Genomic DNA, 112,683 nt, shown 5'->3' on the forward strand with positions numbered 1-112,683 from the left:
GCCGCAGGAGGCTCCCGTCGGGAGCGGGGCCGCGTCCCGCGTGCCCGGTCCCGCCGATTTTGTGGAATCGAGAATCTGCCCCTATAGTTTTATAGGTCCACGACAGGGAATGATCCGCCGGAAATGCTTGCTCTCCGGAAGGTCGCAGGAACCCGAACTGTGGTCCAGGCCCCCATCGTCTAGCGGCCTAGGACACCGCCCTTTCACGGCGGCGGCACGGGTTCGAATCCCGTTGGGGGTACGCAGGAGACGCCTTCACGGGCGGTCAACCGGAACGAAAAGTGCTGGTAGGCTGGAACTCTTGCAAAACAGCAAGGAAGTTAGCAAGGCCCTGTAGCGCAGTTGGTTAGCGCGCCGCCCTGTCACGGCGGAGGTCGCGGGTTCAAGTCCCGTCAGGGTCGCTCAGGCGGCTGGATCCCCTCGGGGAGTCCGGCCGGGCTGGATACGGTGATCATCGGAAGATGGTCGCAAGGCTCTGTAGCTCAGTTGGTAGAGCGTTCGACTGAAAATCGAAAGGTCACCGGATCGACGCCGGTCGGAGCCACTGCTGAAAACCCCGCAGTTCCCCAGGGAACGCGGGGTTTTTTCGTGTGCCCGCTCCCAGCAAAGGCCGGGGTTGAGGTCGTAGCATCGCGCGGACGGGCCGTGGTGTCGCGGCAAGCCCGCGCCGCCCGGTGCCACCCGGGATACTAGTCGGGGTTCCGAGCGTTGAACCTCCGGCCCCGCACCGAGACGAAAGGGCATTCGTGAGACTCCTGCACACCGCTGCCTGTCTGGGCGTGCTGGCCCTCGCCCTCGCAGGGTGCAGTCAGGGCGGGCCCGTGCCGGCCCAGACGATGCTCACCATGCCCGCCAGCCCCTCCCCGGAGCCGGATGCACCCTCCGAACCGCTGCAGGACCCCGCCCTGCCGGGGGAGGGCGCGGCGACGGGTCGGGAGACGGGGGCAGCTGCCGGCCAGGATCCCTCGGCCTCCTGCGTTCTCGTAGCGGGCGGAGTCACCACGGCCATGCTCGCCCCCCTGAGTCTCCGCTCCACATCGGATCCGGAGGAACTCCTCGCCCTCGAGCAGCAGATCCTCGACCTGCGGGACAAGGTGCCGGCCGAGCTGTACGACGATTTCACCACGCTCGCCCATTCGGTGGAGGCACCGCCCGAGGGGTCCGGCACCTTCGATGAGAAGGCTTTCCGCCATTCCATGGTGCCTGTGCAGGACTGGCTCGCCCGGCACTGTACCCGCTCCTGATCGTCCTGCGGCCGGCAGGGGCACCGCTCCCCGCTGCTCCATCCAGGTCCTGGTGGCGTGGCTTAGGCTGGGCACAAGCGAAAGGGGCCTTCTTCGATGATCGAGCAACCCACGGGACGTCCGTTGCCCGTCCTGCAGGACACGGCTGCCGGACGGACCGTCATCGGTGACCAGGCCGCGGTCAAGATCGCCGCCATCGCCGCACGGGCGGTGCCGGGTGTCCATTCGCTCGGACTCGGGGCCGGCCGCGCGCTCGGCGCGATCCGGGACGCCGTCGGAGCCAATGACCTCTCGCAGGGGGTGAAGGTCGAAGTCGGCCTGACGCAGCTCGCCGTCGACGTCAGCCTCGTCGCGGAGTACGGCTATGCACTCCATGCCCTCGCCGATGCCGTCCGCGCTGCCGTGTACGACGCCCTCACGCAACTGGTCGGGCTCGAGGTCATCGAGGTCAACGTGGAGGTCCTCGACGTGCATCTCCCGCCACCGGCAGAACCCAGGACGGTCGAACGCGTCCGTCCTACGGGCTCCTCCCAGGTCCAGCACCGAGCCGAGTGAGGTACTCATGACTCCCACCACCATCGGTATGGCCGCAGGAGCGGTGCTCGCCTTCGCGGCCCTGATCTTCGGATTCTGGGGCTTCGTGCTGACCCTCGTCCTGGTGCTCTGCGGAGCCCTCGTGGGGCGCACACTCGAGGGCAAGCTCGACCTGCGCGGCGTCGTCGACGCCCTCTCCGGCCGACGCTCGTCCTCGTGACAGCCGAGTCCCTCCCTCCTGTCCGCGCATGACGGCCGCCCCCCTGCCCCCGAGCGCCACGTCGGGGCACAACCGCATCACCACCCAGGCCCTCACCAGCACGGCGCAGGCCGCCGCCGCGGAAGTACTCGGGGTGCAGCCCGCCCAGATCCGGGCCTCGTTCTCCGACGACCGGGGGCTCCTTGCGCTCCTGCTCGCACTGCCGCTGCCGGTGCCTCCGCTCACCCGGGTCCTCGACGACCCCGGGATCGTCGAGTCGTTCGGAGGGCCGCTCTGGGCGCGTGCCGATGCCGTGCGCATGCCGATCCTCGAGCGCGTCCAGGAGCTCACGGGAGCGCGCCTGAGCCGAGTGGACATCCGCATCATCGGCAGCACCGTCACCAAGGGGGTGAGGGTGCAGTGAGTCCCGATCCGCTCGACCGGTCGACGCCGGCATCCACGGCCCGCCTCGTCCGCCGGGAACTGTATTCGTCGCGGGCCGTGGCGTCGGTGGTGACGGGTGCCCTCCTGATCGCGGCCTGCCTGGTCCTGCTGTTCGAGGCCATCCTCAAGGGCGTGGGGGACGAGCCGTTCCTGCTCGACGTCGAAGCTGCGGCCGCCTGGCTCGGCGCCCTGCCCGGCGCGGCACCCGCCTCCCTTCTCGGAGCGGGATCCGTCCTCCTGCTCGTCCTCGGCGCCCTGCTTCTCCTCCTCGCGGTCCTGCCCGGCAGGCAGGCCCGCTACACCATCCCGGACGGTCGGGCCGCCATCGTCGTCGACGCCGAGGTCGTGGCGTCCTCGCTGGCGCGCCGGGCGCGGGTTGCGGCAGGAGTGGCACCGGAACAGGTCCTGGTGACGATCAGCCGCGCCTCGGTGCGGGTACAGGTCCGGCCGACCTCGGGTGTCCCCGTCGACGTCGAGGCCGTCCGCACTGCCGTCGCGGACGACCTGCGGCTCTCGAGCGTCGAGCCGGCACCGAGGATCATCGTCGCCGTGGCGGAATCGGGGGTGATCGGGCAGTGAACACCACGCCGCGGTTGCTCAACCGACTCGTCCTCGCCGTCATCGGACTCCTTCTGCTTGCCGCAGGGGCCGCAGGCCTCTCCGTCCTCACGCTGCCCGCCGTCGCCGCCTGGTGGGGGTCCACCGCTCCCCGTGTGGGCGGAGGGATCGACCGGGTGCGGCGGGCAACCACGCTCGAAGGCCAGTCGGACACGTGGCTGTGGCTCGCGCTCGCGGCCGCACTCCTGGTCCTGATCGTGCTGCTCGCACTGTGGATCGCTGCGCAGGGCAGGGGCAGGACAGGACTCTTCGCGTCCGTCGACTGGCGCGCCGGTAGTTCTTCCGGCGGCCGGGACGCTCGCGGCCGGGGTACGGGCGGCCGGGACACGGGCGACGGCGGGACGGCGGGTTCGGTCGTCATCACGGCCGCAGCCGTGGAGCAGGCCCTGAAGGCCGCGTTGCTCGAGCGCACCGACCTCGCGGGCGCCTCCGTCAGCACCTGGGAGGTCCGTGGGGTCCCGGGACTGCGCGTCCGGGTGTTCCCGAGGAAGGGCGTGCCGCCCTACGCGACCGCTGCCGAGGTCTCCCGGCTCGTCGAGGCCTTGGACGTGGTCACGGGATACCGCACCCCGGTCCTCATCAGCATCCGATCCGGTGCCCGTGTGCGCTTCACGAGGGCCGAGCGCGTCACCTGACCAGCAGCCGTGTCACGTTTCGGTATCGAATGCCGGAAGCAGGGCGCGAAGCTTGTGACGGTGCATGTAAGCGCTTACTGTTGCGATACCCATACAGTGAGGCGGCACAATCCTGGTCCACGGCGACGTTCGCCGTGGATCCGAAGCATTGGGGGCCGCTGGACAAAGGAGTCTGTTTCAATGGCGAAAACTCGCTCACGGAAGTTGGTGCTGCCCGCTGCAGCACTCAGTGTTTCCCTCCTCGCGCTCGCCGGGTGCGGATCAGGCGGCTCGGAGAGCGCGGGCGGATCGGGGGATGCGGACTGCGCCGCCTACGAGTCGTACGGGACGTTCGAGGACGCCGAGGTCAGCGTGTACTCGACCATCGTCGACGTCGAGGCCGAGCGGCTCGAGAACTCATGGGCCGACTTCTCCGAGTGCACCGGCATCGAGGTCGCCTACGAGGGGTCCAAGGAGTTCGAGACCCAGATCGGCGTCCGCGCGCAGGGTGGCACCGCACCGGATCTCGCCATCTTCCCGCAGCCGGGTCTCCTGGCAGCCCAGGCGGGCAACCTGAAGCCGGCCCCCCAGGAGGTCTCCGATCTCGTGGACGAGGGCTGGTCCGCGGACTGGAAGAAGTACGGCACCGTCGACGGCACCTTCTTCGCCGCGCCGATGCTCGCGAACATCAAGGGCTACGTCTGGTACGTCCCCGCGACCTTCGAGGAGAAGGGCTGGGAAGTCCCCACCACCTGGGACGAGATGACCGAGCTGACTGAGAAGATCGCCAGCGAGGAAGAAGACATCAAGCCCTGGTGTGCAGGCTTCGAATCCGGTGAAGCGACCGGCTGGCCGGGAACCGACTGGGTCGAGGACGCAGTGCTCCGCGACAACGGCCCCGAGGTCTACGACCAGTGGGTTGCCCACGAGATCCCGTTCAACGATCCGCAGATCGTCAAGTCGTTCGACCGCGTCGGCGACATCCTCAAGAACGACGACTACGTCAACGGCGGTTTCGGGGACTCCCGTTCCATCCTCTCCACCGCCTTCGCCGAGGCCGGTCAGCCCGTCCTCGACGGCCAGTGCGCCATGCACCACCAGGCATCCTTCCAGGCGGCCAACTGGCCCGAAGGAACGAACGTCGCCGAAGACGGAGACGTCTGGGCTTTCATGACCCCTCCCGTCGACCCGGCCGATGGCACCGCCATCACCGGTGGCGGTGAAATGATCGGTGCGTACGCGGACCGCCCCGAGGTCGTCGCACTGCAGACGTACCTCGCCACTGCCGAGTTCGCCAACGCCCGCGTATCCCAGGGTGGTGCGATCAGCGCGAACAAGGGGCTGGACCCCGAGCTCGCCGGATCGGACCTCGACCGCCAGTCCATCGAGCTGCTGCAGGATCCCAACACGGTGTTCCGCTTCGATGCCTCCGACCTGATGCCGGGCGCCGTCGGTTCCAACTCCTTCTGGAGTGGCATCGTGAACTGGATCAACGGTTCCTCCACGGAGGAAGTCACGCAGACGGTCGAGGACAGCTGGCCCGCGTCCTGATGCACTGACGGCTGGTGCCACCGCCCTGACGACAGGTGGTGGCACCAGCCGCCGTCGGTACTGCAGGCCGCACCCCTTCGAGGCCTTGCGGTTCCGCGCTTCCCCGAGATCACTTTCATCACGCGCACCAAGGAGGCTGGGCTGTGGAAGATTTTGCTGACAAAGGTTTACAGGTGGTGGTGGGGCTCGCCATCTTCGCGGCCATCATCGGACTCATCATGCTGGTCGTGGACCGGGCGCCGAAATCCGGACGCGAGAAGGTCCAGGTCGCAGCCTTCCTCGCCCCGGCCCTGATCCTGCTGCTGGCCGGGCTCGTGTTCCCGGCGCTCCAGACGTCGTACCTCTCCCTGACCAACCCCAAGGGGGAGTTCGTCGGACTGGACAACTTCGTCTGGATGTTCACGCAGCCGGAGGCGCTGGTGACCCTGAGGAACACGCTGATCTGGGTGGTCCTCGTCCCGCTGCTCGCCTCCTCGATCGGACTCGCCTACGCGGTGTTCATCGACCGCGCGCGCGGCGAGAAGGCGCTGAAGGCGCTGGTCTTCATGCCCATGGCCATCTCGTTCGTCGGTGCCGGCGTGATCTGGCGCTTCGTCTACGCCTACAAGGGCGCCGAGCAGGACCAGATCGGGCTCCTCAACCAGATCCTGGTCTGGGCGGGCCAGGAGCCCAAGCAGTTCCTGCTCGATGCCCCGGAGAACACCTTCTTCCTCATCGCCGTCATGATCTGGATCCAGACGGGTTTCGCGATGGTGGTGCTGTCGGCGGCCATCAAGGGCATCCCCACGGAGATCGTGGAGGCCGCACGGCTCGACGGCGCCAGCGCCTGGCAGCAGTTCCGCAACGTCACCATCCCCACCATCCGCGGTTCACTGATCGTCGTCATCACGACCATCACCATCGGGACCCTCAAGGTCTTCGACATCGTCCGGACCATGACCGCAGGCCAGTACGAGACGTCAGTGGTCGCCAACGAGATGTACACCCAGGCGTTTCGGGCAGGTGAGCCAGGCAGGGGCGCCGCGCTGGCGCTGGTCCTGTTCCTGATGGTGCTGCCCGTGGTCGTCTACAACGCCCGGCTGCTCCGCAAGCAGAAGGAGATCCGATGAGCACTGTGCCGCTGGACAACACGAACGGGCTCCTGCCGGACGTCAAGGATGACGCGACCCAGGGGCGGCCCACCATGCAGAAACGGGTCAAGCAGCGGCTGACGTCGCGGCGCGCCACTGCCGCGGCGATCATCATCGCCGTGATCTGGACCGTCCCGACGTTCGGACTGCTGATCTCGTCCTTCCGCCCCGAGGACAACATCAAGGGCAACGGCTGGTGGAACGTCCTCATCGACCGCCAGTTCACGCTGGAGAACTACGCCGACGTCCTCAGCCCCGGAGGAAGTCAGTCGCCCAACCTGCTCTCCTATTTCGTGAACTCGCTGGCCATCGTCATTCCCGGGACCGTCTTCACGCTGGTCCTCGGCGCCATGGCGGCGTACATGTTCGCGTGGGGCCGGTTCAAGGGGAAGGACGGCCTGTTCATCTTCGTCTTCGCCCTGCAGATCGTCCCCCTGCAGATGGCCCTGATCCCGCTCCTCCAGCTGTTCACGAAGGTGCTCAAGTTCGGCGACTTCCAGGTACTGCCGAGTGGTACCTATGCGCAGCTCTGGGTCGCCCACACGATCTTCGGACTGCCGCTGGCCATCTTCCTCCTGCACAACTTCATCGCGGAGATCCCGGGCGAGGTCATCGAGGCAGCCCGCGTGGACGGGGCCGGACACAGCACCATCTTCTGGCGCATCATCATTCCGCTCGCCACGCCCGCGCTGGCCTCCTTCGGGATCTTCCAGTTCCTCTGGTTGTGGAACGACCTCCTCGTGGCGCTGGTGTTCTCCGGTGGTGGGGCCGACGTCGCGCCTATCACGCAGCGTCTGGCCGAGATCCAGGGCTCCCGCGGCGGGGAGTGGCAGCGTCTGACGGCGGGGGCCTTCGTGTCCATCATCGTTCCGCTGGCAGTGTTCTTCGGTCTGCAGCGCTACTTCGTGCGGGGTCTGCTGGCCGGCGGCCTGAAGGGCTGAGAGCATGACCAGCATCGACGACGTCGCTGCGTACCTCGGTGTCTCCACGGCCACCGTGTCCCGCGCCCTGCGCGGGCTGCCGGGGGTGGCCGAGGAGACGCGCGCGCGGGTCAACGCGACCGCGAAGGAGCTGGGGTACGTGCCGTCGTCGTCCGCCTCCGGACTCGCCTCCGGACGCACCATGGCGATGGGCGTCCTCGTCCCGGTGATCGACCGCTGGTACTTCTCCGCCGTTCTCGAGGGCGTCGACCGCCAGCTGCGCGCCGCCGGGTACGACCTGATCCTGTTCAGCCTCGGCGGCGACGGCGTGAACCGGGACCGGGTGTTCCACCGCTCCATCCTCCGCAAGCGCATCGACGCCCTGCTGGTGATGTCCATGCACCTGACGGACGAGGAGCGGAAGGCCGTCCAGCAGCTCGAGTACCCCAACATCGTGGTGGGCGGCGCTGTGGAGGGTGTCCGGCACGTCGGCATCGACGACGCGAAGGCGGCCCGCGACGCCGTGGAGCACCTGATCGGCCTCGGCCACACGCGGATCGCGCACATGCGGGGCGGCGGCTCCTTCGACATCGACTTCCAGGTGCCGAGGATCCGCCAGCAGGCCTTCCAGCAGGTGATGACCGACCACGGGCTCCCGGTGCGCGAGGACTGGTCGGCCTTCGGTGACTTCCGGTTCGCCACGTCGCGCGTGTCCGCGCTCGCGCTGCTCGCCGACCCGGCGGACCGGCCGACGGCGGTGTTCTGCTCGTCCGACGAGATGGCGTTCGGCGTGCTGAAGGCCGCGGCGGAGCTCGGCATCGATGTTCCCGGTGAACTGTCGGTCATCGGCATCGACGACCACGAATTCTCCGAGCCCATGGGCCTGACCACCATCCGGCAGGACCCCGAGGACCAGGGGGCGTACGCAGCCGAGCTACTGCTCGGTGAACTGCTGCGCAACGAGCCCGCCGACTACCCGCCCCCGCGGCCGCACCTGCTCGTCGAGCGGGACTCGACGGGACCGGCCAGGGGCTGAGCGGCCCGGGTCGATCAGCCGGTCACCCGTCTGCTCAGGAGGAGCAGGCCGCCCCGTGCGTCAGGAGGCGCGCGCGAGCTGGCGGATCGGGATCCACCGTGACGCGAGGCGGCGGTAGGACGCGGCCGCGCCCATCATGTCCGCTTCGGCGAGGCTCTCGATGCCCAGCCGGACGTCCATCGGCGAATCGTCCGGGAAGACCCTGTCCGCCACGGGGCCGTAGTCCACCTCCACGACGGCGTCGCGCCGGAAGACCTCCAGCCACTCGACGATCTCGGTGAGCTCGTCGAGCAGGTCCATCTCCGGTGCGCCGATGGCGAGCTGGGCGACCGAGCGCCGTCCACGGTCGATGCAGTCGCCGATCCTCGCCGTGATCCGCACGGTGGAGACCCGGCCGTCGTCCTCGACGACCTCCGTGAGGTCGTCCTCGTGGATCAGCGCGAACCAGGCGAACGGCACCCCCCACGTCGCTGATCGCGTGTGCAGCTTCGCGACGGAATCGGCGAACGTGTCGGGGTCCAGCCTCGCCTGGTGGGCCTCGCGGGCCACGTCGGGAACGAGGACATCGATCAGGGGTCCGCGCAGGCTGTGGTCGAGTGACTCGGCGGCGAGCGTGGTGCGGACGGCCAGCTGGTTGGGGCAGTAGTACGGCGCCGTCGTCCCGTTCAGGCTGGGGAAGTGCGTCACCCGGACGAGGTCCGGTTCATGGTGCGGGAACGGATCCGACACCGTGCGCAGAATGCGCCGCAGGGACTGCTCGTGCTCGATCGCCTCGGTCAGTTCGCGCTCCCGCCCGCGCTGTTCCAGGATGGCGAGCTGCTGCGAATCGGAGAAGGCGTCGAGGGGCTCGTAGACGCGGAGATAGGAGACGTAGGGAAACGGCCGGGCACCACCGCCCATCCGGCTCACGGCTCGCTGAGTTCCACGACGACGGGGGCGTGGTCCGAGGCACCCTTGCCCTTGCGCTCCTCGCGATCCACGAAGGCGTTGGCGGCACGGGCGGCCAGGGCGGGCGAGCCGAGGACGAAGTCGATGCGCATACCCTCCTTCTTGGGGAACCGCAGCTGCTTGTAGTCCCAGTAGGTGTAGGAGCCGGGCCCGGGCGTGAACGGACGCGCGAGGTCGGCGAACCCGGAATCGAGGAAGGCCTGGAACGCGGCGCGCTCGGGCGGGCTGACGTGGGTGTAGCCGCCGTTGACGAAGAGGTCGATGTCCCACACGTCCTCGTCCTGTGGGGCGATGTTCCAGTCGCCCATCAGGGCGATCTGCGCCTGCGGGTCCTCGGTGATCCACTGCCGGGCGTGGCCACGGAGCGTGTCGAGCCACTCGATCTTGTACGGCATGTGCGGGTCGTCGAGGGCCCGCCCGTTGGGCACGTACAGGCTCCAGACGCGGACACCTCCGCAGGTAGCGGCGATGGCCCGTGCTTCCTGCACGGCCTCGGTGCCGGGCTTGCCGAAGGTGGGCTGGTCGGGAAAGGTGCGCTCGACGTCGTCGAGCCCCACGCGGGAGGCGATCGCGACGCCGTTCCACTGGCTGAGGCCGAAGTGCGCCACTTCGAAGCCGCTGTTCTCGAACAACTCCCAGGGGAAGTTGTCGTCCTTGCACTTCGTCTCCTGGATGGCCAGGACATCGACGTCGGACCTGTTCAGCCAGGCTTCGACACGGTCGGCGCGGGCGCGGAGGGAATTGACGTTCCAGGTGGCGATCTTCACGGACCCTACGTTACCAACGGCGGTGTTTACTCCCGCCACCACGAATCGAACAGGGTCACGGGCACCGTCCGCTTGTGCCGTGTGATCCAGTAGCGGTGCTCGATCGACTTCGCGGCGTCCGGATCGATCTCGCGCCCCTCGAGGTAGTCGTCGATCTGCTCGTAGGTGAGCCCGAGCTCGTGTTCGTCGGCCCGGCCGGGAAGGTCGTCCAGGAGGTCCGCCGTCGGGATCTTGTTGTAGAGGGCCGGCGGTGCTCCCAGTTCCTGAAGCAGGGCGCGGTTCTGGCGCTTGTTGAGCCCGAAGAGGGGCAGGATGTCGGCTCCGCCGTCGCCGAACTTCGTGAAGAAGCCGGTGACGGACTCGGCGCCGTGGTCCGTCCCGATCACGAGGAGGTTGTGCTGCCCCGCGACGGCGTACTGTGCCACCATGCGGGCACGGGCCTTCGTGTTGCCCTTGGTGAAGTCCGAGATGGGCTCACCGGTGGTGTCCGCGTACTCCTGCTGGATGCCGTCGACGGCGGGGGCCACGTTGAACACCTTCGAGGTGCGGGGCTGGATGAAGGCGAGGGCGGCCTGCGCGTCCTCCTCGTCCTTCTGGACGTTGTAGGGGAGGCGCATCGCGATGAAGTCGGCGTCCATGCCCTCGGACCGCAGTTCGTCGACCGCGAGCTGGGCGAGCTTGCCGGCCAGGGTGGAGTCCAGTCCGCCGCTGATGCCGAGGACGAACCCGCGGGTGCCCGACGACCGGACGTAGTCCTTCAGGAACCCGACCCTGCGGCGGACCTCCGTAGCAGGGTCGATGGTGGGCTGGACGCCCATTTCCTCAATGATCTGTGCCTGGAGTTCACGCATCCACCTAGGCTACTCCGGTCGCGTTTCGACGGGGTTACGTCGGGGACCCTGGCCGCCGCGCCGGGTGTAGGACGGCGGCGCGGCGGCGCTGGGAGCACGACGACGGTGCCGACGCGCCGGATGCACGACGACGGTGCGGCGGCCTGAGGTGCCCCCGGTCCGGGAGCCTACTGGCTGAAGGCGGCGTCGAAGGAGGTCTCCGACGGGGCGAAGTCGAAGCGCTTGAGGAAGGCGAGGGCCTCGGGCGCTCCCTGCAGCCGGTCCATGCCGGCGTCCTCCCACTCGACCGAGATGGGCCCGGTGTAGCCGATGGCCGTCAGCGCCCGGAAGCTGTCCTCCCAGGGCACGTCGCCGCGGCCGGTCGAGACGAAGTCCCAGCCACGCCGCGGGTCGCCCCAGGGCAGGTGCGAGGAGAGGATACCGTTGCGACCCCCGCCCATGCGCATCTTCGTGTCCTTGCAGTCCACGTGGTAGATCCGGTCCTTGAAGTCCGAGATGAACGCGACGGGGTCGATCTGCTGCCACATGAAGTGGCTCGGGTCCCAGTTCAGGCCGAAGGCGGGGCGGTGACCGATGGCGTCGAGGGCGCGCTGGGTGGACCAGTAGTCGTAGGCGATCTCGGAGGGGTGGACCTCGTGCGCGAACCGGACGCCGCACTCGTCGAAGACGTCCAGGATCGGGTTCCAGCGGTCCGCGAAGTCCTGGTAGCCGGCCTCGATCACGTCCGCGGACACCGGCGGGAACATGGCCACGTACTGCCAGATGGAGGATCCGGTGAAGCCGATGACGGTGTCGACGCCGAGCTTCTGCGCGAGGCGCGCGGTCAGCTTCATCTCCTCCGCTGCCCGCTGGCGCACGCCTTCGGGGTCGCCGTCGCCCCACACGTGGGCGCCGACGATGCCCTTGTGACGGAAATCGATCGGGTCGTCGCAGACGGCCTGGCCCTTCAGGTGGTTGGAGATGGCCCAGACCTTCAGGCCGTTGCGCTCGAGGATGTCGAGGCGGTCCTGGATGTAGGCGTCGTCGTCCCAGCGCCAGGCGTCGAGGTGGTCACCGGAGACGGCGATCTCCAGGCCGTCGTAGCCCCACTGGCCGGCCAGCTCGGCGACCTTCTCGAAGGGCAGATCGGCCCACTGGCCGGTGAACAGGGTGAAGTTGCGTGCCATGGAATGTCTCCTTGTAGGGAAGGGGCGGGATGCTCCGCCGTCTGGTCGCCGTCGCCGGGGAGTGGCTTCGGCTCGGTTCGCAGACCCGTTCTAGACGGTTCTGGTCCAGACGCTCTCGGCGCCCGCGCTCTGCTCCACACCGTTGAGCACCTTCTGCACCTGCAGGCCATCGGCGAACGACGGTTCGGGCTGGCGGCCTTCGGCGATCGCTTCGACGAAGTCCTTCGCCTGGTGGGTGAAGCCGTGCTCGTAGCCCAGGAGATGTCCTGTAGGCCACCACGCGGAAATGTAGGGATGGGCTGGTTCGGTCACCATGATGTCGGTGAATCCCTGTCGTGTGTCGGGCGCCGTCGCATCGTAGAAGCCGAGGGAGTTCATGTTTTCCAGGTCGAAGGAGATGGCGCCGGTGGAGCCGGCAACCTCTATGCGGAGCGCGTTCTTGCGACCCGTGGACATCCGGGTGGCTTCGAACGAACCGATCGCGCCACCGTCGAAACGGCCGGTGAACAGAGCAAGATCGTCCACGGTGACGCGCCCGCGCTCGGCTGCGGCCGTACCGGCGAGCCCTGATGCCTGGCCGAGCAGGGGTCGTTCGTGGACAAAGGTATTGAGAATGCCGCTGACGCCGATGATCTTCTGGCCGGTGATGAACTGCGCCAAGTCGACGGCGTGCGCACCAAGATCCCCGAGGGCGCCGGAACCGGCATGGTCCTTCTGCAGGCGCCAGGTCAGGGGTGCCTCTGCGTCGACCAGCCAGTCCTGCAGGTAAGCGGCGCGTATCTGTCGGATCTCACCGATCGCGCCTGACCGGACCAGGTCCCTTGCGAAGGTTGCGGCGGGAACACGGCGGTAGGTGAAGCCGACCATCGCGAAGACATCCTTGCCGGCGCTGTCTGCCGCGGCAGCCATTGCTTCGGCTTCTTCGAGGGTATTTGCGAGCGGCTTTTCGCACAGGACGTGTTTGCCTGCCTCGAGCGCAGCGATGGCGATTTCGGCATGCGAGCCACCGGGAGTGACGATGTCGACGACGTCGATGTCGTCACGGGCGATGGCGGCCCGCCAATCGGTGGTGGTCTCACTCCAACCCCACTTGGAAGCGGCTGCTTCCACCCCGCGCGCATTCCGTCCGACGAGTAGTGTCATTTCCGGCTGGGCTGGCAGGTCGTAGAAGCGTGGGGCAACCCGCCATCCCTGCGAATGGGCGGCTCCCATGAAGCCGTGTCCGATCAGTGCGACCCTCAGGGGTGCTACGTCGTTGTGCATGTTTCCTCTTATCCGGCGGCAGTTGTCCAAGCTGATGACCCGAGGTGGAGGTCCCTGTCAACAACAGGGACCCCCACCCGTCACTGTCCTACGACTCGAAGGCCGTCGGCAGGTACTGCTCGACGTTCTCCTTGGTGACGACCGGTGCGTTCAGGACGACGCGCTTCGGGACTTCAACTTCCACGAGATCGCTCATGGCCTTGCCCTGGGCGATCAGGCGAGCCATGCGGACGCCGTCCGCTGCCTGGGTGGATGGGTAGATGACGGTGGCCTGCAGGACGCTCTCGCCGGACTGGATCTCGCGCATGGCGTTGGCTGAGCCGGCGCCGCCGACCATGAAGAACTCGTCACGGCCTGCGTTGTCGATGGCGGCCAGGACGCCTACGCCCTGGTCGTCGTCGTGGTTCCAGATGGCGTCGATCTTCGGGGCTGCTGACAGGAGTTGCGACGTCGTTGCTTCGCCACCCTGGACGGTGAAGTCGGCGGCGACGCGGTTGTCGACGTCGAGCCCGCAGGCGTCCAAGGCGTCCTTGAAGCCCCGGCTGCGGTCCTGAGTGAGGGGCAGGGAGTCGATGCCTGCGATCTCGGCGACGATCGCATCGTCGTTGCCCTCGAGCTGCTCGCAGATGTAGGTGCCGGCGCTGACGCCCATTCCGTAGTTGTCGCCCAGGACGGTGGCGCGAGCCGCGAACGGGCTCGAGAATTCCCGGTCGACGTTGATGACGGGAATCCCGGCCTCCATGGCCTGGATGGCCACCGGGGTCAGTGCAGCACCGTCGGTGGGCAGCAGGACGATCGCATCGACACGGTCGTTGATGAACTGCTCCACCTGGCTGATCTGCAGGTTCGCGTCGTTCGTTCCTTCAGCTACGCGCAGATCGATGTCCGGGAATTCCTCGGCAGCTGCGGTAGCGGCGCTGTTGATGGCACCCAGCCAGCCATGGTCCGCGGCGGGTCCGGAGAAGCCGATGACCACGGTGTCCCCCTCGGCCTGGTTACCTTCGACCGATGCGTTGGTGGGCTGCGTGTTGGTGTCTTCCGACCCCTCGGTGCACCCGGTGACCAGGGTGCCTACTGCAAGAAAGGCACCGGTGGTGATGAGCATCTTCCGGCCCGTACGAAGTGCAAGCATGTGTCTCTCCTCTTTGAGTAAGTGGTCTTCGTCGAAGCTGCAATCCCGGAACGAACGGTGCAACCCGCGTGACTACGATCACAATAACAGAAGGTGCGCAGAAATCGACGCCTTTCTACCGAGAATCGACGTATTGTGTTAGGTTCGTCGCATGTTCGATGAAGATCAGCCACGGCCGTTGCTCGAAGTCCGCGGGATCACCAAGCAGTTCGCTGGTGTCCAGGCGCTCAAAGGAGTGGACCTGCAGGTGCTTCCAGGGGAAGTGCACTGCGTCATGGGGCAGAACGGGGCGGGGAAATCCACCCTCATCAAGACCCTGTCCGGGGTCCACCAGCCCGACAGTGGCGAGATCTTCTGGGAGGGGGAGGAAGTCTCGCTCCCTCGCCCGACCGCCGCACTCGATCTCGGCATCGCCACCATGTATCAGGAACTCGACGTCGTCGACGGCCTGTCCGTCGCCGAGAACATCTTCCTCGGACACGAGCTGGCACGTGGCGGCGTGCTCCATGTGAGGAAGGCCAACGCCCTCACACGCACGCTGCTCAGTCGCCTCGGCCACGGCAGTCTGTCGCCCTCCACGGAAGTGGGGACCCTGTCGGCGGCGAACAAGCAGATCGTCAGCATGGCTCGAGCGCTGTCCCGCGACACGAAGCTCATCATCATGGATGAGCCGAGCGCCATCCTGGACTCGGGTGAAGTCGCCAATCTCTTCCGCGTGGTCCGTGAGCTCACCGCTCAGGGGATCGCGGTCGTCTACATCTCCCACAGGCTCGAGGAGATCCGGCAGATCGGGGACCGGATCTCGGTCATCAAGGATGGCCGGAGCACGGCGAACGGTTTGAGTGTCGCGGACACCCCGAGAGCTGAACTGATCCGGCTCATGACCGGCAGGGACGTCGAGAACGTCTTCCCGGCCCGGAAGCCCCTTCCCGCCGATGCACCGGTGGTCCTCGAGGTGAAGGACCTCGAACTCGACGGCCACTTCGAGAAGGTGAGCCTCTCCGTCCGTGCGGGGGAGGTCCTCGGCTTCGCCGGACTCGTGGGCTCCAAGAGGTCCGAGATCCTCGAGACCATCTATGGGGCGCGGAAGGCATCCTCGGGGACGGTCTCGGTCAAGGGCAGGACCCTCAGGGCCGGTTCCGTCAGGTCTGCCGTGGACGCCGGGATCGGTCTCTCGCCGGAGGAACGCAAGAGCCAGGGACTCATCCTGGACGAACCGTTGTTCAAGAACGTGACGCTCTCGACCTTCGAACGGTTCGCCCGCGCCGGCTACCTGAACGAGGCCGCCGAGCGGCAGGCGGCCCGTGAGCAGATCGCAGCCCTCGAGCTGCGTCCGGCCGATCCCGACCGGCCGGCCCGGACGCTGTCCGGCGGGAATCAGCAGAAGATCCTCCTCGGCCGCTGGCTCGTCCACGGAACGTCAGTCCTCCTGCTCGATGAGCCCACCCGCGGCGTGGACGTCGGGGCCCGGGCCGAGATCTATGCCCTCATCCGCGCACTGGCCGACGCCGGAACAGCCATCATCGTCATCTCGAGCGAGATCGAGGAAGTCCTGGGGCTCGCGGACAAGGTCCTCGTCATCGACGACGGCAGAGTCCTCACCCAAACGAATGCCAGCGACCTGGACGAGCACGGCGTGCTCGACCTCATCATGAAGGGAAGTGCCGCGTGAGCGAGCAGAACACCAAGGTGCCCGAATCACGCCTCGGCGCACGGGACGATCACGGCACACCGCGGGGCAACCCGTTGCAGAACTTGCTGAAGGGCTCAGCAGGACGCAGCCTCGGGCTGGTCATCGCCCTCGCACTGCTCTTCGTGGTGGGAGCAGCCACCAGTGGGGACAGATTCCTCAACCTCGAGAACATGCTCACGATCCTGCGCTATGCCTCGATCATCGGTGTGGTGAGCATTGGGGTCACCTTCGTCATCACCGCAGGCGGTATCGACCTGTCGGTAGGGTCGGTCATCGGCCTGGCGACAGTGGTCGCCAGCCTCAGTGCCGTACAACTTGCGGCCACCCGGTCATCCTGGATCCTCATGGTGCTCGTAGCACTGGGGGTCGGGGCCGGTGCAGGTCTCATCAATGGGCTGTTGATCGCCTACGGGAAGGTGGTCGCCTTCATCGCGACGCTGGCGATGCTCGTCGGTGCGCGTGGTCTCGCGGAACTCATCTCCGGCCGCAGGACCCAGGTCGTCAGCAACCGGGACTTCCTGCAGGTCATGCGCGCTGACCTGCTCGGCATTCCCATCCTCGTCTGGATCTTCGTCGTCGTCGCTGCTGCCGGGTGGTTCCTGCTCAACCGCACCACGTTCGGACGGCGGACCATCGCCATCGGCGGCAACCTCGAAGCATCGAGGCTGGCCGGTATCAAGGTCAAGCGCCACTTGGTCTACCTCTACGTCCTCGCCGGCCTCACAGCGGGCATCGGCGGTGTCATGTTCCTGGGCCGCACCACGGCCGGCACGTCCACCCATGGTCTGCTCCTTGAGCTCGACGTCATCGCCGCCGTCGTCGTCGGCGGAACACTACTGGTCGGCGGGCGCGGCACCATTATGGGCACGGTTCTCGGTGTGCTCATCTTCAGCACTCTCACCAATGTCTTCACGCAGAACAACCTCGACACCTCCATCCAGGCTCTGGCCCGAGCCCTCATCCTCGTGGGCGCGGTCCTCCTGCAGCAGCGGTTCGCGTCACAGGGACCACGCAAGCGAATGGTCAATGCGGTGAGGACCGACGCAGCTCAGACCAGCTGATTCAACCGCACTCCGGGTGGGTAGCAGGTATGCACCCGCCCGGAGGCCCAGCGCGCCACGCGAAAGGGTCCCCCGCATGTTGCGGGGGACCCTTGTCGGAGTCCGTCAACGATCGGCCGACGGGGAGAAGTGAACCTTTGTCGGGTGGGGTGCGTGGACCGACGGAACCGTGCGGGATCTGATCAGGGGGTGGTTCCTGTAGATGGATCCCAGCACTGGGGGATGCAGTTGAAAAGGCTCGGCCCGACCGGCGGTTCAGCAGGGAGCCGCCGGTCGGGTCGTCGTTCTAGGTGGTGCCGGTCTCAGTAGGCGTAGCAGGTGAGGAAGTCGAAGCTGTCGCGGGCGAATTCGGCAGTGGCCGGGGCATTGTCCCGCTCGATGACGTAGTACTTCACCTTGCCCTGGGCGGCGTCGAGGATCGGACCCCAGTCGATGTCACCCTCGCCGACATCGGTCAGCAGGGGGAAGCTCGCGAATCCGATCGTGTCGGCGGGAAGTGCGCCGTCCTTGATGTGGAGCAGCTCGATGCGGTCGCCGTGCCGGTTGAGCAGATCGACGATGTCGACTCCCGCGTCCGAGGCCCAGTAGACGTCGAGCTGGAAGGCGACGTAGCGGGGGTCGGTGTTCGCCAGGAGCACCTCGTAGGCCGTGGTCTGCTGGCCGGTCTCGGGGTCGGTGACGAGCGTAGTGAATTCCCACCAGTGGTTGTGGCCGAAGTGCTTCCCCGTCCCGGCCTTCACGGAACGCTCGCCCAGTTCGTTCATCGCCTCGGCGGTGGCCACCAGGTCCGCATAGGTGCTGGTGGCGTCCCTGTTCACCCCGGGCGCCGCCCAACCACCTGATCCGGTGTACTTCTGCCCGATCGTCTTGGCGTAGGCGAGGGTCTGGTCGAATGTCGCCTCGGCAGTGCTGCCGTGCGAGGTCGGGGCTTTGAGCTTGTACTCCTTGAGAAGCGCATTGAATTCCTCTGCGCTGCGTCCTTCGTAGGAGCCGCCGAAGGGCTCCACGTTCTTGTACCCGATCTCCGCCAACTCGGCGAGGATTCCCTCCGTTCCGATGTCCCTCTGCCAGCCGGCGTAGCTGTACAGCTGGAAGGAGATCTTGCTGGCGGGGACACTCCTGCCGGCACATTCGGACCCCGAGCCTGCCTTCGGGGCGGCTATGGCAGGACTGGCCAGAACAGTCGTCGCTGCGATGGCGAGAGCGGCTGCTGCCGCCACTCTGCGCGCGGCTCCCCGGCGCGGGTGGTGAACGGTGGTGTAGGCGTTCTTCATCAAAGCTTCCTCCTTGAAGTGGTGATGCAGGGGAATCCCGTCGATCGGGTGAGTCGGCCGAAGCCTGTCTTTGTGACGGAAGTCCCAGCGAACCTAACACGGGTAATGGCGAGAAACAACGAATGTTGCATGTCCGCCGATGTAATCAGAAAAGTCTGCCCCGATGTAAAGTCGAGCTCAGGCAGTACTAAGGGCGACAGACAGTCCCGTAGCACCGGAGTGGTGGCTACTTTCCCTCAAGTCATCACCACCAGACCTTTCTGCACTCATGTTTCGTCGGTTTATATGCTGTAATGAGTCGATGCGTGACATAAGTAGCTTCAACGGACTCGGCTCCTCCGGAGCCAGCGAGCTCTTCCAGATCCTTCGGGACGGGCGTCCCCGCACGCGGTCGGAGCTGGCCGAGCAGATGGGTCTGGCCCGGTCCACCGTCACCCTGCGGATCGAATCGCTCATGGAACTGGGGCTGGTCGGTTTCGTCGACGACGCTGTCTCGACCGGGGGTCGCCCGTCCTCGCGCGTCGCGCTGAAGGCGGGGAGCAAGGTCGTCCTGGGTGTGGACATCGGGGCGTCGCACCTCCGCGTGGCACTGACGGACCTCACGGGCCATCAGCTCCATGAAGCGGCACGCACCATCGAGGTGTCGTCGGGTCCCACCTCCGTGCTCCAGGCGGTCGTCGAGATGTCCGGCGGACTCCTCGAGAAAGCGGGCCGTGAGCTCTCGGACCTGCTGGCCATCGGGGTCGGTGTCCCCGGGCCGGTCGAACACAGCACTGGCATGCCCATCAACCCGCCGATCATGCCTGGCTGGAACCGCTTCGACGTCCCTGGCTACCTGCAGAACCACTTCCACGTCCCGGTCCTCGTGGACAACGACGTGAACATCATGGCGGTGGGTGAGCGAAACGCCGCCTGGTCCGATGTGGACGACCTGATCTACGTGAAGGTGGCCACCGGCATCGGTTCCGGCATCGTCTCGAGCGGCATGCTCCAACGCGGCGCGAATGGCGTCGCAGGGGACATCGGCCATATCCGCGTGCAGAACGGCGGTGGCGTTCCCTGCCACTGCGGCAACCAGGACTGCCTCGAAGCCGTTGCGTCAGGGCCGGCCGTCGCAGCGAAGCTGAGAGCCCTCGGGTTGGAAGCCCACAACAGCGAGGACGTCATCCGACTCGTGGGGAGCGGGAACAAGGAGGCCGTGCACGCGGTGCGCCAGGCCGGTCGAGACGTAGGAGAAGTGCTCTCGGCCTGCGTAAGTCTGATGAATCCGTCGGTGATCGTCATCGGGGGGTCGATGGCGCTCACCGGCGAGCACTTCATCGCGGGCATCCGCGAAGTCGTCTACTCACGCACCATCCCGCTCGCTACCCACCACCTGCAGATCGTCCAGTCCTCCTCCGGCCTGGACGCGGGTGTCCTCGGCGCGAGCATGCTCGCCATCCACGACGCGATGTCACCCCAGCGGATCGACGACATGGTCCTCGGCCTCAACGACACGATCGCCGACTGAACAGTCGCAGACGACGCCGACCGGCTGATGGCCCGTGACGGTGCGTCCCGTGCCTCTCGATAGACTGGCCGCATGACCGCCGAGACCTCCGCGCAGACCACCGACCGTACCCGGCTCCTCGAGCTCATCAAGGAACTCGCCGTGGTGCATGAGCGCGTCACGCTCTCCAGCGGAGTCGAGGCCGACTACTACATCGACCTCCGCCGCATCACCCTGCACCACGAGGCGTCCGTCCTCGTGGGCCGCGTGATGCTCCAGTTGCTCGACGACGCCGGCATCACCTTCGAGGCGGCGGGCGGCCTCACCATGGGCGCCGACCCCGTCGGAACCGCCGTGATGCACGCTGCGGCCCAGGCCGGACGGCCGATCGACGCGTTCGTGGTGCGCAAGACCCAGAAGACGCACGGCATGGGCCGGCAGGTCGAGGGACCGGACGTGTCCGGGCGCCCCGTCGTCGTGCTCGAGGACACCTCGACCACGGGCGGCTCCGCGCTCACCGCCGTCGAGGGCGTACGCCGCGCAGGCGGCGACGTGCAGGCCGTCGCCGTCATCGTGGACCGGAGCACGGGCTCCAAGGAACGCATCGAGTCCGAGGCCAGGGTGGCCTACCTCTTCGCCTTCGGCAAGGACGAGCTGGGCCTCGCCTGACGATCACTCCCGGCGGGTTGCGGGAGGGAAGCGCGTGAAGCACGACGACGCCCGCGCCCTGCAGGGCGCCCGCGAGTTCCGTGAGTCCTCCCGCCGGTCCTTCCTGATCGGCTCGGCGGCAGCCGCAGTGGTGACGGCGGACCTCGCCTTCACCCGCGTCATCCAGTCCCAGCGCGACCAGAACCGCATCCTGCCGCTCGACGACGACCGCGCGGCCGCCCGGTTCCCGAACGACCGGTGGGTCCTCTTCCCGGGGTACAAGACCAGCTGGGAGGAGGGGCTCTGGATCCTCAACTCACTGCGGCCGGTCCTGTCCCGGCGTGCGCAGATGGCGGTCCTCGGATACTCCAACCGGGGGCTCGACATCAACAACATCGTGGCCACGATGAACCGCTACGTGGACAACTTCCGCCTCGAGAGGCTCTACTTCTACGGCCACAGTTTCGGCGGGATGGTGGCGGTCGAAGTGGCTGCGCGACTGCGGGACCGCGGGATCCCGGTGGAGCTGGTCCTGCTGGACTCCTCGCCGTCCAGCCGCTTCGACGTCCAGGACCAGCGCATGTTCGACGGCGTGGTGCTGCTCTACGAAGCCGGGGTGCGCGTACCGATCAGCGTGCGGGGGACGTACGAGCTCGGTGAGCGGATCGTCCACAAGAACGAGCGCACCTGGAGCCAGATCATGGACCAGACGCTCGAGCAGCTCTCGCCCCTGGCGCCCAGCAGCGAGCTGATCCAGTCCGAGTCCTCGTACATCTACCACTTCGACGCCACACGGTTCAGGCTCTCCCTCGGGGACACGAAGGTGGTGTTCGCCGGGAACCCGGGCGACGGTGTCGTCGACTACGCGAGGGCCCGTGCGGGCTGGGCACGCGATCTGCCCGACAACGTGATGTCCGTGGACTACGTGACGGACGGTGCGCTGCCTGCACACGCCAGCCCGCAGTGGAACCCAGGGGTGTACCAGGGCATCGTGTCCGCGGTGCAGCGGGAGTACGCGCCGATGCCGCGCGGCGGGGGCTGGAGGAGCTTCTTCTAGAGCCCCGCCAGGCGTGCTGCCGATCAGACCTGGTCGATCAGGTCCGCCACCGAGTCGCAGATCTGCGCCGGGCGGAACGGGTAGGCGTTGATGTCCTCCGGCTGCGTGATGCCGCTGAGCACCAGGACGGTGTGCAGGCCGGCTTCCATGCCGGCGATGATGTCCGTGTCCATGCGGTCTCCGATCATCGCCGTGGTCTCGGAGTGGGCGTCGATCTGGTTCATGGCCGAGCGGAACATCATGGGGTTCGGCTTGCCCACGATGTACGGGTCGCGGCTCGTCGCCGCCGTGATCATCGCCGCTATGGCGCCGGTCGCGGGGAGGGGTCCCTCCTTCGAGGGGCCGGTGACGTCAGGATTCGTCGCGATGAAACGTGCCCCGTCGAGGATCAGGCGTACGGCGGTGGTGATCGCCTCGAACGAGTACGTGCGCGTCTCGCCCAGCACCACGTAGTCGGGGTTGGTGTCGGTGAGGACGAAACCGGCCTCGTGCAGCGCCGTCGTCAGCCCGGCCTCGCCGATCACGTAGGCGCGGCCGCCGGGCAGCTGGTCGCGCAGGAACTGCGCGGTGGCCAGCGCGGATGTCCAGAGGTTCTCCTCGGGGATCTCGAGTCCGGAGGCCTTCAGGCGCGCGGCGAGGTCGCGGGGCGTGTAGATCGAGTTGTTGGTCAGGACGAGGAACCGCTTCGAGGTGGCCACCCACCGTTCGATCAGTTCGGCCGCGCCGGGGATGGCGGAGTTCTCGTGCACCAGCACGCCGTCCATGTCGGTGAGCCAGCACTCGATGTGTTCGTTCTCGCGCATGGGGCTTCCTTCCAAGGGGGCGGACGCACGGGGAACTGCCTGTGCCAGTCTTCCACCTTTGCCGCCGATTACGCTTGGACGGTGAAAGAACCCCTGCTGGAGCCGACCGACACCACCGAGGCCACGCACGGAGCCCCGGGAGGTCCCGCCGTCGGCGTCGGACCCTGGGAAGGTGAGTGGCCCGACGGCGATCACTGGGACCGCGGCCTCCTGGCGGACGGGGACACCCGGAACGTCGTCGACGGCTACCGGTACTGGACGCACGAGGCGATCGTGGCGGACCTGGACGAGCGGCGCCACGGCTTCCACGTCGCGATCGAGAACTGGCAGCACGACCTCAACATCGGTTCGGTGGTGCGTACCGCCAACGCGTTCCTCGCGAAGGAGGTCCACATCATCGGGCGACGGCGGTGGAACCGGCGCGGCGCGATGGTCACCGACCGCTACCAGCACGTCCGCCACCACCCCACGGTGGCCGACTTCACCGCCTGGGCGGCAGCCGAGGGGCTGGCCGTGATCGGGATCGACAACTTCCCGGACTCGGTGCCGCTCGAGACCTACGACCTCCCCGAGAGGTGCGTGCTCGTCTTCGGCCAGGAGGGCCCCGGCCTCACTCCGGAGGTGCACGAGGCCGCGGAGGCGACGCTCTCCATCGCCCAGTTCGGATCCACGCGCTCCATCAACGCCTCGGCGGCTGCCGCGATCGCGATGCACGGCTGGGTGCGGCGGCACGTCTTCGGCCAGCACGTCTGATCGGCATCCGGCCGGACGGGCACATCCGCCCCGGTCCGTCCCCGGTCGCGTCGTCATGAGGCGTCGACTTCCACTGCGCCCGGCAGGTCCGCTCGCTAGGATGAAGCAAGCACTTCCCACCACTAAGGAGTCCTCAGCATGCCTATTGCCACCCCTGATGTTTACGCCGAGATGATCGACCGCGCGAAGGCGGGCGGGTTCGCTTTCCCGGCTGTGAACGTGACCTCCTCCCAGACCCTGAACGCCGCGATGCGTGGTTTCGCCGAAGCGGGCTCGGACGGCATCGTGCAGGTCTCCACGGGCGGCGCTGCCTACTGGTCCGGCGCGAGCGTGAAGGACATGGTCGCCGGTTCGCTCGGCTTCGCGGCGTTCGCGAAGGAAGTGGCGAAGAAGTACGACGTGAACATCGCCCTGCACACGGACCACTGCCCCAAGGACAAGCTCGACGACTTCGTGCTGCCGCTGCTGGCCGCGTCCGAGGACGCCGTGAAGAACGGCCGCGACCCGCTCTTCAACTCCCACATGTGGGACGGGTCCGCCGAGACCCTCGAGGAAAACCTGCGGATCGCCCGCGAGATCCTGCCCCGCGCCGCTGCCGCGAAGATCATCCTCGAAGTGGAGATCGGCACCGTCGGCGGCGAGGAGGACGGCGTGGAGAACGCCATCAACGACAAGCTGTACACCACGGTCGAGGACGCCCTCGCGACCGTGGAGGCCCTCGGTGCCGGCGAGAACGGCCGCTACATCACCGCGCTGACCTTCGGCAACGTCCACGGTGTCTACAAGCCCGGCGGTGTGAAGCTGCGCCCGGAGATCCTCAAGGACATCCAGGACCAGGTGGGCCAGAAGATCGGCAAGGACAAGCCCTTCGACCTCGTGTTCCACGGCGGGTCGGGCTCCTCCGACCAGGAGATCGCCGACGCCGTCTCCTACGGCGTCATCAAGATGAACATCGACACCGACACCCAGTACGCGTTCACGCGTCCCATCGCCGATCACATGTTCCGCAACTACGACGGCGTGCTGAAGGTCGACGGCGAGGTCGGCAACAAGAAGACCTACGACCCCCGCGTCTGGGGCGCCTCCGCCGAGGCCGGCCTCTCGGCCCGTATCGTCGAGGCCGCCGCGTCCCTCGGGTCCGCCGGAAAGAAGCTCTAGCCCGTGTCCGACGAGTTCCGGAAGAACCTCCTGGGGCCCGAGCCCACCCTCCTACCCGAAGAACCCGACGTCGTCGAGCGCCTCGCGGCCGGTGACGAGGCCGTCGACCTGGCAGCCCAGCACCCGACGTCGTCGCTGGTGTGGGCGATCCTCGCCGACGAGGCCTACGCCGAGGGCCGGACGATCGAGTCCTACGCGTACGCCCGTACCGGCTACCACCGCGGCCTCGACGCCCTCCGGCGCAGCGGCTGGCGCGGCGCCGGTCCGATCCCCTACTCCCACGAGCCGAACCGCGGGTTCCTGCGAGCGCTCTTCGCGTTGGGCCGGGCTGCGGCGTCCATCGGCGAGATCGAGGAGGCCGAGCGCATCGCGGTCTTCCTCCGGGAGTCCGACCCGGAGGCGAGCGCCCAGCTGGCGGGCTGACGCCACGGGAAGCAGCCGCATCGGCTGGAGGAATGGCGGGGCGATCGTTCGCCCCGCCATTTTTCCGTTCGGGCGGTGCACGCGGGCGGGCGGTCGGGGCGCCCGGAGTGTCGCTGGTGAGGCGCCTGGTACTTGCTGTTGCAGGTGATAAACGAGTAGTCGGGTTTCTTGTGCTGCCGTTACTCCCGGGATCAGAGTTAATAGCTCCACAGCACGTGGTGAGGCGGATGGAAGTGGTGCTGCAATGTCCACAAAGGTAAGCACGGGACAGCTGTACACGGTGGCCGAGGTGGCCGCGATGATGCGGGTCTCGAAGATGACGGTCTACCGGCTGGTGCAATCGGGAACCATCCGCAGCATCCGGTTCGGGCGGTCCTACCGGGTGCCGCAGAGCGCGGTCCGGGAGTATCTCGACGCAGCGAACCCGGGGTCGGACTTCTCCATCTGACTCCTGCGCAGCAGGTTCCGGACGCGGGCCGGCGAAGGGTGCGGGGTGGCGCTGGATCCTGCCCCGGTACGGCAATCCGTAGTGCCGCGCGCCCTGCTGCAGGAGCCCTTGCCCTGACTATCGATTAACGATAGCTTTGTGTCGTAACTCGGCATAGAAGGAGCTGTCATGGGACGAATCACCGTCGTCGCGCTACGGGTAGTGCTGTGCCTCATGTTCACGGGTGCCGTGTTTATCCAGGTGGTGATGCTCTCGCTCCTCGGCATCGATCTCGACTCCGCCGACCCCGACGTCGCCCTGATCCGGACACCGCTCGTCGTCCTGACGGTGCTCGGAATCCTCGCCCTCCAGGCAGCCGTGGTCTGCGTCTGGGGCCTGCTGACCATGGTGCGCCGCGGGACCGTCTTCTCGACGGACGCCTTCCGGCTGGTCAACACGGTCATCGGCGCGTTCGCCGCTGCGAGCCTGTTCGCATTCGGCCTCGGAGTCGCCCTCGCGCCGGGGGAGGCCGTGGCTCCCGGCGTCGTGCTGCTGATCGGGGGCGTGTCCGTCATGATCGCGGCCGTGGCGCTGATCGTGCTCGTGCTGAGGGCGCTGCTCGTCCAGGCGGTCGACCGGGACGCCGAGGCGCGCCAGCTGCGCACGGAGCTGGACGAGGTCATCTGATGCCCATCGTGGTGCGTATCGACGTCGAGCTCGCCCGGCGGAAGATGAGCGTGGGGGAGTTCGCGGACCGCGTCGGCCTCACGCCGGCCAACGTTGCGGTCCTGAAGAACGGGCGCGCCAAGGCCGTCCGGTTCAGCACGCTCGAGGCGATGTGCAGGGTGCTGGGCTGCCAGCCGGGGGACCTGCTGGAGTGGGTCGACGACGGGACCGACGGGACCGAGGAGAACGGCAGCCGGGACGACGACGTGGGTGCCCGCGACGAGGGAACCAGCGCGGCGGCGGGCGGCGGCTCCGCTGCGGTGCACGGGGAGGGTGGCGCGTGAAGGGGCTCGGCCGGTTCTTCCCTCGGGCTCCGGCGCCCGGCAGAGCGGGTGACCCGGGGATCTTCGGGCCGGGCTCGGCTGCGTGGCGGATCGCGCGCGAGCGCGCCATCTTCGCCGGGGGTCCCGCCGCGCTTCTGCTGCAGCTGGCGCATCCGCTCGTGGCCGAGGGCGTGCGGGCCCACAGCGGGTTCGCCACGGATCCCCTGCAGCGCCTGCGCGGCACGCTCGACGCCGTCCTCACCGTCTCCTTCGGCGACCGGGACCAGGTCCGTTCCGCCGCAGCCCATGTGGCGCGGAAGCACCGACCCGTGCGGGGTACCCTGACCGAGCCCAGCGCATCGCTGCCGGCGGGCACGCCCTACAGCGCGGACCATCCCGAGCTCGCCCTGTGGGTGTTCTCGACCCTCGTCTGGACCGCCCTCGAGGTCACAGACGCCTTCCTCCGTGCGGTCCCGGTGGGGGAGCGGGATGCGTACTACCAGGACATGAAGCGGATGGCGCACCTCTTCGGTGTCCCGGACGCACTCCTGCCGGAGGATTACAGCGCCCTCGAGCGGTACGTGGAGCACCAGGTGCGAGCCTCACTCGACGTCGGCGGCACCGCACGGACGATCGCGGGGCAGATCCTCGCGCCCGACCCGCCGCTCCTGCCGCGGCCGCTCCGTCCGGTGCCCTCCGTGCTCGCCGCAGGAGTCCTCCCTCCCTCCCTGCGCGAGGCCTACGGACTTCCGTGGGGCCGCCGCGAGCAGGCGTCCTTCGCCGCCATCCGCCGGGCCGCACGGCTGGCCGCGCCGCTGCTGCCTGCACGCGTGCGGTACTGGCCGCACTACACCGTCGCCCTCGACCGCGTGCGGGGCGCATCCGGCCGGTAGCGCTGCCGGCTCTCCGTCTCCGGTCGTGTCGGTCCCGAGAGGTGCGTGCCGGGAGCGGTCCCGCCAGTATGCTCGGCTCAACACCCATGTCCGCTCGAAAGGTCCCCACCCATGAGGCTCCTCAGCCGCGCCCTCGCCGCAGCAGCCGTGCTCGTCCTGCTGGCGGCAGGTGCATCACCCGCCACAGCAGTCACCGGTGGGGAGCCCGACGCGGACGATCACCCCGGCGTCGCGCTGGTCTTCACCTACAGCGGCACCGGAGCCCTGCAGCGTTGTTCCGCGACGCTCATCAGCCCCACGGTCCTCCTGACGGCGGCCCACTGCGTCTCGGGGACGGTGGGGGAGTCCTTCGTGACGTTCGATCCCGTGATCGGGAATGCCCCGCCCGTCGCGATCCCGCGAGCCACCGACCCTGCCGTCGGCTACACGCGCGCCGATCTCGCCGCTGCCGGTGCACTGTCCGGCAGTTCCACGGCGCACCCCGACTACTCGGGTGCAGCTCCCGTCACCGACCGGGCCGATGTCGGCGTGATCGTGCTCGACGCCCCTGCGGCCGGCATCGGGCCCGCCGAGCTCGCGCCGGTGGGGTACCTCGACCAGTACCGGGCACCGCTGCTCAATCGGACGATCTTCGAGGTCGTGGGGTACGGCACCGAGGTCCGGAAGCCGGACGCCGGACCGCAGAAGCCCGAGCCCATGAACTTCCCCCTGCTGCGCCGGAGCACGACGTCCCCCGGGCAGAAGCTCGGGGAGCAGGTCCTGCAGCTGCAGGGCAATCCGAACGACCCGCGCGGCGGCGGGGGCACCTGTTCCGGGGACTCCGGCGGGCCCGTGTTCCTGGACGGCTACCTCGTCGCCGTCAGCTCCTACGGGTTCAACACCATCTGCCGGTACATCGACGGCTACCAGCGGACGGACACCGCCGTCGTCCAGGACTGGCTCGCCCTGACGGCCGGCTGACCCGACTCAGGGCTCCGGGCGGCGGATCGTCGTGGTCACGGACACCAGTTGCGGCCGTGCAGGGGCGGAGCTGAAGCCGAACCGCACGGGCGGACGGACGGGGGCGAGCGCACCCAGGTCGGAACCGCGCCAGGTTGCCGCCACCCGGGTGATCGCCCGCGCCGACGTGACTCCGTAGTACTCCGTGCGGCCCTGTCCGGCGGAGCCGGCGGTCGCCACGCCCTTCACCAGGACCGACGCCACCGGGTTGACCAGCGCCAGCCAGCGCGGGTGCGTGGCCAGGCGGGGCGGAACGAGGCGGAGGAGCCGCCCGAGCAGCGTGACGGCCCCGATCCCGGCGAAGACCCGGAGATCCCCGGCCTCCACCTCGAGGCGGTCGCGCGTCAGCGTCGAGGTGATCGGCGAGAGCACGACGTCGTCGAACGCGTACGTCGCACCGACGTAGTCCGCCACGTCCCGGCTCGGAGCGAGCAGGGTGCGGTGGCCCGCTGCATCCTCCATCATGACGTCGGTGAACGCGCCGAACGGGGACGTGTCCCAGCGGCCGATCACCAGCCTGGTGCCCGAGGCGGTGCCGATGCCGGCGATGTGTCCTTCGAAGCGGTCCATGCCCCATTGTGCACGGAATCGTCGCTTGGGAGCGTGCCGCCGGGCGGCACGCGTGCCGTCATGCGCCGCGTTTTTCGGCGCCCCCGGAGCGGCTCGGCTAAACTCGGACGGTAAGAGCCCCAGTGCCCGCGCACACCGTGCGGACGGTTGGGGCGTTCTGATGCACGGCGTACTTCTCCGCGGCGCGGGAAGGGCCGTACCGAATGGGGGAGGATCCCATGCCAGCAATCGTCATTGTCGGAGCCCAGTGGGGCGACGAGGGTAAGGGCAAGGCCACTGACCTGCTGGGCGGCCGGGTCGACTACGTCGTGAAGCCGAACGGCGGCAACAACGCCGGGCACACCGTCGTCGTCGGCGGTGAGAAGTACGAGCTGAAGCTCCTTCCCGCCGGCATCCTCAGCCCCAACGCGATCCCGATCATCGGCAACGGCTGCGTCATCAACCTCGAGGCCCTCTTCGACGAGATCGAAGGGCTCAAGGCCCGCGGCGCGGACACCTCGAGGCTGCGCGTGTCCGCCAACGCCCACCTCGTGGCCCCGTACCACCAGGTGTTGGACAAGGTCACCGAACGCTTCCTCGGCAAGCGTGCCATCGGCACCACGGGCCGCGGCATCGGCCCCGCGTACATGGACAAGGTGGCACGGCTCGGCCTGCGCGTGCAGGACGTCTTCGACGAGTCGATCCTGCGCCAGAAGGTGGAGGGCTCCCTCAAGCAGAAGAACGAACTGCTGGTCAAGGTCTACAACCGGCGCAACGTCGAGGTCGAGGAGGTCGTGGAGTACTTCCTGTCCTTCGCCGAGCGGCTCAAGCCCCTCGTCATCGACTCCACGTTCGTGCTCAACGAGGCGCTCGACGCCGGCAAGGTGGTCCTCATGGAGGGCGGCCAGGCGACGTTCCTCGACGTCGACCACGGTACGTATCCGTTCGTGACGTCCTCGAACCCCACGGCCGGCGGCGCGTCCGTCGGCTCGGGTATCGGGCCCACGCGCATCTCCCGCTCGATCGGCATCATCAAGGCCTACACGACCCGCGTCGGCGCCGGCCCGTTCCCCACGGAGCTCTTCGACGAGATGGGCCTGTACCTGCAGAAGACCGGCGGCGAGTTCGGCGTGAACACCGGCCGTCCCCGCCGATGTGGCTGGTACGACGCCGTGCTGGCGCGCCATGCCTCGCGCGTCAACGGCTTCACCGACTACTTCGTCACGAAGCTCGATGTCCTCACCGGTATCGAGACCATCCCGGTGTGCGTGGCGTACGACGTCGACGGCGTGCGCCACGACGAGATGCCCATGACCCAGACCGAGTTCCACCACGCGAAGCCGATCTTCGAGTACTTCGACGGCTGGACCGAGGACATCACGGGAGCCCGGACCATCGAGGACCTGCCGGACAACGCACAGACCTACGTCCGGGCGCTCGAGAAGCTGTCCGGCACCCGGTTCTCCGCCATCGGCGTCGGGCCCGACCGCGACCAGACCATCGTGGTCAACGACCTGATCGGCGGCTGACCTCCGGTTCCCCGCCGGTCCCGGCGGGCTACCAGCCCCAGGTCCCTGCGCCGCCCTTGAACGGTCCCACGACGGCGGCGGTGATCCAGCCGCCGTAGAAGTCGCCCTCCTGGGACCGGACCCGCTCGCCGTCGACGGTGCACTCGTCCATCCGGGACGGGTAGACGGCGGCGCGGGTGGCCAGGTCCTCGTACCCCGGAACCGGCGTGGGGTAGGTCCAGGCGGCGCGCGGACTGCGCTCAGGTCCTGCGACGACGTCGAAGTAGCCGGCCGTGCCCTTGAACTCGCAGTGCGACGTGCCCTCGACGGGCACGAGCACGCCGGGTGCGAAGTCGCTGATCGGCAGGTAGTAGACGGGCGGGTGGCTCGTCTCGAGCACCCGCACGGCGTCGTCCGTCCTGATGATCAGCCGTCCGCCGAAGCGCACCTCGATGACCGCGGGCGTCCGCTCCACGCGGGGCGGCCTCGGGTAGTCCCAGACGGACTCCTGGCCGGGGCCGGGCTCCACGCGCCTGCTCGTGATCGGGTTCCTCATGGGGAGAAGGCTACTCCGCCGTGCAGGGCGGGAGTCTGTACGCTGGAGAAAAGGCATACGGATGAGGGCGGCATCATGAAGGTCAGCGTTGGTCAGTTCAGGCCGGGTGGGGACGTCCAGGCGAATCTCGCCGTGATGCGGGAACTCGCCGCGGAGGCGAGTGCCGGGGGGTCGGGGCTGATCGTCTTCCCCGAGGAATCGATGTTCTCGATGGGCGAGGTGAAGGGTTCGCTGCGGGAGGCGGTCGACGCCGACTGGAGCTCCTTCGTGCAGCAACTGTCCTTCCTCGCCGCCGAGCAGGGCATCGCCGTCGTCGCCGGAGGCTACGAGCCGAGCGGCGAGGAGCGGCCCTTCAACACGCTCGTCCTGCTCGACGCGACGGGCCGCATCGTGGACACCTACCGCAAGCTCCACCTCTTCGACGCCTTCAGCTACTCCGAATCCACGCGCATCAAACCGGGCGACGGCGGCATCAAGATCGCCGATCTCGGCGACGTCCGGGTGGGCCTCATGACCTGCTACGACCTCCGCTTCCCCGAGCTCGCGCGCGCCCTCGCCGACGCCGGGGCCGACCTCATCTGCGTTCCGGCTGCGTGGTTCAAGGGCGAGCACAAGATCGAGCACTGGGAGACGCTGCTGAAGGCGCGCGCCATCGAGAACACCCTCTGGGTGGCCGCGGCCGGGACGTCCAGCGGCCACACGATCGGCCACTCGGCCATCATCGATCCGATGGGTGTCCCGCAGGTGCACCTCGAGGACGAGGAGCGGGGCCTCGCCACGGCGGAGGTCACCCGCCGCAGGGTCGACGACGTCCGCGAGTTCCTGCCGGTGCTCCGGAACCGGCGCTTCGCCCGGAACGACAGCATTGTCGACTCCCACTGACGCAGCCGGCCCTCCGGAGGCAGTGCCCGCCGGGGAGCGGGCCCGGCAGGCGGACACCGGCCGCGCCGCGAACATCAGGGACGTAGCCCGCCGCGCCGGTGTCTCCCACCAGACCGTGTCGCGGGTCCTCAACGGACACCCGAGCCTGCGGGCCGAGACGCGGGACCGCGTCCTGGTCGCCATGGACGAGCTCAGCTTCCGCCCGAACAGGGCCGCCCGCGCCCTCGTGACCAGCCGCTCCACCACCATCGGCGTCCTGGTGGGCAAGGGCTTCGAGTACGGGCCCGCCGCCAGCCTGCAGGCGATCGACAGTGCGGCGCGCGAGGCGGGGTACGCCGTCGACGTCGCGCACCTCGACGCCATGGACGCCGGCTCGATCCGCTCCGCGCTGGACCGCCTGCTCGCCCACGGGGTCGACGGGCTCGTCATCCTGGCACCGCAGATGCAGGCCCTCGGTGAGATCGGGCGCCTGTCCATCAGCCTTCCGTTCGTGACCGTGCACTCCCCGCGGGCCCAGGGGGACCACCGGCTGTCGATGGACCAGTCGGGAGGCGCCGCCCTCGCGACGCGCCACCTCCTCGAACTGGGGCACCGACGGATCGTGCACGTCGCCGGTCCGGACGGCTGGTTCGAGACGGAGGCGCGCGTGCGCGGGTACTGCGGAGAGATGGAGGCCTGGGGCTGCGATCCGCAGCTCCAGCTGTCGGGGGACTGGACCGCGGAGTCGGGGTACCGGGCAGGGCTCGCCCTCGCGGAGGACAGGGGGGTCACCGCCGTCTTCTCGTCCAACGACCAGATGGCGCTCGGACTGCTCCACGCCTTCCGGGAGGCCGGGCGCCGCGTCCCGGAGGACGTGAGCGTCGTGGGCTTCGACGACGTCCCCGAGGCCGCGCACTACTGGCCCCCGCTCACCACCGTCCGCCAGGACTTCCCCGAGCTTGGCCGGCGCTGCGTCGCCAGGCTGCTCGCGCTCATCGGCGAGGCGGGAACGAGCCCCGACGCCGCCGGGACACCGCAGGACGTGGTCCCGGAACTCGTCATCCGGGCGTCGACGGCGATGCCGCCGGCCTGACGGACCCGGGGACCGCCCGCCGACATGCCGTCGGAATCGGGTCGCAGCGTGCTCCCGTGAACGACTCCCCTGTGCGGGGCGGTAGCGGGCGACACGGCAGAACCATTGACATACCCCACGGGCGCTCCCCTACACTGATGAGCGCAGATGTGAACGGTCACATGACCGCGTTGCAGCACCGATGATCCACCAGAGAACCGCAGCGCGGTCTCGAGAAGAACAAAGAGGTCCTTCCCTTGAGTGACTCCACCACGGGCACACCCGCCACGACCGCGGCCGACAGGCCCACCTACGTCATCGGCGTCGACTACGGCACCCTGTCCGGGCGCGCCGTCGTCGTCCGCGTCTCCGACGGCGCCGAACTCGGCGCCTCGACGCTCGAATACCCGCACGCGGTCATGGACTCGACCCTCGCAGCGACCGGCGAGCAGCTTCCGCCCGAATGGGCCCTCCAGGTGCCGTCCGACTACGTCGATGTGCTCCGCTCCGCCGTGCCGGCCGCGGTCGAGGAGGCAGGCATCGACCCGCAGGACGTCATCGGCATCGCCACGGACTTCACGGCCTGCACCATGGTGCCCACCCTCGCCGACGGCACCCCCCTGAACGAGGTCCCCGGCTACGAGGGCCGGCCGCACGCCTACGTGAAGCTGTGGAAGCACCACGCGGCGCAGGGCCAGGCCAACCGCATCAATGACCTCGCCGCCGAGCGCGGCGAGGCATGGCTGCCCCGCTACGGCGGCCTGATCTCCAGCGAATGGGAGTTCGCGAAGGGGCTGCAGCTGCTCGAGGAGGACCGTGAGCTGTACGACCTCATGGACCACTGGGTGGAAGCGGCCGACTGGATCGTCTGGCAGCTCACGGGGGAGTACGTGCGCAACGCGTGCACCGCCGGGTACAAGGGCATCTACCAGGACGGCGCCTACCCGTCCGAGGAGTTCCTCGCCGCGCTGAACCCCGAGTTCGCAGGCTTCGCCCGCGAGAAGGTGGACCACACGATCGGCGCACTCGCCTCGAAGGCGGGCTCGCTCTCCGAGGAGGCCGCCGCCTGGACCGGCCTGCCGGCAGGGATCGCTGTGGCCGTCGGGAACGTCGACGCCCACGTCACGGCCCCCGCAGCGCAGGCCACGGACCCCGGCCAGATGGTGGCCATCATGGGCACCTCGACCTGCCACGTCATGAACTCCGACCGGCTGAGCGAGGTGCCGGGCATGTGCGGTGTCGTCGACGGCGGCATCGTCGAGGGCTTCTACGGCTACGAGGCCGGCCAGTCCGGCGTCGGCGACATCTTCGCCTGGTTCGTCGCGAACCAGGTGCCCGGCGAGATCCGGGACGCGGCCGCCGCGCAGGGCCAGAGCGTGCACGAGTACCTGACGGAGCAGGCGCAGGACGAACCCGTGGGCGCGCACGGACTCGTCGCCCTCGACTGGCACTCCGGCAACCGCTCCGTCCTCGTGGACCACGAGCTGTCGGGCACCATCGTGGGCCTGACGCTCGCCACCAAGCCCCACGAGGTCTACCGCGCACTCCTGGAATCGACGGCCTTCGGGACACGCAAGATCGTCGAGACGTTCAACGCGGCCGGCGTGCCCGTCACCGAGTTCGTCGCCGCGGGCGGCCTCATCCGCAACCCGTTCCTCATGCAGGTCTACGCCGACGTGCTCAACCTGCCCATCTCCGTCATCGGCAGTTCCCAGGGGCCGGCCCTCGGCTCCGCGATCCATGCCGCCGTGGCCGCCGGCGCCTACGAGGACATCCACGCGGCAGCCGCCGCGATGGGCCGCCTGAACCGCGCCGCCTACACCCCCGACGCGGACCGCGCCGCCGCCTACGACGCCCTGTACCGCGAGTACACCGAACTGCACGACTACTTCGGCCGCGGCACCAACGACGTCATGCACCGGCTCAAGGCCCTGCGCCGTTCCGCCCGCTCCCCTCAGGCGGTGTCGGCATGAGCCCTGTATCGCCTGCCGGCACCTTCAGCCCCGAGGTCGAGGCCGCCATCCTCGACGTCCGGAAGGACGTCGCCGCCCTGCACGCCGAACTCGTGCGCTACGGACTGGTGGTCTGGACGGGCGGCAACGTCTCCGGCCGCGTCCCGGGAGCGGACCTGTTCGTCATCAAGCCCTCCGGCGTCAGTTACGACGAGCTGACGCCGGAGAACCAGATCCTGTGCGACCTCGACGGCAACGTCATCGAGGGAACGCCCGGGTCCGAGCGCTCGCCGTCGAGCGACACCGCGGCACACGCCTACGTCTACCGCAACATGCCCGACGTCGGCGGTGTGGTGCACACGCACTCCACCTACGCCGTGGCGTGGGCTGCGCGCGGCGAGCCGATCCCGTGCGTCATCACCGCCATGGCCGACGAGTTCGGCGGCGAGATCCCGGTGGGTCCGTTCGCGATCATCGGCGACGACTCGATCGGCCGGGGCATCGTCGAGACACTGACGAACCACCGGTCCCGCGGCGTGCTGATGAAGAGCCACGGTCCTTTCACGATCGGCAAGGACGCGAAGGATGCCGTCAAGGCCGCCGTCATGCTCGAGGACGTCGCCCGCACCGTCCACATCTCCCGTCAGCTCGGCGCCCCGGCAGGCATCCAGTCCGAGCACATCGACTCACTCTTCGACCGCTACCAGAACGTGTACGGTCAGTCCCCGACTCCAGGAGCCCCCGCATGAGCCCCCTCAGCACGACCCTCGACGCCTACGAAGTCTGGTTCCTCACCGGCAGCCAGGACCTCTACGGCGAAGAGACGCTCCAGCAGGTCGCCGAGCAGTCCCAGGAGATCGTCCGCATCCTCGGGGAGGCCGGCCTGCCCGTGAAGGTGGTCTGGAAGCCGACGCTCAAGGACTCCACCTCCATCCGGCGCATGGCGCTCGAGGTCAACGCCGATGACAACGCCATCGGCGTCATCGCCTGGATGCACACCTTCAGCCCCGCGAAGATGTGGATCGCGGGCCTCGATGCGCTCCGCAAGCCCCTGCTGCACCTGCACACCCAGATCAACGTCGCGCTGCCCTGGGGCGAGATCGACTTCGACTTCATGAACCTCAACCAGGCCGCCCACGGCGACCGTGAGTTCGGGTACATCCAGTCGCGTCTCGGCGTCCCGCGGAAGACCGTCGTCGGGCACGTGTCGGACGCGTCCGTGTGCGCCAAGGTCTCCTCCTGGCAGCGGGCGGCCGCGGGCTGGGCGGCGGTCCACGAGCTCAAGGTCGCCCGTTTCGGCGACAACATGCGCAACGTCGCCGTCACGGAGGGCGACAAGACGGAGGCGGAGCTGCGCTTCGGCGTCTCTATCAACACGTGGGGCGTCAACGAACTCGTCGCGGCCGTCGAGGCCCAGTCCGATGCCGACGTCGACGCGCTCGTGGCCGAGTACGAGGAGACGTACGACGTCGTCCCCGAACTGCGGCGCGGCGGCGAACGGCACGAGTCGCTGCGCTACGGCGCACGCCAGGAACTCGGCCTGCTGTCCTTCCTCGAGGAGGGCGGCTTCGGTGCCTTCACCACCAACTTCGAGGACCTCGGTGCACTCCGTCAGCTGCCCGGACTCGCCGTCCAGCGGCTCATGGCACGCGGCTACGGCTTCGGCGCAGAGGGCGACTGGAAGACCGCCGTCCTCGTCCGGGCCGCCAAGGTCATGGGTGCGGGACTGCCCGGCGGTGCGTCCCTCATGGAGGACTACACCTACCACCTGGTGCCGGGTGAGGAGAAGATCCTCGGAGCGCACATGCTCGAGATCTGCCCCACCCTGACCACGTCGAAGCCCACCCTCGAAGTGCACCCGCTCGGCATCGGCGGCAAGGAGGACCCCGTACGCCTCGTGTTCGACACGGACGCCGGCCCCGGCGTCGTCGTCGCCATGTCCGACATGCGGGACCGCTTCCGGCTGACGGCCAACGCCGTCGACGTCGTCCCGCCCGATGCCCCGCTCCCCAACCTGCCGGTCGCGCGCGCAGTGTGGAAGCCGGAGCCGAGCCTCGAAACCTCCGCAGCGGCATGGCTCAGTGCCGGCGCCGCACACCACACCGTCCTCACCACCGCCGTGGGCCTCGACGTCTTCGAGGACTTCGCGGACATCGCCGAGGTCGAACTGCTGCGGATCGACGCCGATACGAAGCTGCGCGAGTTCCAGCGCGAACTGCGCTGGAACGCGGCCTACTACCGGCTGGCGCAGAAGCTGTAAGAACTCCTCCCCGAAAGCCGGCACTGTCGCCGGAAACTCCACTCAAGAAAGTTGCACCATGAATCGGAAATACCTGGCCGGCATCGCGGCCGCCAGCATCCTGACCCTCAGCCTCACCGCCTGCGGTGGAAGCCGGGGCGGCGGTGACGACGCCGCTGCCGAGGGCGGGTCCAACGAGGGCGCCAAGATCGGCGTGGCCATGCCCACGCAGCAGTCCGAGCGCTGGATCGCCGACGGAGAGAACGTCAAGAGCCAGCTCGAGGAGCTCGGCTACGAGGTGGACCTCCAGTACGCGAACGACGACATCCCCACCCAGGTCTCCCAGATCGAGAACATGATCAACGGCGGCGTGAAGGCCCTCGTGATCGCCTCAATCGACGGCACCACCCTCACGAGCGTCCTCGACCAGGCCGAATCACAGGACATCCCGGTCATCGCCTACGACCGCCTGATCAACGGCTCCGACACCGTGGACTACTACACGACCTTCGACAACAAGGAGGTCGGTGTGCAGCAGGCCACCTCGCTGCTGACCGGTCTCGGCATCCTCGACGCCGACGGCAAGGAGACCGGCGAGAAGGGTCCCTTCGACGTCGAGCTCTTCGCCGGCAGCCCCGATGACAACAACGCGACGTTCTTCTGGGACGGCGCCATGGAGACCCTGCAGCCGTACCTCGACAGCGGCGTGCTGCGCGTCCCCAGCGGCCAGACCGACTTCGAGCAGGCGGCGATCCTCCGCTGGCTGCCCGACACGGCGCAGGACCGCATGGAGGACCTCCTCACCGTCGGCGGCGGCGAGCAGCTGGAAGGCGTCCTCTCCCCGTACGACGGCCTCTCCATCGGCATCATCTCGGCGCTGACCTCGGGCGGCTACTCGGCGGACGACCTCCCCGTGGTCACCGGCCAGGACGCCGAAGTGGGGTCCGTGAAGTCCATCATCGCGGGCGAGCAGTACTCCACGATCTTCAAGGATGTCCGCAACCTCGGCAAGCAGGCCGTCACCATGGTCGACGCCCTCATGAAGGGCGAGGAGCCCGAGGTCAACGACACCGAGACGTACGACAACGGCGAGAAGATCGTCCCGTCCTACCTGCTCGAGTCGGAGATCGTCACGGTCGACAACTACGAGACCGCGCTCGTGGAGACCGGCTACTACACCGAGGACGACCTCAAGTAGCCGTCCCGCACCACCTGTAGCACCTCTCCTGCCTGTGGCTCCGTACCGTTCCGGTCCGGAGCCACAGGTGCTGTACCTCGCCCGGCCGCTGCCGGGACTTCCACTCAAGTAAGCGAGGCCTGACCATGGCGGAAAACATCCTGCGGATGCGCCGCATCACCAAGACCTTCCCAGGCGTGAAGGCACTGCAGGACGTCCACCTGGACGTCGCGCGCGGCGAAGTCCACGCGATCTGCGGGGAGAACGGGGCCGGGAAATCGACCCTCATGAAGGTGCTGTCGGGTGTGTACCCGCACGGCACGTACGACGGCGACATCGAGTTCGAGGGCACGGTCGCGGAGTTCAAGGACATCCGCGACAGCGAGCGTGACGGCATCGTCATCATCCACCAGGAGCTCGCCCTCTCACCCTTCCTGTCCGTCGCTGAGAACATCTTCCTCGGGAACGAGCGCGAGAAGCGCGGGTTCATCAACTGGAACGACACCAACATGGAGGCGGCGAAGCTCCTCCGGCGCGTGGGCCTCGACCTCAACCCGGTGGTGCGGGCAGGCGACATCGGCGTGGGCAAGCAGCAGCTCGTCGAGATCGCCAAGGCGCTGTCGAAGAACGTGAAGCTCCTGATCCTCGACGAGCCCACCGCGGCCCTCAACGACGAGGACTCCGCACACCTCCTGGGGCTCGTGAAGGGGCTCCGCGCAGAGGGCATCACGTGCATCATCATCAGTCACAAGCTCAACGAGATCCGGGAGATCGCGGATTCCGTGACCATCCTGCGGGACGGGCGGACCATCGAGACGCTCAGCCTCCACGACGGCTCCGTCACCGAGGAACGCATCATCAAGGGCATGGTCGGCCGGGACATGGAGAGCCGCTATCCCGAGCGCACCCCGGTGATCGGCGAGGAAGTGCTCCGCGTCGAGGACTGGACCGTGCACCACCCGCAGGAGAACACCCGTGTGATCGTCGACTCGGCGAACCTGGCGGTCCGCGCCGGCGAGGTGGTCGGCATCGCCGGACTCATGGGCGCCGGGCGGACCGAACTCGCCATGAGCATCTTCGGCCGGAGCTACGGCTCCCGCATCACCGGAACCCTCTACAAGAACGGGACGCCTATCACGGCACGGACCGTCGGGGAGGCCATCCGGCACGGCATCGCCTACGCCACGGAGGACCGCAAGCGGTACGGCCTCAACCTGATCGACGACATCAAGCGCAACGTCTCCGGCGCCGCCCTCGGCAAGCTGGCGAAGCGCGGCTGGGTGGACAGCGGACGCGAGGCCGTCGTCGCCGGCGAGTACCGCCGGTCGATGAACATCAAGGCGCCCACCGTCACCGCCATCACCGGCAAGCTCTCCGGCGGCAACCAGCAGAAGGTGGTGCTCTCCAAGTGGATGTTCTCGGACCCCGACGTCCTGATCCTCGACGAACCCACCCGCGGCATCGACGTCGGTGCGAAGTACGAGATCTACACGATCATCAACCGGCTGGCTGCCGAGGGGAAGGCTGTCATCGTCATCTCCTCGGAGCTTCCCGAGCTCCTCGGCATCTGTGACCGCATCTACACCCTCGCCGAAGGCCGCATCACCGCGGAAGTGCCCATCGGGCAGGCGACCCCTGAACTCCTCATGCAGTACATGACCAAGGAAAAGGACTGATTCCATGGCAACCACCGTCAAGGACCCCGTCGTCGCGACGACACCTCCCACCGTCAAGGAGGGGTTCTCCTTCCTGACCAGCAGGCTGCGGCAGATCGGTATCTTCGTCGCACTCCTGGTGATCGTCACCCTGTTCCAGGTGCTGACCGGCGGCGCACTGCTGCAGCCGGACAACGTCTCGAACATCATCGTGCAGAACAGCTACATCCTGCTCCTGGCCATCGGGATGGTCATGATCATCGTGGCCGGGCACATCGACCTGTCGGTCGGATCGGTGGCGGCCTTCGTCGGCGCCATGTCCGGCATCATGGTGCAGGACTGGGGCTTCCCGTGGTGGGTGGCGTTCGTCGCCTCGCTGATCATCGGCGGCCTCGTGGGCGCCTGGCAGGGCTTCTGGGTCGCCTACGTGGGCATCCCGGCCTTCATCGTCACCCTCGCGGGCATGCTGGTGTTCCGCGGCCTCACGCAGATCGTGCTGGGGAACCAGCGCATCACCGGGTTCCCCGAGGAGTACCGCCAGCTGGGCGGCGGCTTCCTGTTCCCGGGACTGTTCCCGCCCGAGACCAACCTCCTCGACTGGACCACCGTGGGACTCGGCGTCATCGCCGTCGCGCTCCTGGTCTTCACGCAGCTCCGTGGCCGCGCCACCCGCGCCCGCCTCAAGCTCGAGGACGAACCCGGTGCATGGTTCTTCACCAAGCTCGCGTTCATCGTGGCGATCATCCTCGGCCTGACCTACCTGCTCGGCAGCTCGCGCAGCGGGACGCCGATCGTGCTCGTGGTCCTCGGCGTGCTGATCGTCGCCTACAGCGCGGTCATGGGCAACAGCGTCTTCGGCCGCCACATCTACGCGGTCGGCGGCAACCTCCAGGCAGCACAGCTGTCCGGTATCAACACCAAGCGCATCGACTTCATGCTCTTCGTCAACATGGGCGTGCTGGCTGCCCTCGCCGGTCTCATCTTCACGGGGCGCCTCAACTCGGCAGGCCCGGGCGCGGGCAACCTGTTCGAGCTCGACGCCATCGCGGCGGCGTTCATCGGCGGAGCGGCCGTGACCGGCGGTGTCGGAACCGTGATCGGAGCCATCACCGGCGGGCTCATCATGGGTGTGCTCAACAACGGCATGTCCCTACTGGGCGTGGGCATCGACGTCCAGCAGTTCATCAAGGGCATGGTGCTCCTGCTGGCCGTCGGGTTCGACGTCTTCAACAAGCGCCGCGCCTCCAACGCCCTGAAGTAGGACCGGAGAACGGGAGAAGCCGGAACGGGAGTGATGTCCTGTTCCGGCTTCTTCCGTCTGCGGGCGGCCTTCCCTACGAGGTGATCTGCCGCTTCGACGAGATGATGCCGGTGTTGAAGCCCGCGAGGTTGAGTCCGCCGTGGAAGCGCGCGTGCTCGATCTTGATGCAGCGGTCCATCACGACGTTCAGGCCGGCCGCCTCGGCGTCGCGTGCGACGTCCTCGTGCCACGAGCCCAGCTGCAGCCACAGGGTCCTGGCCCCGACGTCGAGCGTCTCCTGCAGGACGGACGGCAGGTCGTCGTGCTTGCGGAACACGTCGACGACGTCGGGTACTTCGGGGAGGTCCTTGAGGGACGCGTAGGCCGGCTGTCCGAGGATCTCCTTCGCCACCGGGTTCACGAAGTACAGGCGGTAGGGCGAGGACGACTGCAGGTAGGTCGCGACGAAGTAGGAGGCGCGCGAGGGCTTGTCCGATGCTCCGACGATCGCCACGGAGCGCGCGTTCCTCAGGAGGTTGAGCCGTTCGGGGGCCGACGGCCCTTCCCAGGTCCGTTCCGGTGCGGTGTTGCTCATGCTCCCACTCCTACTGCCCGTGTCGTCGAGGGGTCGTCGTCGTTCCTTCCGGCCGCCTCCTGCGGGAGTTCGTCGAATTCGTCGTCGGGAGCGTCCACCGTGATCTCGAGCGCCTGGTCGAGGTCCCACAGGATGTCGTCGAGGTCCTCCAGTCCCACCGAGATGCGGACGAGGTCCTCGGGGACACCCGCGGCGACGAGCTGCTCGGCGGAGAGCTGCTGGTGCGTCGTCGAGCCCGGGTGGATCACGAGGGTGCGGGAATCGCCCACGTTCGCCAGGTGCGAGGCGAGCTGCAGCGATTCGATGAACTTCTGGCCCGCTTTGCGGCCGCCCTTGATGCCGAAGCTGAACACGGAGCCGGGGCCCTGCGGCAGGTAGGTCCTGGCACGCTCGTGGTGCGGGTGCGTGGGAAGCCCCGCGTAGTTGACGTACTCGACACGGGGGTCGGCCTGCAGCCACTCGGCCACGGCCTGCGCGTTCTCGAGGTGCTCGTCGAGGCGCTGGGCGAGGGTCTCGACGCCCTGCAGGAGCTGGAAGGCCGACATCGGCGACAGCGAGGGCCCGATGTCGCGGAGCTGTTCGGTGCGCAGCTTGGTGAGGAACCCGTACTCGCCGAAGTTCCCCCACCACTGGATGTTCCCGTAGGAGGGGACGGGCTCGGTCATCATGGGGAACTTGCCGTTGCCCCAGTCGAAGCGGCCGCTCTCCACGATCACACCGCCGAGGGTGGTGCCGTGCCCGCCGATGAACTTGGTGGCGGAGTGGATCACGATGTCCGCGCCGTGCTCGATGGGTCGCACCAGGTAGGGCGTGCTGAGGGTGGAGTCGACGATGAACGGCACGCCGGCGTCGTGGGCCACCCTGGCCAGGCCCGCGAGGTCCGCGATCTCGCCCGAGGGGTTCGCGATGACCTCGGCGTAGACGGCCTTGGTGTTCTCGCGGATCGCCGCCGCGTAGTCCGCCGGATCCGTTCCCGGGACGAAGGTGGTCTCGATGCCGAAACGGCGCAGCGTGACGTCCAGCTGGGTGACCGTCCCGCCGTACAGCTGCGAGGCTGCGACGATGTGGTCACCCGCCTGGCAGAGCGCCGCGAAGGTGATGAACTCGGCGCTCATGCCCGACGCCGTCGCCACCGCGCCGATGCCGCCCTCGAGGGACGCGATGCGCTCCTCGAACGCCGCGACCGTCGGGTTGCCGATGCGCGAGTAGATGTTGCCGTACTTCTGGAGTGCGAAGAGGTTGGCGGCGTCGTTCGTGTCCTTGAAGACGAACGACGTCGTCTGGTAGATCGGCACGGCCCGGGCGCCGTGGGTGGCGTCGGGTGTGCCGCCGGCGTGGAGTGCGCGCGTACGGAAACCGAAGGAACGTTCTGCCATCAGACACCTGCCTTGCTGGGGACGGCGAGCGTGCCGTCGGGGTCGAAGTCCACTCCCGCGCTGCGGGCCGCGTCCGCCTCGAGCTCCCGCACGATCGGCAGGATGTCGGTGCCGAAGGCGGCCACTTCCTCCTGGAAGTGCAGGTAGCAGGTGAGGAAGAGGTTCACGCCGATCTTCTTGTACTCCACGATGCGCTCGGCGATCTGCTCCGGCGTCCCGATGAGCTGCGTCTTGAAGCCGTCGTTGTACTGCACGAGGTCCTCGAAGGTGGAGTCGGCCCACATGCCCTTGCCGTCCTTCGTCGAGGGGCCGGCTTCCTGCACGGCGTCGCGGAAACCCTCGACGGCGGGGCGGTGCGCCTTCTCGACGATCTCGCGCAGGGTGTCGCGCGCCTCCTTCTCGGAGTCGCGGGCGATGACGAACCCGTTGAGGCCGTACCGCGGACGCCGCCCGGCCTGCTCGGCGGACGCCTGCACGCCGGCGATGTTCTCCTTGAAGCCCTCGAGGTCCTTGCCGTTGGAGAAGTACCAGTCGGCGACGCGGCCCGCGGTGGCCTGGGCCGCCGTCGAGTTCCCGCCGAAGAAGATCTCGGGGTGGGGGCGCCCGGGGACGTCGACGGGGGCCGGGCTCAGGGTGAAGTCCTTGATGTTGTAGTACTTGCCCGCCTGGCTGTAGCCCTGCTCCGTCCAGAGGCCGCGCAGCACGCGGATGAACTCCTCGGTGCGGACGTAGCGCTCGTCGTGCTCGAGCCACTCCAGGCCGAAGTTGGTGAACTCGTCCTTGAGCCAGCCGGAGACGATGTTGACGGCGGCGCGGCCGTTGGAGATGTGGTCGGCGGTGATGATGTACTTCGCGAGCACGCCGGGGTGCCACATGCCCGGGTGGACCGCGGCGATCACCTTCAGCTTCTCGGTGGCCGCCAGCAGGGCGAGGGAGAACGACGTCGCCTCGTGCTGCTTGTCCGCACCGTAGGACGCGGCGTAACGCGTCTGCGACAGCGCGTACTCGAATCCGGCGTCCTCGGCGATGCGGGCGAGCTTCTTGTTGTAGTCGAAGTCCCAGCTGGTGCGCTGCTCGATGGTCGAGACCACCAGTCCACCACTGACGTTGGGGACCCAGTAGGCGAACTTGAGGGGCGTGGAAAGGTCTGCGACGCTCATGGTTTCCTCCATCGGTCTGGCAGTAGCACCCTAATGTCGCCGCGGGAAGCGGTGGCCAGGGTTGCTGCGGCGTCAGTGAGCCAGATCTCTCAGCCGCTCGGGATGGTCACGTCGAGTGTGACACCGGAGGGCTGCAGAACCAAACAATGTGTCGTCCGATGGCAGCGGTGGGTCATCGGGCGGGAGCCCGGGTGCCTAGGGTGGAGGAATGGATAGCTGGAGGTCGGCGGGCCGCACGCAGGAACGCACGCTCTGGAACACGCTCTTCTGGGTCGGCGTGGTCCTGACCGTCACCGTGGCGAGCAGCATCCTGCTGGTCGCGGGGAGCGCGGGAACAGCGGCTTCTGCCTGGTTCTACCTGCAGCAGTGCGTCCTGCTCGTCCTCAGCGCGGGTGGCACGGTCCTCGCGTTCCGCCGCTGGCGGTCCTTCCGTGCGGGCGCGTAGGGTACGCTCCGTTATACAAATGTGACAAACCCGGTGAGCGCTGGGTATCGTCGTCGCGTGCCTCCGTCCATAGGAGGCCCTCCCGGATGGATTGCCGAGCCCTGCCGCCGAACGGGATACGTACATCACCGAGGCGGGGACGGGGGAACCACAGTTCCACGGGACGCGCAGCACACCTGCTGCCTCCCTGGGGTTAAGTCGCTGCAGCTCCCACCCCGAGTACGCACGGCCGGGTGACTCCCATCCGAACCCGACAGCTCACCCCGCAGGCATGGGAGAGGTATACATCCATGTCACGAAAGACTTCCCCGGCGCGCCACCGCGCCGGCAACCCCGCACTGCAGGGCCTGTCCCGCGCCGTGAAGGCCTCCGCCACCGCGGTCGGCCGTCCGATCGCGGTCGCCGCGGTCACCTCGGGCCTCGCACTCGGTGCGGTCGGCACCGCCCACGCCGGTGAGTACACCGACGCGGGCGCGACGACGGTTCCCGCTGCCGCCGCTGCCACCGCAGCACCCGCGGCGCAGGCTGCTGCACCCGCGGCGCCGGCCGCTGCACCCGCCGCGACGACCCACACGGTCGTCGCCGGCGACACCCTCAGCGCCATCTCCGCCGCCTACGGCGTGGACCTGAACGCTGTCCTCGCAGCCAACGGGCTGTCCCTGGCATCGGTGATCTTCCCCGGCGACGCCATCACCATCCCCACCGGCGATGTCGCCCCTGCACCGGCTGCGGTGGCCGCAGCACCGGCAGCCCCGGTCCAGCAGGCCGCAGCCGTCGCTCCGGTTCAGCAGGCCGCAGCCGTCGCTCCGGTCCAGCAGGCCGCAGCACCGGCAGCCCCAGTCCAGCAGGCCACAGCGGTCGCTCCGGTTGAGCAGGCCGCCGCTGCCCCCGCCTCGAGCGTGTACCTCGCCTCGGCGGACATCACCCCGATCGCGTCCTCCAGCAGCGTCGCCGGTACCCTCGTGGCGTCGGCGCAGGCGCAGCTCGCAGCCGGCGCGATCCAGGACTGCACCGTCCTGGTGGAGACCGCGCTGCGTGCCGCCGGCATCCCCGTCGGCGACCTCGGCCCCTCGCAGTTCTTCCAGTTCGGCGCCACCGTGGCGACCCCGGCCCCCGGCGACATCGTCATCACGGCCGGGCACGTGGCGATCTACGTCGGTGGTGGCCAGGTCATCAGCAGCGGCATGAACGGCTCGAACCTCACCATGCAGCACCCTCTCTCGGACCTCCCGGGAGCATCCTTCGTTCGGGTAGCGGGCTAGTACCGGAACGGACCCCACACGGGAAGCGGCAGGTGCTTGGACGGGGCGCCTGCCGCTTCCTCCTTTTAACGCGGGTCGGTTCCGACGGCGGGTCAGTGCCTGCCGACCAGGACGTCCTGGATGCCGGGGATGCAGCCCTCGTTCTGCAGCGAGGTGGTGTCCCCGAGCGGGGTGCCCTCGTAGAGCTGCGTGAGCAGGCGCCGCATGATCTTCCCCGACCTCGTCTTCGGCACATCGGGAACGACGACGACGGCCGAGGGCCGCGCGATCGGCCCGATGGCCTCCGCGACATGGGCCCGGAGCGTGGCGGACACATCCGAGTCCGGATCCGCGCCCGGCGCCAGCACCACGAACGCAGCGATGGCGTGGCCCGTCAGGGGGTCGGGAACCGGGCAGGCGCCGGCTTCGGTCACGAGCGGGTGCGCCACGAGGGCCGACTCGATCTCGATCGTGGAGAGGCGGTGGCCGGAGACGTTGATGACGTCGTCGACGCGCCCCAGGATCCAGGTGTCGCCGTCGTCGTCGTACCGTGCTCCGTCGCCGGCCAGGAACCAGCCCTGCGCGGCGAACTTCCGCCAGTAGGAGTCGAGGTAGCGCTGCGGGTTGCCCCAGACGGTGCGTGCCATGGCCGGGCCGTGGCGGTCCACGACGATGAGGCCCTGCACGCCGGGCGGTACCTGCCGGCCCTCCTCGTCCACGATGCGGGTGCTGACCCCCGGAAGGGCGCGGGCGGCGCAGCCGGGCTTGAAGTCGGTGTCCGTGGGGCTCGGCGAGAGGACCGTGGCGCCCGTCTCGGACTGCCACCAGGTGTCGACGACGGGGACCTCGTCGCGGCCGAGGTTCTTCCGGAACCAGCGCCATGCCTCGGGGTTCACCGCCTCGCCGACCGTCCCCAGCACGCGGATGCTGGAGAGGTCGTAGGAGGACGGGACGCCGTCGGGGAACCAGCCCATCAGTGACCGGACCAGCGTGGGCGCCGTGTAGTAGCTGGTGACGCCGTAGCGTTCGATGATCTCGAAGTGGCGGCCGGGATGAGGCGTGTTCGGGGTGCCCTCGAAGATCACCTGCGTGGCGCCGTTGGACAGCGGACCGTACAGCTCGTACGTGTGCGCCGTGACCCATGCCAGGTCGGCGGTGCACCAGTGGACGTCGCGGTCCCGCAGGGACGGATCGGAATTGCTGAAGAGGTGCTCGAAGCTCCACGACGCCTGGGTGAGGTAGCCCCCCGAGGTGTGCACGAGCCCCTTCGGCTTCCCCGTCGTACCGGAGGTGTACATGATGAACAACGGTGTCTCGGCGTCGAACGCCTCCGGCTCGTGGTGCGCGGGAGCGGCACCGACGACGTCGTGCCACCACACGTCGCGTCCCTCGGTCCAGGCGACGTCCGAGCCGGTACGGCGCACCACGAGGACGTGCTCGATGCTGTTGGTACCCGCGACCGCGGCGTCGGCATTGGCCTTCACCGGGACGGCGGCGCCCCGTCGGAACTGGCCGTCCGTGGTGACGAGCAGCTTGGCCCCGGTGTCCTCCACCCGGAAGCGGAGGGCCTCGGCAGAGAAACCCCCGAACACGAGGGAGTGCACTGCTCCGATGCGCGCGCAGGCGAGGGTGATCACGACCGTCTCGACGAGGACGGGGAGGTAGATGACCACGCGGTCGCCCTTGCCGATGCCGAGGGCGAGCAGGGCGTTGGCCGCGCGCGACACCTCCTCCTGGAGCTGCGCATAGGTGACCGTGCGGCGGTCCCCGGGTTCGCCCTCGAAGTGGAGCGCGACCCGGTCGCCGCGGCCGGCCCGCACATGCCGGTCGACGCAGTTCGCGGCGACGTTGAGGGTGCCCCCGGCGAACCACTCGATGACGGGGACGCTGAGCGATCCGTCCTCCTGCGGGAGGGCCCGGTCGAAGGTGTGGAGGGTGTGCCACGGGGTGTCCCACTCGAGCCGGCCCGCCTGCTCGGCCCAGAAGGCGAGCCGGTCGGCTTCCACTGCAGCGGCCCCTTCCGGCGTCGTCGTACCTACGCCCATCGCCGCACCGCCCAGCGTTCGGCAAGACCCAGCAGGGCGTCCGTGGTCTTGCCGATGACGGCCAGCAGGATGATCGCGAGGATGATCCGGTCCACGCGGCCGTTCTGCTGGGAGTCCGTCAGCAGGAAGCCGAGGCCCATCGAGGAGGCGATGAGCTCCGCCGCCACGAGGAACAGCCAGGACTGCGCGAGGGCGAGCCTCAGGCCCGAGAACAGTGCGGGGACGACGGCGGGAAGCTGCACGGTGGTCAGGAGGCGGACGCCGTTGAGCCCGAAGGCGCGCGCCGCCTCGACGAGGTTGCGGTCCACGTGGCGCAGCCCGAGGTAGAGCGTGGTGAACACGGGGAAGAACGCACCGATGGTGATCAGCGTGACCTTGGAGTCCTCGTTGATGCCGATCCAGAGGACCAGCAGCGGGACCCAGGCCAGGGACGGAACCGCGCGGAGGGCTCCGACCGTGGGTGTCAGGAGGATGTCGGCGATGCGGGAGAGGCCCAGCAGGGCGCCGGCCAGCACCCCGAGCAGGGAGCCGATGAGGAAGCCGAGCAGCACGCGCTGGGTGGAGATCAGGATGTGGTTGGCGAGCTGGCCGCGCTGCACCAGGTCGACGGCGGCCGCGAGGACCGATGCCGGGGAGGGCAGCTGCGACGGCCGGAAGTAGCCCGAGGCGGTGCTGAGGTGCCAGGCGAGCAGGATGAGCGCCGGGACGATGAGCCCGAGCAGGACGACGCCGGCGCGGCGTCCGCCCGCTAGGCGTGTGCGTCCCCCGTTGCCCTTGTTCGAAGGCCCGGTCACTGGGGAGCCGGTGGCCTCCAGGCCCGCCGTGCTGAGGGGTGTTGCGCTGCTGCCCGTCAGGTATTCCGCACTCATGAGTCGGAACCGATGGCGGCCGGGTCCGCCTTCTCGACGAGCGAGGCATCCAGGAGAGAGCCGAGGGCGTCGTCGATCTGGTCCTGGCTCTGCACGTCACCGGTCTCCACGAAGACGGGGCCGATCTTCTCGAGGACGCTGCGCTGGGCATCGCCGGGGGCGGGATCGACGTCGAGGTTGGTGCGGTCGAGGATCACCGAGTTCGCCACGGCCTGATCGATGCCGGCGACCTCCGCGAGGATCGACGCCGTCTCCTCGGGGTTCTCCTTTGCCCACTCCCGGGCCTTCTCGTAGGCGTTCACCACGGTCTGCGCGACGTCGGGCTTCTCCGAGAGGAAGTCCTCCGTCGCATTGAGGAAGCCGTAGGTGTTGTAGTCGATGTCCCGGAAGAACAGCTGCGCGCCGTCCTGCTCCGCGGCGGCCATGATCGGATCCAGCCCGGACCATGCATCCACGGCGCCGCTCGCCAGCGCGGCGCGCCCGTCGGCGTGCTGCAGGTTCTCGATGGTGACGTCGGACTGCTCCACGCCCGCGGCCTCGAGTGCCTGCAGCAGGAAGAAGTACGGGTCGGTGCCGCGGGTGGCGGCGACGGACTTGCCGCGCAGGTCCTCGACGCTGGTGATGCCGGAGTCCGGCAGCGTCACGAGGGCTGCCCACTCGGGCTGCGAGAAGATGTCGATGGCCTTGATGGGGGAGCCGTTCGAGCGCGCGAGCAGCGCGGCGGAACCGGCCGTGGAACCGACGTCGATCGCTCCGGCACGCAGGGCCTCATTGGCCTTGTTGGAGCCGGCGGACTGTACCCAGTTGACGGTGATGTCCTGGTCCGCGAGCTCGTCCTCGAGCCAGCCCTGCTTCTTGATGATGAGGCTGAGGGGGTTGTAGGTGGCGAAGTCGATGTTGAGGGTTCCGCCCTGCGTGGTATCCCCGGCCGCGGCCTGGGTGTCGGAGGCGTTCTCGCCGGCCAGGCAGCCAGTGAGGCTGAGCGAGAGGGCCGTGGCGAGTGCGAGGGTGGGCAGGAAGGCGCGGCGGTTCATGGTGGTCCTTTGAGTGGGTGGTGCGAAAGGGCAGGAAGGCGCCGCGGTCCGGCAGCGCCGGGGGCGGAAGCCGGGCTAGTGTCCGGTGACGCCGAGCAGGGAGAGCAGGGAGCTGCGGAGCACCCCGAGGTCGGCGGAGTTGCGGTCCCGCGGGCGTGCGCCGGGCACGGCCACGAGTTCCGCGATGGTGGAACCGGGCTGGTCGGTGTCGCCGGGCCCGAGGACGAGGATCCGGTCGGCGAGCTGGAGGGCCTCGTCGACGTCGTGCGTGACGAGCAGCACCGTGGTGGGCTGCGCGCGGTGGATGTCCAGCAGGAGGTCCTGCATCTTGATGCGCGTCAGGGCGTCGAGGGCTCCGAAGGGCTCGTCGAGCAGCAGCACTCCGGGGTTGCGGGCGAGGGCGCGGGCCAGCGATGTGCGCTGGGCCATGCCCCCGGAGACCTCGCGCGGCCTGTGCTTCGCGAAGGTGTCGAGGCCTACGAGCTTCAGCAGCTCGTGGACCTTGGCCTTGCCGGCGCTGGCGCTGGAAGACTTGGGCAAGCCGATCGCGACGTTCGCCTGCAGGGTGTGCCAGGGCAGCAGCCGGGGTTCCTGGAACGCGACGGCGCACCGCTCGTCGATGCCGGTCACGGGCGTTCCATCGATCAGGACCTCCCCGCTGTCGGGGATGTCGAGGCCGGCGGCGGCCCGCAGGAGGGTGGACTTGCCGCATCCACTGGTGCCGAGGATGGCGAGGATCTCGCCCGGCTTCACCTCCACGGTGACGTCCCTGAGGACGACCCTCCGGTCGCCGGACGAGCCGAAACTGCGCCCCAGGCCGGAGAATCGAACCCCGAGGGCCTGCTTGTGATAGGGCTTGGTGCTGCCCGGTGCCAGAACTGCGGTCATGGTGTCTCCATCGGTCCTGGCGGTAGCACCCTACGGGACGAGCCTTCGCCACCGTTCGCGGTGGTGCCCGTGGCTCGGGCCTCGATATTGCCCGGCATCAGGGGGATGCGGACAACCAGGGTTGCTGCGGCTTCATCGATCCAGGTCTCTCGGCCGCTCGGGATGGTCCCTCCTATGAAACGCCCGCAGGAGGGGAGGAGCAAAATAGGGCGTGTAACAAAGGCTGTAACAAATCCGAAGTCGAAGGAGGCCCCGTGGTCCACCAGAACGATCCGCAGGTGATCCGGAGGCTCCTGACGGAGCACGGCCGCTGGGCGGTGGTGGGTCTGTCCAACAACCCGCGCCGCGTCGCCGTCGGTGTCTCACGCTTCCTGATGGACGGGCTCGGGATGGAGATCATCCCGGTAAGCCTCAAGGGTGACGACGTCCACGGGCAGAAGGGCTACACGCGGCTCGCGGACGTCCCGGGAACCATCGACGTCGTCGACTGCTTCGTCAACTCGTCCCGCGTGGGCGCCGTGGTGGACCAGGCGATCGCCGTCGGCGCGAGGGCGGTGTGGCTGCAGCTCGGCGTCATCGACGAGGACGCTGCCCGGCGTGCGGCCGAGGCCGGGCTCGACGTCGTCATGGACACGTGCCCCGCGATGGAGGCACCGGCACTCGGCCTCTAGCTACATGCGCTGGTACTTCGACCTCACCATCATGAAGACGCCGTAGGCCATGAGGCCCACGGCCACGGCACCGAGGAGCCAGGGACCGAACGGCTGGTCGCGCACCGTCTTGAGGGCGCCGTCGAGCCCTGTCGACTTCCCGGGGTCGTTCGTCACCGTGGCGACGATGACGAGGATCCCGAGGACTCCGAGGGCGAACCCCTTCGCGATGTATCCTGCGGTGCCGAGTCCGACGACGGCCCTGCCGGCACTGCCGGCGGGGAGGCCCGAGAGCTTCCTGAGGAACCGCTGGGTGAATCCGCTGTAGACGTAGTAGCCGGCGACTGCGAGGATGCCGACGCCGACCGCGAGGACGAGGGCCGTGCCCGCGGGGTTCGACATCAGTGACGCGGTCAGCGACTCCGTGCTGCTGCTGCTGTTGCTCGACCCGCCGAGCGCATACCTGCCGAAGGTCACGCCGATCGCCGCATAGACGACGGCCTGACCCCCGCTCTTGAGCCGGAACTTGAGCTTGTCCCTGTCGCTTCCACCCCTGGCGCCGAGAAACACCTCGCTGAGCTGGAACAGGGCGAGGGCGATGCACCCGATGAAGCAGAACCACAGGAGGAACGTCCCGCCCGGACTGGCCGCCACCTGCCCGATGGCACCGCTCTGGTCCGCGCTCCCCGAGCGGCCGGATGCCAGCCCGAAGGCGATCAGGCCGATCAGGAAGTGGAGGATGCCTGCCGCCACGTAGCCGGCGCGGGCCGCGAGTTCGAAGCCCTTCGAGTTGACGACCTCCTCGGCGGTGTCGGATGCCCTGCCCGCGGCATCCTTTCCGGCATTTCTTCCGGCCGACATGTGGCCCAGCTTCTTCGATGACCTGTTGGACGCCGTCTTCGGTGCCATGGTGATCCCGCCTCCTTGCCGGATCGGCGGACGCGTGCGCCGCAGGTGCGGGCCCGGTCCGATGTGGTCACCATCCTGCCACTGCTCCGGCCGCCCCGGTATGTTTCCCGTCCACTAGGTTGGGACGGAGGTTCTGGGGCAGCACGCCGCTGTCGGAAGGCTGGCGCACATCGGAAGGGGAACAGCATGGAGCAGTTCACGTACGAGGAGCAGGGTGCTACGGACAGGCCCTTCCCCGAGCCGTTCGAGGGCGGCTGGCCCGCCGGCTACACCGTGATGGTCGAGTCCCAGGAGATCCCGACCGATGATCCGTCCGGCGCGTTCGCCGCACTCACCGAGGGGATCCTCGGGTGGGAACTGCATCGTCGTGCCGGCCTCAGCATGGAGCCGGATGCAGAACGGGCGGCGCCCGGCGTCCGTGTCGTCTCCGGGTTCGGCGTGGGTCCGGCCCGGGTCAAGGCGCCCTGCAGGGTCATCTGGGCGAGGGAGGCCCGGCTCGACGGCGCGGGCAGGGCCGTCCCGGGACAGCGCGGCGGATTCGGTTACGGAACGCTGCCCGGGCATCCCGTGCGGGGCGAGGAGGGCTTCTATGCGGAACTGACCGCGGACAACCGCCTGCTGTTCATCTGCTCGGCCTACAGCATGCCCGCAACCCTCCTGTTCCGGCTCGCGGCGCCCGTGACCCGGCTGACCCAGCGGTACGTCCTGTCGCGCTACGGCAAGGCAGCACGGGAGCTGGCGGCGGGCGACTGACCGTTCTCTCCCGGGCACTGGCATGCGCTGATACCGAACCGTTATCCATCGGGACCACCGACTCATTGCTTCAGACACCGAACCGTCCTAGGTTGAGAAATACAGTGATCGCCCAGGGAAGACCCAGCAACGTCGGGACCAACGCCCTGGACCAGCGATCGGCGGATTCCGGATTCTTGTCGAGCGGCGCCCCTACGGGCGCCGCTCGCATGTGGCGCCGCAGGCTGCGCCGTCGGGAACGGCCCGGGGGAAACTACGTGTCAGGAGACGCGCACACATGTTCGTTACCAAGAAGTGGATCGCTGCAGGATCGACCGCCACCCTTCTCGCCGGAGGACTGTTCCTCGGGGCTCCGATGGCTTCAGCCGCACCGGGTGACGCAGCCTGCCTGCAGGCGTCCGTGACGTTCAACGCAGCGCTCGGCGCCGCCGGGATCGACGTCGCCTTCGTCAGCCAGCTCGAGCTCGCGACGGCGGCCGTCGTCGCCGCTGCCGAGAATTACGAGGCCGTCAGCGAGGCCGCAGTGGCCTCCCCGGCTGCGGTGGAGGCGGAGGCGGTCCTGGCGCAGGCGGACGAGGACTACCAGGTTGCCCTCGAGCTGGCAGCAACCGAGCAGGGCGAGTACGACGCCGCCCTTCTGGCAGCCGGAGGGGACGTGACCGCCGAGGCCGTCGTCGCGGCGCAGGGCGAGCTCACCGTCGCACTCGCCGCACAGGCAGCGGCGCTCAACACCGCCGATGCCGCCGCCGCCGCCTATCAGGTGGCTGTCTACACCCCGGAGGTACAGGCTGCGGAGGACGCCCTCGCTGACGCATCGGCCACCGCCGACGCGCTCGTCGCCCAGCTGAGCGGGGATGAAGCAGCCGCAGCAGAGCTCATCGCCCTGTTCAAGGCATTCCTTGCCGCCTGCGACGCCAGTGCCATCGGCGTCGAGCCCGTCACGCCCGTCGTGGTTCCTGTTCCGGTAGCGCCGGTCGCCCCGGTTGCGCCCGTAGCCCCCGTTGTGCCCGTGACGGTAGCCCCTGTGCCGGTGGCACCCGTGACGGTCGCACCCGTCACGGGAACCGGCAGCGGTGTCGCCGCTCCCACCGGCACCAACCAGGGCCTGAACGTGCAGACCGCCGTCGCCACCGAGGACGACAGCCCGGCCGTCGCACTCCTCGCCGCACTGCTGGCAGTCGGTGTCGCTGTGCCCGTGGCCACCGCTGCCCGCATGCGCCGCCTCGCGCGCGCACAGCGCTAGCACAGGCCGTCCCGGCCCGGCGATCTGGTCCAGAACCACTCGCCGGGCCGGGACGGTGCACCATCCCTCACCACCCAGGACAGCGCACCGCATGGAACAGCACGGAGTCGACGAACCGGCCGGTCAGCAGCTCGGCGCCCCAGCGCACACCGGGGCCCCCAAGCGGTCCCGGAAGCCCTGGATAGCCCTCCCGCTCGTCGCGGCAGTCGGCCTCGCGATCGGCGTATCGGTCCTGCCGCCGGACTCCGCCGGAGCACCATCGACCGCGCCGTCGAGCACTCTCTCCGCCGTCGCGACGCCTTCGGCGGCCCCTCCAGCAGCCTCCGCGGCGCCCGCAGCACCCGCAGTGGACCCTGGGCCCGCCGCATCCCAGCCCATCGCGCTGTCCTTCGCCGCCGCGGGTATCGACGTGGCCGTACTCCCGCTGACCCCCAGCGACGCGGACCTGGCAGCCCAGTCGCTGGTGCCGCCGCTCACCCTCGACGCCTACTGGCTCACCTCGTACGGGGTTCCCGGCGCAGGCTCGAACAACACCACCTACATCGCCGGGCACAGCTGGGACGGCCAGGACGCGCCCTTCAACCGGCTGAGCAACGAAGCGCTCGTGGGAAGCGAGTTCACGCTCACCACACAGACGGGCGACATCACCTACGTCGTCGATTCGGTCCTCACACACGACAAGGACACCCTGAAGGACAGCGATATCTGGAACATCGTCCCGAACCGCGTGGTCCTCATCAGCTGCTACACCGAGGACCCCTGGGGCAAGAATGTCGTCGTCACGGCGATGCCCAAGACTGCGTGAACCGGTGATCCGGCCCGCACCGTGACTTCCGGCTCCTGACGCATGGCAGCCGGGCAACAGCGTCGTGGTCGGGCCGTAAACCCGGGGCTGCGGCTCCGGTGCGGTGGGGCGCCGCCACGGGTTTCGGCGCCCGGCGCGGCGGCCCAGCCCCGACAAGCAGTCCGCGACGGACTCCGAGGGGTCCGGACGACGCAGGAGGCCGCCACCCGGTCGGGTGGCGGCCTCCTGCGAGCCGGGGCGTGCTGCCCCGTCGAGCGACTAGCCGAAGTGCTTCGGCAGTGTCTCCTCGTGTGCCTTCCGCAGCTGGTCCAGCGGCAGGTTGAAGTAGCCCTGTACGTCGAGCGCCTGGTTCTCCGTGTCCACTACCCCGATGCGGATGGTCGGGAAGTTCCGGGCCGTGCACATGTCGTTGAAGCGCACTTCCTCCGAGCGGGGGACGCTGACGACGGCGCGTGCCTGGCTCTCGCTGAACAGCGCGGTGAACGCGTCGATGCCGTCGCGCTCGCAGAGCTCGTCGAGCCCGATCCGCGCGCCGACACCGAACCGCAGCGCCATCTCGCTCAGGCCTGCCGCGAGGCCGCCCTCGGAGAGGTCGTGCGCGGCGTCGATCATGCCGTCGCGTGAGCAGTTGACGAGGATCGCCGCGAGGGTCTTCTCCGCCGCCAGATCCAGCGCGGGAGGCTGTCCGCCGAGGTGGCCGCGCAGGTTGGCCCACTCGGACCCGTCCAGCTCGTCGGCCGTCGTGCCCAGCAGGTAGACGGCCTGGCCGTCCTCGCGCCAGCCGGACGGCGTGCGCCGCGCGACGTCGTCGAACACGCCCAGGACGCCGACCACCGGGGTGGGGTGGATGGCGACGCCGCCGGTCTGGTTGTAGAGCGAGACGTTGCCGCCGGTCACGGGCACACCGAGTTCCTGGCACGCGTCCGCGAGCCCGCGCACGGTCTCGGCGAACTGCCACATGACCTCGGGGTCCTCGGGGGACCCGAAGTTCAGGCAGTCGGTGACGGCGAGGGGCGCGGCACCCGACGTGGCCACGTTGCGGTAGGCCTCCGCGAGGGCCAGGCGTGCGCCCTCGTAGGGGTTGAGGTAGGAGTAGCGGCCGTTGGCGTCGGTGGAGATGGCGACGCCGAGGCCGGTCTCCTCGTCCACGCGGATCACGCCGGCGTCGTCGGGCATGGCGAGCGCCGTGTTGCCCTGCACGTAGCGGTCGTACTGGTCCGTCACCCAGTTCTTCGCGCACATGTTGGGAGAGGCCATGAGTTCGAGCACGGCCTCCCGCAGGTCCGCGGGTTCTGGGACGAAGGAGTTTCCCTGGACGCCGTCCAGCCACTCCGGCCGGTGGAACGGGCGGTCGTAGACCGGTCCCTCGTGGGCGACGGTGCGCGGATCGACGTCGACGATCTTCTCGCCGTCCCACTCGATGATGAGGCGCCCGGTGTCGGTGACCTCGCCGAGCCAGGAGTACTCCACGGCCCACTTGTCCATGATCGCCTCGAACGCCGCGACGTTCTCGGGCGTCACGACCGCCATCATGCGCTCCTGCGACTCCGACATGAGGATCTCGCCCGGTGTCAGGGAGGGGTCGCGCAGCAGCACGTTGGTGAGTTCGACGTGCATGCCGCCGTCGCCGTTCGAGGCCAGTTCCGACGTCGCACAGGAGATGCCTGCGGCACCCAGGTCCTGGATGCCCTCGACCACGGAGGCCTTGAACAGTTCGAGGCAGCACTCGATGAGCACCTTCTCGGCGAACGGATCGCCCACCTGGACCGCGGGCCGCTTGGAGGGCTTGGCGTCGTCGAAGGACTCGGAGGCGAGGACGGATGCGCCACCGATGCCGTCGCCGCCGGTGCGGGCGCCGAAGAGGACCACCTTGTTGCCGGCGCCGGACGCGTTGGCGAGGCGGATGTCCTCGTGGCGCAGCACGCCGACCGCGAGGGCGTTGACGAGCGGGTTGCCCTGGTAGATGGCGTCGAAGACCACTTCGCCGCCGATGTTCGGCAGGCCGAGGGAGTTGCCGTAGCCGCCGATGCCCGAGACGATGCCGTGGACGAGTCGCGCGGTGTCGGGGTGGTCGATCGCACCGAAGCGCAGCGGGTCCATGACGGCGACGGGGCGTGCGCCCATCGAGATGATGTCGCGCACGATGCCGCCGACGCCGGTCGCGGCACCCTGGTAGGGCTCCACGAAGGACGGGTGGTTGTGGCTCTCCACCTTGAACGTCACGGCCCAGCCGTCCCCGATGTCGACGACGCCGGCGTTCTCGCCGATGCCCACGAGGAGGTGCTCCTTCATGGCCTCGGTGACCTTGTCGCCGAACTGGCGCAGGTGCACCTTGGAGGACTTGTAGGAGCAGTGCTCGCTCCACATCACCGAGTACATGGCGAGCTCCGCGCCGGTGGGCCGGCGGCCGAGGATCTCCTCGACGCGCTGGTACTCGTTCTCCTTCAGGCCGAGCTCGGCCCAGGGAAGCGCCTGGCCAGGGGTGGCCTCGGCGTTCGCGACGGTGTCGATGTTGAACTTCTTGGACATTGTCTCTGCGGTCACTTGCCCACCAGTTTCTTGAGTACCGAGGTGAAGATGCCGAGCCCGTCGGTGCCGCCGCGGACCTCGACCTCGCCGCGCGCCGAGGAGTCGGGGCCGAAGCCGGCCTCCACCGCGTGCTCGGGGTGCGGCATGAGCCCGACCACGTTGCCCGCAGCGTTCGAGATGCCGGCGATGTCGCGGCGCGAGCCGTTGGGGTTGCCGCCGACGTAGCGGAAGACCACGCGGCCCTCGCCCTCGAGCTCGTCGAGCGTGCGGTTGTCCGCGACGAACTGGCCGTCCTGGTTCTTGAGCGGGATGACGAGCTCCTCGCCCTGCGCGTATTCCGACGTCCAGAACGTGTCCGCGTTCTCGACCCGCAGGCGCTGGTCGCGGCAGATGAAGTGGAGGTCGTTGTTCTTGATCATCGAGCCGGGCAGCAGGTGCGCCTCGGTGAGGACCTGGAAACCGTTGCAGATGCCGAGCACGGGAAGGGCGTCGGCCCCGCCTGATGCTGCTGCGGTGATCTGCTCCATGAGTGGTGCGAAGCGGGAGATGGCGCCTGCCCGGAGGTAGTCGCCGTAGGAGAATCCGCCGGGGATGATGACGGCGTCGACGTCCTGCAGGCTGTGGTCGCCATGCCACAGGTGGACCGCGCTGCCGCCCGCGAGGCGGACGGCGCGGACGGCGTCGCGATCGTCGAGCGAGCCGGGGAACGTGACGACGCCGACCTTCACGCCGCTGAGCGGGCTGTCCTCGTTGTTCGAGGCGACCGGCTGCGGGCCGCCGATGAGGGGCGTCTCGATGTTGGAGGTGGTCACTGCGCGTCCTCCTCGAGAACCTCCACGCGCGTGACATCCTCGATGACGGGGTTGGACAGCAACGTGGCGGCGGCGTGGCGGGCCTGCTCGAGGATCTCCTCGGTGACGTCACCGTCCACGGTCAGCTCGAAGCGCTTGCCCTGGCGGACACCGGCGAACCCGGTGAGGCCGATCCGGGGGAGGGCTCCGGCGATCGCCTTACCCTGCGGGTCGAGGATCTCGGGCTTGGGCATGACGTCGACAACAATCCGGGACATCCGGCAACTCCTGTGCGTGAGCGGCAAGTGCTGGGGATTCCAGCATTAAATGCAGTAGCCCGGAAGTGCCGTCTCACGCCGCATCTGGGTTGACACCGGCGCTCCGCGAGCTTGCCCTACAAGTCTACCGGGGATTCGCCCGGCGCCGGTCCGGGGCCGTCGCACTCCTCCACGGACCCCTCGACGGACTCCCTTTCGGACGTCTTCAGGGGCGTCGTGGGCCCGATCTCCCACTCCGACGGGCGGAAGGCGGGCAGGCGCTACTGCGCCCCCGGAGCCCCGAGGATGTCCCGGACCCTGTTCCATCGCGAGATCTCGCAGCCGTCCGTCAGGGCGAAGGAGGCGAGGATCGACGTTCCGTCCAATGTGCCGGTGATGCTTGCGGTCTGCGGGCCCCCGTACTGCTGGGTGCAGATGATGTCCTTGTCGGGGCGGGCCGTGAAGAACCTCGTGCCGAGCCGGGCGAGGGCGGCGCAGGCGGCCTCGGCGCCGGGGAGGGTCGAGGCGGGACCAGGCGCGCCGTCCACGCATTCCAGGACATACTGCACTGGCTCCGCGGACGCATCCTGCTGGATGGAGATGGTCAGCAGAGCCCTGGTTCCCGGGGCGGTGGGAGGTGCCGTCGGCACCGCGCTGCTGTCAGGTGTCGAGGCTCCGGCGGTTTCGAAGGGCCCGGGCGTTCCGGAAGCCTCAGGCGGTCCGGAGGAATCGGGGGAGGACTGCACGGCGGTCTCCTGCTCTGTCGGTTCGGCTGCCGGCCCGCCGCACGCGGAGAGGGCGAGGGGCAGTGCGGTGAGGACGAGCGCGAGCCGCACGGTTCCTCGGCGTGGCCGGGCTGCTCGCGTCAGGACAGGCGTTGTCATGGTGGTCCCCCTCGGCTGCCAGCGTAATGGCTGATGCAGGCTCAACGAGGGACGACGGCGGAGCGTCCCGGTCCGGACCCGCACCGTCACGACCCGCCGAGCGCCCTCTCGAGGTGGTCGAGCAGCCGCGCCCGGAGCGCCTGAGATTCCTCGGCGAAGCCGCGCTGCAGGCGGACGTACTCGGCCTTGCCCTCGGCCGTCTCGATCGCGATGGGCGTGTATCCCCAGTCCGAGAGGTCGTACGGCGACGCCCTCATGTCCATGGTGCGGATCCGCCACGAGAGCTCGAAGCAGTCCATCACCAGTTCGCTCGGCAGGAGGGGGGTGAGTTTGTACGCCCACTTGTAGAGATCCATGTTGGCGTGCAGGCAGCCCGGCTGCTCGAGGTCGCGCTGCGTCTCCCGCGTGGGCGCATGCTCGTTGAGGGGCACGGCTTCCGGCGCGTAGAAACGGAAGGCGTCGAAGTGGGTGCAGCGGATGCGGGACTGCTCGACGACGTCGTCCGTGCCCGCGGTACCCAGCCGGAGCCGGAGGTAGTCGTGCCGCACGCCGTGTACCGCCGACCGGTAGGCCATGGCCCACTCGTGGAGCCCGAAGCAGCCGAACTGCGCCGGCCGTGCTGCCGTCCGGGCGAGGATCAGCCGGGCGAAGTCGACCGCCTCGCGCCGCTCCGCCGTGAACCGGCGTACATCCACCTGCACGCCGTCGTCGTCCGCCGTGTAGTACTTCCAGGTGGCACGCGCCGCCGCCGCCGCTCCCGTCAGCACCACACCGGCTCCCGGGTGCCAGCGCAGGAGCTGGCCCGGCTTCTGGTTGTAGTAGGTGAAGAGGAAGTCCTCGACGGGGTGCCGGGAGCCGCGGGACCGGCGGTCGAGGTAGGGCTCCGCGAAGCGGGCGGCGCGGTCCTGGTGCCGCCGTTCACGATCCTGCCATTCGACCGCCTGCAGGCGGGGCAGGAGGACGTCGGTCATCCTGCCATTATCACCGGGGGGTGGATTGGTAAATACCGCGTGGAAATTGTGCGCGGGACACGCTGGATCCTGTGGGCGTCGTGAGTTGCCTGGGGTAAGTTTGTGCTCGCCGTGGCGTCTGTGGCCATCATCACAGGCTGGGGTCCTAGCCAGGAGAGCACGGCACCGGGGGAACGGCCTTGGCCGGCCCGCACTTTCACGAGAGGCACTACCTTCCTATGAAACAACGGAGTAAAGCCGGACGGGGGAGCGGCGCCGCGCGCGCTGCCGCGGCCATCGTCCTGGGTCTGCCGCTACTGGTGACATCGACGGCCGTGGCGCCTGCTGCCTTCGCAGCGCCCGCCCAGTCCGGTTCGGTGACGCCGCAGAAAGCCCCTGCCAAGGAGTTGGACCCGGCGCAGTACCCGGCCGGCAAGTACATCGTGGTGCTCGCCGACAAGCCGCTGGCCACCTACGAGGGCGGCGTGCAGGGCATCGCGCCGACCAAACCCGAGCAGGGCCGCAAGCTCGACGCCGCAGCCGACAACGTCAAGAAGTACTCGGAGTTCCTCGAGACCAAGCAGCAGGAGGTCGCCGCCGAGGAGAACGTCGAGATCAAGCGCACCTACACGGCGGCGCTCAACGGTTTCGCCGCGGACCTCAGTGCCGACCAGGCCGTCCAGCTCGCGAAGAGCGACGACGTCCTCCTCGTCGCTCCGGACGTCGAGAACGCCCCCGACTACTCGAGCATCGACTTCCTCGGCCTGGGCGGCAACAAGGGCGCCTGGAAGACCCAGTTCGGCGGAGAGAAGAACGCGGGCGCGGGAACGGTCGTCGGCGTGATCGACACCGGGTACGCGCCGGACAACCCGTTCCTCGCGGGCGACCCCGTCAAACCGCTCAAGGGCAATGCGAAGCCCAAGGTCGGAGTGCCCTACCTCGACGCCGCGGGCGACATCGCGATGCTCAAATCCGATGGCTCCACCTTCACCGGCGAATGCCAGGTCGGCGAGGACTTCGACGGAAGCCTCTGCAACTCCAAGGTCCTCTCGGCCCGGTACTTCGCCGACGCGTTCCTCGCGAGCGTTCCGGCAGAGGATCGCGCTCCCGAGGAAGTCCTCTCCCCGGTGGACATCGACAACCACGGCACGCACACGGCGAGCACCGCCGCGGGCAACTCCGGCGTGACCCAGACCGTCGACGGCCGCAGCTTCGGCGTCTCCTCCGGCGTCGCTCCTGCCGCCAAGGTCTCCGTCTACAAGATCTGCTGGGAAGACACCAATCCCAATACGGGCGGCTGCTACAACTCCGCCGCCATCGCGGCCATCAACCAGGCCATCCTCGACGGCGTCGACGTCCTCAACTTCTCGATCTCGGGCAGCACGACGACGACGACGGACCCCGTGTCCCTCGCCTTCCTCTCGGCCACGTCCGCAGGAATCTTCGTCGCAGCCTCGGCCGGCAACTCCGGCCCCACGGCCAGCACCGTCAACCACGGCGCTCCGTGGATGACGACGGTCGCCGCCAGCACGTTCAGCTACGAACTGCAGGGGACCGCCGAATTCTCCGACGGCACCAAGTACCGTGGCGCCTCGATCATGCGAGATGGCGTCCCGGCCAGCCCTGTAGTCCTCGCCGTCGATGCTGCAGCAGCAGGCGCGGCGAACCCGAACCTCTGTGGTCCCAACACGCTCGATCCCGCAAAGGTCGCCGGCAAGATCGTGGTCTGCGACCGCGGCGTCGTCGACCGCACCGCCAAGAGCGCCGAGGTCGCACGCGGCGGGGGTGTCGGCATGATCCTGGTGAACCTCGTCGACTCCTCGACGGACACGGACCAGCACGCGGTTCCCACGGTGCACGTCAACGCCCCCGAGGCTCTCGAGCTCAAGGCGAAGGTCGCGGCCAACCCGGCACTCACCGTCGCCCTGCAGCCCAAGGACACCACGGGCAAGCCCCTGCCTCCCGCGCCCCAGGTCGCAGGCTTCTCCTCGCGCGGCCCGCTGCTCGCGACCGACTCCGACCTCCTGAAGCCGGACGTCACGGCTCCGGGTGTCGCCGTCCTCGCCGGCGTCTCCACCGTCGGCTCGCACGGTGAGCAGTTCGGCTTCCTGTCCGGAACGTCGATGGCGTCGCCGCACGTCGCCGGCCTCGCCGCCCTGGTACTCGGCAAGAACCCCGCCTGGTCCCCGGCGACCGTGAAATCCGCGATGATGACCACGGCCTACCCGCTGAAGACCGCCACCGGCGCCGTCGAGACCGACGTCCTCGCCGTGGGCGCGGGACACATCAATCCGGCCGGCGTCCTCAGCCCCGGACTGGTCTACGACCAGGACATCGACGACTACCTGCGCTTCATCGAGGGCACCGGCGTCGAGTTGGGTATCGACGGCATCGAGCCCGTCGCCGCGAAGGACACCAACGTCCCGTCGTTCGGGCTCGGCAACCTGACCGGCCGTATCGAGGTGACCCGCACGGTCACCGCCGTGACGCCCGGGCTCTACCGCGCGACTGCCAGCGTGCCCGGAGTGAAGGTGACCGTCACGCCGTCGGTCCTGAACTTCAGCGCACCGGGAGAGACCCGCACGTTCAAGGTCTCCTTCGAGAACCAGGGCGCACCGTTCGGTCAGTTCGCCGCCGGTTCACTGACCTGGTCCGGCCAGGGCAAGAAGGTCACCTCCCCGGTGGCTGTCCGCCCCCAGGCCGTCAACGCGCCGAACGAGGTGGCCTTCTCCTCCGCCGGACCCGACGGAAGCGGCAGCTTCGACGTCACCTCGGGCACGAACAGCCCGATCCAGATGACGCTCGAGGGCCTCTCGAAGGCGGACTCGACGGCGATCAGCCTAGTGCCGGGCGACTACGAGGACACCGACAACGCATCCAATGCCTCCAAGTCCGTCACGGTGCCCGCGGGTACTTCCGTGGCCAAGTTCTCGGTGCTGTCGGACGATCCGTCCGCGGACTTCGACATGGCCGTGGTCAGGCCGAACGGCACCGTGACCCAGGTGGCAACGGCCGATGCCAGTGAAACCATCACGATCCCGAACCCGGCAGCTGGCACCTACCGCATCATCGCGAACCTGTACGCCAGCACCGACAACGCGCCCACCACCGGCACCATCGATGCTGTGATCCTGAAGAGCGGCGAGAACAACGCGACGCTGACACCCAATCCGCTCGTCCTCGCGAACGGCAGCACGGGTGCCGTGACCCTCGCCTGGACCGGCCTCACCCCCGGCTCCTACGTGGGACGGGTGACCTACGCGGGGTCCTCCGCCGTGACCTACGTGACGGTCGTCGTCGACGGGGAGGGCGAGGCCGTGGCCCAGCTCCCGGCCGTCGACCCGGCGGCCAAGCTCCTGAGGGGGCCGCGCGAAGCCATCACCCCCACCGGGGACAAGTAGCAGTACTTGACGGACACGAGAAAGGCCGGTGGATCATCCACCGGCCTTTCTCGTTCTCTGGAGGGGAGGCTAGCGCCCCGTGCCGGCGTACACGGTCGCCGTGGTGTCGCCGTCGAGCTCGAAGGCCGCATGCACGGCGCGGACCGCGGTGTCGAGGAGGTCGGCCCCCGTCACCACGGAGATGCGGATCTCCGATGTCGAGATCATGTCGATGTTCACCCCGGCGTCGGACAGGGCCCGGAAGAAGCGGTAGGAGACACCCGGGTTCGACCGCATGCCGGCGCCGATCAGGGAGAGCTTGCCGATCGTCTCGTTGTATTCGACGCTCTCGAAGCCGACACGGTCCTGCGCCTCTCCGAGCGCGGCGAGGGCCTCGGCTCCGTCGACGATCGGCAGGGTGAAGGAGATGTCCGTGCGTCCGGAACCATGCGTCGAGACGTTCTGGACGATCATGTCGATGTTCGTGTTGGTGCCCGCGACGATGCCGAAGATCTCCGCGGCCTTCCCGGGGATGTCGGGCACGCCGACGACGGTGACCTTCGCTTCGGAGCGGTCGTGCGCGACACCGGAGATGATGGGCTGTTCCAAGGGTTCTCCCTCTTGAATCTTGATCTGGTCGTCGGGGCTGGGCAGGACCCAGGTGCCCTCGTTATGGCTGAAGGAGGAGCGGACGTGGAGGGGGACCCCGAAGCGCCGCGCGTACTCGACGCAGCGAAGGTGCAGGATCTTGGCACCCGATGCGGCCATCTCGAGCATCTCCTCGCTCGAGATGGTGTCGATCTTCTGCGCCGACGGGACGACCCGGGGGTCGGCCGTGTAGACCCCGTCGACGTCGGTGTAGATCTCGCAGACGTCGGCGTCGAGTGCCGCCGCGAGCGCGACGGCGGTGGTGTCCGAGCCGCCCCGGCCGAGGGTCGTGATGTCGTTGCTGTCGCGGCTCATGCCCTGGAATCCGGCCACGATGGCGATGTCGCCCTTTTCGATGGCGGTCCGGATGCGGTGCGGTGAGACGTCGATGATGCGGGCCTTGCCGTGGATGGCGTCGGTGATCATGCCGGCCTGGCTGCCGGTGAAGGACTGCGCCGACGCTCCGATGCCGTGGATGGCCATGGCGAGCAGGGCCATCGAGATGCGCTCGCCCGCGCTGAGGAGCATGTCCATCTCGCGGGCATCGGAGGACGCCGGACTCACCTGGGCGGCGAGGTCCAGCAGCTCGTCGGTACTGTCACCCATCGCGGAGACGACGACCACCACGTGGTGGCCGGCCGCCTGCGTGTCGACGACGCGCTGCGCCACGCGCTTGATGCCCTCGGCGTCGGCGACCGATGATCCGCCGAATTTCTGGACTATGAGGCTCATGCACTCGCTCACTGATGAAGGAGGACGGCGGTGGAACCCACCGCGCTGGTTGTTGGCGGGCGACGACACCGGCGCCTCGGGAACATGGAACCGGGATCCGCGCCCGTGCCAGTGTAGCGGCGCGGCAATTGCCCGCCCAAAGTCTGGGTCCGAATAAGAACAGCGTCCCCTGCGCGAATACCTCGTGCTCCGCGGGGTCCGAGCGGGCATTCGTCGCATACCCTCATAGCATGACCGACGAATTCGGGGGGATCGTTGTCGAGGGAGTCGCCCGGAGCTTCGGCTCGGTGCAGGCCGTCCGGGATATCGATTTCGAGGCTCCGCCCGGGGAGGTGACCGCCCTGATCGGTCCCAACGGCTCCGGCAAGACCACTCTGCTGCTGATCCTGGCGAGCCTCCTGGCCCCCGATTCCGGCACCGTGCGCGTGGCAGGGTTCGATCCCGTCACGCAGCCGGGGGAGGTGAGGAGCCGGGTCGGCTGGATGCCGGACACGCTCGGCATGTGGGAGTCGCTGACGGCCTTCGAGGTGCTGACGACGCTCGGTGCCCTGTACGGGATGAGCGCGGCGGACCGTACGCGCCGCGCCGACGAGCTGCTGGTCGCCGTGAACCTCGCCGAGTTCGGCCGCCAGCCGGCCCGCGTGCTCTCGCGCGGACAGCAGCAACGGCTCAGCCTGGCGCGATCCCTGATCCACGACCCGCAGGTCCTGCTGCTGGATGAACCCGCCTCCGGACTCGACCCGGGGTCCCGCGTGGAACTGCGCTCACTCCTGCGGTCCCTCGCGGCCGACGGCAAGACCGTCGTCGTGTCCAGCCATGTCCTGTCCGAGCTGGACGAGATCGCGGACCGTGCCGTCTTCGTCAGCCGGGGGCAGTCGGTCAAGACCCAGACGCTCGACGAGGCAGGCAGCCAGGTGCGCCGCTACTACGTCCAGGCGCAGCCGATGTCGGCGCTCGCCGCGGCGCTCGAGAGCTACGGGGTCCGCTTCGAGAGACGCGGGGACTCCCGGCGCGAGGAGTTCCTCGTCCAGCTGGGCAGCACTGCCGAGGCGGCCTGGCTGCTGCGCACCCTGGTGACGGGCGACGTCGTCGTCACCGCCTTCGCACCCGCCGGCGGTGCCCTCGAGGAGACCTACATGAGCCTGGATACGGACCGGCGATGAGTACCGCAACCGAACCATCGACCCCGCACCCCGTCCGTGCCGCCACCACGCTGCCCTTCTGGTCAGCCGTCCGCACGGTGTTCTCCCTCGAGATGAGGCAGCGCCTGCGTGGCAGGGGCTGGTACTGGATGCTCGGCATCTGGTTCGTGGTGATCGGCTTCATCTTCGTGCTCGGTACGTCCCTGCTGGGAACCACCGCCAATGAGGGCGGCATCCTCTTCGACCTCGTCGTCGGCTTCGTCCTGCTCTTCGGCCTCCTCGTGGCCCCGGGACTGTCGGCCAACGCCATCAACGGTGACCGCGCCGGCGGCACCCTGGCCATCCTGCAGGTGACCCTCGTGAGTCCCTCCCAGCTCCTGGCCGGCAAGTGGCTGGCATCCTGGGTGGGATCGCTGGCCTTCCTCGTGCTCAGCAGCCCCTTCATCTTCTGGGCCCTGGCGCTCGGTGGCGTCAACGCGCAGGAAGCATTCGTCTCCCTCCTGATGCTCGCGGTCGAACTGGGCGTCGTCTGCGCGCTCGGCGTCGGCGTCTCGGGGATCGCCAACCGGCCGCTGTTCTCGATCGTGAGCACCTACATGCTGGTGGCGCTGCTGGCCATCGGCACCGTCATCGTCTTCGGGCTGAGCACCACGCTGGTGATGGAGGAACGAACCATGACGACGTCGTACTACACCTACACCGAAAGTAGTCTCGACAACACCGGCGGTCCCCGGGAGGATGCCGAGATGGAATGCGTCACGCAGACGAGCCAGGGCATGATCCCGCACACGGAGTACATCGCCTGGCTGCTCGCCGCAAACCCGTTCGTGGTGGTCGCCGACGCCGTGCCCTACCGCACTGAGGGTCTACCGGAGGGCACCGGGCCGGATCCGCTCGCCGGAGATGGCCCCTACTACGTCCCGGGCGTCATGGAGTCGATCAGTCAGGGTGTGCGGTCGGCGCAGGCCGGACCCGATCTCGACCAGACCTGCGAGGAGCTCGCCGAGTCCCTTCGGCCGCTGCCCCAGGAGACGCCGATCTGGCCCCTCGGGCTGGGGATCCAGCTGGTGCTCGCGGCCGGGCTGCTGGTGGTCGCCCGGCGCAGGCTCACGATGCCGGCGAGGCGCCTCGCGCAGGGGACGCGCATCGCCTAGCTCCTCGAGATCGTCCTCGTCTACCCCGTGCAATCTGCGATCGGGACAGGGCGTGATCAGGACATGGCGCGGCGGCCCTCGAAGGCGCGGCCGAGGGTCACCTCGTCGGCGTATTCGAGGTCCCCGCCCACAGGGAGGCCGGAGGCGAGGCGGGTGACCGGGATGCCGATGGTCTTGAGCATCCGCACCAGGTAGGTCGCCGTCGCCTCACCCTCGAGGTTGGGGTCCGTGGCGATGATGATCTCCTGGATCTGCTCGTCCGAGAGCCGGGCGAGCAGCTCCCGGATACGCAGCTGGTCCGGTCCCACCCCGGCGATCGGATTGATCGCACCTCCGAGGACGTGGTACCTGCCGCGGAAGGACCGCGTCCGTTCGACGGCGATCACGTCCTTGGACTCCTCGACGACGCAGATCATGGTCGGATCGCGGCGAGGGTCGCGGCAGATCGCGCACTTCTCCTGCTCCGCCACGTTCCCGCAGATGGTGCAGAACTTGACGCGTTCCTTGACCGTGGTGATGGCCGTGACGAGGCGCTTCATGTCGTCCCCGTCCGCCTCCAGGATGTGGAACGCGAGGCGCTGGGCCGATTTCGGACCCACGCCGGGCAGGCGCCCGAGCTCATCGATCAGCTCCTGCACTGCGCCTTCGTACACGGTGGTCCCTCTTCTACTCTCAGGTGATGGTGCCGGCGATACAGCCGGCCGCCCTACTTCTCCGGCGCGGTGGCAGGGAGTGTCCCCTCCATTGTCCGCCCTACCGAGCCGCGGATCGGTCGCCGCGCAGCGCGGCGGTTAAGCCCTCAGCGTTGCCCGCCTGACTGCCCGTCCGGGCAGGGAGGTCACTGGCCGTCGAGGCTTCGTTCCTCGATCAGGCGCCCATTGAGGATGCGCTCGATCGCCCTGCGGCCGACCAGCCCGGACTCCTCGATGGTTTCGTCGTCGGCGCTGGGCTCGTCCTCGACGAAACGGAGATCGGCGGTTCCCCGGGCAGCAGCAGCCTCCTCGGCCCGCTTCCGTTCGGCCTCGTCGAGAAGCTGCTGGTAACGGCTGACGGGCTTCTGCCGGACATTCTCGGCTGATGCGGGGCGATCCGGCGCAAGCACGCCGGGCCCGGCAGGTGCCGGGCTGCCGGAGCGAGGACCCGTAGTGCTCCCCGGACCGGCAGGAGCCACCGGCGATCCGCTCCCGCCGACGCCGAGTGTTGGACCTGTTGGACCTGCTGGACGTGTCGGGGACGGAACCGTGCCGGCTTCCGGGGCGGAGGGCACCGACCCGATGGCGGGGCTCCACACCACCGACCGGGACGCGTCGGGCTCTGGAACCTGCGGCAGGACCGCGGGTCCGGGACCCTGGGACACGGCCGTCTGCGTGGGAGTGCGGACGGGCGCGGGTGCTGAACGGGGGACGGACGTCCGGTCAGGCGTTCGGCCAGGCGTTCGTTCAGGCGTTCGTTCAGGCCGAACGGAGGGGCCGGCCGTTGCTCCAGTGGAGGGTGCCGGCACCTGCTGGCCGGAGCGCCGGGGCGCCCAAGCTGTCGGAACGGCTCCACCGGCCCGATCAGATGCTGGACCGCCGGCCGGAGGGACTGGTGTTCCCTGTGCGCCCGAGTTCCGGCGCTCATAGGGATCCTCCGGTACTGCGTTCCAGCCGGGACCCGGGTCGAAGGCCTCTTCCGGCGGCTCGACGAGCGCCCATGAGTCATCCGACATCGACGGATCCCAGGCGCTGACCGCTTCGGTCGTCGGGTCGCCGGCTGCAGGGGCTCCGCCGGCACTACGGGGCTTCCCGATGGCCGGCGCTGCAGAGCGGGATCCCTGCAGTCGGCGCCCGCCGGAAGGGCCGTCCGAGGGGTCCGAAGTCGGCGCAGGTGTTCCTGCCGGATGGCTGCCGCCGCGCGACCGCTGGGGGCCCGGCGTGCGGGCAGGGACCGGGCCGTCGGACCCGGAGGAACCGGGCGTGCCGGCAGGTGCCTGGACATCAGGCCCGGTGGCACGGGGTCCAGCGATGACGGGCATTCGACCCGGCCCAGGTGTAGCTGCTCCCGGCAGGGCGGAGGCACCGGTGTCCCCGGCGGGGCTGACTACCGGCTGCCGGACGCCGGCGGTTGCGGACACAGCGGGGCCGGCCGGCCCACCGGCATCGGCGCCGAGGGCTGCAGCGGAACCGCCGGGCTGACTACCGGGCTGGCCGTCGGAATGCGTGCTGGGCCGAGGGCCCGGCTGGGCGTCGGGGTTCCTGCCAGGGGCAGCCGTAGGGCCTGGCTGGCCTGCAGGACCTCTGCCTTCCGGAGGCTGCGGAGAACCGGGGGAACCCATCGGCGAGCCGCCGCGGAGTGCCGAGGGCGCCGAGGAATCAGGGCCCGGGGTGCTACCCGGGGCCGTCTGGCTGGCCGGTACTTTTGGGCCCGACTCACCCGCCCCGCCGGCGTCGTGGACCGCCTCGATGGAACACGTGAGGCCCAGGACCTTGTGGATGGCCTGCTTCAGGTTGTCCACGTGGGGCCCGCGCTGGAACCCGATGGCGTTGCCCTGGTTGGCGAAGGCCAGGACCAGTTGATTGCCCTCGAACGATCGCGGCTTGGCAGACACGTTGACGATGAGCCAGGTGGCCCGCTTGATCCGGGCGACCTCGTCCATGATCTCCGGCCATGCCCGGCGAACCATCTCGACGTTGCCCCCAGAGGCAGCGGGCCGGCCCTGCTGGGCTGTGTCGGGCCGACGGACCTCCTGCTGCCCCTGGCCGCCCTGCAGTGGTCCCTGCTGTGGGGCGTCGTCCTGGTCCGGTCGCCGTCCTGCTGCGGGCGCTGCGGGCTGCTGCCCCTGCGCCATCGGCTGTTGCACCACCGGCTGCCGTTGCTGAGGTGTAGCCGTCGTGGACTGCACCGGCGGACCCTGCTGGCCGAACGGAGCCGTGGATCCGGGACGGGGGGATTCTTGCGGGCTCGCCTGCGGGCGCTCCGTCGCGGGAACGTCCGCTGCCGGCGGGGCCTGCCCCGCGGGGCTCGCCGGGCCGGCTGCTGCCGGCTGCCCGGACGGCTGCTGTGAGGGCTGCTCGGACGGCTGCGACGGCACCGGGTCGGAGAACGCCGAGTCCGTGGACACACCCCAGCTGCCGCCCCAGTCGGGGGACGAGTCCCGGACGGGCGTGCCGGAGGAGGGCTGGACGCGGGAGGCGGCCGGTGCCGCGGGGGAGGGGACGCCAGGCACAGCAGCCGGAACCGCAGGGGCTTCCGCTGCCGGCTCCGCAGGGGGAAGCGACCAGCGGGCGGCGGCTTCCTCAGCGGTCCGGGGTACGCCGTCGAGTCGTGTGCGTGCTGGTGCTTTCGGTGCGTCGTCCACCTCCGCCGCCGGAGCGCCGGCGGCGTACTCGAGGCGTCGCTCGATGCGGTCCACGCGGGCCAGGGTGCCACGCGCGGTGGCGTCCGCCGCAGGCAGCAGGAGCCGTGCGCACAGCAGTTCGAGGTGCAGGCGCGGGGAGGTGGCTCCCGTCATCTCGGTCAGCGCGGTGTTGGTGACGTCGGCCGCCCGGGAGAGTTCACCGGCGCCGAGCTGGTTCGCCTGGGTGCGCATGCGGTTGAGCTGGTCGTCGGGCACGCCGCGGAGGATGGACGCGGCGCCTTCCGGCACGGCGTTGATGACGATCAGGTCCCGGAACCGTTCGAGGAGGTCCTCGACGAAGCGGCGGGGATCGTGGCCCGTCTGGATGACGCGGTCGACGGCATTGAAGACGGTCGCGGCGTCGCCGGCGGCCACCGACTCGACGACGTCGTCGAGGAGCGTCGCGTGGGTGTAGCCGAGGAGCGAGACGGCGAGTTCGTAGTCGAGCCCGTTCTCACCGGCCCCGGCCATCAGCTGGTCGAGGACCGAGAGGGAGTCACGGACCGAGCCGCCCCCGGCCCGGATCACGAGCGAGAGCACGCCGGGCGCCACCGGCACGTTCTCCTGGTGGCAGAGCAGCTCGAGGTACGCCAGAAGCGGCTCCGGCGGGACCAGCCGGAAGGGGTAGTGGTGCGTGCGCGAGCGGATGGTGCCGATGACCTTGTCCGGCTCCGTGGTCGCGAAGATGAAGAGGATGTGCTCGGGCGGTTCCTCGACGATCTTCAGCAGCGCGTTGAAACCCGCCGACGTGACCATGTGCGCCTCGTCGATGATGAAGATCTTGAAGCGGTCACGCACCGGGGCGAAGGTCGCGCGTTCGCGGAGGTCGCGGGCGTCGTCGACACCGCCGTGGCTGGCGGCGTCGATCTCGATGACGTCGAGGCTGCCCGACCCGTTGCGCGCCAGTTCGACGCAGCTGTCGCAGGTGCCGCACGGCGTGGAGGTGGGGCCCTGGGCACAGTTGAGGCATCGGGCGAGGATGCGGGCGGAGGTCGTCTTGCCGCAGCCACGCGGGCCGGAGAACAGGTAGGCGTGGTTGATGCGGTCCTTGTCGATGGCCGCCATCAGGGGTTCGGTGACATGCTCCTGACCGATGACGTCCGCGAAGGTCTCGGGACGGTAGCGGCGGTAAAGGGCTGTACTCACGAAGAAACCTTATCGGTTGGTACTGACGGTTTGCATGCCGGTGCAGGCGACGGAGGGAACAGTGCTGACGGGTCCACCACCCACGGCTCACGGGGCATCCGGCCGGGATCGAACACGGCCAGGGCTGCCTCGAGCGACCCGCCAGGAAGGCCGAGGGAGGCCAGGATGACGTCCAGCACCGCAGGCGGCGCCCAGCCCAGCCGGGCAAGGTCCTCCAGTGTCACAGCGCCGTCCCGTTTTGCCAAGCGGCGCCCCTCCTGCGAGACCGCGAGGGGAACGTGGGCGTAGACGGGGACCGGCAGGCCGAGCAGCGAGGCGAGGTAGGACTGCCGTGGGGCGGAATCGAGCAGGTCGTTCCCCCGCACCACCTGGTCGATGCCCTGCGCGGCGTCGTCGACGACGACCGCGAGGTTGTAGGCGATGACGCCGTCGTTCCTCCGGAGTACGAAGTCGTCGACCGGCGCGGAGACGCGGCCCGCCAGCAGGTCCTCGACGCTCCAGGACTCCACGCCGGACTTCAGGCGCAGCGCCGGACGTCGCTGCACGCGCAGCAGGACGCGTTCGGTCTCACTCAGGCGGCGGCAGGTGCCCGGGTAGAAACCGGGCCGGACGTGGGGCGCGCTTGCCGCTTCGGCCACGTCCCGACGTGTGCAGAAGCACTCGTAGACCAGGCCGCGGTGAAGGAGGTCGTCGAGGGCATGCGCGTAGCGGTGGCCCTGCTCGCTCTGGCGGATGACGGGTGCATCGGAGCGGATCCCCAGAGCGGCGAGTTCGGCCAGCTGGTCGGCCTCGGCACCGGCACGGACGCGGTCCAGGTCCTCGATGCGGATCAGGAAGTCCCGGCCCGTGGAGCGGGCGAACAGCCAGGCGAGGACGGCGGTGCGGAGGTTCCCGATATGCAGTTGCCCCGACGGGCTGGGAGCGAACCGGCCGGCGCCCTGGTGTGCCACCTTCCGACCTCCCACTGAGTGCGCCCTTAAAGTGAAGACCCCCCATGCACCTGCCAGAGCCCGCTTACCCTTGCTACCTTCCGGTCCTGGGGGAGTTCACAGGATGACACCACATGAGGGGCCGGGAAATAGTCTACACAGTCGGATGGGCCGCTTTCGAATCGGCGGGAACCGCCCCGAAAGGACACGATTCGGCAGTATCCGCTTGTATGGGTATTCTGGTATCTGCTCCAAATGAGGAGGATTCGCCTAGCGGCCTATGGCGCACGCCTGGAACGCGTGTTGGGTTAACGCCCTCGGGGGTTCAAATCCCCCATCCTCCGCCTTGTTGCTACAGACAGCAGGACCCCGGCTCCGGCCGGGGTCCTGCTGTTTAAGCGGACGCCTAAGCGGAGGCCACCCCGGACGTGCCGTCGGCCGCAGCTCCCGTCACGCGGCGGATGCGCCGCTTCGCGGCCGCCTCGGCCGGCCCCTCGGGTCCGAGGCCCAGCCGGATCATCCCGAGCACCAGCCGCACCGCGCTCCGGAGGGGCAGGGCAATCGGTCCGAGGGACGGCACCCTCAGGCCGAGCATCTCGCGGTGACTGGGTTCGAGCGTCGCCACGGCCCCGGCGAACAGCACCTGGTACCCGAGGCGCTGGGACCACGGGAGCGGCGGACGGCGGATGTAGGTCAGGGCCTCCCGTACCTGGTCGCTGGTCGTGAGCTCGCCGTCGAACGCCGCGAGCTGGGACCGCAGTTCGGCCTCGGAGCGCGGCGGGTCCTCCAGCCCCATCAGCTCCCCGGCCTGCGCCCACTCGGCCACGTACTGGTCCACTCCACCCGGAATCGGTCCGCCGTAGGAGGCATGGGCAGCCACGAACGCATCGGTGAACGCGAGGTGCACCCAGCGGATGAGGTCGGGGTCGGCCGCGGAATAGGGTTTCTCCTCACCCCGGCTGTCGACGTAGGTGCCGTGCACCCTCGTGTGCAGCCGCTGCACGAAAGCCGAGCCCTCCTGCGCCGCGACCCTGGAGCCGTACGTGACCGTGAAGATCCAGCGGATGGTGTTGGCGAGCCGGCCGAGCGGCTCCTCCCGGAAGCTCGAGTGGGCATGCACCCCGGCCATGGCTCCGGGATGCAGGGCCTGGAGCAGCAGGGCACGGATGCCGGCCACCGTCGGCGTCATGGAGCTGTGCACGGTCCAGACGGCCGAGCCGACCGGGAAATAGCCAGCGTCATCGCCCTTCTCGAACTCGAACTGCCACTGGGGGATGGCGGGATCACCGTCCGTGAAGGTGGTCCGGAGCTGTGTCTTCCACGTGCCGATGATTCCCATACGGTGACCCATTCTGTTCATGAACTGCGGCCGGCCAGGCGCTATGCGCTCGCGGCCGTGCGGCCGCCGTTCCTTCCAACGCATGCCCGTGCCGATTTGCTCCGTAAGCATTCGCTCCGCGCCATAGCAATACGCGTCACAGCCATCCGCGATACGGTGCGGTACGAAGCAGGAGCACACCGACCCACCAGGAGCAGCCATGTCCTCGTCCGACCTGTACGGCATCGACCTCACCATGAATGACGGCAGCCGGAAGTCCTTCGGCGATTTCCGCGGCCGCCCGGTCCTGGTGGTGAACGTGGCATCGAAGTGCGGGTTCACCCCGCAGTACGCCGGCCTCGAGGAGCTGTACGGCAGGTATGCCGAGGACGGGCTCGTGGTCCTCGGGATGCCCTGCAACCAGTTCCTGGGACAGGAACCGGGGAACGACGACGAGATCGCCGCCTTCTGCTCGACGACGTTCGGCGTGACGTTCCCGCTGCTGGCCAAGGGCGATGTGCGGGGCAAGGACCAGCACCCGCTGTACCGGCAGCTCACCACGTTCAAGAACGGGGCCCTGCCCGGGCTGGTGAAGTGGAACTTCGAGAAGTTCCTCGTCGGCCGCGACGGCGAGATCGTGGCGCGCTTCGCCCCGAACGTGGAGCCGGACGCTCCCGAGGTCATCGCTGCGATCGAGGACGCCCTGGCACGCGCAGCTGCCTGAGCCATTCAGGCGCTCCGCGTGGAGGAGCCGCCTCAGCCCAGCAGGGCGACGCAGCGCGCGAGGAATGCGGCCCCTGCCTCCTCGTGGATGAGCGAGCCCTCCGTGAGGATCTCGTAGGGCTTCGCGGGCACTCCGTCCGCGGGCCGCACGTCGACGTGCGCGACGTCGAAGCCCTGCCCGTGCAGGTAGTCGGCCATCGCGTAGTCCGTGCGGGAATCGCCGACGGTATGCCAGGTCCGGGGGATGTCCAGGAGCGGCGCGACGAGCGTCAGCGCGCGCTCGGCCCCCAGGTCCTTGCCCACGCGCACGGACTCGATGTCCGTGGAGATGATGGTCGGGTCGACCCGGTAGTCGATCTCCCCGTTGCTGTCCGGCTCCTCGCGGTCCAGTCGGCGGGCCCCCATGTCGTGGCTGTGCAGAATGTCGAGGGCGTCGTCGTCGAACGAGCGCTGGGCCGCGAGGTAGTCGGCGTTGGTCGCATCGAGCGACTGCTCCACCGACACCATGGAGAGCTTCGTCTCGTCGAAGAACATGAGATCCGAGTACTTCTCCTCCACAAGGTCCCGTACGTCGTCGGCGAAGCTCCTCGGAAGTGCGAGCTCGCGGTCGACGAAGACCTGGCCGGCGCCGTCTTGCGTGAAGGAGAACCAGGTGGCGCCCTTCTCGCAGACCGCATGGAAGGTGATCCCGGCCGGAATGCCCGTGGCCAGCATCGGCCGCATCACCTGCTCGCGGATGAAGGCGTCGGAGCGGCCCGTGTTGAACACGACGGGCCAGCCGGCGGCGGCGAGCGTGAGCAGGTCGGCAATGATCCCGGCCGGGACCGTCCGGGTGAGCGGGCTCGCCACGGGCCCGTCGACGTCGAGCAGGAGTCCCTGGACGGACTTCCCCCGCTCGGCGGGAGGGGCGGTGGGGGCGTCGGGCAACAGGTCGATGGGGGCATCCGTAGGCATGGTCCCATTATGTTCCGGAGGTGCGCACTCCACCCATTCGAGCCGGTCGTCCCGGCTGGTCGCCACGTCGTATCGGATCAGCGCATCGACGAGGTGGCGGCATGGCCTGCCGCCGGTCAGGCGGTCCTTACTGCGCGCGTCATGTACGAGCTGTGCGGATCATCCGTGTAGGAGCCGAAGGGTGGGCACGGCTCGAAGCCGTGCCTCGCATAGAGTGCCCGGGCGGATGCGAAGAACTCCATGCTTCCGGTCTCCAGGGAGATACGACCGACGTGGCGTGCTCGGGCATCCTCGAGCACGTGATGCAGCAACTCGGACGCTATTCCCCGCCCCCGCAACGCGGGCTCGGTCCGCATGCTCTTGAGCTCCTCATGCCCTGGCTCCAGCGCCGCCAATGCGCACGTGCCCGCTATCCGCCGTTCGAGCCGAGCGACCCACAGCCTCACACCCGGCTGCCGCAGGGCAGCCAGGTCCAGCGCGTGCTGACTCTCTGGTGGCGACTCCGGTGCCATATCCGCCAGGTGGTCGTTCAGGAAGACCTCGAGGGCGGGATCTTCGAAGTCGGCGGGCTGGATGGTGCACGTCATGGGAATCAAGGATAGTGGCCCCCATTTCAGGAGCATTTCAGTGTCCCCCGCGGACGTCCTTCCAGGGAGCCCCGAGCCCCCCGAATTCACGCCTGCGCGTCCCCGTCGCTGCGTAGGGACTGGATCATCCCGGTGAGCACCCTGCGGGCGGCGGACTGCTCCTCCGGCGTCATGCCGCTCAGCATCCGGACCTCGACGGAGCGGACAGCGGCGGTCGCTCTCTCAAGGCTCCGGCGACCACGGGCGGTGAGCTGGGTAGGGGACACCCTTCCGAGGCGGGCCTCGACCGGCCGTTCCACGTATCCGTCCCGCTCCAGAGCCTGTAGCAGCACGTTCATTGATTGCCGGGTCACGAAGGCACCCCGTGCGAGCTCGGAATTCGACAGACCTGGGCGCTGTGCCAGCAGCTCGAGGCATGAATAGTGCGTCACGGTCATGCCGAGCGGTCGCAGGACTGCTTCCATGGCGGCTCGGAGCTCACTCGACGCCTCCTTCAGCAGGTATCCGAGGGATGTCTCGAGGTTGATGCCTTCTTGACTCATGTCAGAAGTCTGACATACCGTACTTTTGTCAGATAACTGACACTCACGGAAGAAGCTCCTGATGCCCGTTACCGGCCCCGATTTCATCTCGCTCCAGGTTCGCGACCTGCACGCATCACAAGCGTTCTACGAGCAGTACCTCGGCCTCGTCCGGACCCATGCCGGCCCGCCCCACGCCGTTGTCTTCGAAACGACCCCGATCGCCTTCGCGCTTCGGGAGCTCCTGCCGGGTACCGACCTCACCTCCGCTGTCCAGCCTGGTATCGGGATAGCGGTCTGGTTCCATGCCACCGACGTCCAGACCATCCACGATGCTCTCGCCTCTGACAATCACCCGATCGTCTCACCGCCGATCGACGGACCCTTCGGCCGCACCTTCACCTTCTCCGACCCCGACGGCTACTACATCACCCTCCACGACCGGGGCTGAACCCGACAACGCAGGCTAGGACGGTGAGCGGATGCGTTGCGGGTGGCCGGACCGGCAGGTCACCTCTTGTTCATCAGGGCACCAGCGAGTATTCATTAGGGCACCAGCGCGCGGCGTGGCTAGCTTGAAACCTACGCCTACCGTGGAGGCCCGCCGTGAATGAACTCCCAGAACTGCCCGATCACCCATACCGGACTGATGTGCACCTTGCTGTGGCAGGTAGAGCCGCCAGTCGACGCCAGGAGTGGTCTCCCACTCCACCGCGGCCGCGGTCCCATCAGGGGAGCGGGGGACACGGCGAGGTGCCGGAACCGGCGGGATGGCGCGCTGCACCCGGGCCCGCCATCGGCCCGAGCCAGATGAGTCCCGGAGATTTCTTCCCCTCGAGCCTGCGGATGCTCGGTGCGATCGAGCTGGCGGTCTTGCACAGCAGGGCACAGCGAGCCGTGGATGCGGCGACGGATCACGGAACACTGGACCAGGAAATCGCCTTCCGTCTCGAGGAACTCCGCGAGGAACTGGACCTGCGGGATGCTGAGCATGCGCACCAGCTTTCGTGGGTGGATGTGGGCAGCGGCAGGAGTCGTGTGGCGCAATCCGGGCGCCGTCAGCTGGTCGCGTCAATAAACCGTGTCGCAGCAAGGGCAGTCCTTCTGGCGATCGTCTCGGTCGCCCGTCCGGGAGTTCGGAAGCGCCCTCAGCGAAGGCCCGACGGTTTCGGCACGCCCTGATGTCCGGGGATCAATTCCTGGTCGTATCGTCGGCCGAGCCGGATTTCACCAGCCGGCGAAGGCCGCCCTGGGGAGGTACTGGAACCGGCACGGGCCAGCGGGGCCGCAGGTCATCACCGAGTGTCACGCCCTGGAGCTTCCTGTGGACGAGGGGCACTATCCAGTCATTGATCCAGCGCCGCTGTGCCTGCTCCCACTGCACCAGGGTTCTCGACTGAGGGGGCTGCCAGTCCAGCAGGGTCATGGAGTGCCCTACACCCAGGATGTCGAGGACCTTGGACGCCAGGTATTTGTGGCCGGCCTTGGACATGTGGAGGCGGTCCGGGGCCCACATGCGCGGGTCGCGGTATGCCTCGAAACCCCAATAGTCCACCAGGACGGCGTCGTACTTGTCGGCGATGCGGCGGACACCGTCGTTGTACAGATGGTTCCGTCTCCGGAAGATCCGTAGCGCCGGGGTGACGTCGACGTCGTATCCCGTGAAGAGGAGCAGCGTGGCTCCGGTCGTTGCGAGGCCGGCGACCAGTTCCTCGTAGTGCTGGAGCACACCGGTGATGTTCGTCCGAGCATCGAGGATGTCGTTTCCACCGGCATAGAGCGTGATCAGGGTGGGCTTCATGGCGAGGGCCGGATCGAGTTGTTCGGCCGCGATCTGCCGCAGGCGCTTGCTGCGGACCGCGAGGTTCGCGTATTCCCATCCGGGCTGGTTCTTGGCCAGCTTCTCCGCCACACGGTCGGCCCAGCCTCGCACGCCGTTGGGGAGATGCTTGTTCGGATCTCCTACGCCTTCCGTGAAGGAATCTCCCAGCGCCACGTACCGGCCGGCCGGCAGGCTCCGTCCCGGGGTCACAGGCGAAGCAGGGCATGGTCGGAGATGGTCTCCTCGTAGTGCTGGACGAGCGATTCGCAGAGCACGGGCCAGGTCCGTCCCTGCACGCTGGCGAAGGCCGCCTGGGAGAATGCGGCACGTTTTGCGTCGTCACCCACGAGGTCGACCACCTGGCTTCGCAGCTGCGCCAGGTTTCCGGGGTGGTACAACCATCCGGTCCTTGACGAGTCGACCAGGTCGAGAGGGCCACCCCGTCCCGTGGCCACCACGGGAACTCCTGAAGCCATCGCCTCCTGAATGGTCTGGCAGAAGGTCTCCAGCTCACCGGGATGGATGAAGAGGTCCAGGCTGGCCACCGCAGCGGCCAGTTGCTCGCCGCCGAGGAAGCCGGTGAAATGGGCACCGGGAAGGGCGGATTCGAGAGCCGGCCGGAGGGGGCCGTCACCGATGATCACCAGACGGGTGTTCTCGATATCCGCAAGGACCCGGAGGTCATCGACCTGCTTCTCAGCAGCGAGCCGCCCCACGTACCCCAGAAGCTTCACTCCCTGCGGTGCGATGCTCTCCCGGAAGGAATGGCTCCGTTTGCCCGGATGGAACCGGGAAGTGTCCACTCCGCGCCGCCACAACCGGACATTGGGAATGCCGCGCACCTCCAGCTGGCGTATGGCCGATGTCGAGGGTGCCAGGGTGCGGGTTGCTCCGCCGTGAATGTGCTCGACCCTCTGCCAGGCCCAGCTTTCGAGGAGAGGTAGGCCGTATCGTGCTGCATACCCGGGGATGTCCGTCTGGTAGACGGCGACCACAGGGATACCGAGTCCTGCGGCCGCGCGGAGCGCACGCCATCCCAACTCGAACGGGGAGGCGAGATGGACGATGTCCGGCGCGAAATCCGCGAGGATCCGCCGAACCCTGCTGACTCCGCCGACAGCCACCCGCACACTGCTGTAGCCGGCCAATGGAATCGACGTCAGCCGTACGACGCGGATGTTGTGCTCCAGTCCGGATTCGACCGGGTCTGCGCTGGACGGTGCGATCACCAGCACGTCATCCCCGCGGTCCGTGAAATGGTCGAGCATTCTCTGGATCGAGTGGGTGACCCCGTTGACACTGGGCAGGAAGGTCTCGGCGACAATTGCAATCCTCACCCGTCCACTGTTCCAACCGGTGTTGATCGTCCGGCAGCAGACAGGTATCCGCTCGCCGACAGGTCGGTGAACAGGAAACGCCGGGGAACCTCACCGCCCCCATCGACCCTGCGGTCTAGAACCAGGACTGCGGGAGTGAGGCCCGGAACGGCTGGGACATCGTTTTCAGGTACGTGGCGGTGACGTGGTTGTCGTCCTTGTAGACGATGACATTACCGATCACAGCGGGGCAGCGGTCCGACGGACAGAAGAAGTCAGAGAAATCGAGAAGGTGCAGGCCCGGGACATCGTTGCCGAAGTCCGGCGGCATCGAGTTGTCGGCCAGGGTCGCCGACCTGCTGTTGCCGCACTTCGGATCATCTGGGCCACGCTCTTCGATACAGGAACGGACGTTTCCAGGCATTCTCGGTGTGTCCCGAATGGCGAGAACCTCTATTCCCGCATCCGAGAACTGCCGGATGATCCCGATCCACGTGGGATCGAGGACTTCTCCTCCACCCGGCAGTGTCTGCGTGCTCGTGGTGACGACCACGTCCGGCTTGCGCTCCAACACGGTCGCGATGAGGTCGCGATTGTGCGCCAGGCAATCCGATCCGACTTCGGGATCGAGGCTCAACGGGCAGAAACCGCGAGTCACCGCTTCTACCGCCCACCCTTCCTCGGCTGCCACCTCGAGGACCGGGGTCGCCCAGACGTGTGCATGTGAGCTCCCGACGACCATCAGGCTGCGCGGTGCCTCCGGCCCGACGGAGTTGTCGCAGATATTGACTGCGGTCGCCACGTCGCTCTGGCAACCGCCGGCGAACACCGGCCAGTCATCCCGGATATCCGAGAGCTCCGGGAGGAGCGCGGCATCCGCGGCAACTTCATCGACGTATCCGGGGAGAAGCGACAATGCGCCGGGATTGTCGGTGTCCGCCCGAGCCGACGCCTGTTCGGTCTGAACGCGCAGGCTCTGCTGCCAGAACGCCACGGGCGCCGCGACGAGAGCCACGCACACAGCGAGGACGACGACGGCGCGGCGGCGCTTACGATCCGCCCAGCTCAGGGCCCGCATGGGCTGTTCCACGAAACGCGTGGTCAGGTGTGCCAGGACCAGCGACACCCCGATCACGAGGAATCCCCCGACCAGTCCCGGGGATCCACGGTCCTGCCAGACCAACGCCAGCACCAGCACCGGCCAGTGCCACAGGTACAAGGCGTAGGACAGATTCCCGACCCTCACCAAGGGTCTCGACGCAAGGAACCGGTCCGCGCCGAAGCGGCTGCCCGTCTGACCCGCGATGATCACGAGGGCAGCGGCCGTGAGCGGCCACAGTGCCACGTAACCCGGGAACTGCCCCTGAACGTCGAGAACGACACCCGCGCCGAGCATCAGGACAAGACCGACCCAGCCCGCTACGACCCGCAGGAACCGCGGCAACCGGGCGGACGGCAGGGCAAGAGCGAGCAGCGTCCCGAACGCGAACTCCCAGAGGCGGGCCCGGGTATCGAAGTACGCGTATGCCTGACTCGTGGAGGTCTCCCACACCGAGAAGGCGAGCGAGACCACGAACAACCCGCCGAACACGAGCAGGACGACACCACGGAACTTCAACCGGTACCGTCGGGCGACCACGGCACTGAACAGGAACAGGAGGGGCCACAGGATGAACACCTGACCCTGGACGGAGAGCGACCAGAAATGCTGCAGCGGACTCGCGAGGCTGTCGTCCTCCGCGTAGTAATCGACCGCGTTCGACGCAAGCACCCAGTTCTGCACGTAGAACAACGACGCCCACGACTGCTCCAGGATGTCCGGCCACCGGGACCTCGGAACGAGCAGGGGCCCGGCAGCCTTCCGCTGGCACTAGGCTCGGCGCTATGACGACCAACCAGCGCCTCGAGCCGCTGCTCGAGCAGTACGACTGGGCGACGGAGCGACTTCTCAGTCGCCTCGCCGGGCCCACCAGCAACTCAGGTGATGGCAGCGACGTCGACGTACCGGTGCTGACGGACGCCGAGTACCTGTGGGAGCCGGTCGACGCATGCTGGTCGGTGCGGAGGCGCGCCGACGGGCCCGGACCGGGCGCCGTCAAGCTCATCGGCGCGGGGGAGTGGGGGCGGGACGGCGCCCCCGAAAGCCCGTGGCCCCCGCCTCTCACGACGATCGCCTGGCGGCTCGACCACCTTTCCGAGACACTGCTGGGCCGCTCCAGCCACCTCGGGGGCGACCGGACGTTCGATCGGGCGACGTACGAATCACTGCCGGACGCAGCCGGCGCCATCGAGAGGTTCCGCGGGGCCGCGGCCGACTGGCGTCGGGTACTGATCGGTGTGGACGAGTCCGATTACGACCGGACCGGGTTGAGCAGTTACCCGTACGGCAGCGACGCCGAGGAGACATTTCCGACGATCGTGTGGTGGGAGAACCAGGAGATCCTGCACCACGGAGCTGAGATCGCGCTCCTCCGCGACCTCTACGTTCACCGAGCTCGGTAGCGACAACCTGAGGCCCGATGCTGAGCCGCCTTCCTCGGCTGTCGAGCATCGCACCCCGGCTCGTCCGGGCTGGGTCAGTGCAGCTGGGGAGTTTTCAGGAGCTGCGTGTAGAGGGCCAGATGATCGCTGATCATGCGCGGGGTGCTGAACCGTTGTTCGGCGGTCGCCCTGACGCTGTGCCTGTCCAGCTGGGCGGCCCGGCCCAGGAGGAGGGGGAGTTCTTCAGCAGTGGGTGCCAGGTAACCGGTAATGGCGTGTTGGACGATTTCCGGGGCGGCTCCTCGGCACGTCGCCACCACGGGCGTGCCGGTGGCCATGGCTTCGATCATCACCAGGCCGAAGGGCTCGGACCACTGGATGGGGTTGATCAGAGCCATTGCGTTGCCCAGCAGGTCGTACTTCTCCTGCCCGCCGACCTCTCCCAGGAAGTCCACGTCCGGGCCCAGCATCGGTTCGATGGTGTCGCGGAAATACTGTAGTTCTGCGAATTCGTGCATCTTGGCGGCGATCTTCAGGGGGACCCCTGAGGCGCGGGCAACGGTGATCGCCTCGGCGACGCCCTTGTCCGGGCACATCCGGCCGAGGAAGCATGCGTAGCCCCCGCTGCCGGGACCGAGCGGGACGGCGGAGAAATCTATCCCGTGCGGGATCACGGCAGCTACACGTAACCCGGGAGTGCGGCTGACCTGGTCATGGGAGATCGCCACCAGGGCTGTGTCGGAAGCTGCTCGATAGATCTCCTGAAGGTGTGGGGTCATCGGGCCGTGAATGGTCGCAACCACCGGCACGTCGGCTGGGCGGTTCCGGTAGAGCGGACCGGACAGGGTGTGGTCGTGGATCAGGTCGACCCCTGCCAACCCCGCATAGGCCCGCACGATGTGGCCGAGCTCGGACCAGGTGGTCTCCAGGCGGGCCAGGTCCGAGGCGTCCGTGCCCGGCAGCTGCGGAACGGGGCAGGTGCTGTCGGCGGCTGCAACCAGAACCACCTCGTGCCCGGCGTCCGCGAAGCCGCGAGCCAGGGTATCGACCACCAGTTCGACACCCCCGTACCCCGGGGGTGGCACCGGGATCCAGGGAGCGACGATCAGCCCGATACGCATGATCACGGCCCTATCGGGAGGTTCGTCGTCGAGGCGACCCCGGGATCCGGCACGGTGGGTTACGGCACAGGTGGAGGTCGTGATCACGATCGCGGGACACGCGGTCAGGCCTCGGCTGCCGCCTGGGCTGCCGGTTGCGGCGTGAGCGGCGCAATGCGGGATGCATGGCGCGAACTCAGCGTTCGGGGTGGTGTCGGTAGGCCGGGGTGAGCGTTTCTTCCAGTCGCGGGCGAGCATCCGAGCGCAGCACCATGCCGGGGGGAAGCCCGTCGATGGTGGCAGTCGTTCCTTCGGCCCGGATGGTGATGCGGGAGGTGGAGAGGCGGACCCGATCCGCGCGGAAAGCGCCGAACTGGAATGGCAGGATCGGAGCCAGGTGCACCTGACCCTGCGGCAGGATCGGATCGAAGCGCAACAGGGTGCGCATCAGTTGCACCGGTGCTGCGGCTGCCCAGGCCTGGGGGGAGCAGGAGGTGGGGTAGGGCACGGGTGCGTCGTACTCCTGGCGGGAGAACCCGCAGAAGAGCTCTGGCAGCCGCCCATCGAAGTGCTCAGCCGCGGCGAAGAGGCCCTGAGCCACCCGGGCTGCTTCCTCCGCGAAACCGTAGCGCATCAGGCCGGTGGCGATCAGGGCGGTGTCGTGAGGCCACACGGAGCCGTTGTGGTAGCTGACGGGGTTATAGGCCCCCATGTCCGAGGCCAGCGTCCTGATGCCCCAGCCGCTGAACATCTCGGGTGACATGAGCCTCTCGACCACCTGGGGAGCCTTCTCGACGTCCACGATGCCGAGCCACAGGCAGTGGCCCATGTTGGACGCGCACGCATCGACCGGGCGCTTGTCCTTGTCCAGGGCCACCGCGAAGTAGCCCCTGTCCGGCAGCCAGAACCGCTCATTGAACTCGGTCTTCAGGTCCGCCGCGCGCCCGGTCCAGGTCGCAACGCCCTGCTGGTCGCCGAGCTGGGCGGCCAGCAGGGCCCGCCCCAGGTAGGCGCTGTAGACGTAGGCCTGCACCTCGCACAGGGCGATGGGCGGTTCCGCCAGGTGCCCGTCGGCGAAGTTGATCCCGTCCCAGGAGTCCTTCCACCCCTGGTTCACCAGCCCGTGATCGTTGTGGCGGTGGTACTCCACGAAACCGTCGCCGTCGCGGTCCCCGTAGTTCTCGACCCACTCCAGAGCCCGGTCAGCGTTCCCCAGCAAGGTCTCGAGCTGGTCGTCGGCCAGGCCCCACCGGCCCACTTCGGCCAGAAGGGTCACGAACAGGGGGGTGGCGTCGGCGGTCCCGTAATATGCTTGCCCGCCTCCCATGGCCAGGCCTGCACTGGCACCCAGACGCACCTCGTGCAGGATCCGGCCCGGTTCCTCCTCAGTGTCCGGATCGACTTTCGTCCCCTGAAGGGAAGCCAGTGTCTGCAGGGTGCCCGTGGCCAGGGCGGGGTCCACGGACAGGCCCATGTAGGAGGACAGCAGCGAGTCGCGGCCGAACAGCGCCATGAACCACGGCGCGCCCGCGGCCACGGCCACCCTCTCGGGGTGGTCGGTGTCGAAGATCCGCAGTGAGCCGAGATCGGCCTGGCTGCGGGACAACACGTCCTCGACGTTCCGGTCGGTGACCGTCAGGTGTGGGAGGCCCTCCTCCCACTCCGTGTAGCGGCGGGCCGCTTCGTGGCGCACCGGCCCGGCCGCCTCGGTGAACGGGTTCTCGGGCCCCACGCCCTCCACCAGCGGAGTGCAGATGACGCTGGTGGACCAGGCACCCCGCGCTGGGACCTCGGTCTCGAAAACCACCGAGTTCTCCGTCATGGATGCGCCAGGTGCGCTGATCACCACCCCTCGGCGATATCCGGCCCGCGCCGCCTCGATCTGTAGCAGGTTCGGGCGAATGTGCCGGTTGCGGTCCGTGAAGATGGCGGTCCTGCCGCCCTTCACATCGAAGAGGTCGGCCAGATCCGCGTCCACACCGATCTCGACCCGACACGCTACGGGTTCCCGGGAGAAGTTGCGGACCCGGATGTCGTTGCGCAGTCCCGGGCCGACGTGACGCTCCTGCTCCACGACCAGAGCGCTGTCCGCGACTCCGTTCGGATGCCTCGGCCGGCCCACGAACACGGCCCGGTACGGTTCCAGCGTCCGCCCTGTCAGCGGCTCCAGCGGCATGCCGTTCACGGTGAGAAGCCAACGGGAAAGAATCCGCGTGTCCTGGTAGAAGGCTCCCTGAGGCTGGCCCGGGAGGATGTCCGCGCTCTGGGCCGAGATGCAGAACGAGGAGCCTTCCACGACCGTGACTGCGTCCACGCCCGATGAGCCCGTCGCATTGTCCGCGTTCCAAGCGCTCATCGCCGGTCCCTCATCCTCAGTCGGTACCGCAGGGAGACCTGGTCGATGCACCGCATCCGGAGCCCGGGCCTCTTCGCCCCTCCGATGCCGTCCAACCACTCTCCGTTCATCATCCCAACCTCTCTCGGGGCGGGCAATACCTTGGCGAGGTTCATCGACGTCGGCATCCCCGGTGCTCGCAGCGTGGCCCCGAAGCACGGAGCATCCCGGCCGGTAGGCCTCAGGAGCAGAGGGCAGGGGCCGGTCGGAGGAGGTTCCGCGGTCGGAAAGACCGCGTTTGACGGTGGGAGTGATCTGTCACATACTTGTGGAATCGATTCCATGGAATCGATTCCACAAAGACGTAGGGAGCAGCGTGCGGTCAGTGACGATCAAGGACGTCGCCGAGAAGGCGGGAGTGTCCATCGCAACCGCGTCCCGCGTGCTCTCCGGCCACCCGAGCACCTCGCCCTCCGCCCGTACCGCCGTGGAGCGGGCTGTGGCCGAACTGGGTTTCCGCCCCAATGCGCAGGCACGGTCGCTGCGCAAGACCACGACGCAGACCATCGGACTGCTCCTGCCGGACATCCGCAATCCGTTCTTCGCCGACCTCGCCCACGCCGTCGAGCAGCGTGCTCGGGACTTCGGGTACCTGACCCTGTTCGGGAACGCCAACGAGAGCGTCGAGCAGCAGGACCGCTACTTCGACGTCATGCTCTCGCAGCGCGTGGACGGCCTGATCGCGGCTCCCCAGGGAGACCGGGCGAGCCTGGCCGGCATCCTCGAGAGCGGGCTCCCCACGGTCTTCGTGGACCGCGTCATCGAGGGCGCGGGCGTGCCGAGTCTCAGCCCCGACAACCGCACCGGCATCCGGGAGGCGGTTGCGCACCTGACGGGGCTGGGGCACCGGCGCATCGGGTACATCGCCGGCCCGCAGTCCACGTCCACGGGCCGCGAGCGGCTGCAGGCGTACCAGGAGGCCATCCGGGAGTCGCCCGCCGACGACGCCGGCGAGCTCGTGTACATCGGCGACTTCCAGGCTGCCAGCGGTGCGGCCGGTGCGCACGCCCTCCTGGACCTCCCGAACGCTCCGACGGCACTCCTCGCCGCGGACAGCCTCATGTCGATCGGCGCCATCGGGGTCTGCAACGAGCGCGGTCTCTCCATCGGCGCGGGCCTGGCCTTCGTCGGCTACGACGACATCGAGGCCTTCGCGCTCCTGAATCCGGCCCTGACCGTGATCGCCCACGACGTCGACGCCATGGGCCGTGGCGCGGTCGACATGCTCGTGCAGGTCATCGCCGGAGAGCCTCCGCAGTCGCGGGTCCTGCCGAGCCGGCTGATCGTGCGCGGGTCCACCCCCGAACTCTCGAAAGGAACCGGCGCATGAGCACACCCATCCTGTCGCTGGACGGCGTGACCAAGTCCTTCGGCCCGGTCACCGTCATCGACGGCGTCTCCGTGGACGTCCACCCCGGCAAGGTCCAGGTCCTCCTCGGCGAGAACGGGGCGGGGAAGTCCACCCTCATCAAGATGATGGCCGGGGTCTACCAGCCCGACGGCGGACGGATCCTCGTCGACGGCAGGCCGGTCACGCTTCCCGACACCAAGGCGTCCGAGGCGCTCGGCATCGCCACGATCCACCAGGAACTCAACCTGGTCGGGTCCATGAGCATCGCGGAGAACATCTCGCTCGGCCGCATGCCCAAGCGCTTCGGGCTGGTCGACCGCCGGACGATGAAGGAGGACGCCCGAGCGGCCCTCGCCCTGATCGGCCTCGAGCTCGACGTCGACCAACACGTCGGCGAACTGGGCATCGCCCGGCAACAGCTCGTGGAGATCGCCAAGGCGCTGAGCCTGAACGCCCGCATGCTGATCCTCGACGAGCCCACCGCCGCCCTGACCAAGCGTGAGATCGCAGCGCTGTTCGCCGTCGTCGAGGACCTCCGGGCGCGCGGCGTCGGCATGGTCTTCATCTCCCACCACCTCGACGAGATCGCCGCCATCGGCGACTCCGTGTCCGTGCTGCGCGACGGCAGGTTCATCGCGGAGGTCCCGGCGACGACCCACGAGGACGAACTGGTCCGGCTCATGGTGGGGCGCGACATCGCCCAGCAGTTCCCGCGCCGCCGGGAGTACGGGGGACCACCCGAGACGCTCCTGTCCGTCCGCGACCTGTCCACCAAGGGCATGGTCAACGGCGTGTCCTTCGACGTCCGGGCGGGTGAGGTCGTGGCACTGGCCGGGCTCGTGGGAGCCGGCCGTACCGAGGTGGTCCGCGCCATCGCCGGGGTGGATCCCTACCTGAGCGGCTCGGTGACTGTCCGGGGCAGGGAACTGCCCAAACTGGACGTCGGCGCCGCTATCCGGGCGGGTGTCGGCCATGTACCCGAGGACCGCAAGGTCCAGGGGCTCGTCCTCGGTGCCAGCGTGAACGACAACATCGGCTACGCGACCCTGGCGTCGACGTCGAAGGCCGGCGTGGTCGACTTCGCGGGCCAGCGCTCCCGCGCCGAGGGCGTCGCCGAGACGCTCCGCATCCGCATGCGGGACCTCGACCAGCCCGTCGGCGCACTGTCGGGCGGCAACCAGCAGAAGGCCGTCTTCGCGCGATGGATCCTCGCGGAATCGTCCGTGCTGCTGCTCGACGAACCCACGCGCGGCGTCGACGTCGGCGCGAAGGTCGAGATCTACGAACTGATCAATGCGATCACGGCGGCCGGCGGAGCCGTCCTCATGGTCTCGAGCGAACTCCCCGAGGTACTCGGGATGGCCGACCGCGTCCTCGTGATGAGCGGCGGCCATATCTCCGGCGAGCTCGACGCCACCACCGCAACCCAGGACGCCGTCATGTCCCTCGCCGTCCGCGACGTGCAGAGGGATCTTGAGGACCAGCAGATGAAGGACGAGGCATGAACGCGACAGCTGTACTGAAGCCCGCCGCCGGCGGCACGAGGAGCACGAAGTTCCTCGCGGACAATGGGGCGCTCGTGGGGCTCTTCGTCCTCGGGCTGGCGCTCTTCATCGCCACGCCGGACTTCCTCACCGGGCCCAACCTGCTCAACATCGGCATCCAGGCATCGGTCATCGCCGTCCTCGCCTTCGGCCTGACGTTCGTGATCGTCGCCGGCGGGATCGACCTCTCCGTCGGCTCCGTCGCAGCGCTCAGCGCGATGGGATCGGCCTACATGTTCAGCACTGCCGCCCTGCCGGGATGGCTCGCCCTGGTGGGAGGGCTGGTGTTCGGAACCCTCGCCGGGGCGGTGAGCGGCCTCGCGGTCGCGTACGGCCGCCTGCCCTCCTTCATCGCGACACTCGCGATGCTCAGCGTGGCCCGGGGCCTGACGCTGGTCCTGTCCGACGGACGCCCCATCGCCACCGCTCCCGCCGTGTCCTTCCTCGGAGGCAACGTGGGACCCGTACCGATGCCGATCGTCGTCCTCGTGCTCGCCGGCATCGTCGCGGCACTGATCCTCAACTACACCGTGATGGGCCGCTACATGTACGCGGTAGGCGGCAACACCGAGGCCGCCCGGCTCTCGGGCATCCCGGTGCGCCGTGTGCTCGTCACGGTCTTCGCCCTGTCCGGGCTCTTCGCCGCGCTCGCAGGCCTCCTGCTCTCCGGCAGGCTCGATTCCGCCCAGCCGCAGGCCGCTGCAGGCTACGAGCTGGACGCCATCGCCGCCGTCGTCATCGGCGGCGCCTCCCTCGCGGGAGGAGTGGGCCGCATCAGCGGCACCCTGATCGGCGCCCTCGTCCTCGTGGTGATCCGCAACGGGCTCAACCTGCTCAACGTGTCCTCCTTCTGGCAGCAGGTAGTGATCGGCGTGGTCATCGCGCTCGCCGTCGGCATCGACTCCCTGCGCCGCAAGTCCGGCAACCACTAGTCCTTCCCGCACCATCCGAAACCAGCAAAAGGAACCAACGATGAAGTTCTCCTCCACCACCAGGGCCGCGGCCGCCGCCATGTCACTCGCGCTCCTGCTCGGCACCACGGCGTGCAACCGCGGCGACGCAGCGAGCGAGGCGAAGAGCGTCACGCTCGCCGTGTCCACCCTGAACAACCCCTTCTTCGTCGAACTGCGTGACGGCGCCCAGGAGGCCGCGAAGGCCGCCGGTGTCGAACTCGACGTCGTCGACTCGCAGAACGACTCGGCGACCCAGACGAACCAGCTGGCGACGGCGGCGACCAGCGGCACCGACGGCGTCATCATCAACCCCGTCGACTCCGATGCGGCGGCAGCCTCCGTCGCACCGCTGGTCTCCGACAGCACACCGATCGTGGCCGTGGACCGCGCGGTCAACGGCGCCCAGGTGCAGTCCCTCGTCTCCAGCGACAATGTGGCGGGTGGCAAGCAGGCCGCCGACGAGCTCGCGAAGGCCATGGGCGGCAAGGGCACCGTGATCGTCCTCCAGGGCGTCGCCGGGACGTCGGCGAGCCGTGATCGCGGAGCAGGCTTCACGGAGGGGATGAAGGCCTACCCGGACATCAGGATCGTCGCCCAGCAGACGGCGAACTTCGACCGCGCGGAAGCCCTCAACGTCGCCACCAACCTCCTGCAGGCGAACCCGGGCGTCACCGGGGTGTTCGCCGAGAACGACGAGATGGCGCTCGGAGCGATCCAGGCACTCGGCGCACGCGCGGGGTCCGAGGTGAAGGTCGTCGGCTTCGACGGCACCACCGACGGCCTCACCGCCATCGAGGCGGGCACCCTGACGGCGACCATCGCCCAGCAGCCCGCCGAACTGGGCAAGCGCTCGGTCGAGGTGCTCGTGCAGCTGCTCAATGACGAGACGGTCGAGGAGGCCATCCCGGTCCCCGTCACCACCGTCACCACCGAGAACGTCGCGGACTTCGCGGGATGAGTACCGCGCCGGGCATCGTCGTCGTCGGGTCCATCAACGCGGACCTCGTGATCACCCTCGAACGTCACCCCCAGCCGGGCGAGACGGTGCTGGGCCGCACGATGACGGTGCTGCCCGGCGGCAAGGGCGCCAACCAGGCGGTGGCCGCAGCCCTGCTCGGCGCCGACGTCACCATGATCGGTGCCGTCGGAACCGACGCCTACGCCGACGTCGCCCTCTCGGCCCTGACGGCAGCCGGCGCGGACCTGGCCGCCGTCCGGCGGACCGGCGGCGGCACGGGGGTCGCCGTCGTCGAGGTGTCCGACGACGGCGAGAACAGCATCGTGGTGCTGCCCGGTGCCAATGCCGAGGTGACGGCCGTACTCGTCGAAGCCTCCGCCGGAACCATCCGGGACGCAGCCGTCGTCGTCGTCCAGGGCGAGCTGCCGGCGGACGCGACGGCGGCCGCCATCCGGGCGGCTGCGGGGCGCGTGATCGTCAACCTGGCTCCGGTCATCGATGTCGACCGCACGATGCTCCTGCGGGCGGATCCGCTCGTCGTCAATGAACACGAGGGGGCCCTGGTCCTCGGGCAGCTCGGCGGCACCGCGCAGGCGGACCACGAGGCGGTCGTCGCGGCCCTTCTCGCCTGCGGCTTCGCGTCCGTCGTGATGACCCTCGGGGGAGCCGGAGCGCTGGTGTCCGACGGCGGTCCCGTCCTCCGGGTGCCGGCCCCGCGCGTCTCCGCCGTGGACACGACCGGTGCCGGCGATGCCTTCGTCGGAGCGCTCGCCGCACGCCTCGCGGCCGGCGAACCGCTCGACGACGCCGTCCGGTTCGCCGTCCGGGTGGGGTCCTACGCCGTGCAGCATCCGGGAGCACAGCCCTCCTACCCTTCGCTCGGGGACCAGCTCCCCGCCCTACCCCCGCAGGAAACGAGTACGTGAAGAAGACAGGCATCATCAACGCCCCGCTCAGTGGAGCACTCGCCACCCTTGGCCACGGTCACCTGGTGGTGATCGCCGACTGCGGTCTGCCGGTCCCGGCGTCGGCAGCCGTCGTCGACCTGTCCCTCGTGCGTGGCACGCCCTCCTTCGTGCAGGTCCTCGACGCCGTGCTCGCCGAGATCGTGGTCGAGGCGAGCATGTGCGCGAGGGAGGCCGCGGAGTCCGAGGTCGAGGACTGGCTCGCCGGCAGGGGGCTCACGCCCCGGCGGATCTCCCACGAAGACCTGAAGGGGCTGCTGCCCGCCGCGCGCCTGATCATCCGGACGGGCGAGGCGACGCCGTACGCCAACGTCGTCCTGCAGTGCGGCGTCGACTTCTAGGCTCCGCCCGCTCCGGGTCGTCTTCGTGCGTAACCATTGGGCCACGAGATGCCGGCCGGAGGGCGTCCGCGTTTCATTGGCAGACGGAATTACCTAGGCTGTAGCAGTGATCTTCAAAGCAGTAGGCGACGGCCGCCCATACCCCGACCACGGACACGTGACCCCCAAGGACTGGGCGGAAGTGCCTCCCCGGCAGGTGCGGCTCGACGAACTCGTGACCACCAAGACCACGCTCGACCTCGAGGCGCTGCTCGCCGAGGACTCGACGTTCTTCGGTGACCTCTTCCCGCACGTGGTGCAGTGGAACGACGTGATGTACCTCGAGGACGGCCTCCACCGCGCCGTCCGGACGGCGCTGCACCAGCGGACCATCCTGCACGCGAGAGTCCTCGTGCTCGATGACTGAGAAGGATTCGCCGCGCCTGCAGCGGGCGGAGGCGAAACGGGATCCCACCGAGTGGCACGGCCACCGGATCGTCACCGAGACGGACCTCGGCGCCGTCTTCGAGGCCGACGACGACGCCCGCTCCCGCCGCGTGTCGACGCGCAGGATCCGCCACGGCATCGTTCTCGTGCTCCTCGTGGGGCTCTTGGCAGCAGCGGTCTATACAGCCCTCGCGCTGGCGCGCGGTGACATCAGCATCGGTCCCCTCGGTGCCTCCGGCGCCTCGCCGGCCCCGACGTCGACCTGCCCGGCCGGGCTGTTCGACTACCAGGACCCGAGCTCGATCACTGTGAACGTCTACAACAGCACGACCATCGACGGACTCGCCGGGACTGTGGCCGAGCAGCTGCGGGGGCGCGCCTTCGCGGTGAAGGGCATCGGCAACCGGGAGGTCGGAGCCACGGGGATGACCGCGATCATCGTGTCGGGGGAGGGCGGACGCGCCAACGCCTTCACGGTCCAGCGGACCATACCGGAGTCGATCTACGTGGCCGACGAGCGCGAGGACAGGTCGGTCGACGTCATCCTCGGGTCCTCCTACAAGGACCTCGTCCCGCCGGAGGCCGTCGACACCACGCCGGCAGGGCTGACCTGCGCCCCGGAGGAGGGGGCGGCGCCCACGCCCACGGCGCCGTAGCGCGGCCGAGGGCAGGATGGGGTGACGCCGGCGGCTCAGGTGCGGCGGCGCACCGCACGACGACGAACCGCGAGCGGATAGGCGACCCACAGCAGCACCACCGCCACCAGCAGGACGCCGGTGACGACGAGTCCGGCCGGGCGGTTCACCACGATGTCGAAGATCAGGCCTGCGGTCCCGGCGAGGACGAGCCCCACCAACCCGGTGGTCACCTGGATGATCCTGCCGGTGTGGTGCACGAGGGCATCCTTCACCCTCAGCCCGAACAGGACGCGGTGGAGGTTCACGGCGGAGAGCACCATCGCCGTGATCAGCGCCGAGAGGCAGACGAGGCACAGGTAGGTGATGACCTGCACGTCGTCGAGCTCGGCGAAGCGGCTCTGGAAGGGCAGCGTCAGCAGGAACCCCGTCAGGATCTGGATGCCCGTCTGCATGACGCGCAGCTCCTGCAGCATCTCCTGCCAGTTGCGGTCCAGGCGCTGGTTGCGGCTCTCGCCGCGCCCGTCGTCGTCCGCCGCAGTGCCCCGGGGATCGGCGCCCCGGGGTGTCGCGGCCGGGGGATCGCAGTCCTCCAGCCCGGAAGCTGCCGTACCTGCCGTGCCGTCGCGGGCCGCGCCCGCCGGTGTGCTCACCGTCCTGTTCCAACCGTTACCGGGATGATCGCGCGCCGCCCTGCCATACGGCATCGAACGGGGCGTTGGATGCGACCCGGTTCCGGATGCCCTCGGTGACGAACTCCTTGGCGGTCCGGGCGGCGTCGAGCGGTGCCGCACCCTTCGCGAGCTCGGCTGCGATCGCCGCGGCGAGGGTGCAGCCGGCGCCGCTGACGGCTACCTCGCCCACCTTGGGAGCGGACAGGACCTCCAGCGTCTCGCCGTCGAAGTAGACGTCCACGGCGTCGGGGCCCTCGATGCGCACGCCGCCCTTGGCGAGGACCACGGCGCCGCTCTGGCCGTTGATGATGCGTGCCGCTTCCTTCAGGTCCTCGAGGGATTCGATCGTGATGCCCGAGAGCGACTCCGCCTCGAAGTGGTTGGGTGTGACGAAGGTAGCCAGAGGAAGGATGTTCGCCTTGAGGGCCTGGTCCGTATCCAGTGCGGCGCCGGGCTCCTGCCCCTTGCAGATCAGCACCGGGTCGAGCACCACGTTGTCCCATTCCTGGCTCTGGAGCGCTGAGGCCACCGTGTCGATGGTGGCGGGCGTGCCGAGCATGCCGAGCTTGACCGTCCGGAGGGGGTAGCAGGACTGGATGGCCTCGAGCTGGTCGGCGATGACCTGCTGGTCCACGGGTACGAAGCGGTGCTGCCACTCGTTCTTCGGGTCGAAGGAGACGATGCAGGTCAGCGCCACGATGCCGTACACGCCCAGCTCCTGGAACGTCTTCAGGTCGGCCTGGGCACCGGCGCCGCCCGTCGCCTCCGATCCGGCAATGGTCAGGGTGGCGGGGGGCGCGGAAGTCTGAGTCTCGGACATTTTCCTAGTCTGCCCGAACCTGCTCCGCGGCTGCCACCCGGTCCCGCCCACGGATCCCATGGAGCTCCAGCCCCGGTGTGCGGTAGGCGCTGTCGCACCGGGTCGCCGGACCGGACCGTCCGACCCTCCGCGCGTCACCTCCGGCGACCGGTGGATCAGGCGGCTGGGAGTGTGCTCCCGTGATCGCTCCGGTGGCGCTACTCAGCGCACACGGACCATCTTCCAGACGCTGGCGCGGGCCACTGCGCCCGCACCGCCGATGATGAGGGCGATGGGGAGGTTCTCCAGCACCACCCGGGAGGGCGACAGCAGGGTGATGATGAGAAAGGCGACGAGCGTGAAGACGCCGAAGAAGACCCCGATGTGCACCCACTGGTTGCGGACGGGCCGGAGCAGGAACCCGAGCATCACGCCGAGCGGCAGGGCCGTGACCGCGCCGAGCAGGCCCCCGTACGCAAGGGCGAGGACGAAGACGCCCGGCGCCATGTCCCCCGCCCACGGGAGCGAGAAGACCAGCGCGAGGACCGACAGTCCGACGAGGAATCCGACGGCGACGGCTGCGGGTCCGAAGGTGACGTGGTGGCGCGGCGGTGGTCCGCCGTCCTGTACGTCGTCGTTCAGCTCGTCGCTCAGCTCGTCGTCGTTGTTCACGTCGTCGTCGTCGGCGGTCACTGCCGCGTGCCCCGGATGAGCTGGACGATGTCCTCGACGATCTTCCGGACCACGGGAAGCCGGGAGAGGATCACGAGTTTGGAGATGAGCGGAGCTGCCTGGTCGATCAGGCGTCGGGTACGGAGCTGACCGGGCGAGGAGTCGTAGACCCAGAACAGGGTGATGGCCATGGACGCGTACCAGAGGAGCTCGGGCAGGTCGTCGCGGATGGCGAGGGGTGGCTGCGGCCGCGACATGGCGACCGCCTGCCGGAACAGTGCGATGGCGCGGGCTCGGGCGACGGCTGATTCGCTGCCGAAGGGGCTCGTGGTCCTGGACGGCCGGATGGAGATGCTGATGAAGTTGGAGCCGAAGTCGTGGTACGGCCCCATGACGTCGATGTGGGTGTTCAGGACTATCCGCAGGAGTTCCCCGAGGTTCTGTCCCTCGCGCAGGAGCGGCAGGGCGCGGGCGCGGTGCTCCTCCTGCAGGCTGCGGTAGAGCTCGTGGACGAGGTCGTCCTTCGAGGCGAAGTAGTAGTACGCGCTCCCCGTCGAGACGCGTGCCTCGGCGGCGATGGTCCGCATGGTCGTCTTCTCGTAGCCGATCTCCCGGAACAGCCGGAGCGCGGTGGAGACCAGCAGCTCCCTGGTCGCTTCGCTCTTGGCAGTGGGCGTCGGCACGGATCTTCCTTTCGAACGTGTTCGATTCGAAGTGTAGTGCTGATTTGAACGCGTTCAGACCGATCGGTGCGGGCCGCCCGTCCTCCTCCACCTTTGTGCCGCCGCGCCGGGTGCCCAGACCCGTTGGTTCTCCTCCCCGGGATGGCGCTCCGCCACGGATTTGCGCGCTCGGCTGCCCGCGGAAGTGCTCAGCGGGACGTCGAGGAGGTGGTCGGCTGCCTGATCGCCTGCCGCCCTTCGACAGGGAACCTGCGGCTATGGCAGCGCCGTCAAGACTGTGGGGCCCGCGCAGCCCGGGCGGCGGCGCAGTGGAGGGCAGAACGGAGCCGGGCTTCCAGTTCCGCTTCGCGGAAGAGGTCGGCCCACTCGAGTCGAAGCACGGTCCACCCGATCTCCGTCAGCGCCTTTTCGCGCCGTCGTTCCTGGTACAGGACCTCGCTCGTCGGCGCGGCGCCGAAGTACTTCACCTTCCCGTCGAACTCCAGTCCCACCAGCAGGTCCGGCCAGGCGAAGTCGAGCCGATACCGGCCGAGATGGGTCAGTACATCGACCTGCGATTGGGGAGCGGGCAGCCCGAAGTGCAGCAGCCGGCTCCGGGTCAGAGTCTCGCCGGGCGACTCGGACAATGGATCCGACGCGGCAAGCACGGCACGCGCCCGGGCCACTCCCTTGGCGGGTCCGAGCAGTTCGATCCGGGTGATGGCCGCTGCCCGCGAAACGCCGCGAGCGAGGCACTGATCGGCGATGATCAGGGCCTTGTCGAACGGGAGGGTCCGCGCACAGTCCGTTGTGGTCTGGAGGAGTGACGTCACGGGCAGTCCGCGGAGGAGGACGACGTCGTCCGCGGCGAGGCGGGCGCTGTGGTTCAGCACGTCCGCGCCGTGGCTCGCGTTCGAGGTGCGCGTCGGCTGGGTGACATGGACCGCAGTGCCGGGCCTCCACAGGCTGAGGCCGTGGAGTACGGCGGCCGTCTCATGGCTGTAGACGTGCTGTGCCGTCGGAAGGCCCACGAGGGAGTGGTGATGAGCCTCGGCCTGGAGTGCGAGCCGTTGCATCGTTGTGAGCCCGGTCCACTGGAGTTCCGGGACGTAGCAGTTCTTCCGCAGCCGTCGCAGATCACCGTGGGCCACCAGTCGCTGGATCCGCTGGCGGCTCAGTCCCTCGTCGAGGAGTTCCCGGTACCGCCACAGTGTCGGGGTCTCAGTGACATCCAGTGGTGAAGGCATGCTGTGACAGTGGCAGGGTGCGCGCCGCCGATGGCTCCGACGTCGTCCGATGTGGACAAACGACTCTGCGGCTGCGGCCGGACCCGTGGCACAGGCCCCGTGCCGGTGGGGCGCCGCCACGGCTCTGGGCACCCGGCGCGGCGGCCCGACGACGGGGAGTTGCCAGCGCGACCGGACCCCGACGACGGGGCTAGGCGTAGTACCTCCCCAGCACCTCGTCCTTCAGCTCGTAGAAGGTGCCGTCGTCGATGGCCGCGCGCGCGTCGTCGACCATCCGCACCACGAAGCGCTCGTTGTGAATGGAGATCAACGTAGCCGAGACCATCTCCTTGGCCTTGAACAGGTGGTGGATGTACGCCCGGGTGTAGTGGGTGCAGGTGTAGCAGTCGCATCCGTCGACCAGCGGGGTGAAGTCCCTCTTGAAGCGCGAGTTGGAGAGGTTCCAGCGGCCGTCCGGGGTGTAGAACGCCGAGTTGCGGGCCACGCGTGTGGGGGAGACGCAGTCGAACGTGTCGGCGCCGTTCTCGATGCCCGTGAAGAGGTCGTCCGGTTCGGAGATGCCCAGAAGGTGGCGCGGTTTGTCCTCGGGCAGCTCGTCGCTGCACCAGCCGAGGATCGTCCCGAGGTTCTCCTTCTCGAGGGCGCCTCCGATCCCGAAACCGTCGAAGTTCATGGCCCCGAGGTCCGCGGAGGCCTTCCTGCGCAGGTCCTCGTACTGCGCGCCCTGGATGACGCCGAAGAGGGCCTGGTAGGGGCGGTGGCTGCGCTCGCCCGTGAGCCGCTCGTGCTCGGCGATGCAGCGCAGGGCCCAGAGCCGGGTCCGCTCGAGGGACTCCTCCTGGTAGCCACGTGAGTTCATGAGGGTGGTGAGCTCGTCGAACGCGAACATGATGTCGGCTCCGAGCTGGTGCTGCACCTGCATCGAGATCTCGGGGGTGAAGCGGTGCCGGTCGCCGTTCAGGTGGGACTTGAACCAGACGCCGTCGTCGTCGATGTGCGCCAGGCGCTCCTTGCCGACGGCGATGCGGTCGTCGGCTCCGGCCTTGTCGGCATCCACGGGCACGTCCATGGTGATGACCTTCTTGAACCCGGAGCCGAGGCTCATGACCTGGAACCCGCCGGAGTCGGTGAAGGTGGGGCCGGGCCAGTTCATGAAGGCGCCGAGTCCGCCGGCCTCGTCGAGGATGTCCGCACCGGGCTGCAGGTAGAGGTGGTACGCGTTGGCCAGGAGCGCCTGGGCGCCGAGTTCGGCCATGGCTCCGGGGAGGACCGCCTTCACCGATGCCTTGGTGCCCACGGGGATGAAGGCCGGCGTCCGAATCTCACCGTGCGGGGTGGTGATGGTCCCGGTGCGCCCGTGCCGGTGCCCGCCGTTCCCTGCTCCCGGCGTCGTGTCCTCGAGGCGGTTGGAGACGGAGAAGGAGAACGAGGACTGCTGGGACTGTGGATGCACCACCCTATTTTGCCAGCCCGGAGCAGGCGGCCGGTCCGCGGCGTCAGGCCCCGGTCAGCTGGGCGTTGAGCGAGGCGACGGCGGCGAGTTCCGCGGCGATCCGGCGCTCGAGCACCTCACGGCTCAGGGTCTCCGACCCGCCGTGCGCCCGCAGGTACAGCAGGACGCCGATGCGGAGGATCCGCCAGTCGCGTTCGACGTCGATGCTGCCGGCGGCGGAGGCACGCAGGATCTCCGGGTCGTAGACGTTGGGCTCGTTGAGCTGGCGCTGCCGGTATACCGCGGCGGTCTTGGCGCGCAGCGGGTCCGTCTCGGCGTCGTCGGCCGCGCGGATGGCCGCGGAGTACCGGGCCGAACGCTCCTCGTCGTGGCGGGTGAGGTACGCGGCGATCGCGAGTCCCCCCTCTATCCACTTCCACCGCCCGAAGTTCCCGTCGAACGGGAGCTCCGCGAGCAGATCGGCGACGGTGAGGGCGGCGGCGGTGTCGCCCTCGTCGATGAACAGCGTGAGGGCGAGCTGCTGGAGGTCCTGGAGGTTGCTGCCGGCCTTGAGGTTGATACCCCGCGCCAGGCGGGCGGCGATCTCCTGGATGACGCCGCTGTCCGCGTGTGCCTGCGCTATCTGGGCGACGAGCGCCTCCGGCGATCCGTGGTCCGCGGCGACCGCCGAGACGCCGATCTCGGCGTCGGCCGGCTCGACATAGACCATCGACCCGGTGGCGATGGAGACCCGGCGCCCTCCGGCCACGGTCGCGATCACGAGGGCGGGTATTCCGAAGTCGTCGTTCTCGACGGCGACGGCGGTGACCTCCGCCGAATCGTCGCCGTCGGGGAGCGCGAGTACGTTCCCTGCCGCCAGTACCTCTGCCGGAACTGCGCGCAGTCCAGTCCTGTCCAATCTGCCCACCATCATGTACGTCGTGCCAACCTCTGCCAATAGCCCCCCGGATGTCGCCAGCGCTCAGCGCGCCCGTTTCACGATACGGTAACGCGGCGCCCGGCGGGTGCTCCTCCGGCCGGGGTGCGGCTAGCGGCCCCAGCCGGCGTGCGCGAGCGCCTGCCGCAACAGGTCCGCGCGGCCGCCCGAGAACTCCGCCTGGATCGAGGGGCTGAGCGCTTCGGACGGGGTCAGCCAGGACAATTCGAGGGCGTCCTGGCGGGGACTGCACTCGCCGGTCACGGGGATCAGGTACGCGAGGGCGACGGCGTGCTGACGGTCGTCGGTCAGGCCGGTCTCGGAGGGGGACGGGAAGTACTCCGCGATGGTGAAGGGCACGGGCGACGGCGGGAGCTGCGGGAGGGCGAGCGGGCCGAGATCCTTCTCGAGGTGGCGGAGCAGGGCAGCCCGGATCGTCTCCCGGTACATCACGCGCCCGGAGACGAAGGTCCGCACCATCTCGCCCTGCTCGTTGGCCTGCAGCAGCAGCCCCACCTGGTTGACATACCCGAGGGCGTCGCACCGGACGGGAATCGCCTCCACGTAGACCATCGGCAGGCGGCGGCGGGCCTCGTACAGGTCATCTTCGGAGAGCCAGCCCGGGTTGGGGTCAGGGGTGCGTACGTTCATACCCCAGTTTTAGCAGACGCTCAGTAGGGGACGGGCCGCACGCATTCTCCTGAGAATCGCCTGACTTCCCGATTACCTCATTCGGGGGATCAGGAGATCCGAGTACCACGGGCCCGCGCCCAAAACCCGAACGAGAGAGACGATTGAGCGTAGACAACCCGTGCGCGGGTATCAGGAATACACCCGTGACCCAAGGAGATCGGGATGTCTGGAAAGAGCCGGATTGCCGCCATCGTCGTCACGGCCTTCGCACTCTTTCCGAGCGCCGCCGGTTGTTCCGCGCTTGCACCGCACGCATCAGCTGCACCGGCACTTGCAGTGCCCACGATGACAGTGGCAGGGTACAGCGTCGACGGCCTGACCTACATCAAGTGGAATGCCAACCGCGCCGCGCTCGGCGACCCCATCGGCAGCAAGGGCTGCGACGCTGTCAGTTGCTCGCAGCGCTTCCAGAAGGGCTACGTGCTCTGGACCCAGAAGACCGGCGCCCAGATGGTGCTCAATTACGCGATCGGCGCGCGGTATTCCGCCGCCGGGTGGACCAGGGGATTCCTGGGTCACCCCACCGGTGACGAATTCAGGCTGACAGTCCGCGGCGGAGCGGTCCAGAATTTCCAGAACGGCTATATCTACTGGTCGCCTGCGACCGGTGCCCGCGTCGTCACCGGTGCCATCAAAGGCTATTACGCGGCGAACCAGTACGAGCGCGGCTTCCTCGGCTACCCCAGATCCGAAGAGATGGCCGTCCCGAACGGCGTCCGGCAGGATTACGAGGGCGGGAAGGTGTACTGGTCGGGCTCCAGCGGCCGGGTGTTCACCACCACGGGCGGTTACATCCAGACCTACTACGAGAACAAGGGCGGCGCACGGTCCTCCCTCGGCCTGCCGACCAGCAACAAGACCGCCTGGCAGGGCGGTTACTACCAGCGTTTCCAGGGTGGCGTGATCACCTGGGGTCCGAACGCTGGTGCCAGGAGCATCGACGCGGGCCACTTCAACACGCTGGCTGTCGACTTCGGCAGGTACGGCTGGCCGACGACGGACACCTGGAAGGATGCCACCGGTACCCACACCCAGTTCCAGAAGGGCATCATCACAACGGGTGCCGCTCCGGCCACTGCACCGCCGGTATCCTCCGTCTACCCGTTCACCGATGTCCGGGCTACCGCGGCGTCGGTGGTGCTCTACGGTGATTCCCAGCTCGACGGCGACTCCTGGAGCGAGCAGGGTGCCCGTGCTCTGGGCTTCACCGACCAGACTTCACACCTGGCTTACGGTGGAATGGGTTACTCGACCTTAAGCTCCTGGGCCGGTGGGACGGGCTGGACCGCGGTTCAGCAGGGGCTGGTTCCCTTCCTGGGAGGGACTCCGGGCTTGGTGCTGGTCACCCTGGGCGGCAACGACGCAACGACATGGAAGACCGATGCACAGGTCATCGCCGACAGCTCAGCCCTGTGGGGCAAGCTGAAACTCATGTACCCGCAGAGCAGGATCGTCATCAACGGTGTCATGTCCCGCAGCGATGATTCGCACGTCCAGCGGCGTCACATCGACGATGTACTGGCAGCCAATGCTGCGAGGGACGGTGTCACCTTCATCTCCGTCGCCGGCCTCGCCAGTACGGCCGCGGCCCAATACCTGGACGATGTCCACCTGGCACAGGCTGGGCACGATGCCGTCGCCACGCTGTACATCCCGAAATTGTCGGCCGCACTCGGTAGGTAATCCGGTCACGACCACGAGGGGAGGTTCCGCGGCCGCTCGCTGATCCGGACCTCCGCGCCCCAGGGAGCGCGGACACGAAGCGACTGCTCGTGGCTCTCTCCGGCGACCACGGGCCCGAAACCTGCGGCGGTGAGGTCCGCGGCCAGGTCCCGCACATCGCCGTCGTACTCGAAGGCTGGCTCCATCCCGGCGCGCTCCGCGGAGTGGACGGCGACGAGCCCGCCGTTCTTCATGGTGAAGTCGTTCCGTGTGCCGGAGCTGCTCCTCGGTCTGGCGCCCATGTCCTTCAGGACGCGGACCGCGGCGGTGACGTCGGGCGTCTGCCAGAGGGCGAGGACCACCAGGGGCGACGCCGGAGCCCCCGTCTCGCGCGGACCCGCCTCGGCGGGGAGGGAGGCCCCGTCCGGAGCGGGCACCCGGGCGACGAGTCCGTGCTCCCCGGTGAGCTCGACGGGCGTGCCGGCTTCGGCGGTCCTCCGCGCGAATTCCCGCACGTCGCCGACCTCGAACGCGAGGGCCGTGGTGCCGTCCCCGGGGCTGCCGGCCGGACAGGAGCGAAGCGCCAGCCGGCCGCTCCCGGCGTCGAAGACGGCATACGAATCGTTCGGCGCCGGGTCCTGGGCCGCGCTGAGTCCGAGTGCGCGGAGGAATACGGCGCCGTGGGCGAGGTCGGAGGTGGAGACGACGGGACGGACGCGAAGCATCGGTCCTCCTTCGGATGAGGGACGCCCGTCCGTCGCTGCGGACGGGGAGTCGCTGGTAGGGAGTTGCGGACGGGGAGTCGCCGGTAGGGAGTTGCGGACAGGGAGCCACCGGCAGGAGGATACGGACGACCCGTTCCCGGATGGCGCGGGTCGTCCTAGGGTGAGTGCATGAAGGCCGAACTTCCCGAACTCCTGCTGCCCGACGCGGCGGCCTGGCGGCACTGGCTCGAGGAGAACCACGACGCCTCGCCCGGCGTCTGGCTGATCGAGCACAAGAAGGGCGGAACGACGACGCTGCTCACGTATGCGCAGGCGGTCGACGAGGCGCTCTGCTTCGGCTGGATCGACGGGCAGGCGCGGGCACGTGACGACGGCAGCTACTTCCAGCGCTTCACACCCCGTGGGCCGCGCAGCATCTGGTCCACCCGTAACCAGGGCCTCGTCGAGCGGCTGCGGGCCGAGGGGCGCATGCGCGCGGCGGGGGAGCGTGCGGTCGCCGCGGCCCAGGCCGACGGCCGGTGGGAGCGGGCCTACGCCGGGCCCGCTACGGCCGAGGTCCCGCCCGAGCTGATGGCCGCGATCGAGGCCGACGCCGCCGCGCTCGCCACGTTCCGCACCCTGTCCTCCCAGAACCGCTACGCGCTGATCTTCCGCCTCGCCCAGCTCAAGACGGATGCGGCGAAGGAGCGGAACATCACCAAGTTCGTCGCCATGCTGGCCCGCGGTGAGACCTTCTATCCGCAGGGCAGGAAGCAGGACAAGGAGCGGGACAGGGAGCAGGACGGCTAGCGGCACGCCCTCTCGGCCTCCAGGACCGTCCAGGCCTGGAGTTGGGACGACAGGCTCACCGGTCCCTCCTGCGGCGGCGGAAAGAGGAACACGCCGGGGCCCGCCTGCATCCGGGCCGTCCAGAGCCGCTCAGCGGTGGTCCCGAGCAGCGAGCGGCCGGTAGCGGCTGTGCCCGCGCCGATCCCGGGCGTCGAGACCGCCAGGGCGAGGTAGCGCCCTAGGATCCCGGTGAACAGGCCGCCGTCGCCGCTGGATCCCAACGTCAGTGCGCCGTCGTCGTCCGCTGTGGAGCGGGAGACCGCGTCCACCAGGTCCGCCGCATGCTCCAGGTTCTCCCGGCCGCCGACGGCGACGAGCGCACCGAGCACCGTGCCCTGGTTGTAGGTGTACACCCTCCGGTCGACGACGCCGCCGGCGGATCCGTCCGCCTTCACCCCGTCCAGGTACAGCCCCGTGGCCGGGTCGTGTACGCGGGTGCGGAGCCAGCCGAGCAGTTCCTGCGCCCGGCCGAATTCGCCGGCGCGGGCGAAGAACAGGGCTGCCGGCGCCGTGGTCGCGGTGTTCTTGTAGTCCCTCGTGGTGTTCCAGAAGATGCCGCCGCCGAGCTCGTCCGTGTGCGCCGACCGCAGGGCGTCACCCAGGACGCGCACGCGGCACCGGGGCCGTCGCCGCCCCTCCACCGCGTCGAGGCGCTGGAGGGCCAGGGCGAGCCATGCCATGTCGTCGTAGTAGGAGTTGCGCCAGCGGCCGCCGTTCCGCAGCCAGATACCCCGAGCCAGCTTGCGGGCCTCGGACAGGGCGTTCCCCGCGGGATTCCGGAGGTGCTCGTCCAGCAGGCAATCGAGGAAGTGTGCTTGCCACCAGTAGTGCCAGTGATGCCTGCGACCGTTCGGGGCAGGGAAGGCGATTGCTCCGAGCCTCGTTCCGGGGACGTGCAGGCTCCGTCGGGAGAACAGGTGCCGCACGCTGCGGGCGGCCGACGCAGCGGCCTCGTCGGGAATGGGCATATGACCACCCTAGCCACAGGTCGTGCCCCCCGCGTTGGGCAGGATGCGCAATCGACCGCCGTCCGGGTGCGCAGTGGTCCGCGTCACAGTACGCTGGGCGCGTGGATGGACCAATGGCGGCCTTCCCGCAGTGGAAGGATCAGGCATGGATATCAGGGGAGCAGTAGCCCTCGTCACCGGCGGCGCATCCGGACTCGGCTTCGCCACCGCCCACAGGCTGTTCGACGACGGCGCCTCGGTGGTACTGGTCGACCTTCCGCAGTCCGCCGGCGCCGATGCGGCAGCCGGCCTCGACCCCGCCGGCACACGCGTCCGCTTCGTCGCCGCCGACGTCGCCGATCCCGCCCAGGTCCAGGCCGCGGTCGCTGCGGCGTCGGAGCTCGGCCCGCTGCGCATCGTGGTGAACTGCGCCGGCATCGCCACGCCGGGGAAGGTCCTGGGGCGCGACGGCGTCCTCCCGCTGGAGCAGTTCGCGCGCGTCATCACCGTCAACCTGGTGGGAACCTTCAACGTCCTCCGGCTCGCCGCCGAGGCCATGGCGGCGACCGGCACGGTCAGCGGGCTCGGCGGATCGGAGGAACGCGGCGTCATCATCAACACCGCCTCCGTCGCCGCCTTCGACGGCCAGATCGGACAGCCCGCCTACTCGGCCTCGAAGGGTGGCGTCGCAGCGATGACACTGCCCCTCGCGCGGGAACTCGCCCGCTCCCTGATCCGCGTCGTGACCATCGCCCCGGGGATCTTCGAGACCCCGATGATGGCCGGGCTGCCGCAGGAGGCCCAGGACTCGCTCGGCGCGCAGGTGCCGCATCCGTCACGCCTCGGCAAGCCCGCGGAATACGCCGCGCTCGCGGCACACATCATCGAGAACCAGATGCTCAACGGCGAGACGATCCGCCTCGACGGCGCCATCCGCATGGCGCCGAAGTAGCCGTTCCACGACCTCCCGGTCTCAACCGAAAGGACGGCTCGATGGAGAGCCAGTTGCCTACCGCCGATCTCCTCGGCTTCGAGTCCCTGCTGGCCGCCCATGAGCGGGAGAAGCTGCAGGACGTCCGGGATTTCCTCGCCAAGGAGGTCTCGCCGCACGCCATCGAGTGGTGGAACCGGGCCGAGTTCCCGTCCGGGATCCTGCCCAAGCTGGCCTCGCTGAACCTGAGTACGCCTGTGCAGCAGGGGTACAGCCACCTGTTCAGCGGCTTCGTGATCGCCGAGCTGACCCGGGCCGACACCTCGATCGCGACGTTCTTCCTGGTCCACCACGACCTCTTCGTCGAGGCCCTCCACATCTTCGGGAGTGAGGAACAGAAGGCCCGCCTCCTGCAGGACGCGATGAACCTCAGGATCACCGGCGCGTTCGCCCTGACCGAGCCGCAGCACGGGTCCGACGTCGCGGGCGGCATGGCCACGACGGCGACGCGCGACGGCGACAGCTGGGTCCTCAACGGGGCGAAGCGGTGGATCGGCAACGGCACGTTCTGCGACTACATGCTGCTGTGGGCGAGGGACACCGCGACAGGGGACGTCCGGGGCTTCATCCTCGACGCCTCGCTGCCCGGGGTGACCCGGACGGCCATCGACAACAAGATCGCGCTGCGGACGGTCCAGAACGCCGACATCACCCTGACGGACGTGCGGATCCCCGAGGCGGACCGCTTCGCCGGCATCGAGTCCTTCGACGACACCCGCCAGCTCCTGCTCGGATCGCGCATCCTCGTCGGCTGGCAGGCCGTGGGGCAGCAACTGGCCGCGTTCGACGTCGCACGGCAGTACGCGGTCGAGCGCCACCAGTTCGGCAGGCCGATCGCAGGCTTCCAGCTCGTCCAGGACCAGCTCGTCACCATGATGGGCAATACGACGGCGAGCCTGGCCGTCATGGCGCGCATCGCGCAGCTGCAGGAGGGCGGGGCGTCCGACATGGTGCAGGCCGCCTTCGCCAAGTCCTTCACGACGGCGCGCATGCGGGAGACGGTCGCGCTCGGGCGGGGCATCCTGGGCGGGAACGGAATCGTGACGGACTACGCCATGGCGAAGATCTTCGCCGATGCCGAGGCCGTCTACACGTACGAGGGGTCGTACGAGATCAACAGCCTGATCGTGGGCCGGGCGCTGACGGGCATCTCCGCCTTCGCCTGACGCGTCCTCTGCCGGCGCCGCGCCGTCGTTCCCGGCTTTTGGCTCTCGAAGAGCGTGTCGGGCGGCAACACGCCGGCGTTCGACCGCGTTGCCGTCAAGAACCAGGAACGACGGCGGAGGGTGCGGCCCGAGCGCCCCGCCCGCGCCGTCGTGCACGCGTTTCAGCGAGGAACTGCGTGTCGGGCGGCGACACGCCGGTGTTCCGGTTCCGTCGCCGGGTGAAGCCGTGCACGACGCCGAAGGAGCCAGCGCCGGGAGGTGTACTGCGGAGCGGCCGCCGCCGTTCCAGGGCTGCGTGCGCCGGCCGGTCCGGTTCACATGGCGGACCGAGTGAGGCCCACGCCACATTACTGGGTAGTATCCCAACAGCAATCCGTCGTATCCAGTGCCGCATACGCCCCGTTTTCCGTGCCCTGAAAGCAGGCTGTTGTGACAGTGCCCCTCGAAGTGTCCCCCGCGCAAGCCGCCGACCAGTTCGGCGAAGCCGCGGGAGATCTCAGTTCCGATCTCCGTGCAGACGTGCGCCGCGTCAGTACCCTGCTCGGCGAATCGCTCGTCCGGCAGCACGGGCAGGATCTCCTCGACCTTGTGGAGCGCGTCCGCCTGCTCACCAAGGAGTCCAAGGAGTCCGGCATCGTCAGCGATGCCGGCGAGCGTGCCGTGCTCGCGGAGCAGGTCCGGGAGCTCCTCGCGGCACTTCCCATCGACCAGGCCACCGAGCTGGTCAGGGCCTTCGCCGCCTACTTCCATCTCGCCAACGCAGCGGAGCAGGTGCACCGCGTCCGCGGACTGCGGACGCGCTCCGAGGAGGACGGCTGGCTCGCGCAGACCGTGTCCCGGATCGCGGCCGACGCCGGTCCCGGGGCGCTCGCCGATGTCGTTCAGGAGCTCGACGTCCGCCCGGTCTTCACGGCCCACCCCACCGAGGCCTCGCGCCGTTCCGTGCTCGACAAGCTGCGCCGGCTCTCCGACATCCTCGCCGAGGCGACCGCGGAGGGCTCGCAGCAGCGGCGCCGCCAGGACCGCAGGCTCGCCGAGGTCATCGACCTGATCTGGCAGACGGACGAGCTGCGCCAGGTACGGCCCACGCCGATCGACGAGGCTCGCAACGCCATCTACTACCTCGGTGACATCCTGACGACGTCGATGCCCGAGCTGCTCGAGGACCTCTCGGACCTCCTCGCCGAGCACGGCGTCACCCTTCCCGCCGCCGGAGCGCCTGTGAAGTTCGGCTCCTGGATCGGCGGGGACCGCGACGGCAATCCCAACGTCACCGCCGCCGTCACCCGGGAGATCCTGCAGATCCAGAACCAGCAGGCCGTGCGGATCGCGATCCACTTCGTCGATCGGCTGATCTCCTCGCTGTCCTCGTCGACCGCGATCGTCGGAGCGTCCGCCGAGCTGACGGAGTCCATCGAGCGCGACCTCGCCAGCCTCCCGCGCCTCGACAAGCGGATCCTCGAGCTCAACGCTCAGGAGCCGTACCGGCTCAAGCTCACGTGCGTGAAGGCCAAGCTGCTCAACACCGCGACGCGCGTCCAGCACCAGACGGCGCATGAGCCGGGCCGCGACTACAACGACACCGCCCAGGTGCTGACGGACCTCCAGCTGGTCGGGGACTCGCTCCGGCAGCACGCCGCGGGCCTGGCAGCCGACGGCGCCCTCGCCACGGCGTCGCGTGTCATCTCGTCCTTCGGCCTGCACCTGGCCACGCTCGACATCCGTGAGCACGCGGACATGCACCACGACGTCGTCGCGCAGCTGACCGACCGGCTGGGTGAACTGGAGGTGCCCTACCTGGAACTGGACCGGGAGGCCCGCCTGGGCGCGCTCTCCCGCGAACTGGCGTCCCGGCGTCCGCTGGCGACCATCAACCCGCCGCTCGACGACGGCGCCCGCCGGACCTTCGATGTCTTCCGCGAGATCGCCTCGGCGCTGGAGACCTACGGACCCGACGTCATCGAGACGTACATCGTCTCCATGACGCGCGGCGCCGACGACGTCCTCGCCCCCGTGGTGCTCGCACGTGAAGCCGGCCTGGTCGACGTCGTCGGGAACGGCTCCGGTGGCCCGGATTCGGGTGCCTTCGCGAAGATCGGATTCGCCCCGCTGCTCGAGACCGTGGACGAGCTCCGGGTCTCGGCGGAGATCGTCGACACCCTCCTCTCCGACCCGACCTACCGTGAGGTGGTGCGCCTCCGGGGCGACCTGCAGGAGGTCATGCTCGGCTACTCGGATTCCAACAAGGAGTCCGGCGTCGTCACCAGCCTCTGGGAGATCCACAAGACGCAGCGGCGCCTGCGTGACGTCGCGGCGAAGCACGGCGTCCGCCTCCGCCTGTTCCACGGCCGTGGCGGGTCGGTGGGCCGCGGTGGCGGGCCTACCTACGACGCGATCCTCGCGCAGCCCAACGGCGTGCTGGAAGGGGAGATCAAGTTCACCGAGCAGGGCGAGGTCATCAGCGACAAGTACTCGCTGCCGGCCCTGGCCCGCGAGAACCTCGAACTGTCCCTGGCCGCCGTCATGCAGGGTTCGGCGCTGCACCGCACCCCCCGCACGTCCGACGACGACCGCGACCGCTGGGCGGAGGTGATGGAGACGGTCTCCGATGCCGCCTTCGCCCGGTACCGCTCCCTGATCGACCACGAGGACCTTCCGGCGTACTTCCTCGCGTCGACGCCGGTGGAACAGCTCGGTTCGCTCAACATCGGGTCGCGTCCCTCGAAGCGGCCGGACTCCGGCAGCGGCCTGGGCGGTCTCCGGGCCATCCCCTGGGTCTTCGGGTGGACCCAGTCCCGTCAGATCGTACCCGGCTGGTTCGGCGTCGGCTCGGGGCTGCGGGCCGCGCGCGAGGCGGGCCACGAGGGCCTGCTCGCCGAGATGCTCGAGCGCTGGCACTTCTTCCGCACCGTGGTCTCGAACGTCGAGATGACGCTCGCCAAGACGGACCTCGAGATCGCGGCCCACTACGTGGAAGCCCTGGTGCCGGAGGACCTGCAGCACCTCTTCGGCGTGATCCGCGAGGAGTACGAGCTGACCCTCGCGGAGATCCGCCACCTCACGGGCGAGCACGAACTGCTCGACAACCAGCCCGTGCTGAAGCGGTCGCTGGCGGTGCGGGACCAGTACCTCGACCCCATCTCCTACCTGCAGGTCGAACTGCTGCGCCGCGTGCGGGCGGAGGCCGACGGCGGCCGCCCCGACGGGCAGCTCCAGCGGGCCATGCTGATCACCATCAACGGTGTCGCTGCGGGGATGCGCAACACCGGCTGATCCCCGGCGGTGCGTGTCCCTTCCGGACTGAGAGACACGCGCCGCCGGAATACGTGTCGGGACGTGCCGGTTGCCGCCTCTGGAAGCTGACACCGGCCCTCGGCCGGATCACCTGCGAGGAGGAGCACCATGAAGGCAGTGTTTTACGAGAAGTACGGCGATCCCGACGTCCTGCAGTACGGGGACCAGCCCGATCCGAAGGTGGGGCCGGACTCGGTCCTCGTCGAGGTGCGTGCATCCTCGGTCAACCCGGTGGACTGGAAGATCACCGCCGGGTACCTCGACGCTGCCCTGCCGGCCTTCTTCCCGGTGATCCCGGGCTGGGATGTCGCCGGCGTCGTCGTGCAGCCCGGTCCGTCGGTGACGGAGTTCCAGGCCGGTGACGAGGTCATCGGGTACGTCCGCATGGACACCGTCGCGTTCGGCACGTTCGCCGAGCAGGTCGCCGCGCCCGTGCGGGCCCTGGCCCGGAAGCCCCGCAACGTCTCCTGGGCCGAGGCCGCCACCATCCCGCTCGTCGGGCTCACGGCGTACCAGTCGCTCCGGTCCATCGGTGTGGGCGAGGGTGACACGGTCCTGGTGCACAACGGAGCGGGTGGCGTCGGGAACTACGCCATCCAAATCGCGAAGGCGTGGGGAGCGCGGGTCCTGGCGACCGCCTCGGAGAAGAACCACGACTTCCTGCGATCCCTGGGCGCAGAGCCGTTGACCTACGGCGAGGGACTCGCTGACCGCATCGCGGCGGCGGCTCCCGAGGGGCTCGACGCCGTCGTCGACTTCGTGGGCGGCGACGACGTGCCTGCCTCCCTCAAGCACCTGAAGACCTGGGACCGGGTTGCCTCCGTGGTCGATGCAGGGGTCAAGGACAGGGGCGGGCGCTACATCTTCGTCCGGCCGAACCCGGAGGACCTGCTCGCCCTGACCGAACTCGTGGAGGCCGGCAGCGTGAAGCCCGTCCTCGCCGGGACCTTCCCGCTGGAGCGCGCCGCCGATGCCTTCCGCAGCAGCATCGAGGGCCACGTGCGCGGCAAGATCGCCGTCACCGTCGGCGACCAGGGCTGACCGCGCGGAAGAGACGCAGTACCGGAGGCCCGTCCGAGTGACGCATCGCTCCAACGGGTTCCCGGGCGCGAGCGCGGAATGCCCGGCCCGCCGCGGCTCAGGAGCGCGAGTCCTCGTAGCCGCCGCCCAGCAGGTCGAGGGGTTCGCGCTTGGCGTCCTCCTCGGCCCGGAGCCAGCGGCGGTAGGCGTGGTCCACGCGGTGCCGGCGCGATCCCGCGGTGATCAGCAGCAGGAAGATGGCCGCAACGGCAGCGAAGGCGATGTCCACCGCGAACGGCTCGCCCAGCACCCGCTCGACGGCGATCCAGAGCAGCCCCCAGGAGGCCGCCGCAGCCACGGAGAGGCGTCCCCGGTCCGTGGAGCAGATGACCGCGGCAGTCAGGAGGACCGCGAGGATGCCGAGGATCGCCCACGTGCTGCCCTTCCAGCCGAACAGGTCGGTGTTCCTGTCCGTGAGGAACGCCGCCGCGTTGGCCGCGGCGGCCACGAGCACCCACCCGAGGTAGAGGCCGATCGGCGTATCCACGAGGGCGCCTTCGAGGCGCGTCTCGGTCGGGTGGTCGTTCAGGGTGCGGACGGCCGACACCAGGGCGACGAGCAGCAGCAGGATGACCAGGAGGCTGAGGGCCAGGCGGTTCGCCTGGGCGCTGAGGATCCAGGCGAGGTTGAGGAGCATCGAGGCCGCGACCGCCCAGCCGAGCCGCCGTTGGCGCTCGCTCATCCGCTGCGAGGGCAGCCACTGGAAGGTCGTGTAGGCCACGAGCCCCGCGTAGATGACGCTCCAGATCGAGAAGGCCGACGACGACGGCGCGAGCAGCGTCGCGTCCGGAGCGAAGAGGCCGCCGGCGGCGTCGCGGATGGACGGACCGCCGAAGGCCCCGACGCCTGCCGCAGACCCGAGGATGCAGGCCGCCGCGCTCAGGGTCACGGCGGACTGCCGCACCGTGTCCGGGTGCCAGGACCCGACGTGGCGGACGGTGGCCGTGCTGCCGCGGCGGATCGCCGTTCCCGTCACGCGTGCCGCGGCGTTCGCCCTGTCGGCCGCGAGGCGGAGTCGCTCACTCCGGGCCGCCGCGAGACGGAGACGCTTACTGCGGAGGGCCACGAGACGGAGCCTGTCACTCCCGGCCGCGCGGAGACGCCCACCGCGGCCGGCCCCGGGGCGGCCAGGGCCCGACGCGCCCTCGCCCCGGCTGACGCCGGCACCGCTTCCCCCGGAGGGGAGGCCCCCGTTCGCGATGCCCGCATCGACCGGCGCCGCCGTCCGGCCGGCTCCCGTGCTCCCGGCGGTCGCCGCGTCGGAGCGCACTCCGGCTGCTGCGCCCCCGGTCGTCCCGGGGGCGGCGGGCTGCGCGGCCTTCAGCCTGTCGAGGACGCTCGTCGTCGGGGTGGAGGCAGGAGCCCCACCGGCGATCATCGGCGGACCGGCCGGCCTGTCAGGAAGCCTGGGGCCCGGGTTGTTCGGGGTGCTCATGCGCTTTTCTGGCCTTCCGGTGTTTCTTGAGGGCGAGGACTGCCGCCGTGATGGCTCCCACCAGCGTACCCACAGCCATTCCGAGCAGAGCGCTGACCCCCGCAGGGAAGCCGGTGGACGCCCCGGCGACGAAACCGAGACCGACCAGCCAGGCGGTCCACAGGACACCTCCGGCCGCCGCGGCGAGCATGAACGGGCGCAGCGGAAGCTCGGCGATGCCCGCGG

The 112,683-nt window shown here is 68.9% G+C and carries 105 protein-coding genes, 4 tRNA genes, 1 other RNA gene, 1 pseudogene and 2 riboswitches (1 of these 113 cut by a window edge); of the genes and pseudogenes, 62 read left to right on the plus strand and 49 right to left on the minus strand.

All coding sequences use genetic code 11. The features are described from left to right. Positions 1-168: 168 nt before the first annotated feature. From ACX80J_RS07525 to ACX80J_RS07585, 13 genes are all read left to right on the plus strand, one after another. Positions 169-241, plus strand: a tRNA-Glu gene (locus ACX80J_RS07525). An 86-nt stretch (positions 242-327) separates the two neighbouring features. Next, positions 328-401, plus strand: a tRNA-Asp gene (locus ACX80J_RS07530). 70 nt (positions 402-471) lie between these two features. Then, a tRNA-Phe gene (locus tag ACX80J_RS07535) sits at positions 472-544 on the plus strand. A gap of 202 nt (positions 545-746) precedes the next feature. Next, positions 747-1,244: a hypothetical protein gene (locus ACX80J_RS07540; RefSeq protein ID WP_459347337.1), complete on the plus strand. Its 498-nt coding sequence runs from the start codon at positions 747-749 to the stop codon at positions 1,242-1,244. A gap of 96 nt (positions 1,245-1,340) precedes the next feature. Then, positions 1,341-1,799 carry an Asp23/Gls24 family envelope stress response protein gene (locus ACX80J_RS07545; RefSeq protein ID WP_459347338.1) on the plus strand — a complete coding sequence of 153 codons (459 nt, stop codon included), beginning with the start codon at positions 1,341-1,343 and terminating at the stop codon, positions 1,797-1,799. A gap of 7 nt (positions 1,800-1,806) precedes the next feature. Beyond that, positions 1,807-1,998, plus strand: a complete 192-nt coding sequence (locus ACX80J_RS07550; RefSeq protein WP_087072727.1) for a DUF2273 domain-containing protein — start codon at positions 1,807-1,809, stop codon at positions 1,996-1,998. Positions 1,999-2,026: 28 nt separating this feature from the next. Next, positions 2,027-2,401: a hypothetical protein gene (locus tag ACX80J_RS07555; protein ID WP_459347339.1), complete on the plus strand. Its 375-nt coding sequence runs from the start codon at positions 2,027-2,029 to the stop codon at positions 2,399-2,401. Beyond that, positions 2,398-3,000, plus strand: coding sequence for a DUF6286 domain-containing protein (locus ACX80J_RS07560; protein WP_459346161.1), 603 nt, complete (start codon positions 2,398-2,400; stop codon positions 2,998-3,000). The genes ACX80J_RS07555 and ACX80J_RS07560 overlap by 4 nt, the downstream gene beginning before the upstream one ends. Next, positions 2,997-3,674 (plus strand): hypothetical protein, encoded by a 678-nt coding sequence (locus tag ACX80J_RS07565; protein WP_459347340.1) that lies wholly within the window; start codon positions 2,997-2,999, stop codon positions 3,672-3,674. The genes ACX80J_RS07560 and ACX80J_RS07565 overlap by 4 nt, the downstream gene beginning before the upstream one ends. Positions 3,675-3,854: 180 nt before the next feature. Beyond that, positions 3,855-5,204, plus strand: a complete 1,350-nt coding sequence (locus ACX80J_RS07570) for an ABC transporter substrate-binding protein (protein WP_459346163.1) — start codon at positions 3,855-3,857, stop codon at positions 5,202-5,204. A 143-nt stretch (positions 5,205-5,347) separates the two neighbouring features. Then, the gene (locus tag ACX80J_RS07575; protein WP_459346164.1) at positions 5,348-6,313 is read left to right on the plus strand and encodes a carbohydrate ABC transporter permease; all 966 of its coding nucleotides are present in this window, start codon (positions 5,348-5,350) and stop codon (positions 6,311-6,313) included. A gap of 74 nt (positions 6,314-6,387) precedes the next feature. Then, positions 6,388-7,275, plus strand: coding sequence for a carbohydrate ABC transporter permease (locus ACX80J_RS07580; RefSeq protein WP_459347452.1), 888 nt, complete (start codon positions 6,388-6,390; stop codon positions 7,273-7,275). 4 nt (positions 7,276-7,279) lie between these two features. Continuing rightward, positions 7,280-8,290: a LacI family DNA-binding transcriptional regulator gene (locus ACX80J_RS07585; RefSeq protein ID WP_459347341.1), complete on the plus strand. Its 1,011-nt coding sequence runs from the start codon at positions 7,280-7,282 to the stop codon at positions 8,288-8,290. A 60-nt stretch (positions 8,291-8,350) separates the two neighbouring features. On the opposite strand, the gene ACX80J_RS07590 is transcribed toward ACX80J_RS07585, so the two are convergent. From ACX80J_RS07590 to ACX80J_RS07615, 6 genes are all read right to left on the minus strand, one after another. Further along, positions 8,351-9,190, minus strand: a complete 840-nt coding sequence (locus ACX80J_RS07590; RefSeq protein WP_459347453.1) for a hypothetical protein — start codon at positions 9,188-9,190, stop codon at positions 8,351-8,353. Positions 9,191-9,195: 5 nt separating this feature from the next. Then, on the minus strand, positions 9,196-10,005 hold the full coding sequence (locus tag ACX80J_RS07595) for an exodeoxyribonuclease III (protein WP_459346166.1): 810 nt from the start codon (positions 10,003-10,005) through the stop codon (positions 9,196-9,198). Between the two features lie 26 nt (positions 10,006-10,031). Further along, a complete protein-coding gene (nadE, locus tag ACX80J_RS07600) occupies positions 10,032-10,856 on the minus strand; it encodes an ammonia-dependent NAD(+) synthetase (RefSeq protein ID WP_459347342.1) in 825 nt (274 codons plus the stop codon). A 167-nt stretch (positions 10,857-11,023) separates the two neighbouring features. After that, complete coding sequence (locus ACX80J_RS07605; protein ID WP_459347343.1) at positions 11,024-12,022, minus strand: sugar phosphate isomerase/epimerase family protein; 999 nt, start codon at positions 12,020-12,022, stop codon at positions 11,024-11,026. Between the two features lie 90 nt (positions 12,023-12,112). Then, positions 12,113-13,285, minus strand: coding sequence for a Gfo/Idh/MocA family protein (locus ACX80J_RS07610; protein ID WP_459347454.1), 1,173 nt, complete (start codon positions 13,283-13,285; stop codon positions 12,113-12,115). A gap of 88 nt (positions 13,286-13,373) precedes the next feature. Beyond that, positions 13,374-14,417 (minus strand): substrate-binding domain-containing protein, encoded by a 1,044-nt coding sequence (locus ACX80J_RS07615; protein WP_459345837.1) that lies wholly within the window; start codon positions 14,415-14,417, stop codon positions 13,374-13,376. Between the two features lie 151 nt (positions 14,418-14,568). Between ACX80J_RS07615 and ACX80J_RS07620 the strand changes: the two genes are divergently transcribed. Beyond that, positions 14,569-16,089, plus strand: coding sequence for a sugar ABC transporter ATP-binding protein (locus tag ACX80J_RS07620; RefSeq protein ID WP_459345838.1), 1,521 nt, complete (start codon positions 14,569-14,571; stop codon positions 16,087-16,089). Then, positions 16,086-17,171: an ABC transporter permease gene (locus ACX80J_RS07625; protein WP_459345839.1), complete on the plus strand. Its 1,086-nt coding sequence runs from the start codon at positions 16,086-16,088 to the stop codon at positions 17,169-17,171. The genes ACX80J_RS07620 and ACX80J_RS07625 overlap by 4 nt, the downstream gene beginning before the upstream one ends. A 302-nt stretch (positions 17,172-17,473) precedes the next feature. On the opposite strand, the gene ACX80J_RS07630 is transcribed toward ACX80J_RS07625, so the two are convergent. Further along, positions 17,474-18,445, minus strand: coding sequence for a sugar phosphate isomerase/epimerase family protein (locus ACX80J_RS07630; RefSeq protein WP_459347344.1), 972 nt, complete (start codon positions 18,443-18,445; stop codon positions 17,474-17,476). A 301-nt stretch (positions 18,446-18,746) separates the two neighbouring features. Between ACX80J_RS07630 and ACX80J_RS07635 the strand changes: the two genes are divergently transcribed. The 3 genes from ACX80J_RS07635 to ACX80J_RS07645 all read left to right on the plus strand — a co-directional run bounded on the left by ACX80J_RS07635 (position 18,747) and on the right by ACX80J_RS07645 (position 21,639). Beyond that, the gene (locus tag ACX80J_RS07635) at positions 18,747-19,955 is read left to right on the plus strand and encodes an ROK family protein (RefSeq protein ID WP_459347345.1); all 1,209 of its coding nucleotides are present in this window, start codon (positions 18,747-18,749) and stop codon (positions 19,953-19,955) included. A 72-nt stretch (positions 19,956-20,027) separates the two neighbouring features. Beyond that, a complete protein-coding gene (pyrE, locus tag ACX80J_RS07640) occupies positions 20,028-20,603 on the plus strand; it encodes an orotate phosphoribosyltransferase (protein WP_459347346.1) in 576 nt (191 codons plus the stop codon). Between the two features lie 34 nt (positions 20,604-20,637). Beyond that, the gene (locus ACX80J_RS07645) at positions 20,638-21,639 is read left to right on the plus strand and encodes a thioesterase domain-containing protein (RefSeq protein ID WP_459345843.1); all 1,002 of its coding nucleotides are present in this window, start codon (positions 20,638-20,640) and stop codon (positions 21,637-21,639) included. A 23-nt stretch (positions 21,640-21,662) separates the two neighbouring features. Here the strand turns inward: ACX80J_RS07645 and ACX80J_RS07650 are convergent, their stop codons facing one another. After that, positions 21,663-22,442 (minus strand): HAD-IIA family hydrolase, encoded by a 780-nt coding sequence (locus ACX80J_RS07650; protein WP_301224076.1) that lies wholly within the window; start codon positions 22,440-22,442, stop codon positions 21,663-21,665. Between the two features lie 93 nt (positions 22,443-22,535). On the opposite strand from ACX80J_RS07650, the gene ACX80J_RS07655 reads away from it, so the two are divergent. The 8 genes and pseudogenes from ACX80J_RS07655 to ACX80J_RS07690 all read left to right on the plus strand — a co-directional run bounded on the left by ACX80J_RS07655 (position 22,536) and on the right by ACX80J_RS07690 (position 28,045). Further along, positions 22,536-23,195 (plus strand): TrmH family RNA methyltransferase, encoded by a 660-nt coding sequence (locus ACX80J_RS07655; protein ID WP_459347455.1) that lies wholly within the window; start codon positions 22,536-22,538, stop codon positions 23,193-23,195. A gap of 138 nt (positions 23,196-23,333) precedes the next feature. Then, positions 23,334-24,353, plus strand: coding sequence for a class II fructose-bisphosphate aldolase (gene fbaA / locus ACX80J_RS07660; RefSeq protein ID WP_459345844.1), 1,020 nt, complete (start codon positions 23,334-23,336; stop codon positions 24,351-24,353). Between the two features lie 3 nt (positions 24,354-24,356). Further along, complete coding sequence (locus ACX80J_RS07665; RefSeq protein WP_459314003.1) at positions 24,357-24,776, plus strand: DUF3151 domain-containing protein; 420 nt, start codon at positions 24,357-24,359, stop codon at positions 24,774-24,776. A gap of 244 nt (positions 24,777-25,020) precedes the next feature. Then, positions 25,021-25,224 (plus strand): helix-turn-helix domain-containing protein, encoded by a 204-nt coding sequence (locus ACX80J_RS07670; RefSeq protein WP_459314002.1) that lies wholly within the window; start codon positions 25,021-25,023, stop codon positions 25,222-25,224. A gap of 168 nt (positions 25,225-25,392) precedes the next feature. Beyond that, complete coding sequence (locus tag ACX80J_RS07675) at positions 25,393-25,890, plus strand: DUF2975 domain-containing protein (RefSeq protein ID WP_459347347.1); 498 nt, start codon at positions 25,393-25,395, stop codon at positions 25,888-25,890. After that, positions 25,890-26,120: pseudogene (locus ACX80J_RS07680) on the plus strand (helix-turn-helix domain-containing protein); the annotation flags it as partial. The gene ACX80J_RS07675 and the pseudogene ACX80J_RS07680, both read left to right, overlap by 1 nt. 89 nt (positions 26,121-26,209) lie before the next feature. Then, on the plus strand, positions 26,210-27,085 hold the full coding sequence (locus ACX80J_RS07685; protein WP_459345846.1) for an oxygenase MpaB family protein: 876 nt from the start codon (positions 26,210-26,212) through the stop codon (positions 27,083-27,085). A gap of 111 nt (positions 27,086-27,196) precedes the next feature. Further along, positions 27,197-28,045, plus strand: a complete 849-nt coding sequence (locus tag ACX80J_RS07690) for a trypsin-like serine protease (protein WP_459347348.1) — start codon at positions 27,197-27,199, stop codon at positions 28,043-28,045. Positions 28,046-28,051: 6 nt separating this feature from the next. On the opposite strand, the gene ACX80J_RS07695 is transcribed toward ACX80J_RS07690, so the two are convergent. Next, complete coding sequence (locus ACX80J_RS07695) at positions 28,052-28,654, minus strand: hypothetical protein (RefSeq protein ID WP_459347349.1); 603 nt, start codon at positions 28,652-28,654, stop codon at positions 28,052-28,054. A 218-nt stretch (positions 28,655-28,872) separates the two neighbouring features. On the opposite strand from ACX80J_RS07695, the gene ACX80J_RS07700 reads away from it, so the two are divergent. After that, entirely contained in the window at positions 28,873-30,162 is a 1,290-nt protein-coding gene (locus ACX80J_RS07700) for an adenylosuccinate synthase (RefSeq protein ID WP_459347350.1), read from the plus strand. Between the two features lie 28 nt (positions 30,163-30,190). Here the strand turns inward: ACX80J_RS07700 and ACX80J_RS07705 are convergent, their stop codons facing one another. Then, complete coding sequence (locus tag ACX80J_RS07705; RefSeq protein ID WP_459347351.1) at positions 30,191-30,697, minus strand: DUF427 domain-containing protein; 507 nt, start codon at positions 30,695-30,697, stop codon at positions 30,191-30,193. A 75-nt stretch (positions 30,698-30,772) separates the two neighbouring features. Between ACX80J_RS07705 and ACX80J_RS07710 the strand changes: the two genes are divergently transcribed. The 8 genes from ACX80J_RS07710 to mmsB all read left to right on the plus strand — a co-directional run bounded on the left by ACX80J_RS07710 (position 30,773) and on the right by mmsB (position 40,914). After that, complete coding sequence (locus tag ACX80J_RS07710; RefSeq protein WP_459347352.1) at positions 30,773-31,579, plus strand: carbon-nitrogen hydrolase family protein; 807 nt, start codon at positions 30,773-30,775, stop codon at positions 31,577-31,579. A 22-nt stretch (positions 31,580-31,601) separates the two neighbouring features. Then, positions 31,602-32,651 (plus strand): LacI family DNA-binding transcriptional regulator, encoded by a 1,050-nt coding sequence (locus ACX80J_RS07715; RefSeq protein WP_459347456.1) that lies wholly within the window; start codon positions 31,602-31,604, stop codon positions 32,649-32,651. A gap of 236 nt (positions 32,652-32,887) precedes the next feature. After that, positions 32,888-34,603, plus strand: coding sequence for a ribulokinase (araB, locus tag ACX80J_RS07720; protein ID WP_459345852.1), 1,716 nt, complete (start codon positions 32,888-32,890; stop codon positions 34,601-34,603). Continuing rightward, entirely contained in the window at positions 34,600-35,331 is a 732-nt protein-coding gene (locus ACX80J_RS07725) for an L-ribulose-5-phosphate 4-epimerase (RefSeq protein WP_459345853.1), read from the plus strand. Before araB ends, ACX80J_RS07725 begins: the two co-directional genes overlap by 4 nt. Further along, the gene (gene araA / locus ACX80J_RS07730; protein ID WP_459347353.1) at positions 35,328-36,842 is read left to right on the plus strand and encodes an L-arabinose isomerase; all 1,515 of its coding nucleotides are present in this window, start codon (positions 35,328-35,330) and stop codon (positions 36,840-36,842) included. Before ACX80J_RS07725 ends, araA begins: the two co-directional genes overlap by 4 nt. A 58-nt stretch (positions 36,843-36,900) precedes the next feature. Then, complete coding sequence (gene chvE / locus ACX80J_RS07735; protein ID WP_459347354.1) at positions 36,901-38,019, plus strand: multiple monosaccharide ABC transporter substrate-binding protein; 1,119 nt, start codon at positions 36,901-36,903, stop codon at positions 38,017-38,019. Positions 38,020-38,144: 125 nt separating this feature from the next. Beyond that, the gene (gene mmsA, locus ACX80J_RS07740; protein WP_459347355.1) at positions 38,145-39,674 is read left to right on the plus strand and encodes a multiple monosaccharide ABC transporter ATP-binding protein; all 1,530 of its coding nucleotides are present in this window, start codon (positions 38,145-38,147) and stop codon (positions 39,672-39,674) included. A gap of 4 nt (positions 39,675-39,678) precedes the next feature. After that, entirely contained in the window at positions 39,679-40,914 is a 1,236-nt protein-coding gene (gene mmsB, locus ACX80J_RS07745) for a multiple monosaccharide ABC transporter permease (protein WP_459345857.1), read from the plus strand. Between the two features lie 73 nt (positions 40,915-40,987). On the opposite strand, the gene ACX80J_RS07750 is transcribed toward mmsB, so the two are convergent. The 3 genes from ACX80J_RS07750 to sfnG form a co-directional block, all read right to left on the minus strand. After that, on the minus strand, positions 40,988-41,488 hold the full coding sequence (locus tag ACX80J_RS07750) for a CoA-binding protein (protein WP_459345858.1): 501 nt from the start codon (positions 41,486-41,488) through the stop codon (positions 40,988-40,990). Continuing rightward, the gene (locus ACX80J_RS07755) at positions 41,485-42,864 is read right to left on the minus strand and encodes an O-acetylhomoserine aminocarboxypropyltransferase/cysteine synthase family protein (protein ID WP_459347356.1); all 1,380 of its coding nucleotides are present in this window, start codon (positions 42,862-42,864) and stop codon (positions 41,485-41,487) included. Before ACX80J_RS07755 ends, ACX80J_RS07750 begins: the two co-directional genes overlap by 4 nt. Next, complete coding sequence (gene sfnG, locus ACX80J_RS07760; protein WP_459347357.1) at positions 42,864-44,036, minus strand: dimethylsulfone monooxygenase SfnG; 1,173 nt, start codon at positions 44,034-44,036, stop codon at positions 42,864-42,866. Before sfnG ends, ACX80J_RS07755 begins: the two co-directional genes overlap by 1 nt. Continuing rightward, positions 44,030-44,133, minus strand: a riboswitch (SAM riboswitch). Its footprint overlaps the gene before it by 7 nt. Positions 44,134-44,232: 99 nt before the next feature. Here sfnG and ACX80J_RS07765 point away from each other — a divergent pair. Both ACX80J_RS07765 and ACX80J_RS07770 read left to right on the plus strand, forming a co-directional pair. Continuing rightward, positions 44,233-44,469 (plus strand): hypothetical protein, encoded by a 237-nt coding sequence (locus tag ACX80J_RS07765; protein WP_459347358.1) that lies wholly within the window; start codon positions 44,233-44,235, stop codon positions 44,467-44,469. Between the two features lie 116 nt (positions 44,470-44,585). Further along, a riboswitch (cyclic di-AMP (ydaO/yuaA leader) is annotated at positions 44,586-44,754 on the plus strand. A 5-nt stretch (positions 44,755-44,759) separates the two neighbouring features. After that, positions 44,760-45,731, plus strand: coding sequence for a C40 family peptidase (locus ACX80J_RS07770; RefSeq protein ID WP_459347359.1), 972 nt, complete (start codon positions 44,760-44,762; stop codon positions 45,729-45,731). Positions 45,732-45,823: 92 nt separating this feature from the next. Here the strand turns inward: ACX80J_RS07770 and acs are convergent, their stop codons facing one another. The 4 genes from acs to ACX80J_RS07790 form a co-directional block, all read right to left on the minus strand. Beyond that, entirely contained in the window at positions 45,824-47,755 is a 1,932-nt protein-coding gene (gene acs, locus ACX80J_RS07775) for an acetate--CoA ligase (protein ID WP_459347360.1), read from the minus strand. After that, positions 47,746-48,624: an ABC transporter permease gene (locus ACX80J_RS07780; protein WP_459347361.1), complete on the minus strand. Its 879-nt coding sequence runs from the start codon at positions 48,622-48,624 to the stop codon at positions 47,746-47,748. Before ACX80J_RS07780 ends, acs begins: the two co-directional genes overlap by 10 nt. Beyond that, positions 48,621-49,658: an aliphatic sulfonate ABC transporter substrate-binding protein gene (locus ACX80J_RS07785; protein ID WP_459345865.1), complete on the minus strand. Its 1,038-nt coding sequence runs from the start codon at positions 49,656-49,658 to the stop codon at positions 48,621-48,623. The genes ACX80J_RS07780 and ACX80J_RS07785 overlap by 4 nt, the downstream gene beginning before the upstream one ends. 75 nt (positions 49,659-49,733) lie before the next feature. Beyond that, positions 49,734-50,546, minus strand: a complete 813-nt coding sequence (locus tag ACX80J_RS07790) for an ABC transporter ATP-binding protein (protein ID WP_459347362.1) — start codon at positions 50,544-50,546, stop codon at positions 49,734-49,736. A gap of 254 nt (positions 50,547-50,800) precedes the next feature. Here ACX80J_RS07790 and ACX80J_RS07795 point away from each other — a divergent pair, with 254 nt between their 5' ends. Next, entirely contained in the window at positions 50,801-51,217 is a 417-nt protein-coding gene (locus tag ACX80J_RS07795) for a CoA-binding protein (RefSeq protein WP_459347363.1), read from the plus strand. Here the strand turns inward: ACX80J_RS07795 and ACX80J_RS07800 are convergent, their stop codons facing one another. Next, the gene (locus ACX80J_RS07800; RefSeq protein WP_459345868.1) at positions 51,218-52,105 is read right to left on the minus strand and encodes a DUF1206 domain-containing protein; all 888 of its coding nucleotides are present in this window, start codon (positions 52,103-52,105) and stop codon (positions 51,218-51,220) included. A gap of 186 nt (positions 52,106-52,291) precedes the next feature. Here ACX80J_RS07800 and ACX80J_RS07805 point away from each other — a divergent pair, with 186 nt between their 5' ends. From ACX80J_RS07805 to ACX80J_RS07815, 3 genes are all read left to right on the plus strand, one after another. Continuing rightward, the gene (locus ACX80J_RS07805; RefSeq protein ID WP_459345869.1) at positions 52,292-52,858 is read left to right on the plus strand and encodes a DUF1990 family protein; all 567 of its coding nucleotides are present in this window, start codon (positions 52,292-52,294) and stop codon (positions 52,856-52,858) included. A gap of 277 nt (positions 52,859-53,135) precedes the next feature. Next, the gene (locus ACX80J_RS07810) at positions 53,136-54,101 is read left to right on the plus strand and encodes a hypothetical protein (RefSeq protein WP_459345870.1); all 966 of its coding nucleotides are present in this window, start codon (positions 53,136-53,138) and stop codon (positions 54,099-54,101) included. A 91-nt stretch (positions 54,102-54,192) separates the two neighbouring features. Further along, positions 54,193-54,906 (plus strand): class F sortase, encoded by a 714-nt coding sequence (locus ACX80J_RS07815; RefSeq protein ID WP_459345871.1) that lies wholly within the window; start codon positions 54,193-54,195, stop codon positions 54,904-54,906. A gap of 258 nt (positions 54,907-55,164) precedes the next feature. On the opposite strand, the gene purL is transcribed toward ACX80J_RS07815, so the two are convergent. The 5 genes from purL to ACX80J_RS07840 all read right to left on the minus strand — a co-directional run bounded on the left by purL (position 55,165) and on the right by ACX80J_RS07840 (position 60,338). Then, the gene (gene purL / locus ACX80J_RS07820) at positions 55,165-57,450 is read right to left on the minus strand and encodes a phosphoribosylformylglycinamidine synthase subunit PurL (RefSeq protein WP_459347364.1); all 2,286 of its coding nucleotides are present in this window, start codon (positions 57,448-57,450) and stop codon (positions 55,165-55,167) included. Next, complete coding sequence (gene purQ, locus ACX80J_RS07825) at positions 57,447-58,247, minus strand: phosphoribosylformylglycinamidine synthase subunit PurQ (protein ID WP_459345873.1); 801 nt, start codon at positions 58,245-58,247, stop codon at positions 57,447-57,449. Before purQ ends, purL begins: the two co-directional genes overlap by 4 nt. Then, on the minus strand, positions 58,244-58,504 hold the full coding sequence (purS, locus tag ACX80J_RS07830) for a phosphoribosylformylglycinamidine synthase subunit PurS (protein ID WP_087072828.1): 261 nt from the start codon (positions 58,502-58,504) through the stop codon (positions 58,244-58,246). Before purS ends, purQ begins: the two co-directional genes overlap by 4 nt. A gap of 260 nt (positions 58,505-58,764) precedes the next feature. Next, entirely contained in the window at positions 58,765-59,367 is a 603-nt protein-coding gene (locus ACX80J_RS07835) for an SSI family serine proteinase inhibitor (RefSeq protein ID WP_459345874.1), read from the minus strand. An 86-nt stretch (positions 59,368-59,453) separates the two neighbouring features. Next, the gene (locus ACX80J_RS07840; protein ID WP_459345875.1) at positions 59,454-60,338 is read right to left on the minus strand and encodes a 3-methyladenine DNA glycosylase; all 885 of its coding nucleotides are present in this window, start codon (positions 60,336-60,338) and stop codon (positions 59,454-59,456) included. A gap of 218 nt (positions 60,339-60,556) precedes the next feature. On the opposite strand from ACX80J_RS07840, the gene ACX80J_RS07845 reads away from it, so the two are divergent. Beyond that, a complete protein-coding gene (locus ACX80J_RS07845; RefSeq protein WP_459347365.1) occupies positions 60,557-63,718 on the plus strand; it encodes a S8 family serine peptidase in 3,162 nt (1,053 codons plus the stop codon). 69 nt (positions 63,719-63,787) lie between these two features. On the opposite strand, the gene ACX80J_RS07850 is transcribed toward ACX80J_RS07845, so the two are convergent. Next, a complete protein-coding gene (locus ACX80J_RS07850; protein ID WP_459347366.1) occupies positions 63,788-65,077 on the minus strand; it encodes an aspartate kinase in 1,290 nt (429 codons plus the stop codon). Positions 65,078-65,307: 230 nt separating this feature from the next. Here ACX80J_RS07850 and ACX80J_RS07855 point away from each other — a divergent pair, with 230 nt between their 5' ends. Together ACX80J_RS07855 and ACX80J_RS07860 are read left to right on the plus strand one after the other, a co-directional pair. After that, a complete protein-coding gene (locus ACX80J_RS07855) occupies positions 65,308-66,240 on the plus strand; it encodes an ABC transporter ATP-binding protein (RefSeq protein WP_459347367.1) in 933 nt (310 codons plus the stop codon). Beyond that, complete coding sequence (locus tag ACX80J_RS07860) at positions 66,237-67,373, plus strand: ABC transporter permease (protein WP_459347368.1); 1,137 nt, start codon at positions 66,237-66,239, stop codon at positions 67,371-67,373. Before ACX80J_RS07855 ends, ACX80J_RS07860 begins: the two co-directional genes overlap by 4 nt. Positions 67,374-67,429: 56 nt before the next feature. Here ACX80J_RS07860 and recR read toward each other — a convergent pair whose 3' ends face one another. The 4 genes from recR to ffs all read right to left on the minus strand — a co-directional run bounded on the left by recR (position 67,430) and on the right by ffs (position 72,971). Then, a complete protein-coding gene (recR, locus tag ACX80J_RS07865) occupies positions 67,430-68,026 on the minus strand; it encodes a recombination mediator RecR (RefSeq protein WP_459345880.1) in 597 nt (198 codons plus the stop codon). Between the two features lie 185 nt (positions 68,027-68,211). Beyond that, positions 68,212-71,895, minus strand: coding sequence for a DNA polymerase III subunit gamma and tau (locus ACX80J_RS07870; protein WP_459347369.1), 3,684 nt, complete (start codon positions 71,893-71,895; stop codon positions 68,212-68,214). Beyond that, a complete protein-coding gene (gene gluQRS, locus ACX80J_RS07875) occupies positions 71,892-72,845 on the minus strand; it encodes a tRNA glutamyl-Q(34) synthetase GluQRS (protein WP_459347370.1) in 954 nt (317 codons plus the stop codon). The genes ACX80J_RS07870 and gluQRS overlap by 4 nt, the downstream gene beginning before the upstream one ends. A 30-nt stretch (positions 72,846-72,875) precedes the next feature. Continuing rightward, positions 72,876-72,971, minus strand: an RNA gene (gene ffs / locus ACX80J_RS07880) — signal recognition particle sRNA small type. A gap of 112 nt (positions 72,972-73,083) precedes the next feature. Between ffs and ACX80J_RS07885 the strand changes: the two genes are divergently transcribed. After that, positions 73,084-73,168: transfer RNA gene (locus ACX80J_RS07885), tRNA-Ser, on the plus strand. Between the two features lie 62 nt (positions 73,169-73,230). Here the strand turns inward: ACX80J_RS07885 and ACX80J_RS07890 are convergent. Continuing rightward, positions 73,231-74,163: an oxygenase MpaB family protein gene (locus tag ACX80J_RS07890; RefSeq protein WP_459347371.1), complete on the minus strand. Its 933-nt coding sequence runs from the start codon at positions 74,161-74,163 to the stop codon at positions 73,231-73,233. 199 nt (positions 74,164-74,362) lie between these two features. Here ACX80J_RS07890 and ACX80J_RS07895 point away from each other — a divergent pair, with 199 nt between their 5' ends. Continuing rightward, entirely contained in the window at positions 74,363-74,866 is a 504-nt protein-coding gene (locus tag ACX80J_RS07895; protein WP_459347372.1) for a glutathione peroxidase, read from the plus strand. 32 nt (positions 74,867-74,898) lie between these two features. On the opposite strand, the gene ACX80J_RS07900 is transcribed toward ACX80J_RS07895, so the two are convergent. From ACX80J_RS07900 to ACX80J_RS07910, 3 genes are all read right to left on the minus strand, one after another. Continuing rightward, the gene (locus tag ACX80J_RS07900) at positions 74,899-75,819 is read right to left on the minus strand and encodes a Cof-type HAD-IIB family hydrolase (RefSeq protein ID WP_459347373.1); all 921 of its coding nucleotides are present in this window, start codon (positions 75,817-75,819) and stop codon (positions 74,899-74,901) included. A 116-nt stretch (positions 75,820-75,935) separates the two neighbouring features. Next, entirely contained in the window at positions 75,936-76,406 is a 471-nt protein-coding gene (locus ACX80J_RS07905) for a GNAT family N-acetyltransferase (protein ID WP_459347374.1), read from the minus strand. Positions 76,407-76,492: 86 nt separating this feature from the next. Then, positions 76,493-76,948 (minus strand): MarR family winged helix-turn-helix transcriptional regulator, encoded by a 456-nt coding sequence (locus ACX80J_RS07910; RefSeq protein WP_459347375.1) that lies wholly within the window; start codon positions 76,946-76,948, stop codon positions 76,493-76,495. Positions 76,949-77,009: 61 nt separating this feature from the next. Here ACX80J_RS07910 and ACX80J_RS07915 point away from each other — a divergent pair, with 61 nt between their 5' ends. After that, positions 77,010-77,378, plus strand: coding sequence for a VOC family protein (locus ACX80J_RS07915; RefSeq protein ID WP_459347376.1), 369 nt, complete (start codon positions 77,010-77,012; stop codon positions 77,376-77,378). A gap of 741 nt (positions 77,379-78,119) precedes the next feature. On the opposite strand, the gene ACX80J_RS07920 is transcribed toward ACX80J_RS07915, so the two are convergent. From ACX80J_RS07920 to ACX80J_RS07930, 3 genes are all read right to left on the minus strand, one after another. Further along, on the minus strand, positions 78,120-78,959 hold the full coding sequence (locus ACX80J_RS07920) for an SGNH/GDSL hydrolase family protein (RefSeq protein WP_459345889.1): 840 nt from the start codon (positions 78,957-78,959) through the stop codon (positions 78,120-78,122). Continuing rightward, positions 78,956-80,086: a glycosyltransferase family 4 protein gene (locus ACX80J_RS07925; RefSeq protein WP_459347377.1), complete on the minus strand. Its 1,131-nt coding sequence runs from the start codon at positions 80,084-80,086 to the stop codon at positions 78,956-78,958. Before ACX80J_RS07925 ends, ACX80J_RS07920 begins: the two co-directional genes overlap by 4 nt. Before the next feature lie 115 nt (positions 80,087-80,201). Next, positions 80,202-81,857 carry an acyltransferase family protein gene (locus tag ACX80J_RS07930; protein ID WP_459347378.1) on the minus strand — a complete coding sequence of 552 codons (1,656 nt, stop codon included), beginning with the start codon at positions 81,855-81,857 and terminating at the stop codon, positions 80,202-80,204. Positions 81,858-81,949: 92 nt separating this feature from the next. Between ACX80J_RS07930 and ACX80J_RS07935 the strand changes: the two genes are divergently transcribed. Further along, positions 81,950-82,567 carry a DinB family protein gene (locus ACX80J_RS07935; protein WP_459345892.1) on the plus strand — a complete coding sequence of 206 codons (618 nt, stop codon included), beginning with the start codon at positions 81,950-81,952 and terminating at the stop codon, positions 82,565-82,567. Positions 82,568-82,641: 74 nt separating this feature from the next. Here ACX80J_RS07935 and ACX80J_RS07940 read toward each other — a convergent pair whose 3' ends face one another. Continuing rightward, positions 82,642-83,667: a glycosyltransferase family 4 protein gene (locus ACX80J_RS07940; protein ID WP_459347379.1), complete on the minus strand. Its 1,026-nt coding sequence runs from the start codon at positions 83,665-83,667 to the stop codon at positions 82,642-82,644. Positions 83,668-83,842: 175 nt separating this feature from the next. Then, on the minus strand, positions 83,843-86,002 hold the full coding sequence (locus ACX80J_RS07945) for an amylo-alpha-1,6-glucosidase (protein ID WP_459345894.1): 2,160 nt from the start codon (positions 86,000-86,002) through the stop codon (positions 83,843-83,845). A gap of 364 nt (positions 86,003-86,366) precedes the next feature. On the opposite strand from ACX80J_RS07945, the gene ACX80J_RS07950 reads away from it, so the two are divergent. From ACX80J_RS07950 to ACX80J_RS07985, 8 genes are all read left to right on the plus strand, one after another. Next, a complete protein-coding gene (locus tag ACX80J_RS07950; RefSeq protein ID WP_459347380.1) occupies positions 86,367-87,371 on the plus strand; it encodes a LacI family DNA-binding transcriptional regulator in 1,005 nt (334 codons plus the stop codon). Then, positions 87,368-88,897, plus strand: a complete 1,530-nt coding sequence (locus ACX80J_RS07955) for a sugar ABC transporter ATP-binding protein (RefSeq protein WP_459347381.1) — start codon at positions 87,368-87,370, stop codon at positions 88,895-88,897. The genes ACX80J_RS07950 and ACX80J_RS07955 overlap by 4 nt, the downstream gene beginning before the upstream one ends. Further along, positions 88,894-89,868, plus strand: a complete 975-nt coding sequence (locus ACX80J_RS07960) for an ABC transporter permease (protein ID WP_459345897.1) — start codon at positions 88,894-88,896, stop codon at positions 89,866-89,868. The genes ACX80J_RS07955 and ACX80J_RS07960 overlap by 4 nt, the downstream gene beginning before the upstream one ends. Positions 89,869-89,908: 40 nt before the next feature. Then, a complete protein-coding gene (locus tag ACX80J_RS07965) occupies positions 89,909-90,847 on the plus strand; it encodes a substrate-binding domain-containing protein (RefSeq protein WP_459347382.1) in 939 nt (312 codons plus the stop codon). Next, the gene (locus tag ACX80J_RS07970) at positions 90,844-91,773 is read left to right on the plus strand and encodes a ribokinase (protein ID WP_459347383.1); all 930 of its coding nucleotides are present in this window, start codon (positions 90,844-90,846) and stop codon (positions 91,771-91,773) included. The genes ACX80J_RS07965 and ACX80J_RS07970 overlap by 4 nt, the downstream gene beginning before the upstream one ends. Further along, a complete protein-coding gene (gene rbsD, locus ACX80J_RS07975) occupies positions 91,770-92,153 on the plus strand; it encodes a D-ribose pyranase (RefSeq protein ID WP_459347384.1) in 384 nt (127 codons plus the stop codon). The genes ACX80J_RS07970 and rbsD overlap by 4 nt, the downstream gene beginning before the upstream one ends. Positions 92,154-92,259: 106 nt before the next feature. Further along, on the plus strand, positions 92,260-92,559 hold the full coding sequence (locus tag ACX80J_RS07980) for a type II toxin-antitoxin system VapB family antitoxin (protein ID WP_087072852.1): 300 nt from the start codon (positions 92,260-92,262) through the stop codon (positions 92,557-92,559). Further along, a complete protein-coding gene (locus tag ACX80J_RS07985) occupies positions 92,552-93,235 on the plus strand; it encodes a LytR C-terminal domain-containing protein (protein WP_459347385.1) in 684 nt (227 codons plus the stop codon). The genes ACX80J_RS07980 and ACX80J_RS07985 overlap by 8 nt, the downstream gene beginning before the upstream one ends. A 35-nt stretch (positions 93,236-93,270) precedes the next feature. On the opposite strand, the gene ACX80J_RS07990 is transcribed toward ACX80J_RS07985, so the two are convergent. The 8 genes from ACX80J_RS07990 to ACX80J_RS08025 all read right to left on the minus strand — a co-directional run bounded on the left by ACX80J_RS07990 (position 93,271) and on the right by ACX80J_RS08025 (position 100,288). Next, positions 93,271-93,867, minus strand: coding sequence for a DUF6328 family protein (locus ACX80J_RS07990; protein WP_459347386.1), 597 nt, complete (start codon positions 93,865-93,867; stop codon positions 93,271-93,273). A gap of 16 nt (positions 93,868-93,883) precedes the next feature. Further along, entirely contained in the window at positions 93,884-94,708 is an 825-nt protein-coding gene (gene thiD, locus ACX80J_RS07995) for a bifunctional hydroxymethylpyrimidine kinase/phosphomethylpyrimidine kinase (protein WP_459347387.1), read from the minus strand. Positions 94,709-94,909: 201 nt separating this feature from the next. Further along, positions 94,910-95,380: a hypothetical protein gene (locus ACX80J_RS08000; RefSeq protein ID WP_459347388.1), complete on the minus strand. Its 471-nt coding sequence runs from the start codon at positions 95,378-95,380 to the stop codon at positions 94,910-94,912. Beyond that, positions 95,377-96,042, minus strand: coding sequence for a TetR family transcriptional regulator (locus ACX80J_RS08005; protein WP_459345905.1), 666 nt, complete (start codon positions 96,040-96,042; stop codon positions 95,377-95,379). Before ACX80J_RS08005 ends, ACX80J_RS08000 begins: the two co-directional genes overlap by 4 nt. Positions 96,043-96,311: 269 nt before the next feature. Beyond that, positions 96,312-97,268: a type IV toxin-antitoxin system AbiEi family antitoxin domain-containing protein gene (locus tag ACX80J_RS08010; RefSeq protein WP_459347389.1), complete on the minus strand. Its 957-nt coding sequence runs from the start codon at positions 97,266-97,268 to the stop codon at positions 96,312-96,314. A 190-nt stretch (positions 97,269-97,458) separates the two neighbouring features. Beyond that, complete coding sequence (gene tgt / locus ACX80J_RS08015) at positions 97,459-98,721, minus strand: tRNA guanosine(34) transglycosylase Tgt (RefSeq protein WP_459345907.1); 1,263 nt, start codon at positions 98,719-98,721, stop codon at positions 97,459-97,461. A 43-nt stretch (positions 98,722-98,764) separates the two neighbouring features. Next, complete coding sequence (locus ACX80J_RS08020) at positions 98,765-99,628, minus strand: DUF6707 family protein (RefSeq protein ID WP_459347457.1); 864 nt, start codon at positions 99,626-99,628, stop codon at positions 98,765-98,767. Positions 99,629-99,748: 120 nt separating this feature from the next. Next, positions 99,749-100,288, minus strand: a complete 540-nt coding sequence (locus tag ACX80J_RS08025) for an NUDIX hydrolase family protein (RefSeq protein ID WP_087072867.1) — start codon at positions 100,286-100,288, stop codon at positions 99,749-99,751. Between the two features lie 204 nt (positions 100,289-100,492). On the opposite strand from ACX80J_RS08025, the gene ACX80J_RS08030 reads away from it, so the two are divergent. After that, positions 100,493-102,013 carry a GDSL-type esterase/lipase family protein gene (locus ACX80J_RS08030; protein ID WP_459347390.1) on the plus strand — a complete coding sequence of 507 codons (1,521 nt, stop codon included), beginning with the start codon at positions 100,493-100,495 and terminating at the stop codon, positions 102,011-102,013. 5 nt (positions 102,014-102,018) lie between these two features. On the opposite strand, the gene ACX80J_RS08035 is transcribed toward ACX80J_RS08030, so the two are convergent. Then, the gene (locus tag ACX80J_RS08035; RefSeq protein ID WP_459347391.1) at positions 102,019-102,717 is read right to left on the minus strand and encodes a VOC family protein; all 699 of its coding nucleotides are present in this window, start codon (positions 102,715-102,717) and stop codon (positions 102,019-102,021) included. 168 nt (positions 102,718-102,885) lie between these two features. Between ACX80J_RS08035 and ACX80J_RS08040 the strand changes: the two genes are divergently transcribed. Then, the gene (locus ACX80J_RS08040; RefSeq protein WP_459347392.1) at positions 102,886-103,506 is read left to right on the plus strand and encodes a YdeI/OmpD-associated family protein; all 621 of its coding nucleotides are present in this window, start codon (positions 102,886-102,888) and stop codon (positions 103,504-103,506) included. On the opposite strand, the gene ACX80J_RS08045 is transcribed toward ACX80J_RS08040, so the two are convergent. Beyond that, positions 103,503-104,513: a glycoside hydrolase family 76 protein gene (locus ACX80J_RS08045; protein ID WP_459345911.1), complete on the minus strand. Its 1,011-nt coding sequence runs from the start codon at positions 104,511-104,513 to the stop codon at positions 103,503-103,505. The two genes, ACX80J_RS08040 and ACX80J_RS08045, sit on opposite strands and share 4 nt — an antisense overlap. A gap of 145 nt (positions 104,514-104,658) precedes the next feature. Between ACX80J_RS08045 and ACX80J_RS08050 the strand changes: the two genes are divergently transcribed. The 4 genes from ACX80J_RS08050 (at position 104,659) to ACX80J_RS08065 (ending at position 110,984) form a co-directional block, all read left to right on the plus strand. Continuing rightward, complete coding sequence (locus ACX80J_RS08050; RefSeq protein WP_459347393.1) at positions 104,659-105,444, plus strand: SDR family NAD(P)-dependent oxidoreductase; 786 nt, start codon at positions 104,659-104,661, stop codon at positions 105,442-105,444. A gap of 41 nt (positions 105,445-105,485) precedes the next feature. Next, positions 105,486-106,649, plus strand: coding sequence for an acyl-CoA dehydrogenase family protein (locus ACX80J_RS08055; RefSeq protein WP_459345913.1), 1,164 nt, complete (start codon positions 105,486-105,488; stop codon positions 106,647-106,649). A 435-nt stretch (positions 106,650-107,084) separates the two neighbouring features. Beyond that, positions 107,085-109,922, plus strand: a complete 2,838-nt coding sequence (ppc, locus tag ACX80J_RS08060) for a phosphoenolpyruvate carboxylase (protein ID WP_459347458.1) — start codon at positions 107,085-107,087, stop codon at positions 109,920-109,922. 129 nt (positions 109,923-110,051) lie between these two features. Further along, on the plus strand, positions 110,052-110,984 hold the full coding sequence (locus ACX80J_RS08065; protein ID WP_459347394.1) for an NADP-dependent oxidoreductase: 933 nt from the start codon (positions 110,052-110,054) through the stop codon (positions 110,982-110,984). 97 nt (positions 110,985-111,081) lie between these two features. Here ACX80J_RS08065 and ACX80J_RS08070 read toward each other — a convergent pair whose 3' ends face one another. Both ACX80J_RS08070 and ACX80J_RS08075 read right to left on the minus strand, forming a co-directional pair. Continuing rightward, a complete protein-coding gene (locus tag ACX80J_RS08070) occupies positions 111,082-112,458 on the minus strand; it encodes a tryptophan-rich sensory protein (RefSeq protein WP_459347395.1) in 1,377 nt (458 codons plus the stop codon). Next, positions 112,421-112,683, minus strand: the final stretch of a protein-coding gene (locus ACX80J_RS08075) for a DedA family protein (RefSeq protein WP_459345916.1). 373 nt of this gene lie beyond the right edge of the window; the window shows 263 of its 636 coding nt (coding positions 374-636); the start codon falls outside the window, past its right edge — the gene reads right to left on this strand; the stop codon is at positions 112,421-112,423. The genes ACX80J_RS08070 and ACX80J_RS08075 overlap by 38 nt, the downstream gene beginning before the upstream one ends.

The organism is Arthrobacter rhamnosi (assembly GCF_054510975.1).

Excerpts from the sequence above, each read along its gene's own strand:
- ACX80J_RS07545 (WP_459347338.1), top strand. The coding sequence starts at position 1,341 with ATGATCGAGCAACCCACGGGACGTCCGTTGCCCGTCCTGCAGGACACG.
- ACX80J_RS07550 (WP_087072727.1), top strand. The coding sequence starts at position 1,807 with ATGACTCCCACCACCATCGGTATGGCCGCAGGAGCGGTGCTCGCCTTC.
- ACX80J_RS07555 (WP_459347339.1), top strand. The coding sequence starts at position 2,027 with ATGACGGCCGCCCCCCTGCCCCCGAGCGCCACGTCGGGGCACAACCGC.
- ACX80J_RS07570 (WP_459346163.1), top strand. The coding sequence starts at position 3,855 with ATGGCGAAAACTCGCTCACGGAAGTTGGTGCTGCCCGCTGCAGCACTC.
- ACX80J_RS07580 (WP_459347452.1), top strand. The coding sequence starts at position 6,388 with ATGCAGAAACGGGTCAAGCAGCGGCTGACGTCGCGGCGCGCCACTGCC.
- ACX80J_RS07585 (WP_459347341.1), top strand. The coding sequence starts at position 7,280 with ATGACCAGCATCGACGACGTCGCTGCGTACCTCGGTGTCTCCACGGCC.
- ACX80J_RS07590 (WP_459347453.1), bottom strand. The coding sequence starts at position 9,190 with ATGGGCGGTGGTGCCCGGCCGTTTCCCTACGTCTCCTATCTCCGCGTC.
- nadE (WP_459347342.1), bottom strand. The coding sequence starts at position 10,856 with ATGCGTGAACTCCAGGCACAGATCATTGAGGAAATGGGCGTCCAGCCC.
- ACX80J_RS07605 (WP_459347343.1), bottom strand. The coding sequence starts at position 12,022 with ATGGCACGCAACTTCACCCTGTTCACCGGCCAGTGGGCCGATCTGCCC.
- ACX80J_RS07610 (WP_459347454.1), bottom strand. The coding sequence starts at position 13,285 with ATGCACAACGACGTAGCACCCCTGAGGGTCGCACTGATCGGACACGGC.
- ACX80J_RS07615 (WP_459345837.1), bottom strand. The coding sequence starts at position 14,417 with ATGCTTGCACTTCGTACGGGCCGGAAGATGCTCATCACCACCGGTGCC.
- ACX80J_RS07620 (WP_459345838.1), top strand. The coding sequence starts at position 14,569 with ATGTTCGATGAAGATCAGCCACGGCCGTTGCTCGAAGTCCGCGGGATC.
- ACX80J_RS07630 (WP_459347344.1), bottom strand. The coding sequence starts at position 18,445 with ATGAAGAACGCCTACACCACCGTTCACCACCCGCGCCGGGGAGCCGCG.
- ACX80J_RS07635 (WP_459347345.1), top strand. The coding sequence starts at position 18,747 with ATGCGTGACATAAGTAGCTTCAACGGACTCGGCTCCTCCGGAGCCAGC.
- pyrE (WP_459347346.1), top strand. The coding sequence starts at position 20,028 with ATGACCGCCGAGACCTCCGCGCAGACCACCGACCGTACCCGGCTCCTC.
- ACX80J_RS07650 (WP_301224076.1), bottom strand. The coding sequence starts at position 22,442 with ATGCGCGAGAACGAACACATCGAGTGCTGGCTCACCGACATGGACGGC.
- fbaA (WP_459345844.1), top strand. The coding sequence starts at position 23,334 with ATGCCTATTGCCACCCCTGATGTTTACGCCGAGATGATCGACCGCGCG.
- ACX80J_RS07670 (WP_459314002.1), top strand. The coding sequence starts at position 25,021 with ATGTCCACAAAGGTAAGCACGGGACAGCTGTACACGGTGGCCGAGGTG.
- ACX80J_RS07675 (WP_459347347.1), top strand. The coding sequence starts at position 25,393 with ATGGGACGAATCACCGTCGTCGCGCTACGGGTAGTGCTGTGCCTCATG.
- ACX80J_RS07690 (WP_459347348.1), top strand. The coding sequence starts at position 27,197 with ATGAGGCTCCTCAGCCGCGCCCTCGCCGCAGCAGCCGTGCTCGTCCTG.
- ACX80J_RS07695 (WP_459347349.1), bottom strand. The coding sequence starts at position 28,654 with ATGGACCGCTTCGAAGGACACATCGCCGGCATCGGCACCGCCTCGGGC.
- ACX80J_RS07700 (WP_459347350.1), top strand. The coding sequence starts at position 28,873 with ATGCCAGCAATCGTCATTGTCGGAGCCCAGTGGGGCGACGAGGGTAAG.
- ACX80J_RS07705 (WP_459347351.1), bottom strand. The coding sequence starts at position 30,697 with ATGAGGAACCCGATCACGAGCAGGCGCGTGGAGCCCGGCCCCGGCCAG.
- ACX80J_RS07710 (WP_459347352.1), top strand. The coding sequence starts at position 30,773 with ATGAAGGTCAGCGTTGGTCAGTTCAGGCCGGGTGGGGACGTCCAGGCG.
- ACX80J_RS07725 (WP_459345853.1), top strand. The coding sequence starts at position 34,600 with ATGAGCCCTGTATCGCCTGCCGGCACCTTCAGCCCCGAGGTCGAGGCC.
- araA (WP_459347353.1), top strand. The coding sequence starts at position 35,328 with ATGAGCCCCCTCAGCACGACCCTCGACGCCTACGAAGTCTGGTTCCTC.
- chvE (WP_459347354.1), top strand. The coding sequence starts at position 36,901 with ATGAATCGGAAATACCTGGCCGGCATCGCGGCCGCCAGCATCCTGACC.
- mmsA (WP_459347355.1), top strand. The coding sequence starts at position 38,145 with ATGGCGGAAAACATCCTGCGGATGCGCCGCATCACCAAGACCTTCCCA.
- mmsB (WP_459345857.1), top strand. The coding sequence starts at position 39,679 with ATGGCAACCACCGTCAAGGACCCCGTCGTCGCGACGACACCTCCCACC.
- ACX80J_RS07750 (WP_459345858.1), bottom strand. The coding sequence starts at position 41,488 with ATGAGCAACACCGCACCGGAACGGACCTGGGAAGGGCCGTCGGCCCCC.
- ACX80J_RS07755 (WP_459347356.1), bottom strand. The coding sequence starts at position 42,864 with ATGGCAGAACGTTCCTTCGGTTTCCGTACGCGCGCACTCCACGCCGGC.
- sfnG (WP_459347357.1), bottom strand. The coding sequence starts at position 44,036 with ATGGAGGAAACCATGAGCGTCGCAGACCTTTCCACGCCCCTCAAGTTC.
- ACX80J_RS07765 (WP_459347358.1), top strand. The coding sequence starts at position 44,233 with ATGGATAGCTGGAGGTCGGCGGGCCGCACGCAGGAACGCACGCTCTGG.
- ACX80J_RS07770 (WP_459347359.1), top strand. The coding sequence starts at position 44,760 with ATGTCACGAAAGACTTCCCCGGCGCGCCACCGCGCCGGCAACCCCGCA.
- acs (WP_459347360.1), bottom strand. The coding sequence starts at position 47,755 with ATGGGCGTAGGTACGACGACGCCGGAAGGGGCCGCTGCAGTGGAAGCC.
- ACX80J_RS07780 (WP_459347361.1), bottom strand. The coding sequence starts at position 48,624 with ATGAGTGCGGAATACCTGACGGGCAGCAGCGCAACACCCCTCAGCACG.
- ACX80J_RS07785 (WP_459345865.1), bottom strand. The coding sequence starts at position 49,658 with ATGAACCGCCGCGCCTTCCTGCCCACCCTCGCACTCGCCACGGCCCTC.
- ACX80J_RS07790 (WP_459347362.1), bottom strand. The coding sequence starts at position 50,546 with ATGACCGCAGTTCTGGCACCGGGCAGCACCAAGCCCTATCACAAGCAG.
- ACX80J_RS07800 (WP_459345868.1), bottom strand. The coding sequence starts at position 52,105 with ATGGCACCGAAGACGGCGTCCAACAGGTCATCGAAGAAGCTGGGCCAC.
- ACX80J_RS07805 (WP_459345869.1), top strand. The coding sequence starts at position 52,292 with ATGGAGCAGTTCACGTACGAGGAGCAGGGTGCTACGGACAGGCCCTTC.
- ACX80J_RS07810 (WP_459345870.1), top strand. The coding sequence starts at position 53,136 with ATGTTCGTTACCAAGAAGTGGATCGCTGCAGGATCGACCGCCACCCTT.
- ACX80J_RS07815 (WP_459345871.1), top strand. The coding sequence starts at position 54,193 with ATGGAACAGCACGGAGTCGACGAACCGGCCGGTCAGCAGCTCGGCGCC.
- purS (WP_087072828.1), bottom strand. The coding sequence starts at position 58,504 with ATGTCCCGGATTGTTGTCGACGTCATGCCCAAGCCCGAGATCCTCGAC.
- ACX80J_RS07835 (WP_459345874.1), bottom strand. The coding sequence starts at position 59,367 with ATGACAACGCCTGTCCTGACGCGAGCAGCCCGGCCACGCCGAGGAACC.
- ACX80J_RS07840 (WP_459345875.1), bottom strand. The coding sequence starts at position 60,338 with ATGACCGACGTCCTCCTGCCCCGCCTGCAGGCGGTCGAATGGCAGGAT.
- ACX80J_RS07845 (WP_459347365.1), top strand. The coding sequence starts at position 60,557 with ATGAAACAACGGAGTAAAGCCGGACGGGGGAGCGGCGCCGCGCGCGCT.
- ACX80J_RS07850 (WP_459347366.1), bottom strand. The coding sequence starts at position 65,077 with ATGAGCCTCATAGTCCAGAAATTCGGCGGATCATCGGTCGCCGACGCC.
- ACX80J_RS07855 (WP_459347367.1), top strand. The coding sequence starts at position 65,308 with ATGACCGACGAATTCGGGGGGATCGTTGTCGAGGGAGTCGCCCGGAGC.
- ACX80J_RS07860 (WP_459347368.1), top strand. The coding sequence starts at position 66,237 with ATGAGTACCGCAACCGAACCATCGACCCCGCACCCCGTCCGTGCCGCC.
- ACX80J_RS07890 (WP_459347371.1), bottom strand. The coding sequence starts at position 74,163 with ATGGGAATCATCGGCACGTGGAAGACACAGCTCCGGACCACCTTCACG.
- ACX80J_RS07895 (WP_459347372.1), top strand. The coding sequence starts at position 74,363 with ATGTCCTCGTCCGACCTGTACGGCATCGACCTCACCATGAATGACGGC.
- ACX80J_RS07900 (WP_459347373.1), bottom strand. The coding sequence starts at position 75,819 with ATGCCTACGGATGCCCCCATCGACCTGTTGCCCGACGCCCCCACCGCC.
- ACX80J_RS07905 (WP_459347374.1), bottom strand. The coding sequence starts at position 76,406 with ATGACGTGCACCATCCAGCCCGCCGACTTCGAAGATCCCGCCCTCGAG.
- ACX80J_RS07910 (WP_459347375.1), bottom strand. The coding sequence starts at position 76,948 with ATGAGTCAAGAAGGCATCAACCTCGAGACATCCCTCGGATACCTGCTG.
- ACX80J_RS07915 (WP_459347376.1), top strand. The coding sequence starts at position 77,010 with ATGCCCGTTACCGGCCCCGATTTCATCTCGCTCCAGGTTCGCGACCTG.
- ACX80J_RS07935 (WP_459345892.1), top strand. The coding sequence starts at position 81,950 with ATGACGACCAACCAGCGCCTCGAGCCGCTGCTCGAGCAGTACGACTGG.
- ACX80J_RS07940 (WP_459347379.1), bottom strand. The coding sequence starts at position 83,667 with ATGCGTATCGGGCTGATCGTCGCTCCCTGGATCCCGGTGCCACCCCCG.
- ACX80J_RS07945 (WP_459345894.1), bottom strand. The coding sequence starts at position 86,002 with ATGAGCGCTTGGAACGCGGACAATGCGACGGGCTCATCGGGCGTGGAC.
- ACX80J_RS07955 (WP_459347381.1), top strand. The coding sequence starts at position 87,368 with ATGAGCACACCCATCCTGTCGCTGGACGGCGTGACCAAGTCCTTCGGC.
- ACX80J_RS07960 (WP_459345897.1), top strand. The coding sequence starts at position 88,894 with ATGAACGCGACAGCTGTACTGAAGCCCGCCGCCGGCGGCACGAGGAGC.
- ACX80J_RS07965 (WP_459347382.1), top strand. The coding sequence starts at position 89,909 with ATGAAGTTCTCCTCCACCACCAGGGCCGCGGCCGCCGCCATGTCACTC.
- ACX80J_RS07970 (WP_459347383.1), top strand. The coding sequence starts at position 90,844 with ATGAGTACCGCGCCGGGCATCGTCGTCGTCGGGTCCATCAACGCGGAC.
- ACX80J_RS07985 (WP_459347385.1), top strand. The coding sequence starts at position 92,552 with ATGACTGAGAAGGATTCGCCGCGCCTGCAGCGGGCGGAGGCGAAACGG.
- thiD (WP_459347387.1), bottom strand. The coding sequence starts at position 94,708 with ATGTCCGAGACTCAGACTTCCGCGCCCCCCGCCACCCTGACCATTGCC.
- ACX80J_RS08010 (WP_459347389.1), bottom strand. The coding sequence starts at position 97,268 with ATGCCTTCACCACTGGATGTCACTGAGACCCCGACACTGTGGCGGTAC.
- ACX80J_RS08025 (WP_087072867.1), bottom strand. The coding sequence starts at position 100,288 with ATGAACGTACGCACCCCTGACCCCAACCCGGGCTGGCTCTCCGAAGAT.
- ACX80J_RS08030 (WP_459347390.1), top strand. The coding sequence starts at position 100,493 with ATGTCTGGAAAGAGCCGGATTGCCGCCATCGTCGTCACGGCCTTCGCA.
- ACX80J_RS08035 (WP_459347391.1), bottom strand. The coding sequence starts at position 102,717 with ATGCTTCGCGTCCGTCCCGTCGTCTCCACCTCCGACCTCGCCCACGGC.
- ACX80J_RS08040 (WP_459347392.1), top strand. The coding sequence starts at position 102,886 with ATGAAGGCCGAACTTCCCGAACTCCTGCTGCCCGACGCGGCGGCCTGG.
- ACX80J_RS08045 (WP_459345911.1), bottom strand. The coding sequence starts at position 104,513 with ATGCCCATTCCCGACGAGGCCGCTGCGTCGGCCGCCCGCAGCGTGCGG.
- ACX80J_RS08050 (WP_459347393.1), top strand. The coding sequence starts at position 104,659 with ATGGATATCAGGGGAGCAGTAGCCCTCGTCACCGGCGGCGCATCCGGA.
- ACX80J_RS08055 (WP_459345913.1), top strand. The coding sequence starts at position 105,486 with ATGGAGAGCCAGTTGCCTACCGCCGATCTCCTCGGCTTCGAGTCCCTG.
- ACX80J_RS08065 (WP_459347394.1), top strand. The coding sequence starts at position 110,052 with ATGAAGGCAGTGTTTTACGAGAAGTACGGCGATCCCGACGTCCTGCAG.
- ACX80J_RS08070 (WP_459347395.1), bottom strand. The coding sequence starts at position 112,458 with ATGAGCACCCCGAACAACCCGGGCCCCAGGCTTCCTGACAGGCCGGCC.